Below are 111,705 nucleotides of genomic sequence, written 5' to 3' on the forward strand. Positions count from 1 at the left end.
GGACTCGGATCCGCCCTTGACGGTCTTGTCCTTGAACTGCGTCATCCGGCTCGCCTCACCGAATCCCGTGATGCCGCTGAGCACCCACGCGAGCTGCGCGTGCTCGGGCACGTGACTCTGCGCGAACAGGGCGCTGCGCTGCGGATCGACGCCGGCGGCGAGCAGCTGAGCTGCGGCGATGTAGGTGCGTTCGCGCAGCGCGGCCGGGTCGTACTCGATCGTGATCGCGTGCAGGTCGGGGATGAAGTAGAACGCCTCGAAGTCGTCCTGGAGGGCGACCCACTGCTTGAACGCGCCGAAGTAGTTGCCGAGATGGTACGAGTCGGCGGTCGGCTGGGCGCCGGACAGGACTCGGGGGCGACGGTCAGCGGACATGGACGGCATTCTGCCAGCCACCACGTACGTCGTAGGGTCGGGGCGTGACAGACGTGCGCCGGTGGGATGTGCCCGGACGAGTGAACCTGATCGGCGAACACCTCGACTACAACGGCGGTCCCGTGCTGCCGATGGCGATCGACCGTTCGCTGACCATCAAGGTGCGACCCCGCGACGACGAGACGGTCAACCTCTGGTCCGACCTCCCGGGCTCGGCCAAGGTCACGTTCGGCACCGGCGTGCAGCCCGGCGACCTCGACGGCTGGGCCGTCTACGCCGCCGGCATCGTGTGGAGCCTCGTGTCGTCCGGCCATCGCTTCGACGGCGCCGACATCGTCGTCGAGTCACGGATCCCGTCGGGCGCCGGCATGTCGTCGTCGGCCGCCCTGACCTGTGGCATCGCGTCGGCGCTCAACGAGCTGCACGGCTACGGCCTCGACCGCACGGAGCTGGCGCTCCTGGCACAACGCGCCGAGCACGACTTCGTCGGCGCACCCGTCGGGCTCATGGACCAGCTCGCGGTGCTCTACGGCGAGGCCGGACACGCGGTGCTGATGGACACGGCACAGTCGCCGCCGACCACCCAGACCGTCCCGGTCACCTGGGAGGACGACGGTCTGACGCTCCTCGCGATCAACACCCGGGCGCACCACTCCCTGGCCGACGGCGAGTACGCCGCGCGCCGCACCGAGTGCGAGCGGGCCGCCGCCGAGCTCGGCGTCACGTGGCTGGCCGAGGCCACTCTCGACGCCACGATCGCGCTGACCGACGAGACGCTCAAGGCCCGGACCCGGCACGTGCTGACCGAGACCGCGCGCGTACGCGGTGCGGTCAACGCCATCAGCCGGCGCGCCTGGACGCAGCTCGGCACGATCTTCACCGCCTCCCACGCCTCGCTGCGCGACGACTTCCAGGTCAGCTGCCCCGAGCTCGACGTCGCCGTCGAGGCGGCGCTCGAGGCCGAGGCGCTCGGCGCGCGCATGACCGGCGGCGGCTTCGGCGGCAGCGCGATCGCCCTCGTCCCGGTCGACCGCGTGACGGCCGTACGCGAGCGGGTCGCGGCGCGCTACGCGGCGCAGCAGTGGCGCGAGCCCGAGGTCTTCGCCGTACGCCCCGCAGACGGCGCTCACCTGGTGGAGTGACCGGGTCTGGGAGACTGGGGGCGTGAGCACCAAGCAGCGGATCGCGTACCAGGGTGAACCGGGCGCGAACTCCCACATCGTCGCCCGGGAGCACTACCCCGAGTGGGAGGCCGTGGCGTGCGCGTCGTTCGAGGACGCCTTCGCGGCGGTGACCAACGGCGACGCCGATCTCGCGATGATCCCGATCGACAACTCGATCGCGGGCCGGGTGTCCGACATCCACCACTTCCTGCCGACGTCGGGGCTGCACATCGTCGCCGAGCACTTCCTGCGCATCCAGTTCAGCCTGCTGGGGGTGCCCGGGTCGAGCCTCGACACGATCAAGACCGTGCACAGCCACGTGCACGCCCTCGGCCAGTGCCGCAAGATCATCAAGCAGTACGGCCTCACGCCGATCATCTCCGGTGACACCGCCGGCGCGGCGCGGGAGATCGCCGACGCCGCCGACCCGAGCCAGGCCGCCATCTCGCCGCCCCTGGCCGCCGAGATCTACGGCCTCGAGGTGCTGGCCTCCGACGTCGAGGACGAGGACCACAACACGACCCGGTTCGTCGTGCTCTCGCGCGAGGCCAAGCAGGCGCCGCCCGGCAACGGCCCGACCGTCACGAGCTTCATCTTCAACGTGCGCAACCTGCCCGCCGCGCTCTACAAGGCGCTTGGCGGGTTCGCGACCAACGGTGTCAACATGACCAAGCTCGAGAGCTACATGGTCGGCGGCGAGTTCACCGCGACGCAGTTCCTCGCCGAGGTCGACGGACACCCCGAGGACACCCATCTGCGGCGGGCGCTCGAGGAGCTCGAGTTCTTCACGACCGACGTCAAGATCCTCGGGGTCTATCCGGCCGACCCGTTCCGCTCGCTCAACCCATGACCTGCGCCCGATGAAGTGGCCGCTCAACGTCCCGGTCCTCAGCGACGGGATCGTGACGCTTCGCGCACACGTGCCGGCTGACACCGACGGCCTCGTCGAGATGGCCGGCGACGCCGAGATGCAGCGGTGGACGGCGATCCCCGTCCCCAACACGCGGGAGATGAGCGAGCAGTACGCCTTCACGGTGCTGCCGCGCGGCTGGAACGACGGCACGCACCGCGGCTGGGCGATCGAGGTCGACGGCCGGTTCGCCGGCAACGTCGACGTCCGCCAGGCGCCGATCGCCGACATCGGGTTCGCGCTGCACCCGTGGGCGCGCGGCCGCGGCGTCATGACCCGCGCCGTACGCCTTGCGGTCGACTGGGCCCTCAGCGAGGGCGGCGTCGAGATCGTGCACTGGCGGTCGCACGTGGGCAACGAGGCGTCGCTCCGCGTCGCCCAGCAGACCGGGTTCAGCCTGCACGGGCTCGTTCCGGGCATGCTCCACGAGCGCGGTCAGGTGCTCGACGCGTGGACGGGCTCGTTCCGGTTCGGCGACAGCCCCGTGCCTCGCACCCCCTGGGCCGAGTCCGTGGTGCTGGAGTCCGATCGCGTACGCCTGCGGCCGTTCACCCACGCCGACGTGCCGCGGGTCGTGGAGGCGTGCAGCGACCCGGTGAGCCGGCACTTCCTGGCCGGGCTCCCCCATCCCTACACGCCGGCCATCGCCCGCAGCTATCTCGCCGACTGCGTGTGGCAGGCGGCGACCGGGGCCAAGGCCACCTGGGCGATCGCGGACGTCGAGACCGACGAGCTGCTGGGCAACATCGCGGTGATGGACATGCTCGGCATCAATCCCACGTCTGGCGAGATCGGCTACTGGATGCATCCTGCGGCGAGGGGCCAAGGTCTCATGACCGAGGCCGTGCGGATGGTCGTACGCCATGCGCTCGATCCCGACGGCCTCGACCGGCGTCGTCTCGTGCTCTACGCCGCCGCCGACAACCCCGCCAGCAACGCGGTCGCGGTGGCCGCCGGCTATCGGCACTACGGCACGCAGCGCGCGGCCGAGCGCCTGGGCGACGGGTCGTACGACGACCTGCACGGCTACGAGCTGCTTCGCTGACGCGGTTCTGTCGCACCCGGTCGCCAGACTGGTTGCGACATGCACATGTCGTGCTATATATTCCACGAGGAATAATTCGTACGGAATGAACCGGAAGGAGCATCGATGACCCTGACCCCCCTCGCGGTCGCGACCCTTGCGCTCGTCAACGAGCGGCCGATGCATCCCTACGAGATGTACCAGCTGCTGCTCGACCGCCGTGAGGACCGCATGATCAAGGTCCGCCCCGGCTCGCTCTACCACACGGTCGAGCGGCTCCACGCGGCCAAGCTCCTGGAGGTCACCGGCACCACGCGCGAGGGCAACCGGCCCGAGCGCACGACCTACGCCATGACCGACGCCGGGCGCGAGGCCCTCACGGCACGCATCAGGGAGCTGCTCAGCCGCCCGGTCCGCGAGTACCCGCACTTCCCCGTCGCCCTCGACGAGGCGCACAACCTGCCGCCCGAGCAGGCGGCCGCCGACCTCACGGCGTACGCAGACGCGCTCGACGAGGAGATCCTCGAGATCTCCACCGTGCTCGACGGAGTCCGCGAACGCGACCTCGCCGAGGCCTACTGGATCGGCGGCGACTACCTGCTCAGCATCACGACGTTCCAGCGCGACTGGATCCGTACCCTCATCACCCGCATCGAGAGCAAGGAGCTCACGTGGCAACCTCCCCAGCACTGAAGACCGACCTGCCTGACGACTACCGGCCGTGGCCGGCGCTGTGGGCCATGGTCATCGGCTTCTTCATGATCCTCGTCGACAACACGATCGTCTCGGTCGCGACACCGGCGATCTCGACCGACCTCGACGCCGACGTCAACAGCGTCATCTGGGTCACCAGCGCCTACCTCCTGGCCTACGCCGTCCCGCTCCTCGTGACCGGACGGCTGGGCGACCGCTTCGGGCCCAAGAACGTCTACCTGCTCGGCCTCGTGATCTTCACGCTCGCGTCGTTGTGGTGCGGCCTGACCGGCAGCATCGAGATGCTGATCCTGGCTCGTGTCGTGCAGGGCATCGGCGCCTCGCTCATCACGCCGCAGACCATGGCGGTCATCACCCGCACGTTCCCCGCAGCCAAGCGCGGCAGCGCCATGGCCCTGTGGGGTGCGACCGCCGGCGTCGCGACCCTTGTCGGCCCGATCCTCGGCGGCGTCCTGGTCGACAGCCTCGGCTGGGAGTGGATCTTCTTCATCAACGTGCCGGTCGGCATCGTCGGCTTCGTGCTGGCTGCGCGACTCGTCCCGGTCCTGCCGACCCACACGCACAGCTTCGACTGGCTCGGCGTCGCCCTGAGCGGCATCGGCGTGTTCCTCGTCGTGTTCGGGATCCAGGAGGGCGAGAAGTACGACTGGGGCACGATCTCCGGCATCATCAGCGTCCCGTTGCTCATTGCGCTCGGCGTCCTGGTGTTCGCCGCCTTCATCTGGTGGCAGGGCCGTATCCGCAAGGAGCCGCTCGTGCCACTCGGGCTGTTCCGCGACCGCAACTTCTCGCTGGGCAACGGCGGCATCGCGATGGTCTCGCTGGCCATCACCGCCATGGCGCTGCCGTTCCAGTTCTACGCCCAGGGTGCCCGCGGCTGGAGCCCCACCGAGTCGGCGCTTCTGATGGCGCCGATGGCGGTCGTGCTGATGGTGCTGTCGCCGTTCGTCGGCAAGCTGGTCGACAAGGTCCACCCGCGCAACATCACGATGGTGGGCTTCGGCACCGCGACGGTGTCGATGGCGTGGCTCGCGCTGATCATCCGTCCCGACACGCCGGTGTGGCAGATGCTGCTGCCGATGGCGCTGTTCGGCGTCTCCAACGCCTGCATGTGGGCGCCGCTCGGGGCGACCGCGACCCGCAACCTGCCGATGAGCTCGGCCGGTTCCGGCGCCGGCGTCTACAACACGACGCGCCAGATCGGTGCGGTACTCGGCAGCGCGGCTGTCGCGGCACTGATCCAGGCTCGCCTCACCGCCAACGGCCTCGGCGACTCGTCGAGCTCCGTCCAGGCGTCGGGCAAGAGCATGCCGGAGCAGATCCAAGGACCGTTCTCGGACGCGATGGCGCAGTCGCTCATCCTGCCCGTCGTCGCGTTCGCGGTCGGCTTCGTCCTGATGATCTTCTTCGCCAAGCCGTCGCACGCCGGCCACGCCGGCGCGCCGCCGGCGGCCGCACAGCCGGTGCCCGTGGCCGAGTGACATGAGCTCGAAGGCACCCGACCACACCTACAGTGGTCGGGTGCCTTCGACGTTCGTCCTGACGCTGTCGTGCCCCGACCGCCCGGGGCTCGTCTATGCCGTCACGCGATGGATCGCCGAGGCCGGCGGCAACATCCTCGACAGCCAGCAGTTCTCCGACACCAGCGACGACGAGTTCTTCCTCCGGGTCCACTTCACCGTGGTCGATTCCTCGTCGGCTGCGGAGCTCAGCGAGCGCTTCGCCCTCTTGGCCGCAGAGCACCGCATGGCGTACCGACTGGTGGTCGCGGAGATCGCGATCCGGACGCTCGTGCTGGTGTCCAAGGAGGGCCACTGCCTCAACGACCTGCTCTACCGGCAGAGCACCGGGGCGCTCAACATCGAGATCCCGGCCATCGTGTCGAACCACCCCGACCTCGCGCGCCTCGCCGCGGCGTACGACGTGCCGTTCCACCACGTGCCCGTCGTCGACAAGGCTGACGCCGAGGCCCGGATGCTGGCCCTGGTCGACGAGCTCGACATCGACCTCGTGGTGCTGGCGCGCTACATGCAGATCCTGTCCGACGACACCTGCCGGCGGCTCGAGGGCCGGGCCATCAACATCCACCACAGCTTCCTGCCGAGCTTCAAGGGCGCGCGGCCCTATCAGCAGGCCCACGATCGCGGGGTCAAGCTGATCGGCGCGACGGCACACTACGTCACCGCGGCGCTCGACGAGGGACCGATCATCGACCAGGGCGTGCTGCGCGTCGATCACCGCATGACCGCCGCCGACCTCGCCCGGGTGGGCCGCGACGTCGAGTCGCAGACGCTGTCGCGCGCCGTGCAGCTGCACGCGGAGTCACGTGTCCTGATGAACGGCCCCCGCACCGTCGTGTTTGCCTGAGCCAGCATGCGTCGAGTTCACAGGCGCCAACCACGGCCAATGGCGCCCGTAACGTCACATTTCGCGGGAGCTGCGGGACGTGTGACCTGCACCATCTCGACATGCAGGCATGCGTCTCGCATCCTGAGATTTGTTCGCGCGCGTCCTCAACGCACCTAGTTTGAGGTCCGGAGCACGCACGGTAGCGTGCCCTGACCCCGAGGCAGGACGATGACGATCACCCGCAGGAACCTGATGGCCGGAGCCGCGATCGCGGCGAGCGTAGCGATGCTGACCGCCTGTGCACCGTCCTCCTCCGATGACAGCTCGACGTCGGCCGGCAAGAAGTCGACGTTGTCGCTCGTGGCCTACTCCGTGCCCAAGGCGGCGGACGGCGCGCTCGAGAAGGCGTTCGCCAAGACCGATCCCGGCGCCGGCGTCACCTGGAAGCAGTCCTACGGCCCTTCCGGCGACCAGAGCCGCGCCGTCGTCGGCGGCCTCAAGGCCGATGTCGTGCACTTCTCGCTGACGCCCGACGTCACCCGCCTCGTCGACGAGGGCCTCGTCGACAAGTCGTGGGACCAGAACGCCAACAAGGGCATCCTGTCGACGTCGGTCGTCGCGATCGTCGTGCGCAAGGGCAACCCCAAGCACATCGAGTCGTTCGCCGACCTCGCCAAGCCCGGGGTCGGCATCGTGACCCCCAACCCTGGCTCGTCGGGCTCGGCGCGCTGGAACATCCTCGCGGCGTACCAGTCGGTCATCGCCAACGGCGGCAGCGAGGCGGACGCCAAGGCGTACCTCAAGAAGCTGTTCGCCAACGTCAAGGCGCTGCCCGGCAGCGGCCGCGACGCGACGACCGCGTTCCAGGGCGGCACGGGTGACGTGCTGCTGTCGTACGAGAACGAGGCGATCTTCGCGCGGCAGAGCGGCGAGGACGTCGACTACGTCGTCCCGAAGCAGAACCTGCTGATCGAGAACCCCGCCGCCGTCACGACCAAGGCAGCACCCGCGGCGGCCAAGTTCCTCGACTTCGGGATCAGCGCCGAGGGCCAGGGCATCTTCGCGCAGTACGGCTTCCGGCCGGTCGCGTCCGTCCAGGGCGTCAACGTCGGCACCGTCAAGGGCGCGAACGACCCGGCCAACCCGTTCCCGAAGATCGACGAGCTGTTCACGATCGACAAGACCTTCGGTGGCTGGTCGGCCGTCAACGACAAGTTCTTCGACGAGAAGAGCGGCATCATCACCAAGATCATCGCGGAGTCCGGCAAGTCGTGACGACCGAGATCCAGCCTGCTCCGGGCGCGACGCGCAAGCGTCGCGCCCGGAGCGCCACGTCACTGACGCGATCCTCGGGCATCGGCCTGGGGCTCGCGGTGACATGGTTCAGCCTGCTCGTCCTGATCCCGCTCGCCCTGGTCGTCATCCAGTCGGCGGACGGCGGCTGGCAGACGTTCCGCGACACCCTGACCAACTCCCAGACCGCGGCAGCGCTGCGCCTGACGGTGACGCAGGCGCTCATCGTGACGCTCGTCAACGTCATGTTCGGCACGCTCATCGCATGGGTCCTCGTCCGGGACCACTTCTGGGGCAAGCGGATCCTCGAGGTCATCATCGACATCCCGTTCGCGCTGCCGACGATCGTGGCCGGGCTCGTGCTGCTGAGCCTCTACGGCCCGGACAGCCCGATCGGCATCAACGTCGCCAACACCGAGCGTTCGGTCTTCCTCGCGCTGCTGTTCGTGACGCTCCCCTTCGTCGTACGCACCGTCGAGCCGGTCCTGCTGGAGCTCGATCCCGAGGTCGAGGAGGCCGCCGCGTCGCTCGGCGCCAGCCGCTTCACGACCCTGCGCCGCATCCTGCTGCCGGCCCTCGCGCCCGCGATCACCGCCGGTGCCGCGCTGTCGTTCGCCCGCGGCATCAGCGAGTACGGCTCGCTGGTCCTGCTCTCGGGCAACCTGCCCAACAAGACCGAGGTCGCCTCGGTGCGCATCCTGACCTACATCGAGAACGGCAACGAGGCCGCCGCTGCCTCGGTGGCGGTGCTCCTGCTCGGGGTTGCGCTGATCGCGATCATCCTGCTGCAGGTCCTGACGAATGCGGTGTCGCGCCGTGCCTAGCCGTATGCGACAGCCCAAGACCACCGGCACGTACGTCCGCCGGGGCCTGGTCATCGCCTACCTGTTCCTGCTCGTCGCCTGGCCCGTGTCGCTCGTCGTCAAGCACACGTTCGACGGCGGGCTCGACAACCTGCAGACCGCGCTGTCGGACCCCGACGTCGTGTTCGCCCTGCAGCTCACGGTCTACGTCGCGGTGTGGGCCGTCGTGATCAACACGATCTTCGGGGTCGGCGTCTCGCTGCTGCTGGTGCGCTACGACTTCCCGGGCCGTGGCATCCTGTCGGCGCTGATCGACCTGCCGCTTTCGGTCTCGCCGATCGTCGTCGGTCTCGCGCTGCTCCTGACGTACGGGAGCACCAACGGCCTCCTGGGACCGAGCCTCAGGGACGCCGGCATCCAGGTCGCGTTCGCCCCGCTCGGCATCATCCTCGCGACAGCGTTCGTCAGCCTCCCGCTCGTGATCCGCGAGCTCGTGCCGGTGCTCCACGAGATCGGCACCGACCAGGAGCAGGCGGCGCGCAGCCTGGGGGCGGGTCCGTGGCAGACGTTCCGCCGCATCACACTCCCCTCGGTCAAGTGGGCGCTGGTCTACGGCGTCGTGCTGAGCCTCGCCCGGTCGCTCGGCGAGTTCGGCGCCGTCAAGATCATGTCGGGCAACATCGCCGGCCAGACCCAGACCGCCACGCTGAGCGTGGAGGAGAAGTACCAGGACTTCCAGCAGGGCACGGCGTACGCCACGAGCTTCCTGCTCGCACTGATCGCGGTCGCGGCGCTGGTCGTCGTCTCCGTGCTCCGACCGAAGGAGAACCCCGATGGGGATTGAGATCCGCGGCATCAACAAGTTCTTCGGCGACTTCGTCGCCCTGGAGGACATCAACCTCAGCATCCCCAGCGGACAGCTCACGGCCCTGCTCGGGCCGAGCGGTGGTGGCAAGTCGACGCTGCTGCGCATCATCGCGGGCCTCGAGTCCTCCGACAGCGGAACCGTCGAGATCGAGGGCGTCGACACCACCAACGTGCCGGCGCAGAAGCGCAACGTCGGCTTCGTGTTCCAGCACTACGCCGCGTTCAAGCACATGACCGTGGCCAAGAACATCGCGTTCGGACTCGAGATCCGCAAGCGCCCCAAGGACGAGGTCAAGGACCGCGTCCAGGAGCTGCTCAAGCTCGTCCACCTCGAGCAGTGGTCCGACCGGCTGCCGTCGCAGCTCTCGGGCGGCCAGCGACAGCGCATGGCGCTGGCCCGTGCGCTCGCGATCGAGCCCAGCGTGCTGCTGCTCGACGAGCCGTTCGGCGCGCTCGACGCCAAGGTCCGCAAGGAGCTCCGAGACTGGCTGCGGCGCCTGCACGACGAGGTGCACGTGACGACGGTCTTCGTGACGCACGACCAGGAGGAGGCGCTCGAGGTCTCCGACAGCCTCGTCGTGATCAACGAGGGCCGCATCGAGCAGATCGGCTCCCCCGACGACCTGTACGACCGGCCGGCCAGCGACTTCGTGCTGTCGTTCCTCGGCCCGGTCACCCGGCTCGGCGACCACCTCATCCGGCCCCACGACATCGAGATCTCGCGCTACGAGCAGGCGGCGACCGCGACCGGCCGGATCACGCGGTGGACGCGCGTCGGCTTCGAGATCCGCCTCGAGGTGACCCCCGACGACAAGCTCCACCCCGACCCGATCCAGGTCGTGGTGACCCGCGCGGAGGCGACGGCGCTCGGCCTGCACGAGGGTGACCAGGTGTGGCTGCGTCCGCAGGCCGGCGTCGAGCCGGTCAGGGCCTGACGGAGCGGCGCTGCGCCGCGACGCCGACGGCGAAGATCGCGACACCGGCGATCGCGAGCCCGGCTCCGACGAGGCTCGACGCCCGATAGCCGTAGCCCGCGGCGATCGCGACGGACCCGAGCCAGGCGCCCAGGCCGTTCGCGATGTTGAGCGCCGAGTGGTTGAGCGCGGCACCGAGCATCTGCGCATCACCGGCGGCATGCATCAGGCGTACCTGCAGGTTGATCGCGACGATCGAGCTGATCATCGCCACCGTGAAGACGAGGATCATCGCCGGCAGGACGTGGGGCGCCGCGAAGAAGAACGCGACCAGGGCGACCGCCGTGGCCACGAAGCCGTAGAGGATCGAGCGCTCGACGTTCCAGTCCGCGAGGACACCGGCAGCCCATGAGCCGAGGACCGAGCCGACGCCGAACGCCAGGGCGAACCACGGGATCCACGACTCGGACTGGTCGGCGACCTTGGTGACCAGTGGTGCGATGTAGCTGTACATCGCGAACAGTCCGCCGAAGCCGACCATGCCGGCCGAGACCGCGTAGAGCACCTGCGGACGCTTGAGCGCGGCCAGCTCGCCGCGCAGCGAGGCGTCGGTGTTGGCCGGCGAGTGCGGCACGAAGGCGTAGATCATGAGCGCCGTGGCGATCGTGATGCCGAGGACGACCCAATAGGCGCTGCGCCAGCCGAGGTGCTGGCCGAGAGCCGTGCTCGCCGGCACCCCGACGACGGTGGCGACCGACAGGCCGAGCATGACCGAGCTGACGGCCCGGCCCTTGTACTCCGGGCGTACGAGCGAGGCGGCGATGAGGGAGGCGACCCCGAAGTAGGCGCCGTGCGGCAGGCCGGCCACGAAGCGGGCGAGCATCACGGGCAGATAGCCGCTGGCCATCGCGGTGATCGCATTGCCGACGCCGAGCGCCAGGATCAGGCCGATCGCCAGCTCCCGCTTGGGCAACCGGGCGCCGAGCGACACGATGATCGGGGCACCGACGACGACCCCGAAGGCGTACGCCGTGATGATGTGACCCGTCGTCGCGTTGGACCGGTGGATGCCGTCCGCGATCTCCTCGAGCAGGCCCATCGTCATGAACTCGGTCGTGCCGATCGCGAATCCGCCGAGGGCAAGCGCCAGCAGCGCCAGGGACACGTGCTTGGTGCGCGTCCTGGTCGCGGGCGTCGTCTCGAGGGTGCTCACCACAGGTACAAGTCTCCCAGCGGGTCCGGTTGTTCCACGAATCGAGACAGTGTGCGTCCCCTCACGCGCTTCTGTGGGCGGCGACTGCCACGCTGTCGGTATGCGGGTGATCTCCGACGCCGAGCGGCGCGCACGTCTGGGCCGGCGCCACGCGCTCGCCGCCGAGCATCGCGCACAGACCGTGGTCGACGCGGCCCGCGCTGTCGTGGCCCTGCACGGCACCGACCCCGCCACGACGGTCCTGTCCGCCCTGGCTCGCACCCGCAAGGCGGCACCGGCCGATGTCGAGCGAGCGCTCTACGACGACCGCAGCCTCGTGCGGGTGCTGTCGATGCGGCGCACGGTGTTCGCGGTCCCCCGCGAGGTCGCCCCTGTGTGCCTCGCCGGCGCCTCCGACATCGTCGCGACTGAGCAGCGCAGGCTGCTGGTCAAGGCGCTCGCCGAGGCCGGGATCGCCGGCGACCTCGACGACTGGGTCAACCGTGCCGAGCAGTCGGCGCTGGCGGCGATCGACGCGGCCGGCGAGGTCACCAGCACCGAGCTCTCGCAGGCGGATCCGCTCCTGGCCACCCGGGTCCAGCTCGGCAGCGGCAAGTTCGTGGCCACCCCCACCGTCGCCAGCCGACTCCTGACGCTGTTGTCGGCCGAGGGCAGCGTCGTCCGCACGCGACCGCGGGGCACCTGGACGTCGACGCAGTTCCGGTGGGCCACCATGGCGTCGTGGTGCGACCTCGGCGAACGACCCGATGCCGCCACCGCCGCGACGGAGCTGGCCCGGCTGTGGTTCGAGGCGTACGGTCCGGCGACGCTCGACGACCTGCAGTGGTGGACCGGCTGGACCAAGACCCGCACGCGCGCGGCCGTGGCGCCGCTCGAGACCGTCGAGGTCGCGCTCGACGGTCGGCCCGGCCTTGTCCTGGCCGGCGACGTCGAGCCGGTCGAGGCGCCCGATCCGTGGGTCGCCCTGCTGCCCGCCCTCGATCCCTCGGCGATGGGCTGGAAGCACCGCGACTTCGTGCTGGGCCCGCATCGCGAGCGCCTCTTCGACGTCAACGGCAACGCCGGTCCGACCGTGTGGGTCGACGGACGCATCGTCGGGGGCTGGGCCCAGCGTGACGACGGCGACGTGGTGTTCACGCTGTTGCAGGACATCGGCACGGAGTCGACCGCCGCGGTGCAGCAGGCAGCAGCCGACCTGACGACGACCCTGGGCGACGTACGCCTCAAGGCGCGTGCCCGTGGCTGGACGCTCGTCGAGAAGGACCTCAGGGCTTGATGGCGTCGCGGATCAGAGCCCTGAGCTCCGCTGCGACCGCCTCGAGCGGCTCCGGGCTGCGCTGGCTCCGCGCCATCACCACCGCACCCTCGAGGCTGCCGACGATGAGCCACGCGAGGCGCTCGGCGCGCTCGGGTGTCACCCCGTCACGGGTCAGCACCGTGACCAGCATTCCCTGCCACCGCAGGAACACCGCCGCGGCCGCGCTGGCGGTCGTGACGTCCTCGGTCGCGACGGCGAGGATCGGACAGCTCGCCTCGTAGTCGCTCTTCGCCAGGAACTCCCGCCAGTTGGCGATGAAGGCGTCGAGCACGGCGAGTGCGCCATCGTCCGCGGCCCGACCCAGGACCTTCTCGACCCGGCCGGAGACCCATCCGACGGCCTCGTCGACCAGCTGCTCCTTGCCGCCGGGGAAGTAGTGATAGGTCGAGCCGAGCGGCGCTCCGGTGAACTTCGCGAGCTCGCGGACGCTCGTCGCTCCGACGCCGCGCTCGCCGATCAGCTGTGCCGCGCCGGCGACCATCTTCGTACGGGGATCGAGGGGCATGGCCACAGCATACCCTTGACTATGACAGTCGTCATAGCCTAGCGTCGGCGCTATGACGAACGTTATAGACGAGCAGCTCTGGGACACCATCACCTTCTCCGCCGACGACGGCTACGAGCTGCGCGGGCGCTGGTTCGAGCCGAACGGCGAGACGCGCGGCGTCGTCCTCATCGTCCCGGCGATGGCGACGACCGCGGCCTACTACGCGACGTTCGCCTCATGGCTGCGCGACCGCGGTTTCGCGGTGATGACGTTCGACTACCGCGGCTATGGCGAGTCGCTCGACGGTCCGATGCGCGAGGTCACGAACGACCTCGTGCGCTGGGCGCTCGACGCCCGCGACGCACTCGACCATGCGCACGTACGCGCGCAGGGCCGCCCGGTCACCTGGCTCGGCCACAGCCTGGGCGGCCAGGTCCTGCCGTTCGCCGACCACGCCAAGGCCGATCGTGCCATCAGTGTCGCGGCGGGCACTGGCTACTGGCGGCACAACACTCCGAGCGCCCGGCGCAAAGCGCCCCTGCTGTGGAAGGTCATCGCTCCGGCAGCCATTGCGGTTGCCGGCTACTTCCCCGGCAAGCGGCTCGGCATCCTCGGCGATCTCCCACCCAACGTCATGCGGCAGTGGGCTCGCTGGTGCATGCACCCGGACTACCTGCTCGCCGAGCTGCCCGCGATGCGCGACGAGTTCGCCGCGGTCCAGATCCCCATGGCTTCGGTGTCGTTCACCGACGACGAGCTGATGTCGGCGACCAGCATCAGCATGCTCGACGCGCTCTACACGGCCGTCGACACGACACACATGCGCTACACCCCGCAGCAGCTGGGCGTCGACCGCATGGGCCACTTCGGGTTCTTCCGGCACAACCAGGTGGACCTGTGGGACGAGCTGGTCCTGCCGCACCTCGCCGTGCGGCGTACCGCCTAGCCCAGGATGCCCAGGACCTCGGAGAACGTCGTCGACGGGCGCATGACCTGCGTGACCTTGGCGTCGTCCGGCCGGAAGTAGCCGCCGATGTCGGCCGGCGAACCCTGCACCGCCAGCAGCTCGTCGTTGATCTTCTGCTCGTTGGCCGCGAGCGAGCCCGCGACCTCCGCGAACGCGGCCGCGAGGTCGGCGTCCTCGGTCTGCGCCGCGAGCTCCTGCGCCCAGTAGAGGGCGAGGTAGAAGTGGCTGCCGCGGTTGTCGATCTCGCCGACCTTGCGGCTCGGTGACTTGTTCTCGTTGAGGAACGTGCCGGTCGCCCGGTCGAGCGTGTCGGCGAGGATCTGCGCCCGCGCGTTGCCGGTCGTCGTCGCCATGTGCTCGAAGCTCGACGCCAGCGCGAGGAACTCGCCGAGGCTGTCCCAGCGCAGGTGGTTCTCCTTGACGAGCTGCTGCACGTGCTTGGGCGCCGAGCCGCCGGCGCCGGTCTCGAACAGTCCGCCGCCGTTGATCAGCGGGACGATCGACAGCATCTTGGCGCTGGTGCCGAGCTCGAGGATCGGGAACAGGTCGGTGTTGTAGTCGCGCAGCACGTTGCCGGTCACCGAGATCGTGTCCTCACCGCGGCGGATGCGGTCGATCGAGAACTGCGTGGCCTCGGCCGGCGCCATGATCTCGATCTGCAGGCCGTCGGTGTCGTGCTCGGGCAGGTAGGCCTCGACCTTGGCGATCAGGTTGGCGTCGTGGGCGCGGCTCGGGTCGAGCCAGAACACGGCGGGGGTCTGCGAGGCCCGTGCGCGGGTCACGGCGAGCTTGACCCAGTCGCGGATCGGCACGTCCTTGGTCTGGCAGGCACGCCAGATGTCGCCCGCCTCGACGGCGTGCTCGAGCACGACGGTGCCGGCCTGGTCGACGACCTGCACGGTTCCGTCACGATCGATCTCGAACGTCTTGTCGTGGCTGCCGTACTCCTCGGCGGCCTGCGCCATGAGTCCCACGTTGGGGACCGAGCCCATCGTCGTCGGGTCGTAGGCACCATTGGCCCGGCAGTCGTCGATGACGGTCTGGTAGACCCCGGCGTACGAGCTGTCGGGGATCACCGCGAGCGTGTCGGCCTCGTTGCCGTCGGGGCCCCACATGTGGCCCGACGTCCGGATCATGGCCGGCATCGACGCGTCGACGATGACGTCGCTGGGGACGTGCAGGTTGGTGATGCCCTTGTCGGAGTCGACCATCGCGAGGGCGGGGCCGTCGGCGATGCCCTGCTCGATCGCGGCCTTGATCTCGGCGCCGTTGGGCAGCGCGTCGAGACCGGCGAGGATCGAGCCGAGCCCGTTGCTGGGGCTCAGGCCGGCCGCGGCGAGGTCGTCGCCGTACGCCGCGAAGACCTCCGGCAGGAACGCCTTGACGACGTGTCCGAAGATGATCGGGTCGGACACCTTCATCATGGTCGCCTTGAGGTGCACCGAGAACAGCACGCCCTCGTCCTTGGCGCGCTGGACCTGCGCCGCGAGGAACGCGTCGAGCGCGGCGGCGCGCATCACGGTGGCGTCGACGACCTCACCCGCGAGCACCGGGACGGCGTCCTTGAGGACCGTCGTCGTGCCGTCCTCGCCGACCAGGCGAATGCTGAGCGTGTCATCGGCGTCGAGGACGATCGACTTCTCGTTGGAGCGGAAGTCGTCGGCGCCCATCGTGGCGACGTTGGTCTTGGAGTCGCTGCTCCACGCACCCATCGAGTGCGGGTGCGCCTTGGCGAAGTTCTTGACCGAGGCGGGTGCGCGGCGGTCGGAGTTGCCCTCACGAAGGACGGGGTTGACCGCGCTGCCCTTGACCTTGTCGTAGCGGGAGCGGACGTCCTTGTCCTCGTCGGTCTGCGGGTTGTCGGGGTAGTCCGGCAGCGCGTAGCCGTGGCCCTGCAGCTCGGCGATCGCGGCCTTGAGCTGCGGGACCGAGGCGCTGATGTTGGGCAGCTTGATGATGTTGGCCTCGGGCGTCTTGGCCAGGTCGCCCAGCTCGGAGAGCGCGTCGCCGATCTGCTGCTCGGGGGGCAGCCGGTCGCCGAACAGCGCGATGATGCGGCCCGCCAGCGAGATGTCCCGGGTCTCGACCTCGACGCCGGCCGTCGAGGCGTACGCCGCGATGACGGGGAGGAACGAGTAGGTGGCCAGCAGCGGCGCCTCGTCGGTGTGGGTGTAGATGATCTTGGCCATGAGTGCGACGACTCCTACGTGTGGATCAAAGATTGTTTGACATCAAGATATCTCACCGACACAGACGCTCTCAGCGTCCCCCAGTCACGGCTGCCGGCGCCCTACCCTGTGAGGCAGGTCACACATACCTCAGGAGGCCCACGATGGCAGCACCCACCACTTCCCACAAGCTGGGCGCCGAGGCGCTCGGCACGTTCTGGCTCGTCCTCGGCGGCGTCGGCACCGCGGTCCTGGCCGGCAACGAAGGCGGCGTCGGCACCCTCGGCATCGCCTTGGCGTTCGGCCTGACGGTCCTCACCGGCGCGTACGCGTTCGGGCCCATCTCCGGCGGGCACTTCAATCCCGCCGTGACGGTCGGCCTCGCGATGGCCAAGCGGTTCGACTGGAAGGACGCGCCCGGCTACTTCGCGGCCCAGCTCGCCGGGGCGACGATCGCCGGTGGCGTGCTGTTCGTCATCGCGCACGGTGCCGACGGCTTCGACGCCACGGCAAGCGGCTTCGGGGCCAACGGCTACGGCGACCACTCCCCCGGCGGCTACAGCCTCCTGGCGGTCATCATCACCGAGATCGTGCTGACGGCGTTCTTCCTGTACGTGATCTTCGGAGCGACGGCCAAGCGTGCAGCGGTCGGGTTCTCCGGATTGGCGATCGGGCTCGCGCTGACCTTGATCCACCTGATCTCGATCCCCGTTGACGGCACGTCGGTCAACCCGGCCCGCTCCTTGGGCGTCGCCTGGTTCGCCGGTGGCGACCACCTCGCGCAGGTCTGGGTGTTCATCCTCGCGCCGGTCATCGGTGCCGCGATCGCCGGCGTCACGCACGCGATGATCGTCGGGGACGACACCGACTGACACTTCCATTGCGAATGGTTGTCTGAGACGATCCACGTCCGACCTCGAACCCACCGGGAGACACCATGACCCTCACCATCGTCATCATCGGGGTCGCCGTCGTCGCCGGACTCTGCATCGCCCTCCAACGCCGCTCATCCGGCACAGGCGAGACCGAGCGCGATGTCCCGCCCATCAGGCCCACGGCGGACGGCACCCACCAGGGCCGTTCCCCCGGCGCCGATGGCGGTGGCATGTCCTACTACAACGGCGGCTGAGGGTCGCTGCACGACGAAGGGCCCGGGACGCGCGTCCCGGGCCCTTCGTCGTACGACTCAGCGCAGGTCGAAGTGGTCGAGCTCGCTGACCTTGACCCATGCCGCGACGAAGTCCTTGACGAACTTCTCCTTGGCGTCGTCGCTGCCGTAGACCTCGGCCAGCGCGCGAAGCTGCGAGTTCGAACCGAAGACGAGATCGACGGCCGTTGCCGTTCGGGTCACCTCACCCGAGACCCGGTCACGACCCTCGTAGACGTTCTCCGCAGCCTCCGACGCCTTCCACTCCGTGCCCATGTCGAGCAGGGTGACGAAGAAGTCGTTGGTCAGTGCGCCGGGGCGATCGGTGAACACGCCGTGCTGCGCGCCTCCATGGTTGGTCCCGAGTGCCCGCATGCCGGCCACCAGGACCGCCGTCTCCGGGGCCGTGAGCGCGAGCATGTTGGCGCGGTCGAGCAGCAACGTCTCGGGCGGCAGCTTCTCACCGGATCGCAGATAGTTGCGGAAGCCGTCGGCCCGCGGCTCGAGGACCGCGAACGAGTCGACGTCGGTGTCCTCCTGCGAGGCGTCGGTGCGGCCCGGGTGGAACGGCACCTCGACCTCGACGCCCGCGTCGCGCGCGGCCTGCTCGACCGCAGCCGCGCCACCCAGCACGATCAGGTCGGCCAAGGAGACCTTCTTGCCGCTGGACTGCGCTGCGTTGAAGTCCTGCTGGACCTGCTCGAGCGTCGACAGCACGGTGGCCAGCTGCTCGGGCTGGTTGACCTCCCAGCTCCGCTGCGGCTCGAGGCGGATGCGGGCACCGTTGGCACCGCCGCGCTTGTCGGTGTCGCGGTAGCTAGCGGCCGATGCCCAGGCCGTCGTCGCGAGCTGCGAGACGGACAGGCCCGAGCCCAGGAGCGTACGCTTCAGCGCTGCGATGTCGCCCGCGTCGATCAGCTCGTGGTCGACGGCCGGGACGGGGTCCTGCCACAGCTGCGGCTCCGGGACCCAGGGGCCCAGGTAGCGCGAGATCGGGCCCATGTCACGGTGCAGCAGCTTGTACCAGGCCTTGGCGAACTGCTCGGCGAACTCCTCTGGGTTGTCGAGGTAGCGGCGCGAGATCTCGCCGTAGATCGGGTCCTCGCGCAGCGCCAGGTCGGTGGTCAGCATCGTCGGAACGCGCTTCTTGGCCGGGTCGAACGGGTCGGGCTGGTCCGCCTCGGCGCCCACGGCAGTCCACTGGTGCGCGCCCGCGGGGCTCTTGGTGAGCTCCCACTCGTGACCGAACAGGTTCTGGAAGAAGCCCATGCTGAACTTCGTCGGCGTGCTGGTCCAGGTGACCTCGAGGCCGCTGGTGATCGCGTCGGCGCCCTTGCCGCTGCGGAACGTGCTCTTCCAGCCGAGGCCCTGCTCCTCGAGCGGGGCGGCCTCGGGCTCGGGTCCGACGTGGTCGGCCGGTCCGGCGCCGTGGGTCTTGCCGAACGAGTGGCCACCAGCGATCAGCGCCACAGTCTCCTCGTCGTTCATCGCCATCCGCGCGAACGTCTCACGGATGTCGCGAGCCGCGGCGAGCGGATCGGGCTCGCCGTTGGGGCCTTCGGGGTTGACGTAGATCAGGCCCATCTGGACGGCGCCCAGCGGACCGCTCAGCTCGCGGTCGCCGCTGTAGCGCTCGTCGCCCAGCCAGGTGTCCTCCGGACCCCAGATGATCTCCTCGGGCTCGAAGATGTCCTCACGACCAAAGCCGAAGCCGAACGTCTTGAAGCCCATCGACTCGAGCGCGACGTTGCCGGCCAGCACCAGCAGGTCGGCCCACGAGATCTGGTTGCCGTACTTCTTCTTGACCGGCCACAGGAGGCGACGCGCCTTGTCGAGGCTCGCGTTGTCGGGCCAGCTGTTGAGCGGGGCGAAGCGCTGGCTGCCGTCACCGGCGCCGCCGCGGCCGTCCGCGATGCGATAGGTGCCGGCGGCGTGCCAGCTGAGGCGGATGAAGAGCGGTCCGTAGTGGCCGTAGTCAGCCGGCCACCAGTCCTGCGACGTGGTCATGACCTCGGTGATGTCGGCCTTCAGCGCGTCGACGTCGAGGGCGCCGAACGCCTCGGCGTAGTCGAAGTCGTCGCCGAGCGGGCTCGAGGCGGGCGAGTGCTGGTGCAGCACCTGCAGGTCGAGCTGGTTGGGCCACCAGTCCTTGTTGGTCCTCGGCCGCCCGTCCTTGGGCTCGGGCGAGTCGATCGCCGGGTTCTCGCTCTCGCTGCCGTTGGCGTGCGGGTCATGGGACTCGGTCATGGGGTTCCTTCCGGGATCTGGCGAACAGTGGAGGTGGTGCTGGCGGAGCAGTCGGGGCAGGTGCCCCAGTAGGTCACCTCGGCCTCGTCGATCGAGAAGCCGTGGTCGTTGGATGCCGTGAGACAGGGCGCGCTGCCGTGGGCGCAGTCGACGTCGGCGATCGCACCGCACGAGCGGCACACGACGTGGTGGTGGTTGTCGCCCACCCGCAGCTCGAACCGCGCCGGCGAACCAGCCGGCTCGATGCGGCGTACGAGCCCCACGGCGGTGAGCGCCTTGAGAACGTCGTAGATCGCCTGGGTCGACACCGTGCCGAGCTCAGCACGCGCCGCATCGGAGATCGAGTCGACGTCGGCGTGAGGCTGCCGGCCGAGAACCTCGATGACCGCGAGCCGCGGCCGGGTCACCCGCAGACCGGCGTCGCGCAGATGCGCGACGGGGTCCGTGAGCATGGGCATGCGGCCATGCAATCACCTTTTCTGGAATCATTCAAGAATATGCCCGTGAACGTCTCGTGAACGCAGGGTCGGGTGGGCCGCCCACGGTGCGGGTGCGCTAGTTTCGAAAGGAACCCCAGCCTCAAGGAGCACTTCTCGTGAGCACAACCCCCGTCAAGGTCGCCGTCACCGGCGCCGCCGGCCAGATCGGCTACAGCCTCCTCTTCCGTCTCGCCAGCGGATCACTGCTCGGCCCCGACACCCCGATCCAGCTGCAGCTGCTCGAGATCACGCCCGCGCTCAAGGCGCTCGAAGGCGTCGTCATGGAGCTCGACGACTGCGCGTTCCCGACCCTCGCCGGCGTCGAGATCGGCGACGACGCCGAGAAGATCTTCGACGGCGTCAACCTCGCCCTGCTCGTCGGTGCGCGCCCCCGCGGTCCCGGCATGGAGCGCGGCGACCTGCTCGAGGCCAACGGCGCGATCTTCACGGCGCAGGGCAAGGCCCTCAACTCCGTCGCCGCCGACGACGTACGCATCGGGGTCACCGGCAACCCGGCCAACACCAACGCCCTGATCGCGATGTCCAACGCGCCCGACATCCCCAAGGAGCGCTTCAGCGCCCTGACCCGCCTCGACCACAACCGGGCGATCTCGCAGCTCGCGGCCAAGACCGGCGCGTCGGTCACCGACATCAAGAAGATGACGATCTGGGGCAACCACTCCGCGACCCAGTACCCCGACATCTTCCACGCCGAGATCGCCGGCAAGAACGCCGCCGAGACCGTGGGCGACCAGGCCTGGATCGAGAACGACTTCATCCCGACCGTCGCCAAGCGCGGCGCGGCGATCATCGAGGCGCGCGGCTCCTCGTCCGCCGCCTCCGCCGCCTCGGCCACGATCGATGCTGCCCGCGACTGGCTGCACGGCACGCCCGAGGGTGACTGGGCGTCGATGGCCGTCGTCTCCGACGGTTCGTACGACGTACCCGAAGGCCTGATCTACTCGTTCCCCGTCACGACCCAGGACGGCAACTGGGAGATCGTCCAGGGCCTCGAGATCGACGAGTTCTCGCGCGGCCGCATGGACGCCACCGCCGCCGAGCTCATCGAGGAGCGCGACGCGGTCAAGGAGCTCGGCCTCATCTGAGCCGACGCCCCGAGATTTGGATCGAGGTGCACCACCCCTGAGTCAGGGATGGTGCACCTCGATCCATTTCTGGGTGCGTCAGGTGGGCTGGCCGGGGATGACGACGGCGAGCACGACGAGCGCGACCCCGAGGGTCGACATCCAGAACACGTCGAACGCCTTGCCGCGCACGCGCAGCATGCCCGTGTGGTCGATCGGGACGACGACCCGAGCCAGTGCGCCCACGACGAACGCCGCACCGATCACGATGACGCCGGTGCGCCACGGCCCGGCGACGACGATCACCAGTCCGGCGAGCACCGCCAGCAGGTGCAGCAGGTAGAGCTGCGAGCCGCGGCTCCGCGGGCCGATCACGGGTGGAGTCGCTCCGCGGTCTCCACGACGTTGGCCAGCAGCATCGCGCGGGTCATGGGCCCCACACCGCCGGGGTTGGGCGAGATCCAGCCCGCCACCTCGTACGCCTTGGGGTCGACGTCGCCGACGATGCCGTTGTCGTCGCGGCTCACCCCGACGTCGAGCAGCGCCGCGCCGGGCTTGACCATGTCGGCAGAGATGATGCCGGGGACACCTGCCGCGGCGATGACGATGTCGGCGCGCTGCACCTCGGCGGCGAGGTCGCGCGTGCCGGTGTGGCACAGCGTGACGGTGGCGTTCTCGCTGCGGCGGGTCAGCAGCAGCCCCATCGGGCGGCCGACCGTGATGCCGCGGCCGACGACGACGACGTGCTGGCCGGCGATCGGCACGTCGTGGCGGCGCAGGAGCTCGATGATGCCCCGCGGCGTGCACGGCAGCGGCGCTTCCTTGCCCAGTACGAGCCAGCCGAGGTTGGTCGGGTGGAGGCCGTCGGCGTCCTTGGCCGGGTCGATGCGGCCGATCACGGCGTTCTCGTCGAGGCCCTTGGGCAGCGGCAGCTGGACGATGTAGCCCGTGCACGCAGGATCTGCGTTGAGCTCGTCGACGGCAGCCTCGACCTCAGCCTGCGTCGCGGTGTCGGGCAGGTCGATGCGCAGCGACTCGATGCCGACCTGGGCGCAGTCGCGGTGCTTGCCCGCGACGTACCACTGGCTACCGGGATCGTTGCCGACGAGGATCGTCCCGAGACCCGCGGTGATGCCGCGCTCACGGAGCGCGTCCACGCGCACGCGGAGCTCGTCCTTGATCGCGGCCGCAACCGCCTTGCCGTCGAGAATCTGCGCCGTCACGGCACGAGTCTTTCACGACGGCACCGGGTCAGGGTGGACCGGGCGCCCCCTTAGACTCCCTGCATGACGAGCCGCGCACAGCTGTCGCAGGAGCGCAGCCGGCTGCGCCGCGACGAGCTGCTGGCCGCCGCGATCGAGCTGTTCGCCGAGGGTGGCTCCCGCGCGATCACGCACCGAGCCGTCGCCGCCCGCGCAGGTCTGCCGTCGGCCACCACGACGTACTACTTCGAGTCGATCGGCGATCTCATCCGCGAGGCGCTCGGCGCCCACATCGACCAGTGGTCGCGTGACCTCGAGGCGTTGGCTGCGGTCGACATCGGCGTCGATGTCAGCCTCGACGACGCCTCGCAACTCATCTCCCGGGTGTTCGCCGTGCGGGGTCCCGAGGTCGCCGCCCTCGAGCTGGCGATCTTCCTCGCCGCCGCGCGGGTGCCTGAGCTCCGCGACAACGCCGCTCGGTCGATGCAGGCGTTCGAGGATCTCGCGACGAGCCTCCTGGGCCGCGTCGGCATCCACGAGCCCGGCGCGCTCGCCGCCTCGATCGTCGCGCTGATCACCGGCACCGCCGTACGACGACAGTCCGGCCTCTACTCCGAGGACGAGGAAGCCCGCCTGCTCGTCTCGGCGATCCGCGGGCTCGTCGCCGCCCACGCGATCGGGCCGGAAGGCGTCGACCGTACGCTCGCCGACCTCCGCAAGGCCCAGCAGTGACGGTGCGCCTCGGGTCGCTCGAGCTCGAGCCGGCACAGGAAGAGCTGCTCGCACCTCCGGTGGCCGCCGCCCTCGCCGTGCTGCCCGCCCTCGCCGCCCGAGCGCACACCGCGGCGATCGACCCCGATCTGGCCGAGACAGCAGCCCTGACCGAGCGGTTCGACCTCGACGCCGACATGTCGGCCAACTGCGTCATCGTGCTGGGCAAGCGTGGCGGCGAGCTCCGCCCGGCGGCCTGCGTGATCCTGTCGAGCACCCGCGCCGACGTCAACGGGCTCGTACGCCGCACGCTCGACACGCGCAAGTGCTCGTTCGCCCCGCAGGACTGGGCGGTCGACGAGACCGGCATGGAGTACGGCGGCATCACCCCCGTGGGCGTGCCCGAGGGATGGCCGATCCTCGTCGACCACGCCGTCATCGAGCAGCCCTGGGTCCTGCTGGGCAGCGGCCTGCGCCGGTCGAAGCTCGCGCTGCCCGGAGCATCACTCGCCGAGCTGCCCGGTGCCCAGGTCCTGGAGGGCCTCGGCCTGCGCTGAGCCCCCGACCGTCAGTGGAAGAAGTGGCGGGTGCCGGTGACGTACATCGTCACGCCGGCAGCCTGCGCCGCCTCGATCACGGCGTCGTCGCGGATCGATCCACCCGGCTGGACGATCGCCCGTACGCCGCCGGCGATCAGGATCTCGGGGCCGTCGGGGAACGGGAAGAACGCGTCCGACGCGGCGACCGAACCGGTGGCCCGCTCGGCACCGGCCCGCTCGACGGCCAGCTTGCAGGAGTCGACCCGGTTGACCTGGCCCATGCCGACGCCGACCGAGGCGCCGTCCTTGGCGAGCAGGATCGCGTTGGACTTCACCGCGCGCACCGCGGTCCAGGCGAAGGCCAGATCGGCGAGCGTACGTGCGTCAGCCGGTTCGCCCGCGACGAGCGTCCAGCTGGCCGGGTCGTCCCCGGGCGCGTCGACGTGGTCCACGCGCTGGATCAGCACACCGCCGCTGATGGCCCGGAACTCGATCGGTTCGGGGTGCTCGTCGGCGGGCACGCGAAGGATGCGGATGTTCTTCTTGGCCTGCAGGACCTCGAGGGCACCGTCCTCGTAGTCGGGCGCGACGATGACCTCGGTGAACACGTCGGCGACCTGCTTGGCCATGGCCTCGCTGACGGGCCGGTTGACCGCGATGACGCCGCCGTAGGCCGAGACCGGATCGCACGCGTGGGCTCGGGCGTGCGCCTCGGCGACATCGGCACCGACCGCGATGCCGCACGGGTTGGCGTGCTTGATGATCGCGACAGCCGGCAGCTCGAAGTCGTACGCCGCCCGGCGCGCGGCGTCGGTGTCGACGTAGTTGTTGTAGGACATCTCCTTGCCGTGCAGCTGCTCGGCGGCGGCCAGGCCACCACGCCAGTGCTGGAACAGCGCGGCCGGCTGGTGCGGGTTCTCGCCGTAGCGCAGCACCGCCGACTTGTCCCACGTCGCACCGGTGAACTCGGGCCAGCCGTCCTCTGACGGGGCGTACGCGCTGGCGAACCACGAAGCCACCGCGACGTCGTACGCCGCGGTGTGCGCGAACGCCTGCGCCGCGAGCCGCTTGCGCTGGTCGAACGTGAAGCCGCCGGCAGCCAGGGCGGCACGCACCTCGTCGTACGCCGAGGGGCTGACGACGACCGCGACGCTGGGGTGGTTCTTGGCGGCGGCACGGACCATCGACGGGCCGCCGATGTCGATCTGCTCGACGCACTCGTCGGGCGTCGCCCCCGACAGCACGGTGTCGCGGAACGGGTAGAGGTTGACGATCACCAGGTCGAACGGCTCGATCTCGAGCTCGGCGAGCTGTTGCACGTGGTCGTCGAGGCGCAGGTCGGCGAGGATGCCGGCGTGGACCCGCGGGTGCAGGGTCTTGACGCGTCCGTCGAGGCACTCGGGGAACCCGGTCAGCTCCTCCACCGGGGTGACGGGCACGCCGGCCGACTCGATGGTCTTGGCGGTCGAGCCGGTCGACACGATCGAGACGCCGGCGGCGTGCAGGTCGCGGGCGAGGTCGTCGAGGCCGGTCTTGTCGTAGACCGAGACGAGGGCGCGCTTGAGGGGGCGTACGTCAGTCATGAGCCATCTTTCGTGGAGTCGACTCCGAGCACGACGGCCCGGTCATCGAGGTGGAAGTCTTCGCGCGCGAGCCGGCCGACCCACTCGACCAGCATCGCGCGCTCGCTGGTCTTGATCCGTTCGTGCAGCGTGGCCTCGTCGTCGCCGTCGAGCACCGGTACGGCGACCTGGGCCACGATCGGCCCCGTGTCGACGCCTTCGTCGACGACGAACAGCGTCGCGCCGGTGACCTTGACGCCGTACGCCAAGGCGTCGCGCGGGCCGTGCATGCCCGGGAACGCCGGCGAGAGGGCCGGGTGGGTGTTGAGCGTGCGCCCGCCGAACCGGGCGAGGAACGCCGGGCCCGTCAGCTTCATGAACCCGGCGAGCACGACGAGATCCGGCTCGTACGCTGCGACAGTCTCGGCCAGCGCCTCGTCCCACGCGGTGCGGTCGGCGTACGCCGAGGTCTTGAGCACGAAGGTGGGAATGCCGTGGCGTTCGGCACGGGCCAGGCCCTCGATGCCGTCGCGGTCGGCGCCGACGGCGACGATCTCGGCGCCGTAGTCAGGACTCGTCGACGAGTCGATCAGCGCCTGGAGATTGGTGCCGCTTCCAGAGACGAGGACGACCAGTCGGGCTGGCGTCCGGGGGCTGCGGGGCACGGCCTCCACGATAGTGCTTGAGCAGAGCGCCGAGCGCGCCGCCCACCGCCATCGCAGGCACGGCGAGCAGCAGGGGCGTGAAGACCGGCGGTCCGGCGTCGGCCATGCGACCGGGTCCGATCGCTCCGCCCGACAGGCCGATGAGGATGCCGAGCAGGAATCCCGCGACCGCGCCCGCCGCAGCGCCCAGGACGACGCGGGCGAGCAGGCCCTCGCGCCGGCCGAGCTCGACCCGCCACCCCGCCACGATGCCGGCCACGAGCGGCACGAGCCACAGCACGAACACCCAGTCGGGGAACTCCCCCGGTGGAGGCAGAGCGCCGAGCAGTGGGAAGCCGGGCACCGTGCCGAGCTGCGAGCCCGTGAGGTCGACCGATGTGTCGGTGCCGAGCATGAACCCGGGTCCGACCAGCGCCGATGCCGTCCAGAGGACCAACGTCGGCGCGGCCAGCACGCAGGCGATGCCGAGCGCGATGACCCCACCGCCTCCGGGGTCCAGCTGGGCCCAGATGTCGCCGGCGCGTGAGAGGTTGCGCAGGAGCTGGACGAGCACCACGACGGCGGCTGCCGCCAGCACCAGGACCACCGCGGGAATCGCAGCGCGGGTTGCCAGGCGTACGTCGTCCGATGCCGTGAACCACAGGCGATCGCCCTGACCGTGCCGGCGCACGGCACCCCACGCCGCGCCGAGGCCGCCCACGACGAAGGCGCCGAAGGCTGCGCGGATGACCGACGTGTGCACGTCGCCGGACGCCGTCGCGGTCGACGCGATCGCCGCGATCACGCCATAGGCGCCGGCGGTCGTCGCCACGTAGGCGGGGAGCTCGTCGACGGGATCGGCGACGACCCATGACGCCGTGCGCGCGACCAGCGCGATGCACACGAGCGTGGCGCCCACCGGGACGAGCCCGAACGTCACCGGGCCGGTGTCGATGCCCGATCCCATCGACACCAACCACGTGCGGACCGAGGCGCGGACGAACGTGAGCAGCGGCGGGTCGGCAGAGCCCTGCGCGACGCGGACGAACAGCGCCGACACCGCGAGCGACACGATCGAGCCCAGCAATGCAGTGAGGAAGGCCGGCCGGAGGTAGGGAGTCTCGACGGGCGCGGGCACCAGTTCATCCTCCCTGTAAAGTTGCGTCGTTGCACACAGGCACGCCGACGGCAGGAGGAGGCTGGAGATGACTCGCGTCGACGAGTTCAACAGCTTCTACTCCTCGACCTTCTCGGACGCCGTGCAGGTCACCTATGCGGTGTGCGGCGATCGCCAGGTCGCGTTCGAGGCCACGGTCGACGCCTACCGTCGCGCGTGGCGTGACTGGACCAAGATCCGCGACCACCATCCCCTCGGCTGGGTCCGCAACGAGGCCTGGAAGCTGACGGCGCTCAGCCGCGGCACGCACCCGCTGCGCCGCAAGCACGAGGAGGACAGCGACACCCAGCTGCTCGAGGCTCTCGCCGAGCTGAGCGTCGACGACCGTCGCCTGATCGTCCTCATGACCCTGGGCAACACCGACCTCGAGGAAGCCTCTCGCGAGGTGGGCGTTCCCGCCGAGGAGGGCATCGAGAGCGTCACCAGCGCGCTGGCGACGCTCGAGACGTCCCTGCGCCAGAGCATCGACACGATCGAGCGCCGCATGCACGGGCTGGCCGCAGCGACCAGCTCGCTCGAGGTGCCGCCGGCCGCGACGCTCCGCACCGCCGCCAAGCGCGGTCGGCAGCGCAACACGGTCCTGCTCGTGGCGGCCGCCGTCGTCGTGATCCTCGGTGGCGGGCTCGTGGCGACCGACGGCGACGCCCTCGCCAGCAGCAGCGCCCTGCCGCAACGGCAGAAGATCGGCGCCGAACGCCCCGACGTCCTGCTCGACTCCGAGAAGATCACCACCGACAACCTGCTGTCGTCGAAGCAGGTCGGCGTGCTGGATCCCGAGAGCACGTGGAAGGTCGACGGCACCGACGAGAACGTCGACAACACGACGCCCTACGCGACCTGCCCCACCAAGCGCTACGCCGACAAGGACCCGCTCAAGGTCTTCGTCCGCACGTTCACGGCGACCGGGGTGACCGACGAGCGGGTCGCGCAGGCGATCGAGGTGTCCCGCAGCGCCGACATCGCCGCCAAGACGTACGCGCGACTCGTCCAGTGGTACTCCGACTGCGAGCACCCGCGCGTGCAGCTCGTCGCCGCCTACACGGTGCAGCGTCCGTTCGGCGACTTCCAGATCCTGCGGTTGCGCTCCCACCGCTCCCCCGAACGTACGTTCACGGTCGGGTTCAGCCATTCCGGCACGGTCACCAGCACGCTCGTGCACGAGGCCGACGGCCCGAGCGGCCCGAGCATCCAGACGTTCGCGCGTACGCTCAACGACTCCGTGGCCAAGGTCTGCAAGGACAGCAACGGACAGTGCACCGACACCATCACGGTGCGGCGCACCGACCCGCCGCCGACGTCCGACGCACCGTCGTTCCTCGGCATCGTCGACCTGCCACCGATCCGCAACGTCGACAAGGTGTGGGCCGGCGCCCCGGTCCCGGCCAAGACCAACCCGGCCGCGACCCAGTGCGACAACGCGAGCTTCACCGGCAAGGACGTCGAGCGCGCCGGCGCCCGCATCTACGTGCTCTACCAGGCGACGACGCTGCCCAAGCAGTTCGGCGTCGCCGAGACGGTCGGCCGGTTCTCGTCTCCCGCCAAGGCCAAGGCGTTCGTCGACAAGGCCTCCAAGCGCCTCGACTCGTGCTCGGACAAGAACCTTTCCGCCAAGGTCGACGAGCACGAGTCGTTCAAGAGCAGCGCCTACTCCGGTGACGTGTGGCGCGTCGGCGTCGAGGTCACCAAGGGCGACCGGGCCTACTACCGGATGTCGCTGATCCGCCGCGGCGCGGACGTCGCGCAGGTGACCTTCACCCCGGCCGGCAGCTACGACATCACCCAGAAGACGTTCGAAGCCATGGCCAAGCGAGCCGCCACGAGGCTCAAGTACGCGAAGTAGCCCGGCACGGCCCACAAGGAAGCCCCCTCCGCCCGAAGGCAGAGGGGGCTTCGTCGTGGGAGCCTCAGAGGCCCTTGAGGATCTCCCGCATCAGCTCGGCGGTCTCGGACGGCGTCTTGCCGACCTTGACGCCCGCAGCCTCGAGGGCTTCCTTCTTGCCCTGCGCGGTGCCCGCACCGTCGGCCACGATGGCGCCGGCGTGGCCCATCGTCTTGCCCTCGGGAGCGGTGAAGCCGGCGACGTAGCCGACGACGGGCTTGGTGACGTGCGCCTGGATGTAGGCCGCAGCCTTCTCCTCCGCGTCGCCGCCGATCTCGCCGATCATGACGATCGCCTTGGTGTCGGGGTCGGCCTCGAATGCCTCGAGCGCGTCGATGTGCGTCGTCCCGATGATCGGGTCGCCGCCGATGCCGATCGCGGTCGTGAAACCGTAGTCGCGCAGCTCGAACATCATCTGGTAGGTCAGCGTGCCCGACTTCGACACCAGACCGATGGGGCCCGAACCGGAGATCGTCGCCGGCGTGATGCCTGCGAGCGCCTCGCCCGGCGTGATGATGCCGGGGCAGTTGGGACCGATGATGCGCGTCTTCTTGCCCTGGGCGTACGCCCAGAACTCGGCGCTGTCCTGCACCGGGACACCCTCGGTGATGATGACCAGCAGGCCGATCTCGGCGTCGATGGCCTCGATGACGGCGTCCTTGGTGAACGCCGGCGGGACGAAGGCGACCGACACGTCGGCGCCCGTCTTCTCGATGGCCTCGGCGACCGTGCCGAAGACCGGCAGCTCGACCGTGTTGCCGTCGGCGTCGGTGTGCTCGACCGTCGTGCCGGCCTTGCGGGCGTTGACGCCGCCGACGACGTTGGTGCCGGCCTTGAGCATCAGGGCGGTGTGCTTGGTGCCTTCACCGCCGGTGATGCCCTGGACGATGACCTTGGAGTCCTTGTTGAGGAAGATCGACATGTCAGGCTCCTGCGTTCGCGAGCTCGGCAGCGCGGTCAGCCGCGCCGTCCATCGTGTCGACAAGCGTCACGAGTGGATGGTTCTTCTCGTTGAGGATGCGGCGACCCTCTTCGACGTTGTTGCCGTCGAGGCGTACGACCAGCGGCTTGGAGGCCTCGTCGCCGAGGATGTCCAGCGCGCCGACGATGCCGTTGGCGACCGCGTCACACGAGGTGATGCCGCCGAAGACGTTGACGAACACGCTCTTGACCTGCGCGTCGTTGAGGATCACGTCGAGGCCGTCGGCCATGACCTGCGCCGAGGCTCCACCGCCGATGTCCAGGAAGTTGGCGGGCTTGACGCCGCCGTGCTTCTCGCCGGCGTAGGCGACGACGTCGAGGGTGCTCATGACGAGTCCCGCGCCGTTGCCGATGATGCCGACCTCGCCGTCGAGCTTGACGTAGTTGAGGCCCTTCTCCTTGGCCTTCGCCTCGAGGGGGTCGGCCGCGGCCTTGTCCTCGAACGCGGCGTGGTCCTCGTGGCGGAACTCGGCGTTCTCGTCGAGCGAGACCTTGCCGTCGAGCGCCTCGAGGATGTCGCCCTCGAGCCGGGCGAGCGGGTTGACCTCGACCAGGGTGGCGTCCTCCTCGACGAAGACCTTCCACAGAGTCAGGACCGTCGTGACGGCCTGCTCCACGAGGGCCTCGGGGAAGCCGGCCTCCGCGACGATCTCGCGGGCCTTGGCCTCGTCGACGCCGGTGCCGGCATCGATCGGGATCTGCTTGACCGCGTCGGGGTTGGTCTTGGCGACCTCTTCGATCTCGACACCGCCCTCGACGCTGGCGATGCAGAGGTAGCTGCGGTTGGCCCGGTCGAGCAGGAAGGAGAAGTAGTACTCCTCCTCGATGCTGGCGGCCGGGGCGATGAGCACCCGGTTGACCGTCAGACCCTTGATCTGCATGCCCAGGATGTTCGACGCGTGCTCGAAGGCCTCGTCGGGGGTCTTGGCGAGCTTGACGCCGCCGGCCTTGCCGCGACCGCCGGCCTTGACCTGTGCCTTGACGACGACGACGCCGAGCTGCTCGGCAGCGACCTTCGCCTCGTCCGGTGTGTTGGCAACGATGCCCAGGGTGACCGGTACATCGTGCTTGGCGAAGAGCTCCTTCGCCTGGTATTCCATCAAGTCCACGGTGGAGTCCGTCCTCTGTTGACGTCCGATACGCTCAGCAGCCGGCCGGTGGCCGACACCAATTGAGCCTTTGCGACTCTAGCCCTTAACTGACTGTTAACGCGCGTTGGCTTCGTCACACGCACTTCCCGGGGAGAACCGATGACCGCCGAGACGATCTCGTCGTCCGACGTCCTGCTGCACGTACGCGTCCAGGGCCATGAGAACGGACCGACCGTCGTCCTGGTCCATGGCTTCCCCGACAACCAGCACGTGTGGGATCCCGTCGTCGCGCTGCTCGCGCCGGACCATCGGGTGGTGACCTACGACGTACGCGGTGCGGGCGGGTCGACCGCACCAGCGTCACGTTCCGGCTATCGCATGAGCAAGCTCGTCGGCGACCTCGCGACGGTCATCGACCACGTACGCCCTGACGGCGGGCCCGTGCACCTGGTCGGCCACGACTGGGGCTCGATCCAGTCATGGGCCGCCGTGATGCGCGAGGCGTCGGACGCCCGGCTGACCGGACGCATCGCCTCGTACACGTCCATCAGCGGACCCGGCCTGGAGATCTACGGCAACTTCTTCCGCGACGGCCTGGCCCGCGGGCGCTTCGCTGCGGTCGGCCGGCAGGCGATCCAGTCCTGGTACGTCGTGGCGTTCCAGACGCCTCGGCTGCCCGAGCTCGCCGCCCGGAGGTTCGGCCGGCACCTGCGCAAGGCGTTGGCGCGGGGGCAGCGGATCGGCGACGGACACTGGGGCGAGACGTTCGAGGACGACTTCCGCCACGGCGTCAACCTCTACCGAGCCAACGGGCTGAGCTTTCGCCGCGACTCGACGAGCGTGCCGGTCCAGCTGGTCGTGCCGACGAAGGACACGTTCCTGACCCCCGCCGTCTACGCCGACATCGAGGCGTATGCGCCCGACCTTCGCCGCGTCGACGTGGTCGCGGGGCACTGGGTCGTCCAGTCCCAGCCCGGTGTCGTCGCCGATGCCGTACGCGCGTTCGTCACCGAGACCGAGGCGCGCCAGGACGTACGTCGAGAGGCGTGACGAGCACGTCGTCGGCGCCGAGCTCGACGCACAGCTCGGCGATGCGAGCCAGCGCCGGGGCGTCGCCGTCGACCAGGATCACCGTGGCGTCCTCGGCGATCGCCGTGTGGACAAGTTGCTCGGGGGTCTGGTGCCCGCCGACGTAGACGATCTCCTGGCCCTCGTCGCGGAGCCGTCTGGCCGCGCCGCTCGCGCGGCCGTCATCGCCGACCGAGCCAAGAACGACACGCTGTCTTACCATGAGATCGATGGTCCCACAAGCGTGAAGGTCGTCACATCTCGTCGAGATTTCAGGCGAGATCTCCGCCATTTGTTGTTCAAAGCGCCAATTCGGTTTCGCTCGGCTGGTCCCTTGGGCTAGGCTTCCCGAGTCCTGTCGTCACTTCTCCGGAGGTTTTTTGCGTGTCTTCGTCTGCGCCTAAACGCCGACTGGATGTACGCCAGGAGACTCCCCAGCGAACACCGGGCAAGCGGACCGCCCAGCGCCGCAAGACCCGCAAGCGCAGCTTCACCCCTACCCCAGCCATGGCCGGAGCATTCATCCTGGTCCTGGCTGCTTTTGGTTCCACGCTGCTCGGCAACCACGACGGTGACTCGCTCGCGAGCGACAAGTACCAGACGATCTCGCAGAGCTACATCGGTCCCGACGACGCTGCCGCGAACGGCAAGGTCGACATCAGCCGCAGCTTCGACCGTGAGCTGACGACCAAGCAGATCAAGGTCCAGGCCCAGCAGGTCCTGACGGCCCAGGCCGACCTCAAGAAGAAGGTCAGCGCCCAGTCCGCACTGCTGAAGAAGAACCAGTGGGTCGTCCCCGTCACGGGCTACCACCTGACGGCGCGGTTCGGCCAGCGCAGCGGCCTCTGGGCCACGGTCCACACCGGCCTCGACTTCGCCGGACCGTCGGGCTCCACGATCGTCTCCGTCGCCGCCGGCGTCGTGAAGTCGACGGGCTACGAGGGTGCCTACGGCAACCGCACGATCATCACGCTCCGCGACGGCACCGACATCTGGTACTGCCACCAGAGCCGCATCGCCGTCAAGCCCGGTCAGGCCGTCGGCCCCGGTGACGTCATCGGTTACACCGGTTCGACCGGCAACGTGACGGGTCCCCACCTGCACCTCGAGGTGCACCCCGGTGGCGGCGCTGCAGTCGACCCCGAGCCCGTGCTGCGCCAGCACGGCGTCAACCCCTGACCCACACCCCCAAGTTTTGTGACGCTAGTCGTCACCCTTGGCTGGTCCGGTGACGAGTAGCGTCACAATTCTGGGTCCACAGGTGCGTCGTACCGCAGTGGTTTTCCTCAGCCGCTCTTTCACGGTGGAGCGCACACCCCTCATGCGGCCAACGATGTCCGCATGCCACGACCGATCGACATTCCGCAACAGCTCTCGCGTGGGCCGTTCACCACAGCCCAGGCACACCAGGCCGGGATCTCCAAGGACGCCCTCATGGGTCGTCGGTTCCGGAGGCTCTTCCGCGGTGTCTACTGCACCGCCGAGCAGCCCGTCACGTTCTCGCTCCTGGTCCACGCCGCATTCCTGATCCTCCCCGCCGACGCATGCCTGAGCCACCTGTCCGCACTGCGGTGGCTCGGTGTGACGATGGGCCCGGAGTTGCCTCTGCACTTCTCGACCAACTCCGCGACCCAAACCCGGCACGACGGGATCATCCTTCATCGGCGCCAAGGTCTCCTGCGACCGCGGATCCACGACGGTATCCGCGTGCTTGGCGCGGACCGTACGTACGTCGACTGCGCAACTCGGCTCGGGCACGTCGATCTGGTCCGGGCGGGCGACTGGCTGGTGCGACTGGGAATGACGACACCTGACGCCCTGATGGAGTTCGCCATGAACTCACACCTCAACGGCGTACTGCGAGCCCGCCGGGTCGTGTCTCACGTGCGGGATCGGGTGGACTCCGTCATGGAGACGGACCTGCGACTGCTGTTGCGGTTCGCCAGACTGCCCGAGCCTGAGGTCAATGGGGTCATCACCGATGCTGCGGGCAACTTTCTGGCCCGCGGCGACTTGGTGTTCCGGCAGTGGCGGGTCGTCGTCGAGTACGACGGCTGGCACCACGAGAGGGACGCCTACCAGCGCCAGAAGGATCACCTTCGCCGCGAGCGACTGGAAGCGGAGGGCTGGCGGGTCATCGTCGTGACGATCGAGGACATGAAACGACCGTCTGCGATCGTCGCGCGCGTCTATGGAGCCCTGACCCTCGCTGGCTATTCCGGCCCGCCGCCCGTCATGAGTGATTCCTGGCGCCGATGGTTCCACGCTTCGTGAGGGAACTCGTCACCCGCCTTCGACACACTGACGAGGAATGTCACAAAACTCGGGGGTTAGAGCTTTTCGACGGGGGCGTAGCGCAGCAGGAGTCGCTTGACGCCCTGCGAGCCGAAGTCGACCGAGGCGACGGACTTCTCGCCCTGGCCCTCGACCGCGATCACGGTGCCGAGGCCGAAGCTGTCGTGGCTGACGCGGTCACCGGCTGACAGCGACACGACCTCGCGACTCGCCCGCTTGGAGCGCGCGGCGACGTTGGCGGACCGGAACGACGACTGTGCCGTGGCCGACGGTGAGCTGGGGGTCCACTGCGTCGGCGGCGAGGCGAGGCGCCGCCAGTCGAGGAGTGCCTCGGGCAGCTCGTCGAGGAAGCGCGACGGCGGGTTGTAGGACGGCGCCCCCCAGGCCGAGCGGGTGGCCGCGCGGGTGACGTAGAGGCGGGTGCGGGCACGGGTGATGCCGACGTAGGCCAGCCGGCGCTCCTCCTCGAGCTCCTTGGTGTCGGCCAACGACCGCATGTGCGGGAACACGCCGTCCTCGAGGCCCGTGAGGAACACGACCGGGAACTCCAGGCCCTTGGCGGTGTGCAACGTCATGAGGGTCACGACACCCTCGCCCTCGTCGGGGATCTGGTCGGCATCGGCGACCAGGGCGACCTGTTCGAGGAAGGCACCGAGCGACCCGGCGGCCAGGTCGGGGTCGTCGGAGATCGCGTCGACAGCGTCCGAAGGAGCCTCGTCGACGACCTCGACCGCGTCATCGGCGACCGTGCTGGCGCCCACCACGAACTCGCGTGCGACGGCGACGAGCTCAGCGAGGTTCTCGACCCGGGTCTCGTCCTGCGGGTCGGTGCTCTGCTCGAGCGTCGACAGGTAGCCGCTGCGGGTCAGCGCCGCCTCCAGCACCGCATCGGCGGGGGCGCCGGACTCGGCCATCGTCATGAGCTCGGACATGACCGCCGTGAACGACTGGATCGCGTTGAGGGACCGCGTCGCGAGGTCCGTCGCCTCGTCGGCCCGGGTCAGTGCCTCCCAGAAGCTGATGTCCTCGGCGGTCGCCAGCCGCTGGACCGCAGCCTCCGCACGCTCGCCGATGCCGCGCTTGGGCTCGTTGATGATGCGCCGCAGCGAGACCGCGTCGCGCGGGTTGACGAGCACTCGGACGTAGGCCAGCGCGTCCTTGATCTCCTTGCGTTCGTAGAACCGCACGCCACCGACGACGCGGTAGGGCAGGCCGACGCGGATGAAGACTTCCTCGAACACCCGGCTCTGCGCGTTGGTGCGATAGAAGATCGCAACGTCCTTGGCCGCAGCGACCCCGGCGTCGCCCAGCTTGTCGATCTCGTCGGCGATGAACTGGGCCTCGTCGCGCTCGTCGTCGCCGACGTAGCCGACGATCTTCTCGCCGTCGCCCTCGGCCGACCACAGCTGCTTGTCCTTGCGACCCTCGTTGCGGCTGATGACCGCGTTGGCGGCGGACAGGATCGTCTGGGTCGAGCGATAGTTCTGCTCCAGCAGGATCGTCGCGGCGTTGGGGAAGTCGTCCTCGAACTCGAGGATGTTGCGGATGTTGGCACCGCGGAACGCATAGATCGACTGGTCCGAGTCGCCCACCACGAGCAGGTCCGACTGGTCGTCGGTGAGCTCCTTGATCAGCTGGTACTGCGCATGGTTGGTGTCCTGGTACTCGTCGACCAGGATGTGCCGGAACCGCCGCCGGTAGGTCTCGCGGACGTCGGGCCATGCCTGGAGCAGGTGGACCGTGTTCATGATGAGGTCGTCGAAGTCCATCGCGTTGGCTGCCTGCAGGCGGGCCTGATAGGTCTTGTAGGCCTCGGCGTAGATCTCCTCGGTGGGGTTGTCGGCCCGGCCGGCCGCCGACTCGTGGTCGACGAGCTCGTTCTTGAGGTTGGAAATCCAGTTGAGCACCGCGCGCGGGTTGATGCGCTTGGGGTCGAGGTCCATGTCGCGACACACCAGTGTCATGAGCCGGCGCTGGTCGGCCGCGTCGTAGATCGTGAACGACGACGTGAACCCGAACCGGCTGGCCTCGCGGCGCAGGATGCGTACGCAGGCGGAGTGGAACGTCGAGACCCACATCATGCGGGCCCGCGGCCCCACGAGGTCGGCAACGCGTTCGCGCATCTCGGCGGCCGCCTTGTTGGTGAACGTGATGGCCAGGATCGAGCCGGGATGTGCTCCACGGGCCGCGATCAGCCAGGCGATGCGGCGGGTCAGCACCCGGGTCTTGCCCGACCCGGCACCCGCGACGACCAGCAGCGGCCCACCGGGATGCGAGACGGCCGCCTGCTGGGCGTCGTTGAGGCCCTCGAGCAGCGTCTCCGAACGGGGTCGCCGCTTGTCGGCGGACTGGTCCGGAGCGGCGGTGGGCACAGGGAACGGCAACGTCATCGTGCCTCCCAGCCTAGTTGCCGGAGCCGACATCACCGGCCCCGGAGGGCCTGTCGTCGTAGACTCGCGTGCCATGGACGGCACGGTCGGCATCCGGACGGCGGGCGAGGCCGACTTCGACGCCCTGACCGACCTCTGGGAGCGCTCGGCCAGGTCGAGCCACGCGTTCATGGACGATGAGGTCTTCGGGTGGCAACGCCCCCGCGTGCGTGACCTCCTGCTGCCCTCGATGGACGTGTGGGTCGCCGAGTCCGGCGGCGAGATGCTCGGCTTCGTCGGCGCGAGGGAGGACGTCGTCGAGCTGCTCTACGTCGCCCCCGAGGCGCAAGGTCGCGGGCTCGGCCCGACGCTGCTGTCGTACGTCGACGGCGGTGCGGGCGCGCACAGCGTCGAGGTCTATGCCGACAACGCCGTGGGGGTGGCGTTCTACACCGGGCAGGGGTTCGCCGAGCAGCACCGCTACAGCGTCACCGTCGGCGGTGGCACGTTCGAGGTCATGCGGCTCACGAGGGCCGCCGCATGAGTCTCGTCGTGATCGACGCCGCCAGCCACGAAGCGCCGTACGAGCAGGTACGCCGGCAGATCGCCGAGGGCGCAGCGTCGGGCACGCTCCCGGCCGGCCACAAGCTGCCGACCGTACGCCAGCTGGCCACCGACCTCGGGCTCGCCGCCAACACCGTCGCCAAGGCGTACCGGGCGCTCGAGACCGACGGCGTGATCGAGACGCACGGGCGGGGTGGCACGTTGATCGCGAACCTCAGGCTCACCGACCCCGAGGCGGACGCCGGCGCACGGACGTACGCCCGGCTGGCGCGCACTCAAGGGCTGTCGCTCGACGAGGCGATCCGGCTCGTCGAGCAGAGCTGGACTCCCTGAGAGGCGTCTCAGCCTGCGGGGCTACCGTGTCCGGGTGCACCCCATGTCACATGAACACTTCACGCTGCTGGTCGGCCTGCTCTTCGTCGGCGGCATCGCCCTGATGGGCCTGGCGCTGAGCGGCTACGGCAGCACCGACCGGACGCGCCAGCACACGCCGCGCCTCCCGGGTCACGACGTGCAGGACAAGCTCGGCAACGACGGCTAGCTACTCGGCCATCGTGTTCGGCCGCCGCCACGTACGTTCGAACGGCAGCCGCCACGCGCGCGGCGCGATGAGCTGGTGCACCGCGTTGGGTCCCCACGTGCCGCCCGAGTAGGGCCGCACCGGCGGCTGGTCGTTGAGCAGCGGCTCGGAGATCTCCCAGAGCCGCTCGATGCCCTCGGCGGTCGTGAACAGCGTGCGTTCGCCCCGCATCGCGTCGTAGATCAGCCGCTCGTACGCCTCGAGGACCTCGCCGGCCCGCTCGGTCTCCTGCATCGCGAACTGCATGCTGAGCTTGTCGAGCCGCATGCCGGGTCCCGGCCGCTTGCCGTAGAACGACAGCGACATCTTGGACGAGTCGGCCAGGTCGAACGTCAGGTGGTCCGGCCCCGCGAGGCCGACACCGGAGCCCGCGGGGAACATGCTCTTGGGCGGCTCGCGGAACGCGATCGAGATGATGCGCGCTCCCTCGGCGAGCTTCTTGCCCGTACGCAGGTAGAACGGCACACCGGCCCAGCGCCAGTTGTCGATCTCGGCCTTGAGCGCGACGAACGTGTCGGTCTCGGAGTCGGCCGCGACCCCGTCCTCCTCGCGGTAGCCCTGGTACTGCCCGCGTACGACATGGTGCGGGTCGAGCGGCAGCATCTGGCGGAAGACCTTGTTCTTCTCCTCGCTGATCGAGTCCGAGTCGAGCGACGTCGGCGGCTCCATCGCCATGAACGCCAGGACCTGGAACAGGTGGGTGACGACCATGTCCTTGAACGCACCGGTGCCCTCGTAGAACGCCGACCGGCCCTCGACCGACAGCGTCTCGGGCACGTCGATCTGCACGTGGTCGATGAAGTTGCGGTTCCAGATCGGCTCGAACAGGCCGTTGGCGAAGCGGAACGCCAGGATGTTGAGCGCCGCCTCCTTGCCGAGGAAGTGGTCGATGCGGAAGATCTGCTCCTCGGCGAACACCTCGTGGAGCTGGGAGTTGAGCGCCTTGGCGCTGGCCAGGTCAGTGCCGAACGGCTTCTCCATGATGATGCGCGAGCGCTCGACCAGGTGGGCCGCGTCGAGGGTGTGCACGACGTCGAGCGCCGCCTTGGGCGGGACGCTGAGGTAGTGCAGCCGGCGCGGTGAGCCACCGAGCTCGGCCTCCAGCGCTGACGCCGCCTCGGCCAGCGCCTCGGGTCCGGCCTTGACGTTGACGTACGACAGCTTGGCCGCGAACTCGGCCCACTGCGCGTCGTTGAGCGGCCGGGTCGTGAACTCGCGGCACGCCTTCTCGGCGAACGTACGGAAGCTCTCGTCGTCGAAGTCGTCGAGCGAGACGCCGATGATCCGCGACTCCGAGACGAGGTCCGACTCGAGCAGGTGCATGATGCCGGGCAGCAGCTTGCGGCGGGCGAGGTCGCCGGTGGCGCCGAAGAGCACGATCAAGTGGGGCTCGTTCATTCCCACAGGCTAGACCCGGGAGGTTGCCGGTGCATGAACTCGCTGTCAGCCGCTGTCAGGGCCGCCAGAGCGATGACAGCGGGCTGCAAGCGGCGCAGACCAGCATGGTCGACATGACCAACTACGCCATCAAAGCCGAAGGGCTCACGAAGCACTACGGCGACACCATCGCTCTCGACGGCATCGACCTTGCCGTTCCCGAAGGCTCCGTCCTCGGAGTCCTCGGGCCCAATGGTGCGGGCAAGACCACTGCCGTCCGCATCCTCGCGACGCTGCTGCAGCCCGACGCCGGCCACGCGACCGTCGCCGGCCACGACGTCCTGCTCGACCCCACCGCGGTCCGCCGCTCGATCGGCCTCACGGGGCAGTACGCCTCGGTCGACGAGCAGCTGACCGGCCGGGAGAACCTCGAGCTGTTCGCGCGGCTCCTGGACTTCAGCCGGCCCGACGCCCGGGCACGGGCGACGGAGCTGCTGGGCCAGTTCGGCCTCACCGAGGCTGCCGACCGCCGCATCAAGACGTACTCCGGCGGCATGCGGCGGCGCCTCGACCTCGCCGCGAGCCTGGTCGGCCGGCCCGAGGTGATCTTCCTCGACGAGCCGACGACGGGCCTCGACCCCAGCAAGCGCGACGACGTCTGGAACCTCGTACGCATGCTGACCGCTGAGGGCACCAGCGTCCTGCTGACCACCCAGTACCTCGAGGAGGCCGACGCCCTCGCCGACGCGATCACCGTGATCGACCTCGGCAAGGTCATCGCCCACGGCACCGCCGCCGAGCTCAAGCAGATCGTCGGCGGCCGTTCCCTCCAGGTGCGCCCGACCAACGTCCGCGACACCGCGGACATCCGAGCCGTCCTCAGCCGGATCACCGGCCGACCGGTCGACGAGCCCACCCGCGGGTTGCTCACGACACCGATCGAGGACGAGAAGGACTTCACCGACATCGTCGTCGACCTCGCCGCCCGCGGCATCCCCGTCACGGAGATCGCCCTCAAGCTGCCGAGCCTCGACGAGGTGTTCTTCACCCTCACCGGCAAGGGCGTCCCCGATGATGCGCCTGCCGACCTCGACAAGGAGCCCGTCTCATGACTTCCACCCTCACCCTCCCCGACGCGATCGAGCAGCGTCCCCCGTCGTCCCTGCCCTGGGCCCGGCACTCCCTGACGCTCGCCGGCCGCTCGATCAAGAAGATGATGCGCCACCCTGAGCAGTTCTTCGACGTGACGCTGCAGCCCGTGCTGTTCCTCATGATCTTCGTGTACGTCCTGGGCGGCGCGATCGCCGGATCGACGCACGACTACCTGCAGTTCGTCCTGCCCGGCATCCTGATCCAGACCGTGCTGTTCAGCACGGTGTCGATCGGGGTCAACCTCAACACCGACATCAAGGAGGGCGTGTTCGACCGGTTCAAGTCGCTCCCGATCGCTCGGTCGGCACCTCTGGTCGGCGCCACGATCGCGGAGTGCCTCCGCTACAGCATCACGATCGGCATCAGCCTGATCGCCGGCTTCGTGATGGGCTACCGGACCAGCACCTCGATCCTCGACGTGCTCGCCGCGTGCCTGCTCGTCCTGGTGTTCGCCTGGTGCCTGTGCTGGATCGCGATCTGGCTCGGCATGATCTCCCGCGAGGCCGGCTCGGTGCAGGGCATCGGATTCATGGCGCTGTTCCCGCTGACGTTCGGCTCGAGCATGTTCGCCTCCGCGGACACGATGCCCGGCTGGTTGCGGGCCTGGGTCAACGTCAACCCGGTCACCCACCTGACCGATGCGGTGCGTGGCCTGCTCACGGGCGGTCCGGTCGCCGAGGACGCGTTCATCGCGCTCGGCACCGCCGGCCTGATCCTCGCGGTGTTTGCACCGCTGGCCGTCAGGGCGTACCGGACGAAGGCCTGACGCCCTGGGCGATCTCTCCCACCCTCAGCGGTGGATCCTCCACCGAATAGCCCCTCATTCGGTGGAGGATCCACCGCTCGAGGCTGTGGTGGGGAGGGCGAGGTCGATCGCGTCGTCGCGTACGAGCGAGCGGCCTTCGGCGTGCAGCTGCTCGTACCGCTCGTCGCCGAGCGAGGCGCGGAGGCCGGCCCGTAGGTCGTGCAGGTCCACGTGCATCAGGTCGGCGCGGCCGCGGATCGCCTCGGAGGCGCCCAGCGTCCTGGCGGACCGCTCGTCGTCGCCGTCGAGGTGGGCCAGGATCGCGGCGGCCGAGGCGACCTGCGCGATGACGGGCATGTCGCGCGTACGCCGGCCGATCCGCGAAGCGGTCACCAGCTCGGCACGGGCGGCGTCGAGGTCCGCTGCGGAACGGGTCACCACGAGAGCCGCCCGGATGACCGCCTCCATCTGCCCGCCGCCGAACGTGGACACCGCGTCGAGGTTCTGCAGGACGTACTCGAGGTGGTCGCTCGCCGCCTCGTCGTCTCCCGCGCAGTGCTCGAGGTGAGCGAGGCTGATCCGCGTCGTGAGCTCGAGGCGACGGTTGCCGTCGCGGTGCGCCGTGGCCAGCGAGGCCGTGAGCCCGTCGCGGAGCTCGAGGGTGTCACCGTCGGCGAGCGCGATCCGCAGCCCGGTGACCTGCATCGTCGAGAAGTCGGCGTCCTCGCCGGCGCCGAGCTCGTGCAGCAGCGGGATCGCCTCCTCCCACGAGGCCAGCGCCTCGGCGTACTTGCCGTCGAGCGAATGCACCATGCCCTGCTGCGACAGCGCCATGGCGAGGCCCCACCGGTCGCCGAGCTCGCGGAAGTCGTTGATCGTCGGCTCGAGGAGCTCGGTGATCTCGCCGACGCGGCCCTCGTTGTCGAGCATCACGATCTGCATGAGGTGGATCGTCGAGCGGGTCCAGCGGTCGGCCGGCCGCGGCAGCTCACGGTCGCCGATGACGCCGAAGAACGCCATGGTCGCGAGCACGAGGTCGACCACCTGGTGCTGGGGGTGGTGGGCGTCCCAGAGGGCCAGGATGCGGTCGACCGGCTCCTGCCACTGCGGCACGTGGTCGGGGTCCTCGTGGCTCGCCAGCACCAGGATCCCCGTGAGGGACAGCGCCTCGAGGCAGATCTCGCTGGCCGGATCCGCCTCGCCCGGCAGCCCCCGGACGATGTCGGCCCACGAGCACGCCTCGACGTGCTGGCTGCGGATCGACCAGTACCAGGCCAGCGCCGAGACCAGGCGAGCCGCTGCGGGACGCGCCTGCCGGTCGACCGCGAACCGCAGGGCCGCCATGATGTTGGCGCGTTCGACGTCCATCATCCGCACGGCAGCCACCTGGTCACCGCCGCGGAGGCGGGTGCCCTGCTGCTCGGCGACGTCGAGGAAATAGTGCAGGTGCGACTCGCGGACCGCCTCGGCCGTGCCGCGCTCGACCAGCCGCTCCACGCCGTACTCCCTGAGGGTCTCGAGCATCCTGAAGCGCGGCGTCTCACCCCTCACCGGCACCAACAGGGACTTGTCGGCCAGTGAGTCGAGCAGCTCCTCCGTGCGGTCGCCCGCCAGGGAGACGGCTGCGGCGCTCTCGGCCGTCACGCCGCCCGGGAACACCGCGAGCCGCTCGGCGAGGTCACGTTCGGCGTCCTCGAGCAGGTCCCAGCTCCACTCGACGACCGCGCGGAGCGTCCGGTGTCGCGGCAACGCGGTGCGACTGCCACCGGTGAGCAGGCGGAAGCGGTCGGACAGCCGGGCCGCGACCTGCGGAGCCGTGAGCGTACGCAGGCGCGCCGCGGCCAGCTCGATCGCGAGCGGCTGGCCGTCGAGGCGCTCGCAGATCTCGAGCACTGCCGGCATCGACTCGGCGGTGAGCGCGAACGACTGGTCGACCGCCTGCGCCCGGAGCACGAACAGCTGGATCGCGCTGTGCCCCATCGCCTCGTCGATCGTGCTGCCCGGGTGTGGCATCGTCAGCGGGCTGAGCTGATAGGCGAACTCACCGATGATGCGCAGCGGCTCGCGGCTCGTCGCCAGGATCCGCAGCTTGGGCGCGTGCGCGAGGACGTCCTCGGCGATCTCGGCGACCGCGCCGACCAGGTGCTCACAGTTGTCGATCAGCAGCAACCCCTCGACGTCGTGCACCGCATCCATGAGGCGCGTACGTTCGTCGGGCCGCGGCGCGGCGGACGGCCGGTCGAGGACCGACACCTCGAGCAGTCCCATAGCCGACAGGATCGCCTGCAGGATGCCGTCGCTGCCGGTCACCGGCGCGAGCTCGGTGAGCCAGACGTCCTCGAACCGGTCGAGCGCCGCGCGGGCGGTCTCGACCGCAAGCCGGGTCTTGCCCGCGCCGCCGGGTCCGAGAATCGTCACGAGCCGGTGGTCGACGAGCGCCGCCTGCAGGTCGGCGATGGCGCCCTCGCGGCCGACGAACGTCGTCAGCGCCGACGGGAGCGCCGGGTGGCTGCGGCGGGCACCGTGCTCTCCACGCAGGATCGACAGGTGCAGCTCCTGGAGCTCCGGCGACGGATCGGCGCCGAGCTCCTCGGCCAGCATGCCGCGGAGTCGGTCGTACGCCGTGAGCGCCTCGTTGGCCCGGCCGTGTGCCGCCAACGCCGTCAGGTAGAGCACCCAGAACGAGTCGCGATAGGGATGAGCCGTCGTGAGCTCCGCCAGCTCGGCGACCACGGCGAGGTCGTGCGCCGAACGTACGCGGTCGCGCAGGCTCGCCTCCACCGCCGTGAGCCGCAGCTCACCGAGCCGGTGTGCCGCCGATGGCGCGAAGGGGAACTCGGCGACGTCCGCGAACGCCTCGCCGCGCCACAGCGCCAGCGCCTCGTCAGCGCGGCCGGCTGCCACCAGACGCTCGAACTCCAGCGCGTCGACGGCGGCGCACTGGAGGACGTAGCCGGCCGGGGTCGACTCGAGCGCCCCGTCAGGCAGCCGGCGGCGGGTGCGGGACACGATCGACTGCAGTGCGTTGGTCGCGTCGGCCGGCACGTCGAGGCCCCAGAGGTCGTCGATCAGCGTCGTCGCGGCGACCGGGCGACCGGCATCGAGCGCGAGGCGCGCCACCAGGGCGCGGTTGCGCGGCCCGCCGAGATCGAGGTCCTGATCATCGGCGCGCACTCGCAACGGTCCGAGGACGTCAACCTGCACATCCGCCATTCTGCCGCACTGTCACGTATGTCCGACCCCGACTTTTGAAGCGTTGCGCACGCAAAACTGGTTGTGAACCTGCCCAACGCTTCAAAAGGTGGGAAGTCAGGCGGCGGCGCGGGCGTAAGCGCCGGGGGTGACCCCGAGCGTCGCGCGGAAGTGACGCGTGAGGTGCGCCTGGTCGTAGAACCCGACGGTCGCCGCGACCTCGGCCGGCGGCACCCGGTCGAGCAGCAGGGCGCGGGCGCGATCGACGCGCCGTCCGGTGACGTAGCGGTGCGGCTCCACCCCTGACCCCCGGATTGTGACGGAAGTCGTCACGCCCTCCCGGATCGTGCCGACTTCCGTCACAAAACTCGGGGGTCAGATCAGGCGGCGGTCGTTGGCCCAGCGGGTCAGCTCGTGCCGGCTCGAGAGCTGCAGCTTGCGCAGGACGCTGGAGACGTGCGTCTCGACGGTCTTGATCGAGATGAACAGCTCCTTGGCGACCTCCTTGTACGCGTAGCCGCGGGCGATCAGGCGCATGACCTCGCGCTCCCGCTCGGTCAGGCGGTCGATCTCCTCGTCGACCTGGGCGACCTCGATGGTCCCCGCGAACGCGTCGAGGACGAAACCCGCGAGCCGTGGCGAGAACACCGCGTCGCCCTGTGCAACGCGGTTGATCGCGTCGAGCAGCTCGGGTCCGGAGATGTTCTTGGTGACGTAGCCGCGGGCGCCGGCGCGGATGATGCCGATGACGTCCTCGGCGGCGTCGCTGACCGACAGCGCCAGGAACTTGGTGTCGGGATGGCGCAGGTGCAGCCGGCGGATGACCTCGAGCCCACCGCCGCCGGGCATGTGCACGTCGAGCAGCACGACGTCGGGTGTGGTCTCCGCGATGACCTTGACGGCGCTGTCGACGTCCTCGGCCTCCGCGACGATGTCGACCGGCCCGTCGATCTCGGCGCGTACGCCGGTGCGGAACATCGCATGGTCGTCGACGATCGCGACGCGCAGTGTGGTCATGGGCTCACTTCTTCTGTGGGTACGCGCTCGGTGGCGGGTTCGGGCGGGGCCTGGTCGCCGGTGCGGACCGGCACGCTGAGGGCGACCTCGGTGCCCTCCCCCGGGCTGCTGCGGATCGTGACGGTGCCGCCGTGTCGTTCGACCCGGCCGATGATCGAGCCTCGCACACCCATGCGGTCCTCGGCGATCGAGTCGGTGTCGAACCCGACGCCGCGGTCGCGCACGAAGACCTCGACCGTACGCCCGTCAGTCTCGGCGTAGACGTCGATGCGGTCGACCTGGGCGTGCTTGGCGGCGTTGATCATGGCCTCGCGGGCGGCCTTGGCGAGGGCGGCCACATCGGGGTCGAGCGCCGCGTCGCCGACCGCGATGACCTCCACCGGCACGCGGTGGGCATCCTCGACGTCGGCTGCCGAGGCTCGCAGGGCGGCGACCAGCGAGTCACCGGGCTTCTCGTCGTTGCCGTAGAGCCAGGCGCGCAGCTCGCGCTCCTGGCGGCGGGCCAGCGTCGCCACGACTGCCGAGTCGCCGGCGTTCTTCTGCAACAGGGCCAAGGTCTGCAGCACCGAGTCGTGCAGGTGAGCGGCGACGTCGGCGCGTTCCTGCGAACGTACGCGCTCGCGCCGCTCCTCCGACAGGTCGCCGAGCAGCTTGGTGATCCACGGACCGAGGATCAGCAGCAGGCCGAGACCGGCCACGGCGACGGCTGAGGCGAGATCGACGATGGCGCTCCAGCCGCGCTCCTGGCTCAGGAAGTAGATGCCGGCGGAGGCGACGAGCACAGCCCCGGCGGCGACGCGCATCGCGAACCCGAAGCCCTTGGTCTGGCGCATCCAGCGTCCCCACGCGGCGTCGTCGAACTGCCGCCAGATCACGGCGAGGCCGATGACGCCGATCAGGAGCGGCGCGAACAGGCTGCCGGCGATGCCTCGCCCGCTGGCCTGGATCATGAACATCACGCCGACGCCGACAGCCCCCAGGGCCACGGTCTGGAACACCTCGAACGCGCCGGGCCGGCCGCTCGTGCGCAGGCCGCGGCGGGTCGCTGACTCGAGGCCGGGCGAGAGATCGGGCTGGCGGAGGGGCAGGAACCGCCACAGCAACAGGTAGGCGATGACGCCCATGCCGTGGAACCACGTGCCGACGATGAAGGCCAGGCGCACGTAGAGCACCGGGATGCCGAAGTGCTCGGCGACACCCGTCGCCACGCCGCCCACGAGCCGGCGATCGGCTGGTCGGTAGGCACGGCGGTATTCGGTCACCCCATGATCGTCACACGTACGCGTACGCGCGCGCCATCAGGAACGTCCCTCCCGCACCCTGAGCGGTCCCGGGTGCGATTCAGGGTCGTACCCGATGTGCCGCAGGGCCGCCCTCCTCCACGATGGGGGTATGAACGCAGAAGACACTCGCACCCTGCCGCCGGACGGCGACTTCGATCCGCACCGGATCCGCTCGATCACCGACATGAAGCGGTCCAAGGACGACCGCATCGTCGGCGGTGTGTGCGCCGGCGCCGCGAAGTACCTCAACATCGACCCCGTCATCGTGCGGGTCGTCATCGCGGTGCTCACGATCGCCGGTTTCGCCGGCGTCATCATCTACGCCGCCGCGTGGTTCCTGCTGCCGGCGGAGGGCGACGACAAGAGCGTGGCCGCCGATTGGTTCAAGCTCGACAAGAACGAGGAGCAGGTACGCGTCGCGGGACTCGTCGGCGCCGTGGTCCTCGCCGTGGTCGCCGTCGTCGGCGACGGTGGCTGGTTCTGGGGTGGAGCGCCGTGGATCCTCGTCCCGATCGCGTTCGTCTACTACCTGTTCGTGGTGCGGCCCCGCCGCCGGCGCCAGGCCGAGACCGCCCTCGCCGCTGAGTATGCCGTGCCAGGCGTCGACCCGGCGGACGAGTCGGCACGCGGCGCGGAGTTCGCCGCCGCCAAGGCTGGCCTCGTGGCCAGCACCAAGTACGCCAAGGCCAAGCGGGAGCGCTCGTGGGCCCTGACGCTGCTCACGATGTCGGTGGCCGCCATCGCCGTCGCGGCGACGGGCATCTACAACGCGTACCACGACAGCCCGCACTGGACGACGTACGTCGCGGTGGCTCTCGGCGTCGTGGCACTCGGGCTGCTCGTCAGCACCCTGTGGGGTCACGGTGGCCCGCTGATCGGCATCGGAGTCCTGCTCGCGATCACGCTGGCGATCGGCTCGCTGATGCCGAGCGGCCCGATCGGCACCCAGGCCCCCACGCTGACGTCCGCCGCCGACGTGCACGCTCACTACAAGCACGGGATCGGCGAGCTCAAGCTCGACCTCACCGAGGTCTCGGACCCGCAGGCCTTGCTCGGCCGCACGGTCGAGATCGACTCCGGCATCGGCGACACCACGATCACAGTGCCCGAGGGCCTCAACGTGACGGTCAACGCCGACGTCGACGCCGGCGAGATCCGCGTCTTCGACCGCAAGGTCGACGGCACCGACACCCAGCTCGACTATCCCGCCGTCCAGTCGGGGCCCACCCTGACCCTGGACATCCATCATCGACTCGGAGGTATCGAGGTGATCCGCAGATGACCCGCCACTCGTTCCGCTGGGAAGGCCTGGCCTTCGGGCTGTTCTTCCTGTCAGTCGTCGGCAACTGGGCCGTGTGGAAGCAGGACCTGCTCTCCCCACGCGAGCTCGGTCTCACGGCCTCGGGGGTGCTGATCGTCCTCGGCGCCTTGGGCGTCGCCGCCACGGTGTGGCAGACCCGCCCCGCTCAGCGCAGCGCAGCCGTACCGGCTCCCGAAGCCACGCCCGAAACCACCACCGAACCCACGATCGACCTCAACCCGGAAGGACCTGAAGATCATGAAGAAGCTCACCCGAAGCCGTGACGACAAGTGGTTCGGAGGTGTCTGCGGAGGTCTCGCCGACTACTCCGGCATGGACGTCAACCTGATCCGCATCCTCGTCGCGGTGTTCTCGATCCTGGGCTTCGGCTCCGTGATCGTCGCCTACGTCGTGGCGTGGATCCTGGTGCCCGCCGGGCAGCCGGCCGCTGCGCAGACCGTGTGGGCTCAGGCTACTGACGTCCCGACCACAGAGAGCGTGCCGTCACAGCAGTCTGTGTGAAGTCGGAGAAGACGCCATCGACCCCGGCGTCGAAGAACGCAAGGTACTCGCCCACGGCATCGCCGTGGGCGGCCTTGTCGTTGCTGGTTCGCAGGTTCGTCGGCAGGAAGTTGTTCTCGTTGCGCATCGTCCAGATGTGCACCAGCAGCCCGGCGTCGTGGGCGTGGCCGACGAGCCCCGTCTCACCGGCGAGCCGGTACTTCTTGTCGCGGGCGATGACCTGGCTCTTGTTGGGCCCGATCCCGTCGGCGTACGACGCGATGGCCGCCAGCTCACGTGGCGCCATCAGGTCGGCGTACGTGCGGCGATCGCGCGCCTCGACCAGGTCGTACGGCGCACCCTGCCGGTCCATCAGCTGGATCAGCGGGAGCGGCGTACGGTCGCGGAGACGGCGCAGGTTGCCGGTCTCCATCGACTGGATGATGACCTTGGCGCCCTCGTGGTTGACCCGACGTCGCTCGAGGTTGGCGACCAGCAGGTCGTTGAGGTCGTGGCCGATGCCGGCGAAGTAGGTCGGGTGCTTGGTCTCGACGTAGACGCCGATCGGCTCGTCGCGTCCCTCGCTGGCGTCCTCGGCGATGTTGAGGACCTCGTCGAACGTGAGGATCTTCTCGTGACCGTCGAGCGGGAGGTTCTGTGGCCGCAGCGCCGGGAGGCGCTCACGGACCCGCAGTGTCTTGATCTCCTCGAGCGTGAAGTCCTCGGTGAACCACCCCGTGTGCGGGACGCCGTCGACGAACTTGGACACCTTGCGGTCGGCGAACTCCGGCCGTTGCGCCACGTCCGTGGTGCCACCGATCTCGTTCTCGTGCCGCACGACCAGGACGCCGTCCTTGGTGCTGACGACGTCGGGCTCGATGAAGTCGGCACCCTGCTCGATCGCCAGCAGGTAGGACGGCCGGGTGTGCTCGAGCCGCTCGCCGGGGACTCCGCGGTGGGCGATGACGATGGGTGCCGGGGACACACCTCAATCAAACCGCATGCGGCCCGCGTTGCGGGTCGGCACGCACGAGACGTACGGCACCATCGCGGCGCGGATCCGCGGCCGCCATCAGGTGCCCGTCGTGGCGTCGAAGGGTCGCAGCGACCCCGCCGTAGTACATCGTCAGGTCGGTCTCGGTCTTGACGACCTCCTCGGGCCGGCCCGCTCGGTGCACGTGGACGCGCGGGTGGTTGATGGCCTGCTGCAGGCCCATCCGCCCGTTGACGAACCCGGCAAGCGCCTGAACGATCGCCGTCGTGATGCGGTCGGCGCCGGGCGAGCCGATCGCGATCGCCGACCCGTCGACGTGGTGTCCGACGGTCGGCGCCATGTTGGACAGCAACCGGCTCCCAGGCGGCAGACCGTGCAGGCCGCGGGCGTTGAGCTCCTGCTCGCCGAGGCAGTTGTTGAGCCAGATGCCGGTGCCCTTGGCGATCATGCCGGAGCTGTAGCCCGACGACACCGTGACCGAGCACGCCCCGCCGTCGCTGTCGGTCGCTGACACATGGGCCGTCGACCCGGACTCGAGCACCGCGAGGTGGTCGTGGTCGACGAGCTCGAGGAACGCCGCGGCGTCCCGCTCGAGATCGTCGGCGTGGTCGAGCACGCGGAGCCGATGGCCGAGCACGGCGCGCTGCACGCGGATCAGGTGCTCGACGTCGTCGCGGTCCCACTCGCCGTACGGCCGACCGTCGAGCATCCGCAGCATCGCGGTCACGCACACGCCACCGACGGACGGGGGTGGGTTGGTGCCGAACGTCCAGTCGCCGACCGTGCTCAGCAGCGACGGACGTACGACCGGCCGGTACGCCGCCAGGTCGTCCGGGCCGAGGATGCCGCCGCGGGCGATGACGTCGGCGCTGAGGAGCCTCGCGAGGTCGCCGGTGTGGAGCGCGCTCGGGCCGTGCTCGGCGATCTGCTCGAGCGAGCCGACGAGGTCGGGCAGCACGATCAGCTCGGTCGTGACCTGGCCGTCCTCGTCGTGCACCGCGGCGTCGCTCTCGTCGTCCCAGCCGAAGATCAGGTCGTGCACGTGGTCGAGGTAGTAGCGCGACGCCGAGCCGAGCCGGAAGCCGCCGCGGGCCACGTCGATCGACGGCGCCACGATCTCGCGCCACGGCAGTCGACCCCACCGCGCGTGCGCCGCACCGAAGGCCGCGACGGAGCCGTGGGCGGCCACCGACCCGGGCCCGATCGTCGCGGTGACACCGTCCCCGTAGTCGGTGTGGATGTCCCACGTGCCCCCGCCCAGCTCCCGACCGCGGCCGGGCATCTCCATCCAGCCGTCGACGGTCTGCGGCGCGCTGCCGTCCTGCGGCTGGACCGTGATGAACCCGCCCGAGCTCAGCGACACGATGCCGATCTCGTTGACCATCGTCACGAGCACCGACGCCAGCGCGGCATCGACGGCATTGCCACCGCTGCGGGCGACCTGCTCGCCGGCATCGGCGGCGGCCTCGTTGGGCGCGGCGATCGCGACGTCCGGCATGCCCGCAGGCTACTCGCCTCCACGGCCGGTAGGGTTCATGACAGGTGAGCCGGGAAGTCTGGTCGGCATGTTGTCGCCGACCCCAGGAGTCCGTGTGCGCAAGTCGTCCAACCGCATCTTCGGGCGCGGATCGTGGCCCGAGGCCTCCCGCATCGCCGACATCCTCCGGCAGGAGACCCTCGGCGGCGCGCTGCTGCTGGGGGCGACCCTGGTGGCCATCGTGGCCGCGAACGTGGGTGACGGCTACGCCTCGCTGCGGGACACCGCCTTCGGCCCCGACTCGCTGCACCTGCACCTCACGTTCGGCCAGTGGGCGTCGGACGGGCTGCTGGCGATCTTCTTCTTCGTCGCCGGGCTCGAGCTCAAGCGCGAGTTCGTCGCCGGCGACCTCCGCGAGCCGAGCCGCGCGGCGCTCCCGGTCGTGGCGGCAGTCGGCGGCATGGCGGTGCCGGCCCTGATCTTCGTGCTCGTCAACCTCGGCGGCTCGCTCGACGGCTGGGCCATCCCGACGGCGACCGACATCGCGTTCGCCCTCGCCGTCCTGGCCGTGATCGGCAGCCACCTGCCGTCAGGACTGCGGACGTTCCTGCTGACCCTCGCGGTCGTGGACGACCTGCTGGCGATCATCATCATCGCCGTGGTCTACACCAAGACCTTGCACGTGGAGTACCTGCTGCTCGCCGCGATCCCGCTCGCGGTCTTCACGGTCCTCGTGCAGCGCCGCGTACGTTCGTGGTGGCTGCTGCTGCCTCTCGCCGCACTGGTCTGGGGCCTGGTGCACGCCTCGGGGGTCCACGCCACGGTCGCCGGTGTGCTGCTCGGGTTCGCCGTCCCGGTCATCCGGCGCGACGGCAGCACCGGCGCCGGACTCGCGGAGCATTTCGAGCACCGGTTCCGGCCGTTGTCGTCCGCCGTCGCCGTGCCGGTGTTCGCCTTCTTCAGCGCCGGTGTCGCGATCGACGGCTGGTCCGGATTCACCGACGCCCTGAGCGAGCCCATCACGCTCGGGATCATCGCCGGGCTGCTCGTCGGAAAGACGATCGGCGTCTTCGGCGCCACGTGGCTCGTCGCGACGTTCACCCGCGCCGAGCTCGACGACGACCTGGAGTGGCTCGACGTCCTGGGTCTCGCGATGCTCGCGGGCGTGGGTTTCACGGTGTCGCTGCTGATCGGCGAGCTGGCGTACGGCGCCGGCAGTGCGACCGACGAGCACGTCAAGACCGGCGTGCTGGTGGGCTCGTTGGTGTCGGCACTGGGCGCCGCGGTGATCCTCCGGGGCCGCAATCGCCGCTACCGGCAGATCGCCGTCCGCGAAGGCACGGACGACGACGGCGACGGCATCCCCGACGTCTTCCAGTGAACGCACCAGGATGCGGGACTGCCGTTTCATCCTGTGGCCCACGTCACAAGTGACTACCTGTCTAGTCCGAAAGAACTATATGCACACTCTGTGGGTAAGCCTGTGAACATGTGCGCACCTGCGATTGCAGGAAGTTTGCCTCCGAGCCTCACAGAGCCGATGACCAGCGGGTGTAGCCGGGTCGCACGCGCACCACGTCGTCGATCGACTCGATGTCCTCCCAGAGCACCAGGAACGACCCCCGCTGGCGTCGCTCGTACCACTGCGCGAGCGGAGCGGGCGAGCTGACCGACGTACGTTCGTAGCCGAGGAAGCCCTGGCGGTTCCTGGGCGCGACGACCAGGCCCACGAGCTGCGCGTTCGCCAGCAGCTGACCCGGTGTGCCGTCGACGGCCACCCGGCAGTCCGCGACGAATCCCAGGGGCCCGTCGGGTCCGACGACAGGGCGGCGCAGGACGTCACTCAGGAACATGACGGCCTCCCGGGATGCGGGCGATGACCTGGTCGCGTATCCAGTGCTCCGACCACGTCACGTCGAACGCCGAGCCCGGCTGCCCGAGCTCGATGGCCGTGCCGATCGCGCTGACCGCGGACCACGGGACCAGATGCATGCGGGACCGCGGCGGCCGACCACCGAACATCCGCGGCCAGAGGCCGGAGTTGAGCACCAGGCTGGTCACCACGGGCGGCGCGTCCGGGTCCAGCTCGCGGCCCGGCTCGATGCCGTCGACCTCGACGTTGTCGACGTGCCCGATCGGCACGTCGTGGTTGTCGAGCACCTGGCGGTCGAGGATGTGCAGGTTGAGGTCCAGGACCTGTCCCGGTGAGTCGTGCTTGGGCAGATCGGCCATCAGGCACCTGCTTTCGTGAGGATCATCAGCGGGATCGCCGCGACCGCCGCCACCAGGATGACCACGAGGTAGACCGACGACACGGCGTTGAGCAACCGGCCGTTGACGTGCTCGCCCACGTACTGCGGATCGTTCGCCACGACCAGGATCGGCAGGTACGTCAGGGGCAGCGCGACGGCCGAGAACACGACGGAGTACTCCGTCACGAGGATCGGGTCGATCCCGGTGAGCAGGACCAGCACGGCGACGACGAGGCAGATGATGATCGTCAGGTGGAAGCGGGCGGCCTGGGCCGGACGCCGGAACTTGCCCCACGACCAGCCGTTGAACTGCGCCAGCGCATAGCCCGCCGACAGGCCGGTCTCCAGTGCGGCACCGAATGTCGCGGCGACGACTCCCAGGATCACGATCGCGAGCCCGAGCTGACCGGCGCCCATCGCCACCGGCAGGACCGTCTGCGACAGCGCGTCGACGTCGATGCCCCGTGGCAGCAGCACCGTCGCGGCGCAGCCCGCGATGGCCAGCGACAGCAGGCCGCCCAAGGGGAAGCCCACCAGGACGTTGGCCCGCGACGTCACGAGGTCCTTCTCGGTCCACCGCTCCTCGACGCCGCCGGAGGAGAAGAAGAACACCTCGTACGGCGTCATGGCGGCGCCGAACAGGGCGATCGCGTAGTACCAGTACGTCAGCGGCGTCTCCCGCGGGTGCGACGTCTGCTGCAGCGCCTGGTCCTTCAGCTCGCCCCAGTCGGGACCGAGCAGGAACAGCGCGACCCCGAACACGACGAGGGAGAGACCGAGCACCCCAGCGACGTTCTCCATGATCGAGAACTTGACCCGCCAGATCACGAGCCACACCGCGAACGCGGCCACCGGGATCCACAGCAACGGTTGGACACCACTGGCCAGCTGCAGGGCGAGCGCGACACCTCCGACCTCGGCGGTCAGCGTCATGATCGTGATCAGCAGGGAGGCAACGAGGTTGGCCGTGCCGGCGCGAGGGCCGAGCCGCTCGCGGATGATCTCGAACGTCGCGCGCCCGCTGATGGCGGCGACCCGCCCCGACATCTGCGCGAACAGACAGATGCCGACGACGCCGACGACGACGGCCCAGGCCAGCGACATCCCGAACCGGGAGCCCACGACGGCATTGGTCACCAGGTCCCCGATGTCGACGAAGCCGCCGATCGCGGTGAGGATGCCGAGCGCGACGGCGAAGTATCGCTTCATCGCGGCGGCTCGAGCTTCTTCGCCAGCCGCTCGAGGTCGCTGGAGCTCTGCTTCAGCTCATCGAGCGCGGACCGGACGCTTGGCGCCCCGGGATAGCCCGACAGCGCCTCGCCGGCGTGCCGGACCGCGGTGTCCGCGTCGCCCAGCGCCTGGGTGACCGCCTCCATCTGGGCCGCCGTGCGCTGGTCCGTGGGCTTGAACGCAGTGGCCTGCTTCGAGGCCGCCGTCATCCGGGTGCCGGCCTCGTCGACCATCGTCTCGGCGACGCTGGCGGTCGTGTCACCGTCCTGCGACGTGGTCAGGGCCAGCGTCGCGGAGCCGACCGCGGACTGCGCCTCGCGCAGCCCCATCGACATGTCCTGAGGACTTCCCGAGCATCCCGAGACGACGAGTGCCACGGTCACGGCGACAAGCACCACCGTCCGCACGCGCATCGTCATCCTCTCCGGCCCAACGCGGGATTCGCGCCACCCATCGACATACCCACTGGTCAGGCGCTTCAAACTGGCGTTTGTCACAGCCCGTCAGGGGTATGTCGGCCGCACCATGAACCCACAGCTCCTCAGCGCGGATCGGGGTCATCCACGAGCCGATCCACCCCGGCACGATCGCCCGCCTCGCGGGTTCGTCGACTGCCGCGGCGAGTGGCAGGACCTGGACGACGACAAGGATCACGATGCTGCTCCCTAAGGCACGCGGCGAGCTCAGCGAGGCGCTGTTCGACACCCTGCGCTCCGAGAGCGAGGTCGAAGGCCTGGACCTGCGGCCGACGGACGGCGACGACGCGCACATCGCGCTCTGGGCGATGTACGAGCTGCACTACGCCGGCTTCGAGGACGTCGACGACGAGCGTGAGTGGAACCCCGAGGTGTTGAGGCTCCGGCGCCGCCTCGAGCGGGACTTCGAGGCCGAGCTGCGGGCCCGTCACACCGCCACGACCCTCGACGAGCCCTTCGCGGAGGGCCTGTTCGCCTACATCGCCCACCACGACGGGCCGTCCCTTGCGGCACACGTGCAGCGCAAGGCCGACCGCGAGCAGGTGCTCGAGCTGCTGCGGCACCGCTCGATCTATCACCTCAAGGAGTCCGACCCGGTCGCCTGGAGCGTCCCCCGCCTGCCGACGGCACCCAAGGCGGCGCTGATGGAGCTGCAGTACGACGAGTTCGGCGGCGGCGACCCCAACCGGCTGCACGCGCACCTGTTCGCACTCGGGCTCGAGGCGTCCGGGCTGCGCGCTGACCCGTTCGCCTACATCGACGACGTCCCGGTCGAGATCCTCGAGCTCAACAACGCGATGTCGTTGTTCGGCCTGCACCGCCGTCTGCGTGCTGCATCGCTGGGTCACCTCGCCGCGTTCGAGGCCACGAGCTCGCTCCCGTCCCGGCGCATGGCGCAGGGGCTGGCCCGGCTCGAGCTCCCGCAGGAGATGATCGCGTACTACGAGGAACACGTCGAGGCCGATGCGGTGCACGAGCAGCTGGCCGTCCGGACGATCTGCGGAGCCCTCGTCGCCGCCGAGCCACACCTCGTCGACGACGTCGTGTTCGGGGCGTTCACGTGCCTCGACCTCGAGGACCGCTACGCCCAGCGGATGCTCGACGAGTGGGTGGCGGCATGACTCCGGAGCACGGGTTCGAGCACCCGGACGTCATCATCTGCCCCGGCGGTCCGCTGCTGCTGCGCGGTGATCACGTCGTCGAGGACGCCGACGGAGTGGCCCACGAGACCGTACGACCCGTGAGCGCGGTGTGCCGGTGCGGCAAGTCGGCGGACCAGCCGTGGTGCGATGGCACGCACAAGGTGCTGGCCGCCCGCGATCGACCCTAGGGCGTACGCAGGGAGCGGGTCGCCGGCCCCTCGAGCACCTCGCCCTCGGGGGTGAACCGCGAGCCGTGGAGCGGGCAGTCCCAGCTCTTCTCCTGGTCGTTCCACTTCAGGACGCCGCCGAGATGCGTGCAGATCGCCCGGACGGCGCAGGTGCGGCCGTCGACCGTCGAGACGCCGGTCGGCAGGACACCGTCGCGACCGACGCGACCTGACCCTTCCGGCGGGTTGTCGGGGGCCTGTGTGAGCTCCGCCGTCACGAGACCCTTGGCCAGGTAGGCGCCCACCGCGAGGTTGAGCTCGGCGATCTTCGCGGCGCCCTGCGGCCGGGTGATGCGCCGCGACATCGGCTTGGACCACGACACCGGCTCCCCCAGCAGCGTCGACGTGAGGTTGCGGGCCGCGGCGACCGCGTTGGTCATCCCCCACTTGTCGAACCCTGTGGCGACGTGGAACCGCCCGCCGCCGCGCGGCAGCGTCCCGACGTACGGGATGCCGTCGTGCGACTGGTAGTCCTGCGCCGACCAGACGTGGGTCTCGACCGCACCGGGAAAGTATCTGGCGGTCCACTCCCGCAGCTCGTCGACGTGGCCGGCCTCGGATCCGGTACGGCCGACCGTGTGCCCGCTGCCGCCGATCATGAGCTTCGTCGTGCCGTCGGCGCGCGGCACGTCGCGGATCGAGCGCGAGGGCTGGCCCGCCGACAGGCTCATCGGCATCGGTGTGGTCGCGAAGTCGAACGCCACGGCGTACGAGCGCAGGGGCTCGAGCTTGGCGAAGTAGAGTCCGCGATCGAGGATCGGCGTGCCGGTCGCGAGGATGATCTCGTCGGCGGTCAAGTCGGTGCCGTCGTCGAGCTGCACCGTCGGGCGACCCGTCTTGGACGCGCTCACGACCCGGCGACCCTCGTGGATCGTGCCGCCGTGCTCGCGGACCTGACTCGCGAGCGCCGTGAGGACGTCGAGCGGGTCGAACTGGTACTGGTCCGCCAGCACCGCTCCGCCATGGTTGGGGAACGGCAGGTCGAGCTGGTCGTGCCACCGCACGTCGAGGCCGAGCGAGCGGGCCGCGTCGTGCTCCTCACGTGCCGCGTCGACCTGGTGGGTCTCCGCCGCGTACGTGATCGCGTCCCGGGTCTGCACCGGCACCCCGTGATCGGCGCAGAACCGGACGAGCCACTGCTGGCCCTCGAGGTTGGCGTCGACGTACGCCTGGGCGACCGCGTGGGACTGCTTGCGCAGGATCGACGACAGCTTGGTGCCCTGCAGCAGCGAGAGCTTCGCGGTCGTGTTGCCGGTCGTCACGGCCCCGACCGCCCGCGCCTCGATGACCGCCACGCGGCGACCGGCGCGGGCCAGCAGCAGCGCCGTGGTCAGCCCGGTCAGGCCTGCACCGATCACCAGGTCGTCGAGTCGCTCGTCGACGGGGAGCGGGTCGCTCGCGGGCAGGTCGGGACGATCGAGCCACAGTGAGGTCATGTCGCGGACATACCCGCGGGCCCTCCGCGACAAACCCGCGAGCCGGACCGTCCGGTCCTACGCTGGAGGCATGGCCGATCTGCGATCCATCGCCCAGGAGCTCTATGCCCGGCCGCTGTCGGAGTTCATCGCGGCCCGCAAGGCCGCCGCCGACGACGCCGGCGACAAGGAGCTGGCGCGTCAGGTCAAGGCGCTGCGCAAGCCCAGCGCCGCCGCATGGGCGGTCAACGCGCTCGCGCGCGAGCAGGCCGACCTGGTCGAGGAGGTCGTCGAGCTCGGCGAACAGCTGCGCGACGCCCAGGCCGACTCCGACGGATCGCGTACGCGACTGCTCGACCGCGCGCGGCGCGACCTGACGAGGCAGGCGCTCGACGAGGCCGCCGAGCTCGTCACGGCGGCCGGCGGCACCCTGAGCGCGCAGGCCGCGGCCGGCATCGAGGAGACCCTGCGCGCCGCGATGACCGACCCGGACGCCGCCAACGCGGTGCAGGACGGGCTGCTCGTCGCGACCTTCGCGGCCAATCCGTTCGAACCGGTCGACCTGACCGACGTCGTGGCCATCCCGCCCGAAGGGGCCCGACCACGTACGAAGAAGGTCAAGCAGGGGCCCACCCAGCTCGAGCGCAAGCGTCTCGAGGTGGCCGAGGCCAAGGTCGACAAGGCCCGGCGCAAGGCCAAGGCGGCGGCCGACGAGCTGGAGTCGCTGCTGGAGGACCGTGACGCCCTGCAGGAGGAGCTCCTCGAGCTGCGCAAGAAGGCCAAGGCACTCGAGCGCGAGGTGTCCGACACCGAGCAGGCGCTCGACAAGGCCGACAAGGCGGCCGATCGTGCGGAGGCTGCCGAGCGCGAGACGCAACGCGAGCTGGAGGACGCCGAGGCCGACCTCGACCGCCTCCGTTGAGCGGTTGACCAGCGGGTCTTGCGGGTAGATCGCTCCCAGATCGACGGAAGGAGCCCCATGACGTACGCCGTGCAGGCGTTGCTGATCGTCGACATGCAGGTCGACTACTTCAACGACAGCGAGCTCGAGCGTTGCCGGGACGACCTGGTCGCCGCGTGCAACACCCTCGCCGCCAGGGCCAGCGCTGCCGGGGCCCTGGTCATCGAGGTGCGTACGGAGCACACGCGCGACCGATCCACGTGGGCGCTCAACATGCGCGACGACGACAGCGGCATGGTCATCGAGGGCACCACCGGGGCGGAACCCGTCGCCGGGCTGCACACGGACGAGGCCATCACGGTGATCAAGACCCGTGACAGCGCGTTCTTCCGCACCGAGCTCGAGGACCTCCTCGCCGCGCACGGCATCGAGACGATCGCCCTGACCGGCGTCTCGACGGAGTCCTGCATCGCGACGACGGCGGCCGACCCTTACGCCCGTGACCTCCGCGTCGTGCTCGTCGACGAAGCCGTGGCGTCGGTCGATCCCGGCCTCAACCGGCGCACGCAGGAACAGCTCGAGAAGCAGTACCGTCAGCCGACCGTACGCCTCGACGACGTCACGTTCACGGCTCCCGGCGAGCAGCTCACCGCCTGAGCGACGCGGGCATCAGCTCCCGGACGCGTGTGTGGGCGATCGCCGCGCGGGCCGCGTTCATGCCGCACGCGCCGTGCACCCCGCCGCCGGGGTGCGCCGCCGCCGACGCCAGGTAGAGCCCGCGCACGGGAGTCTCCGCCCGACCCATCCCCGGCACCGGCCGGAAGATCAGCTCCTGGTGGAGCTGCGCCGTGCCGCCGTTGATCGCCCCGCCGATGAGGTTGAGGTTGCGCTGCTCCATCTCGCGCGGCCCCAGCACGCGGCGGGCCATGACCTTGGAGCCGAATCCCGGCGCGACCTCCTCGATGCGCGCCTGCATGCGGTCGGCGAAGCGTTCGCAGTCGTCGCGGTCCCACACCCCACGGATGCCGTCGTCCCCGGCGTCGCGGATCGCCTCCTGCGGCACGTGCGTGTAGGCCCACAGCGCTTCCGTGCCGGCCGGCGAGCGCGTCGGGTCGGTCGTGGACATCTGGCCGGCGAGCATGAACGGCGCCGCAGGGATCGCACGGGCGGAGACCTGCCCGAGCGCCTCGGTCATCTGCTCGACCGAGTCCGCGACGTGGAACGTGCCGGGGTCGTGTGGCGGCGGCTTGGCCCACGGTACGACGCCGTCGAGCGCCCAGTCGACCTTGACCGTGCCGGGGTCGAGCTCGAACGACTTCATGGCCCGGGTCGTCCGCGCCGGCAGGTCCGCAGGCTGCACCAGCCCGCCGTACAGGTGGGGCGCGGCGACGTCGGCCAGCACGGCGCGACGCACCCCGAAGTGCTCACCGTCAGTCGTACGCACGCCCACTGCGCGGCGATCCTCGACCTTGATCCGCGACACCTCCGACGAGCAGTGGATCTCTCCGCCCAACGACTGGAAGCGACGAGCCAAGGCCTTGGTCAGCTCCCCGGCGCCCCCCTGCGGCACCGGGAAGCCGACGGTCTGACCGAGCATCACCAGGAGCACTCCCATCAGCCCCGAGCCCGGCGCGTGCAGCGGGATGTCGGCGTGACCCGCGTTGCCGGCGACCAGCAGGCGAGGCGACGTGCCACCGAACCGAGCGAGTCCGAGCTCGGCGGCGGGCGTCAGCATCATGCGGACGAAGTCGAGCCCGCCGACGCTGCGCAGCCTGGCGAGCGCACCAAGACCGTTCTTGACCGGCGGGAACGGCGACAGCAGCGCCTTGACCAGCTGGTCCCCGATGCGGTCCCACTGGCCGCAGAGCTCGAGCCACGCTGCTCCGTCCCCGGGATGCTGCTCGTCCATGAGCGCCGCGGTGATGTCGCGGTCGCGGTGCAGCATGGCCCACTGGCCGTCCCTGGTCGGATGGCCGAGCACAGCCGGAGCATGCTGCCACACCAGGCCGTGGTCCTCGAGGTGGAACGACCGGATCGTCGGCGAGGCCTCCGCCAGCGGGTAGAACGCGCTGAACGTGTCGTGCACGAAACCCGGGTGCACGTCCTCGGCACTGCGCACGGCTCCCCCGACCTCGGGCTGCGCCTCGAGCACCAGCACCGACCAGCCGGCGTCGGCAAGGTGGTTGGCCGCGACGAGCCCGTTGGGCCCGGCACCGATGACGACGGCGTCGTACCTACGGGTCACGCCGAGTCCTTGCCGGTGACCTTGGCGAGCACGTTGCGACCGATGCCGACCAAGGCACTGCCCTGAGCGCCGCGCGCCTGGTTGCCGGCGAAGTGCGACTCCAGCACGTTGCCCTCGGTGGGCTCGACTCGCGTCGTCCGGTCGCTCGCCATGGTGCGGAACAGTGGCCCGACGAGGAAGTCGAACGCCCAGGGCAGGGCGTTGAAGCCGAACCGCATCACGTCGTTGGCGATGCCGATCTGCGTACGCGCGCGGTGGCGGTCGAGCCTTTGCAGGGCGATCCGCGCGACGCGCTCCGGCGACAGCACGGGGGGCGGCGGGCGGCCAGCGAAGCCGTCGTAGTTGGCGGCCTGCTCGTAGATCGGGGTGTCGACGCCGCCGGGCGCGATGTAGGCGATCGTCACGTCGTCCAGGTCACGGTTCTCCAGCTGCAGCTGGCGGGCGAGTGCGCGGACGCCCCACTTGCTCAGCACGTACGCACTCATGCCCGGCACGCTGATGTGCCCGATCACCGAGCCGAACAGCACGAGCGAGCCGGCGCCCTGTGCGCGCAGCACCGGGATCGTGTGGCGGGCGACGTTGACCGAGCCCGTCAGGTTGGTGCGGAGCACCCCCTCGAAGACCTCGGCCGGCACCTCCTCGGTGCGCCCGTACGCCACGACGCCGGCGCAGTGCACGACCGCGTCGATCCGCCCGTGCTGCGAGGTCACCGCGGTCACCATCTTGTCGACCTGGGCGTCGTCGCCCACGTCCGTCGTCAGCACGAGGGTCGAAGCCGCTCCTGAGGTCTCGCACTCCTGCGCGACCTGCTGCAGTGGTGGTTCACCTCGGGCCACCAGCACGACATGGTCGCCGGCCGCCGCGGACTGCAGGGCGACGGCCCGGCCGATGCCGCTCGACGCACCCGTGACGACGGTGACGCGGGCGCCTTCCGTCACGGCTTGAGCACCACCTTGACGCAGCCGTCCTGCTTCTTCTGGAACATCTCGTAGGCCGCCGGCGCCTCCTCGAGCGGGACGTGGTGCGTGGCAAGCGACTCGACGCCCAGGAGGTCACCGTCGTGCTGGAGCACCGTGATGATGTCGTCGGTCCAGCGCTTGACGTGGCACTGCCCCAGCCGCATCGTGATGCCGCGGTCGAACATCTCCATCACCGGCATCGGGTCGACCTCACCGCCGTAGACACCACTGACCGACACCGTGCCGCCACGGCGTACGGACTTGATGCAGGCGATCAGCGCGGCGAGCCGGTCGATCGCGAACTTGTCGGTGAGCGGCTTCGCCAGTGCATCGGGCAGCATGCCGACCGCGCTGATCGCGGTCTTGGCGATGGGCGAGCCGTGCGCCTCCATGCCGACCGCGTCGATCGTGCCGTCCGCACCACGGCCATCGGTCAGGTCGAAGATCGCCTCGGTGATCTCGTCGACCGAGTCGAGGTCGATGACCTCCACGCCGTACGAGCGCGCGAGGTCGAGCCGCTCGGCGATGCGATCGACTCCGATGACCCGCCGGCCGGCGTTGAGGGCGATGCGGGCGGTCAGCTGACCGACCGGCCCGAGGCCGAACACGGCGACCGTGCCACCCTCCGGCACGTCGGCGAACTCGAATGCCTGCCACGCGGTCGGCAGGATGTCGGACAGGTAGAGGTAACGCTCGTCGGGGACGCCCTCGGGCACCTTGATCGGCCCGAACTGCGCCTCCGGGACCCGCAGGTACTCGGCCTGACCGCCCGGCACCGAGCCGTACAGCTCGGTGTAGCCGAACAGCGACGCGCCCTTGCCGGTCTTCTCGTTCTGGGTCGTCTCGCACTGCGCGAACAGTCCGCGCGAGCACATCCAGCAGTGACCGCATGAGATGTTGAACGGGATCACGACGCGGTCGCCGACCTTGAGGTCACCCGCGTCGGGGCCGACCTCCTGGACGATGCCCATCGTCTCGTGGCCCAGCACGTCGCCGGGGTGCAGGAACGGCCCCAGCACCTCGTACAGGTGCAGGTCGGAGCCGCAGATCGCGGTCGAGGTGACCTTGATGATCGCGTCGTTGGGCTGCTGGATGACCGGGTCGGGGACCGTCTCCACCGAGACGGAACGCTTTCCCTGCCAGGTGAGTGCACGCATCAGTTCTCCTTCGTCGATCGTTGGGCACGGTCGAGCGCCTCGTGGCGGCCCTCGACCAGGAAGGCGAGCCGTCGCAGGGTCTCGGTGTTGCGCCACTTGAGGCTGAGTCCCTTGAACGGCTCCGGGACGAGGACGCCGGGGCCCGCGGTGGCCTCCTCGGTGATGACGACCTCGGTCCGGGCACCGATGTCGCTGAGCCGGATCTCGACGCGGCCCTCGCCGACCGGCCACGCCCGCACCTTCAGCGTGATCGCCCGGCCGGGGACTGCTTCGAGCACCTCGGTGTGGTCGTCGATCAGCAGGGGCCAGGCACCGACGGAGTGATGGATCCGGCTGCCGACCGCAGGCCAGTCACGGTCCACGTCACGCATGCGGGACGCCCCCACGACCCACAGCGGATAGAGCCAGCCGTCGGCGAGGACGGTCCAGACGTCATCGGGGGTCGCAGCCATGACGCGGCGGTTGACGCTCACAGCGTCGCCTTCTCGGATGTCACGTTCATCTGGCTGTCCTACCCACGGCCCCACGCGGGCAAACGGCGTCCTTGCCAGGTCGTACGCGGGATTGATCGCGCGGCCGCCGGGGTAGATGCCTCCCATGACGACGATTGACCTGGGCCGGCCTGAATCGGGCGACGTGATCGACCTGATCATCGAGGACCACCGGCGGTTCGAAGCCCTGCTCCGCGACCTGCGCAACGCCGAGAGCGACCGCGAACGCGTACGCGCGGCGTTCTCGGCGCTTCACGTGGCACATGCCGAGGCGGAGGAGAAGTACGTCTACCCGGCGCTGCGCCGCAAGACGTCGGCCGATGCCGAGGAGGTGGACCACGGCGAGGAGGAGCACGCCGAGGGCAACGAGGCACTGCTCGCCCTCCTGGAGTGCTCGGGCACCGACACCCAGAAGTTCGACGATGCCCTCGAGAAGCTCGCGGAGCTCGTCAACCATCACCTGACCGAGGAGGAGCTGACGATCCTCAATCCCGCTCGCGAGGATGTCGGCGAGGCGACGCGCCTCGACCTCGGCGAGAAGTTCGCCACCGAGCGCAACCGGCAGATCGACGATGACTGCGGCAACATCGTCAACGTCCGCCGGATCGTGCAGGAGGCGCGCGCCGAGGGACTGCTGGACGACTCCGAAGGTCCGTGACCGTGCGCGAGGTGGGCGTCGAGGAGGAGATGTTCCTGATCGATCCCCGCACCAAGCGGCTCGCGCCGGTGTCCGACGCCGCGGTCCACTCGACCCGGGCAGCTGAGGACGACCTCGACCAGGAGCTGTTCCTCCAACAGCTGGAGATCCGCACCCGTCCGCACTCCGACCTCGCAGCGCTGCGCTTCGACCTGGTCGAGGAGCGGCGGCTGGCGGCGGAGTCGGCCGAGTCCGTCGGCGCCCAGCTGGCAGCCGTGGCGACGCCGGTGCTGCCGCACGAGGACGGTCGTACGACCCCCAAGCATCGCTACGTCACGATGCTCGAGACGTACGGCAAGGTGCTCGGCCAGGCCGGCCTGGTGTGCGGCACCCACGTGCACGTGTCCGTCGACGAGGACGAGGCGGTCGGGATCATCGACGACATCCAGCCGTGGCTGTCCTTGGTCGCGGCGCTGTCGTCGAACTCGCCGTTCTGTCGCGGTGAGGACACCGGCTACGCCAGCTGGCGGCGCCAGCTCTACGACGGATGGCCCAGCGCCGGACCCGTGGAGCCGTTCGGTGACGTCGACGGCTACCAGCAGGTCACGCGCGAGCTGATCGCGTCCGGCGCCGCTCTGGACGAGGGGATGCTGTACTTCGACGCCCGGCTGTCCCGCAACTTCCCGACGATCGAGATCAGGGTCGCCGACGCGTGCACCGACCTCGACGACACCGTGCTCATCGCCGAGGTGTCGCGCGCCCTCGTCGAGACCGTCGCGCGGGCGCGCGCAGCCGGTGACATCCCACCGCCCTGGCGGGTCGACCTGTTGAGGGGTGCCCGGTGGCGCGCCCGGCGCAACGGGCTCACGGAGTCGTTGATGGATCCGGTCTCGCGGGCCGTCGTACCGGCTGACAAGGCACTGGGCGTGCTGCTCGACCACATCCGGCCTGCGCTCGAGGAGCACGGCACCGCGGCGCTCGTCGAGGAGGGCATCCGCCGTCTGCTGGCCGACGGCACCGGTGCGGAGCGTCAGCGTGCGGTCGCGGCGGAGTCCGACGACCTCGCCGCCGTGGTCGACGACGTGGTCCGCCGGACTCGCGCCTCGTTCGACGCTTGACGATCAGTCGTAGTCCGACTCGTTGTCGAGCGAGATCCAGTCCGACGACTTCTGCGTGGTCGTCGAGCCGTCCTTCTTGATCAACAGGGTCCCGTCGACGCCGAGCACGGTGTAGGAGGTGCTGTCCTTCTTGGCCACGAACGCGTCGAGCTGCGGGTCATAGCTGCCGGGCAGGTCGATCACGGCGCCGCCGCTCGGCTTGGTGACGAACCGGAACGACTCACCGGAGGAGTCCTTGCCGCAGATCGACGTCTTGGCGTCGGTCGTGGTCGTCTTGTAGAGGATCACGGGATACGAGCCACCGCAGGCGAGGCTCAGACCGGACTTCTTCTGCTCAGCGTGCGACACCGGCTGGGTGCCGCAGTCGGGCAGCAAGCTGTCCTGCTCGGTGCCCTCGACGTTGAACTGGGTCTTGGGCCCCTCGCACTTGGTGGTCGCCGTCGGCTTCTTGCTCGGCGTCGCCGACGTGGTCGGCGGAGCCGTCGTCGAGGTCGTCGTGGTCGAGTCGCTGCCGACCGCAAGAGGCTCGGCCTTGCCGTCGTCGCCCATCAGGCGCCAGCCGGCGAACGCCACGACGGCGAGGACACCGACAGCGAACAGGGCGAGGAACACCCTCTTCTGCCGCTGGGAAGCGGTCTGGCTCACTGGTGTTCCCCTTCGATCGACTCAGACGACCCTAACAAGACGGGTGGTCTCACTCCCACTCGATCGTGCCGGGCGGCTTGCTCGTGATGTCGAGGACGACCCGGTTGACCTCGTCGACCTCGTTGGTGATGCGCGTCGAGATGCGCTCCAGGACGTCGTACGGGAGGCGGCTCCAGTCGGCGGTCATCGCGTCCTCGCTCGACACCGGCCGGAGCACGATCGGGTGCCCGTAGGTCCGACCATCGCCCTGGACTCCGACCGAGCGGACATCGGCCAGCAACACGACCGGGAACTGCCAGATCTCGCCGTCGAGGCCGGCCGCCGTCGTCTCCTCGCGGACGATCGCGTCGGCTCGGCGCAGGATGCGGAGGCGGTCGGCGTCGACCGCGCCGACGATGCGGATCGCGAGGCCCGGACCGGGGAACGGGTGACGGCCGACGATCGCCTCGGGGATGCCGAGCTGGCGACCGACATCGCGCACCTCGTCCTTGAACAGGGTGCGGAGGGGCTCGATGAGGCTGAACTCGAGGTCCTCGGGCAGACCGCCCACGTTGTGGTGGCTCTTGATGTTGGATGCTCCCGCGCCGCCACCGGACTCGACGACATCGGGGTAGAGCGTGCCCTGCACGAGGAACTTCACGGGGGTGCCGGGCGTCGCCAGGACCTCTCGCTCGGCGGCCTCGAAGACGCGGATGAACTCGCGGCCGATGATCTTGCGCTTCTCCTCGGGGTCGGAGACGCCCGCCAAGAAGCCGAGGAACTGGTCCTTCGCGTCGACGACCTTGAGGTCGACACCCGTCGCCTCGACGTAGTCCTTCTCGACCTGCTCGGCCTCGCCCTCGCGGAGCAGGCCGTGGTCGACGAACACTGCGGTCAACTGGTCACCGATCGCACGCTGCACCAGCGCCGTCGAGACCGCGGAGTCGACTCCGCCCGACAGGGCCGAGATGACGCGGGCGTCGCCGACCTGCTGGCGAATCAGCTCGACCTGCTCCTCGACGATGTTGCTGCTGGTCCAGGTCTGCCGGCAACCGGCGATGTTGACGAGGAACGACTCGAGGATGCGCTGACCGTGCTCGCTGTGCAGCACCTCGGGATGCCACTGCACGCCGGCGAGCTTGCGCTCGGTGTGCTCGAACGCGGCCACCGTGGCGCGCGGCGAGTTGGCGTTGACGAGGAAGCCCTCGGGCGCCGCGACGACCTCGTCGCCGTGCGACATCCACGAGGTGAGCGCCGTGGGAATCCCGGCGAGCAGCGTGCCCGGCTCGACGATGCTCACGGACGTACGGCCGTACTCGCGCTGTCCCGTGTGCGCGACGTTGCCGCCCAGCACCTGCGCCATGGCCTGGAAGCCGTAACAGATGCCGAACACGGGTACGGCGGCGTCGAACAGGGACGCATCGAGCTGCGGCGCGCCGGTCTCGTAGACCGATGAGGGACCGCCCGAGAGGATGATCGCGGCGGGCTGCTTGGCGAGCATCTCGTCGATCGGCATGGTGTGCGGGACGATCTCGGAGTAGACCCTCGCCTCACGCACCCGGCGGGCTATCAGCTGGGCGTATTGAGCCCCGAAGTCGACGACGAGAACAAGGTCATGATCAGGGGCCACGCGGCCCATCCTATCGGCCTGAAAATAATGTGGAGAACGTCGTAACCCTGTGTCACCGCGGTCGTTTTACAGGGTGGATCTAACAACACTCCCTCCCGTTAGATCATGTGCTGCTCCTCGTGGCACAACAGGGCCCGACCCGTGAGCTCCCTCCCGGTCGGGCTCTGTGCATTCTGGGACTTTTCGTCCTGCCCGCGACTTCGTCGCGGCCCGGGCTCCGGCGGTGACTTGCTCGCCCATCCGAACCCCGGATGGGCGACTCACGCACCGCCCATAGGGGACGCTCAGCTCACGCCGATGATGGGGAGGTGCAGGGCGGCCGGGGCATCGGCGGGCACGACGGGATTCTTGGGCGCCACCGGCTGGAGCTTGCGGTAGGCCTCGCCGACGGGCGGGCGTACGTCGTCCTCCCCCTTGTTGGGCCAGTAGGAGATCGCGCGTTCCGCCTGCGCCGTGATCGTCAACGAGGGGTTCACGCCGAGGTTGGCGCTGATCGCCGAGCCGTCGACGACGTGCAGGCCCTCGTGGCCGAACAGCCGCTGGTAGGGGTCGATGACACCGGTCTCGGGCGAGTCGCCGATCGCGCAGCCGCCCATGAAGTGCGCCGTCAGCGGCACGTTGAAGGGCTCGCCGATCGTGCCGCCGGGCGTACCGTCCATGTGCTCGGCCATCCGCTGCACCGCCTCGTGCGCCGGCGGGATGAACGAGGGGTTGGGCGCGCCGTGGCCCTGCTTCGAGGTCAGCTTGCGCCGGCCGGTGATGCCACGCTTGGTGTACGTCGTGATCGAGTTGTCGTGCGTCTGCATGACCAGGGCGATGACGGTGCGCTCCGACCAGTGCCGCAGGTCGTACAGCTTGAAGATGCTGGCCTTCTGCCGCCACATCTCCTTGAGCCACACGCGCCAGCGCGGCGTGCTGGTGCTGCCGTCGGTCAGCACGGTCTGCATCAACGACATCGCGTTGGAGCCCTTGCCGTAGCGCACCGGCTCGACGTGTGTGTGCTCGTCGGGGTGGAACGACGACGTGATGGCGGCCCCGTGGCTGTAGTCGATGTCACGGCTGTTGGCGATCGCACCGAGCAGCGCCTCGGAGTTGGTACGCGTCAACAGCCCGAGCCGGTCGGACACCTGCGGCAGCGCACCGCGGTCCTTCATCTTGTGCAGGAGCTTCTGGGTGCCCATCGTGCTCGCCGAGAAGATGACCTGCTGCGCCGTGATCTTCTTGTGCGGACGGAACCGCTTGTTGGTGCGCCGCGTCTCGATCTCGTAGCCACCACCGGCGAGCGGGGTGACGGAGGTGACCGTCGTGAGCGGGTGCACCTCGGCGCCGCCCTTCTCCGCGAGGTAGAGATAGTTCTTGACCAGGGTGTTCTTGGCGTTGTGGCGGCAGCCCGTCATGCACTCGCCGCAGTGCTTGCAGCCCGCGCGGTCCGGTCCGGCGCCACCGAAGTAGGGATCGGCGACCGTCTCACCAGGTTCGGCGCCGAAGAACACGCCGACCGGCGTGTGGTGGAACGTGCCACCGACGCCCATGTCCTCGGCGACCTGCTTGATGATCGTGTCGGCCGCGGTCTCGATGGGATAGACCGAGACGCCCAGCATGCGCTTGGCCTGGTCGTAGTAGGGCGCCAGCTCGGCCTTCCAGTCCGTGATGTGGCCCCACGCGGGATCCTTGTAGAACGGGTCGAGCGGTTCGTAGAGGGTGTTGGCGTAGACGAGCGAGCCACCACCGACACCGGCGCCCGACAGGATCAGGACGTCCTTGAGCTTGTCGATGCGCTGAATGCCGTAGCAGCCGAGCTGGGGCAGCCACAGGAACTTGCGCAGCCGCCACGAGCTCTTGGCGAAGTCCTTGTCCTCGAAGCGCTTGCCGGCCTCGAGCACAGCCACCTTGTAGCCCTTCTCGGTCAGCCGCAGCGCCGAGACGCTCCCACCGAAGCCCGAGCCGATGATGACGACGTCATAGTCATGGTCAGGCACGCGGGGTCCTCCTCAGGATCCTCAGTCCAGCAGTCAACACCGTGGCGTACGTCCGCGGGCGCAGGAACGCCGGTCCGGCGACCGGGAAGCCACGCTGCACGCCGACGGCCTGTGGCTCGGTGTAGCGCAGGATGCCCTCGGCCCCCTGTCGACGACCCAGGCCCGACTGACGCATGCCGCCCATCGGGGCGTCGACGCTGCCGAACGTGGCCGAGAAGCCCTCGTTGATGTTGATCGTGCCGGCCTTGATGCGCGGCGCGATCGCCCGCGCCTCGCGCGGCTTGCCCCAGATGCTGGCGTTGAGGCCGTAGTCGCCCTGGTTGGCGAGCGCGACGGCCTCCTCGACGGACGTGTAGGGGTAGAGCGACACGAGCGGTCCGAACGTCTCACCGGCGAAGCACTCGGCGTCAGGGGTGACACCCTCGAGCACGGTCGGCTCGTAGAAGTAGGGACCGAGGTCCGGACGCGGCTTGCCGCCGACGAGCACCGTCGCCCCGTGAGCGACGGCGTCCTTGACGTGGTCCGTGACGGTGTCGAGCTGCGCCTGGGACACGAGGGAGCCGATGTCGGCGTCCCAGTCGAGCGCGGCGCCCAAGGAGAGGTGCTCGACCCGGGACACGAACGCCGCCTTGAACTCCTCGAACCGCGACTCCGGGACGTAGAGGCGCTCGATCGAGACACAGAGCTGGCCGGCCGACGAGAAGCACGCCTGGACCGCTCCGGCGGCGGCCTTGTCGATGTCGGCACTCGGCAGCACGATCATGGGGTTCTTGCCGCCGAGCTCCAGCGAGCAGCTGATCAGCCGGGCGGCGGCCTGCTGGGCGATGAGCTTGCCGGTCGCGGTCGACCCGGTGAAGCACACGTAGTCGGCCCGCTCGATGATCGCGGTGCCCACGACCGAGCCGGCGCCGCTCACGACCTGCCAGACATCGGCTGGGATACCGGCCTTGCGCATGAGCTCGACGCCGGCGAGGGCGATCAGCGGGCTCTGGCTGTCGGGCTTGTGCACCACGGCGTTGCCCGCCGCGATCGCGGGGATGCCGTCCGAGATCGCCATCGTCAAGGGGTAGTTCCACGGGCTGATGATGCCGACGACACCCTTGGGCACCTGGTTGACCGAGATCGACGTGAGGCCAGGCAGCGCGCCGTTGCGGCGGCGCGTGCCGATCTGCTTCTTGAGACGGCGGGCATAGAAGCGGGCAGTCAGGGCCAGGTGGGCGACCTCGTCGAACGCGTGGGAGCGGCTCTTGCCCGACTCGACCTGGATCAGGTCCAGCAGCTCGTCCTGGTGCTCCAGCACGAGGTCGTGCAGCCGCAGCAGCGCCTTCTTGCGCGAGCGCAGCGACGTCCGCGCCCAAGCCTCCTGCGCCACGCGGGCGCTCGCGAAGGCGGCGTCGACGTCGGCGATGCTCGAGACCGGGACCTCGGCGACCGGGTCGCCGGTGAGCGGCGAGTGAGTGGTGCGGCTCTCGCCCGACGTCGTGCGGATGAGACTCGTCAGCTCCGCGGCGCGCGCCGGAGTGACAGGCGACATGGTCGTGGAGGGTGAGTCGAGCGCGGTCATACCCTGAGTATGACATCGCGGGTGTCACATGACTACCGGCGAGTAACGAGGGTCACGTCGCGCGTACGCCTCAGCGGCACGTTGCGAGCGTGAACCCGAGGGGTGTCGGGGCGATTTCCAACGCCTCACCCCCGGAAGCCGCGTCGCTTGAGCGAAATGATCCGTGCAATTCACGCCGCTGACACCATCTGCGGATTCCCGCTCGACAGCATGGTTGGCACGCGCAGGACCACTCCCATTCCCTGTCCTGCGCGGAAGGGGAAGCACTGTGAGCTCATCTCGGGCAGGATTCGTCGATCGTCGCGACGCCGCCATGGCGTCGGTGCTCGCCGGCGGGGTCGTCGTGATCCTCGGCTACGCGTCGGGGATCGGCATCGCGCCGACCGACGCTGCGACTGCGGCTCCGGCACCTCAGCCGCCGGCTGCCGCGGCGCCCGCGGCGCCGGTCGTCACCCCTCCCGCCGCGACGCCGGTCGCGCCGCCCATGGCGATGCCGGGCACCAGCACGATGCCGGACATGTCGATGCCCGCGGACACCCCTGCGCCCGCAGTCACCGAGCCCGAGCCGACGCCCACCGATTCCGAGCCCACGCCGAGCGAACCGGCCGCCACCTGTCCGCCGTCGGTGCTCGCCAGTCTCCCGGCAGTGGGCCAGCTGACCTCGTCGCTCCTCTCGTCCGTGCTGACGTCGGCGCCGCTCGTGAGTGACCTCGCCGGGCCGCCGGTCGAGGGCAAGGCTCCGGGCCCCCTGACCTGCCTGGTCGGCACGCTCGTCGGCCCGACCTGCTGCACCACGACGGCCACCGCCGCTGAAGTGGACGACAAATGACTCGCCGGCGGGGGCTGGCCCAGCTGGGCGCCCTGGCGGTCGTCGCGACCGCGCTCCTGACGTTGGGCCTTGCCTCGCCGACGCAGGCCCACGACGAGCTCGAGAAGTCGACCCCCGCCACAGGGACGACCCTCAAGAAGCTGCCCGCACATGCCACGCTGGTGTTCAGCGAGTCCCTGGGGCCCGACGACCTCACGGTCACCGCCGACGGCACCCGACTGAAGGTCGATGCGGTCCCCGGCAAGCCGGCGACACTCACGGTCGACCTGCGCCCCGTCAAGCCCGCGAAGACGGTCCTGCTCGACTGGCAGGCCGAGGACCCTCACGACGGTCATGAGAGCTCAGGAGTGATCGCCCTGCACGTCAAGGCGAGCCACGCAGCCGCTGCCACTGCCGACGCCAACGCCCACGCCCCGCCGGACGACTCACGCCTCATCACCTGGGTGACGGTCGCCGCCCGGATCGTCGGCTACCTCGCGATGGCCGTGTTCGTCGGCGGCCTGCTCTTCCTCTCCCTGCTCTGGCCCGCCGGCGCCAAGGAGCCCCGCAGCCGACTTCTGCTGGGCATCTCCGTGGCGGCGGGCATCGCCGCAGCCGCCACCTCCGAGGCCGTCGTCGTGTGGCGCTCATCCGGTGGCATGACCCTGCGCCAAGCGCTCAACGAGGACTTCGGCCGTGTCACGACGGCGATGGCGCTGCTCTGGCTCCTTGCCGCGGTCGTCGTCGCCGCGGTGTTCCAGCGTGGCGAGCACGTCGTACGCGAGCTCCCCTGGCGGGTCGCAGCTCTCATCGTCGGCGCCGGCCTCATCCGTACGACCGGCATGAACGCGCACGCGACACAAGGCGCGCAGCCCACCTGGGGTGCGGCAGCCGAGTTCCTGCACCTCGTCGGCATCAGCGCCTGGGTCGGTGGTCTCACGGTCATGACCGTGTGCCTGCTCCCACGGCGCAGCATCGCCGAGCTCGAGCGGATCGTGCCGAAGTTCTCGACCATCGCGATGCTCTCGGTGCTCGTCATCGTGTCGTCCGGGCTGATCCTGAGCTGGCAGATCATCAGCTCCGTCGACGGCTTCTGGCACACCCACTACGCCCGTGTGCTGTTCATCAAGCTCGCGCTCTTCGCCACGGTCCTGCTGGCGGCGATGAAGAGCAAGAGCTGGGTGGGGCGCAACCTGACCAGCTCGACCCACCGGGGCTCGGCCGTCGGCGCGTTCATCGCGTCGGTCGCGACCGAGACCGTGCTGGTCATCGCCGTGCTCGGCGCCGCAAGTGTCCTGGTCACCTCCAGTCCAGGCGTGTGAATCACCATCCGAAGGAACCCTCCCTCAGGAAGGCAAGACAGATGAACCCCACACCGTCCACCAGTCCATTCCGATCTCCGGAGCTGCGCAACCGCAGTCTCGTGGTGGTCGCCCTGCTGGCAGCGCTGGCGGCTGCCCTGTCGTTGTTCGCGCTGCGTACGTCGCCAGCGACCACCGACGCTCTCGCGCCTGCTGCCTCGGTCACCGGCACCAGCTCGCCCGGTGGTCTCCTCGACGGTCTCGTGCCGGCCGCGAGCCCCGTCACGACACCGGTCGTCAAGACCGCACCGGCGGCAGCGCCGGCTGCGGCGACACCTGCTGCGGCGAAGGGCGGCACGGCGGCACCCGCACCGGCAGCGACGACCGATCCGATGGCGATGCCGGCGCCGAGTGACGTGTGCACCGGGCTCGAGTCCTCGGTCGACGTGTTCCTGCAGCACCTCTACGCAGCGCACCTCGAGACGGGCGTCGGCCAGCAGGTCACCGACGCCCTGAACCTCGACCAGTACCTCAAGACGCACCTCGTCCTGGTCGAGAACATGCTCAAGCCGCTCCTCGGAGGCTCCCAGCAGACGTTGGCCGCGTTCCTGCAGCACGTCTACTCGGCACACCTCGAGACGAGCGTCGGTCAGCAGGTCACCGACGCCCTGGCGATCGACCAGTACGCCAAGACCCACACGGTGTGGGTCGAGAGCCTGATCAAGCCGCTCATCGGTGCCGATCTCAGCTCGTGCTGATCCTGTCCCCCATCCAGACAACCGGAGCTCTGGCCGAGTCGCAGTCGGCCAGCTGTCCGGGTGAACCACAACCCACAGAAGGAGCGGCTCGATGAGACCACGCATGACCAGCACGACCAGCAGGACCGACACCCACCCGACCCCGAAGCGATGGGGTCTCATGGCGCTCGTGATCGGCGGGGTGCTCACCGCGATCGTGTCCGTCGCCGGGCTCTCCGCCGGAGCGTCCGAGTCCTCGGACACCCTCTCGGCGAGCGCCGCGACGACGAAGGCCAAGGCCGCTGCGGCCTCGGCCACAGCCGCCTCTGCGGCCACTGCCACGAGCACCACGACGAAGGCGGCGGTCACGAAGCAGGTGATGATCGAGAACTACAAGTTCACCCCTGCGTCCTTGACCGTCGCCGTGGGCGACACCGTCAAGTGGACCAACATGGACACGGCGCCCCACACGGTGACGGTCACGAGCGGCCCGGTGAAGTTCAACTCCGGAAACCTCTCCAAGGGGCAGAGCTTCTCGTACACGTTCAAGACGCCCGGTACGTACTCGTACTACTGCGCGGTGCACCCGGACATGACGGCCAAGGTCACGGTGACGGGCTCCGGCACGACCCCGACGCCGACGCCGACCACGCCGACGCCCAAGCCCACTGACACGCCGACGCCCACACCGACGCCGACGATGCCGCCGATGGGCGGCGGGGACGACGTCTGCACGGGCCTGGACTCGACGGTCAACGTGTTCCTGCAGCACCTCTACGCAGCGCACCTCGAGACGAGCGTCGGGCAGCAGGTCACTGACGCCCTGAGCCTCGACCAGTACCTCAAGACCCACCTGGTCCTGGTCGAGAACATGCTCAAGCCGTTGCTCGGCGGGGTCCAGTCAACGCTGGACACGTTCCTGCAGCACGTCTATGCCGCGCACCTGGAGACTGGGGTCGGCCAGCAGGTGACCGACGCACTCGCGATCAACCAGTACGTCAAGACGCACACGGTGCTCGTCGAGAACATGATCAAGCCGCTGGTCGGTGAGGATCTGAGCTCCTGCTAGGAGCGGAACAGATGTGGTGGTCCGGCCGAGTCGCAACCGGCCGGACCACCACGCCCCCAGTATGACCGGCCGCACCACCCACGGAAGGACATTCCATGTCATCTCGGCTCTCCACCGCTCCCCGGAAGGGTCCGCGGGTCCTGCTCGCCAGCCTCCTCGCTCTCCTCACCGTCCTGGTGTGGCCGGCCTCCGAGGCCTCGGCCGCGACGCACCAGATCACGATCAAGAGCTATGCGTATGGGTCCGGCTCGATGAGCATCACGCAGGGTGACACCGTCACGTGGACCAACCAGGACAGCGTTCCGCACGACGTCGTCGTCACCAGCGGGCCGGTGAAGTTCCGTTCGCCGATGCTGACGAAGGGCAAGAGCTGGAGCTACACGTTCACCTCGGCCGGCGCCTACTCCTACACGTGCAGCGTCCACCCGGACATGCACGCGACGATCTCGGCCAAGGCGAAGCCGGCCGCGCCTGCTCCAGCCGCCACGACCCCGGCCGCAGCCGCGCCGAGTGCCGCAGCGCCGACGACGCCGACCACCACCGCCACGACACCCGCCCCCAGGACCACGACCGAGGCACCTGCGCCCGCGCCGGACTCCGCGTACGTCGCCACCACGGCCGACGACAGCCCCTCGCTCGATCCCATGCTCCTGCTGCTCGGGCTCTCCACGGCGATCGTCGTGTTCTGCCTCCTCCTGATGGCGTCCCGCCCCCACGCCGCCACGACCTCCGGCGACCCCGATGGCGACTGACACGCTGGCGCCCGCGCGCCGCGACGCCAAGGAGCGCAAGCCGAGCGGTGGGTTGTTCCGCGCGTTCTGGCGCTGGCACTTCTACGCCGCGTTCATCGTGGCCCCGATCCTGCTGGTGCTGGCCTCGACCGGGCTCATCTACCTCCTGCGGTTCCAGATCGAGCCGCTGATGCACGCCGACGTCATGAAGGTCGAGCAGCCGGCCGGAGCGACGCAGCGGGTGCCGTACGAGGACCAGCGCGCCGCCGTCGCCAAGGCGTACCCGAAGGCCACGATCGCGTCGATGACCGAGCCGAAGGGCGACGACCGGTCGACCGACTTCTACCTCAGCCTGCCGGACGGCTCGAGCCGCGACGCGTACGTCAACCCGTGGACCGGCGAGGTGCTCGGCGAGCTCAATCCCGACACGACACTCAGCGGCCTGGCGGTACGCCTGCACACCAACATGATGCTCGGCTCCACCGGCGACATCCTGATGGAGCTCGGCGTGTGCTGGGCGATCGTGATGGCGCTGACCGGCTACTACCTGTTCATCCGCGGCCGAGCCGCGCGTCTGCGGCGCCGTCTCTCGGGCGCCGCCGGGTCAGCGATGCGCAGCAGGCACGCCGTCATCGGCTCGGTCGTCGGCGTGAGCCTGCTGGTCCTGCTGGTCTCGGGACTGCCGTGGACGGCCTTCTGGGGCAAGCACGCGCAGACCATGGCCACGGACCACAGCACCTCGATGTGGGGCAGTGATCCCGGCGGGGTGTCCAAGAAGGGTTCCACGCTGGACGAGTCCTTGCCGCACAGCCACGCTCACGAGATCCCGTGGGCGCAGGGCGACTCCACGGTGCCGCAGTCGGCCAAGCCGGGCAAGGATGTGTCAATCGCCAACATCGACACCGCCGTCGCCGTCGCCGACAAGGCCGGGCTCCACCACCCGCTGACGATCGCGCTGCCCACGGACGACAAAGGCGTCTTCTCCGCGATCAGCTACGCGTTCCACGACCCGTCACGGGAGAAGACCGTGCACATCGACCAGTACGGCGGGCAGGTCGTCGGCACGTACGGCTTCGCTGACTATCCCGCTCTGGCCAAGCTCGTCTCGCAAGGCATCGGGCTGCACGAAGGGCGCAGCTTCGGGCCGGTCAGCTTCTGGGCCGCGGCGCTGTCGTGCCTCATGGTGATCTTCATGTGCCTGTCGGGCCCGATGATGTGGTGGCGGCGGCGACCCAGGGGCGGCGGATCCGTGGCAGCACCACGGGGTCGGATGCCGCTGCGTGGCAGCCCGCTGCTTGCGGTCGCGATCGTCGCGCTCGGGGTCTTCCTGCCGTTCTTCGGCATCTCGTTGCTCGTCGCGCTGCTCGTCGACCAGCTGGTGCTGCGCCGCATCGCGCGACTGCAGACCTGGTTCAACGTGGTCTAGTCGAAGAGCCTCTCGCCCCAGAAACCCTTGCGGCCCACGCCGGGCGGGCAGGCGAACAGACCGGAGCTGACGTGCACGATGTACTCGTTGAGCAGGTCGTTCTGCGAGCCCGCGAGCGAGCGCTGGACCTGCACGAACTGCTTCTCGGGGTCACGCTGGTAGGCGATGAAGAACAGCCCGGCCGACAGCTGTCCGAGCCCGTCCGAGCCGTCGACGAAGTTGTAGCCTCGCCGCAGCAGCTTGGCGCCGTGGTTGAAGTCGGGGTGCGCGAGGCGTACGTGCGACTTCATGTCGATGACCGGTGCGCCGCGATCGTTCTTCTTCTTGAAGTCGATCGTGGCGAACTCATCGCCGCCAGACAGCGGGCCACCGGAGCCCTTGGCGCGGCCGATGATGTTCTCCTGGCCCTCGAGGGGCTCACGGTCCCAGATCTCGATGCGCATGTTGATCTTGCGACTGACCAGGTAGGAGCCGCCGACGAGCCAGTCCGGGCCGTCCTCCTCGGACACCCAGACGAAGTCCTCGACGTCCTTCTTGTCCTCGACCTTGATGTTGGCCGTGCCGTCCTTGAAGCCCAGCATGTTGCGAGCCGTGACCTGCGCAGACGACGTCGAGGACGTACGCCCGAAGCCCATCTGCGAGTAGCGCACCGACGCCCGGCCGAAGGCGATGCGTACGAGGTTGCGCACCGCGTGCACCGCGACCTGCGGGTCGTTGGCGCAGGCCTGGATCGCGAGATCGCCGTCGCTGATCGCCGGATCGAGCTGGTCGCCGGAGAACGCGGGCAGCTCCTTGAGCTTGTCGGGCAGCTTGCCGTCGAGGCCGAACCGGGGCTTGCCCTTGGCGTCGACGAACAGGCTGCGGCCGAAGCCCACCGTGATGGTGAGCCCTGACGGCGGCAGGCCGAGCGCCTCACCGGTGTCCTCCGGCGGCGCGAACGGCGACCCGGACACGGCGCCGAACTTGCCGACGTCGTTGCCCTGCGTCATCTGTCGCGACGCGTCGGTCCAGTCCTTGAGCAACGAGATCAGGTCGGCGCGCTCCTCGCTCGTCATGTCGAGCGTGACGAAGTAGAGACGGTCCTGCGCCGGCGTGACGATGCCGGCCTGGTGGACGCCCTCGAACGGGATCGGCTGGGCATCGGGATCGGGGACGCCGGCGGTCGGCTCGTCGCCCTGGCGACCCACGGCGTAGCCACCGCCGGCGCCGGCACCGACAGCCAGCGCACCGATGCCCGCCGCTCCGATCAGCTTGCGCCTGGAGAGCCCGCTCGTGGATTCGTTCGTCTCGGACATCAGTTCAGGCTACGCAGACTCGGCAACCACGGCGGCGACGCGGCTGATCGGTTCGCTGACAGCGGCCACCAGGTCGGACAGGCGCTTGACCTGCGCCTTCGTGAGCTTGTCGTAGAACGTCCAGTCGCCGTTGTCGTCCTGGTACTGGTCGAGGTCCTCATCGAGCGTCTTGAACCTGGCGTCGAGCTCCTTGACCAGGGCGGGATCCTGCTTCACGAGCACGGGGCGCAGCGCCGCGATGGCGGCCTGCGAACCCTCGATGTTGGCCTTGAAGTCCCAGAGGTCGGTGTGGCTGAACTCGTCCTCCTCGCCGGTGATCTTGCTCGTCGCGACCTCGTCGAGCAGGCCCTTGGAGCCCTGGGCCAGCTCGAGCGCCGTGAGCGGCGCGTCCTTGCCGAGCGCCACGATCTTCTTGACGTTGACGAGCAGGTTGTCGGCGTAGGTGGCCATGCCCTCGGTGTTGTTGTCGACCCAGAGCTGCTTCTCGATGCGGTGCCAGCCGGTGAAGTCGCGCTTCTCGGCCTTGGCGTCGGCCTCGCGGCCGTCGGTCAGGGGATCGAGGTCGCCGAACTTCTCGGCGACGGGCTCGATGCGCTCCCAGTACGTACGCGCGATCGGGTAGAGCTTCTTGGCCTCGGCGACATCGCCCTCCTTGACGGCGGTGACGAACTCCTCGGTCTTGGCGATCAGCGCGACGGTCTGCGAACTGACGTAGCGCTCGTACGACGTCGCCGCGGCCTTGAGCTGCTCGGAGTCGGACAGCTTCTTGGCAGCCTCACCGGTGACGGTGATCTTCTGGCGGATGCCGTCGCCGACCATGCCGGGCTTGCACGCGCCCTGGTAGGTGCCCTTGGGCAGGTCGACCACGAGGTTGCGGGTCAGACCGGGGCCCACGTTCTCTACCTCGCCCATGATGCGATCGCCGTCGGCATACACGTAGAACTCGGTGACCTTGCTGCCCTTGTTGGTGACCTTGAACGTCGAGGGGCCGGCCTTGAGGTCGGTCTGCGAGACCTCGCACTTGGAGTCCGTGGCGCTGACCGTGAGCCCACCGGACGCCTTGGGGTCGGAGGCGCAGGCCGTGAGGCTCAGGGCGGCGATCGTCAGCACGCTGAGCGTGGCAAGAGGCTTCATTGCTGGAGATGTCCTTCGGGATCGGGGCTCCGCCTCAAAATAAGGCTAGCCTCACCATGCTAAGGCACCCCTGACCCAGCGGGCCAGTCACCCCGGGTGTGATGTGTTCGACGTCGCTACGCGATCGTGACCTCGTCGCCCACCGACACCTTGCCGGTCGCGAGCGGGATGATCCGGATGCCGAACCAGGTCTTCCCGGCCCACTTGCGGTGGCGCGCGAGCGTACGGATGGGCTCCTTGCCGTGCGCGAGGGTCACCGGGTCGATCGTCGTCACCATGCACCGGTCGCAGTGCTCGGCGAACCGGTAGGGCACGTCGCCGATGTGGATGCCGCGCCAGTCGTCCTCGGCGAACGCCACGTCGGAGCCGTCGACGACGACATTGGGCCGGAAGCGCTGCATCGCCATGGGCTCCGGCTCGTGCTCCTGGGCGATCCACGCCTCGAGCTGGGCGAGCGACGACGTCGTCGTGAGCAGCAACGGTCCGGTGTCGGCGAGGCTCAAGGGCTCCGCGCCCAGGCCACCGTGCTGCTGGGAGATCGGTCGCCGCGCCGGGTCGTCCTGCCACACCAGGCGTACGGGCTCGTCAAGCAAGCCGCTCAGCCACGCGGCGGCGGCGTCGCCGGCATCGATCATCGTCGAGAGCCTGGTGACGTTGACCGGGACCTCCGGGCCACCGATCGGGACGGGCACGGTGAGTGATGCCTGGCTGGGCGCGGTGAGCGTCAGGGCACCGAGTTCGCCAGGCGTCGCCGTGACCATGAGCAGCCGGTCGTGCGTCGTGGCGTTGAGCCGGGCGCCATGCGGGTCGACCACGGCCCAGCGCCGGTCGTCGCGCAACCCGGCGAGCTCCACGTGGGCCGACGTGAGGTCGACCGGGGCCGTGGCCTTGATCGGATAGACATGGACCGACTGGACCTGCATCACAGCAGCTTCTCGAAGCACAGCGAGTAGGTGACGTCCTCGTAGGGCGGGTAGACCGGGATCGGCGTGTAGCCGTGCCGGTCGTAGAACTTCAGCGCCGCATGCTGCCGGTCGCCGGTGTGGATGATGACCCGGCTCGCCCCCTCGTCGCGGGCCACGTCCTCCATCGCGCCGAGCAGCTCGTCGGCGATGCCGGATCCACGGCGACTCGGCACGACGTACATGCGCTTGATCTCGAGCTCGCCGTCGAGCTCGCGGAGGCAGGCGTGGCCCACGGGCCCGTCCTCGTCGTACGCGACAACGGTCGCCACGACGGATGCCGGCTCGATGCCCTCCGAGCCGGAGCGGTGCAGCGACGCGGGGTCGGACGCATAGAGCTGGTTGCCATAGGCCACGTGCTCGTCGCGCAGCGCCACGGCGTCAGGATGCTCGAACGGCACCCGCTCGACGGTGGTCGTCAACCGACGACGACCTCGACCCGCTGGAACTCCTTGAGGTCGGTGTAGCCGGTCGTCGCCATCGCGCGACGCAGCGCCCCGATGAGGTTCATCGTGCCGTCGGGCACCGACGAAGGGCCGAACAGCACGGACTCGAGGTCGCCGACCGTGCCCATCTCGACCCGGGCGCCACGGGGCAGGTCGGGGTGCCAGGCCTCGGCGCCCCAGTGGAACCCGCGACCCGGGGCCTCGACGGCACGCGCGAACGGCGAGCCGATCATGACGGCGTCGGCTCCGCAGGCGATCGCCTTGGCGATGTCGCCGCTGCGGCCGATCGAGCCGTCGGCGATGACGTGGACGTAGCGGCCGCCGGACTCGTCGAGGTAGTCACGACGGGCTGCGGCCACGTCCGCGACGGCCGAGGCCATCGGGACCGCCACACCGAGCACGCTGCGCGTCGTGTGGGCCGCGCCGCCGCCGAAGCCGACGAGGACGCCGGCCGCACCGGTGCGCATGAGGTGCAGCGCCGCCTGATAGGTCGCGCAGCCACCGACGATGACCGGCACGTCGAGCTCGTAGATGAACTCCTTGAGGTTGAGCGGCTCGGTCTGTCCCGAGACGTGCTCGGCCGACACCGTCGTGCCGCGGATGACGAACAGGTCGACACCGGCCTCGACGACGACATCGGCGAACTGCTTGGTCCGTTGCGGGGAGAGCGCCCCGGCCACCGTGACGCCGGACTCGCGCATCTGGTGCAGACGCGCCGTGATGAGCTCGGCCTTGATCGGCTCGGCGTAGATCTCCTGGAGCCGCTTCGTCGCGAGCGGTCCGTCGATGCCGGCGACCTCCTCGAGCAGCTTCTCCGGGTCCTCGTAGCGGGTCCACAGTCCTTCGAGGTCGAGCACGCCGAGGCCGCCGTGCTTGCCGAGGGCGATCGCCGTCTCGGGGCTCATGACCGAGTCCATCGGGGCGGCGATGACGGGCAGCTCGAAGCGGTAGGCATCGATCTGCCACGCGGTCGAGACCTCCTCGGGGTCGCGCGTACGCCGGCTCGGGACGATCGCGATGTCGTCGAAGGAGTACGCCCGCCGACCGCGCTTGGCCGTGCCGATCTCGATGTCTGCCATGCGTACAGCCTAGGGCGTACCGGTGACCCTCTGACCTACTGGACGCCTCGTTGGATGTCGTCGAGCGACAGGTCGGGCAGCATGCCGGCGGGCTTGGTCGAGCGGCGCACGAGCACGGGCTGGACGTCGTCGCTCTCGCGGGCCAGGGCGTACTGCGTGCCGGCCAGCGCGAACCGGAGCGCCCGCGACAGCGAGCTGACCCTGGCGTCCGACGGACTGAGCTTGGGCGCCGCCGCCTTGATCGCCATCGCCAGGATCGGCAGCGGGCCACCGTGGTTGGCCAGCTGGTCGCTGAAGCTGCGCACCTTGGAGTCGGAGAGGACCTTCTTGATGATCGCCTTGTAGTCCTCCGGCGAGGTCGCGGCCTCGCCGTGGACGACGGGGATCTCCTGCGCCAGGGCGTGCCAGTTGACCTTGCCCTTGCCAGCGGCAGCCGGTGCCTGGCTCGCGGACTTCTTGGCTGAAGCCTTCTTGGCGGGCTCAGCCTTCTTGGCGGCGGCCTTCTTGGCCGGCTTGTCCTCCTTGGCCGGCTTGTCCTCCTTGGCCGCGGCCTTCTTCGCCGTGGCCTTCGTCGCCCGCGGTTCGGGCTGCTCCTCGACTGCCGGCTTCTCGGCCGGCGCCTTGCGTGCGCTCTTGCGCGGGCGGCTCTCGGCCGGCGCTGCCTGCTCGCCGGACGAGAACAGCGGCTTGAGTGCTGCGACCGGCGGAGGCTTGGCGGCCAGCTTGAGCGTGACGTACTGGTCGACCTCGCGCTCGAGGACGTTGTTGGGGCGGTGGTCGGGAAGCGTCGCACCGACCACGTACTTGTTGAGCTCGTGCAGACGACGCACGAGCGGCACGAAGTCGCCGTCGGCGGACACGATCACGAAGACGTCTATCTGCTCCAGCTCGGCAGCCACGCGGAGGCAGTCGACGACGAGCACGATGTCAGCCGCGTTCTTCTCGGCCTTGCTGACCGAGAAGACCTGCACGGTCTGCACCCCGGCCCGCTCCACGTCGCGCCGGTAGTCTTCGAGCCCCAGGGCGTTCCAGTCGGCGTACGCCCGCGCGACGGCGATGTTGCCGCCGTCAGCCGCCAACGCGGCGGCGGACTCGAGCTGCTTGAGGATGTCCTCCATCGACACATCAGGGATGTCGAGCTTGCCGTAACCCTTGAACAGGTTCTCGGCATCGATGAAGACAGCGACATTGCGGGTGGCCACGAGTCGAGGCTATCGGCCGTGAGCGGTGAGCATGGCGGGGCGCTGCTCAGCGCGACGAATAGTTGGGCGCCTCGGCGGTCATCTGGATGTCGTGCGGGTGGCTCTCCTTGAGCGAGGCCGAGGTGATGCGCACGAAGCGGCCCTTGTCCTGCAGCTCCGGGATCGTCCGGGCGCCGACGTAGAACATCGACTGGTTGAGCCCGCCGATGAGCTGGTGCGCGACCGCCGACAGCGGACCACGATAGGCGACCTGGCCCTCGACGCCCTCGGGAACGATCTGGTCGTCGCTCGTGATCTCGGCCTGGAAGTAGCGGTCCTTGGAGTAGGACTTCTTGCCGCGGCTGCTCATCGCGCCGAGCGAGCCCATGCCGCGATAGGCCTTGAACTGCTTGCCGTTGACGAAGACGACCTCGCCGGGTGACTCCTCGACGCCGGCCAGCATCGAGCCGATCATGACGGTCTCGGCACCGGCGACCAGGGCCTTGGCGATGTCGCCTGACTGCTGCAGGCCGCCGTCGGCGATGACCGGCACGCCAGCGGGCCTGGCCGCCAGCGACGCCTCGTAGACCGCGGTGATCTGGGGGACGCCGCATCCGGTGACGACGCGGGTCGTGCAGATCGAGCCGGGACCGAAGCCCACCTTGACCGCGTCGGACCCGGCGTCGACGAACGCCTGCGCACCCTCGCGGGTCGCGACGTTGCCGCCGATGACCTGCACGTGACGGGTCGCCGGGTCGGTCTTGAGCCGCTTGACGATGTCGAGCAGCATCCGGACGTGTCCGTGCGCGGTGTCGGCGACCAGCACGTCGACGCCGGCGTCGATCAGGGTCGTGGCGCGCTGCCAGGCGTCGCCGAAGTAGCCGATCGCCGCGCCGACCATGAGGCGCCCGTCGGCGTCCTTGGACGCGTGGGGGAACTGCTCGGACTTGACGAAGTCCTTGACCGTGATGAGTCCGGCGAGCCGGCCGGCGTCGTCGACCAGCGGGAGCCGCTCACGCTTGTGCTTGCGCAGCAGCAGCGTCGCGTCCTCCCGGGAGATGCCCTCGGGCCCCGTGATGAGCGGCATCGGCGTCATGACCTCGTCGACCTTGGTCGTGGCCCACTCGGCGACCGGGGTGAACCGGAGGTCGCGGTTGGTGATGATGCCGAGCAGCCGGTTGTCGGTGTCGACGACCGGGAGCCCCGAGACCCGGTACTCGCCACAGATGCGGTCGAGCTCCTCGAGCGTCGCGTCGGGGCCGATCGTCACGGGGTTGGAGATGATGCCGGTCTGGGTCCGCTTGACGAGGTCGACCTGGTAGGCCTGGTCCTCGAGCGACAGGTTGCGGTGCAGCACACCGATGCCGCCCTGGCGGGCCATCGCGATCGCCATCCGCGACTCCGTGACGGTGTCCATCGCGGCGCTGATCAGCGGGATCCGGAGGTTGATCTCACGCGTCAGGCGTGACGTCGTGTCGATCTCGCTGGGATTGAGGTCGGAGAAGCCGGGCAGCAGGAGGACGTCGTCGTACGTGAGTCCGAGGGACGCAAACTTGTCAGGAATGCCCGTGTTCTCCATGGCCACATCCTATCGCCCGGCGGAAGTGCGACCGGCGTGCCGGCCGGGCCGTGCGACCGGCGTCACAGAAGAACCGACGGTTGGACCGTACTCGCAGTATGATGCTGGGATGGATCGCAAGCCAGGGCGCCCGCGGGCACTCACAGTCGACGTCATCGCGCAGGCTGCGCTTGACGACGGAATCGCCACGTTCAGCATGCCGTCGGTAGCCCGTCGGCTCGGGGTTGCTCATTCCGGTCTGTACCGCTACGTCGAGGATCGGGACGACTTGCTCGTCCGAGCCCTCGACAAGGCGATCCTGGCCGCGACCTGGCCCGATGCCTCCCTGCCTTGGCAGGAGCTGCTGAGGGGCATCGGCCTGACCATCTGGCAGATGTGCGAGGACCATCCGGGCCTCGACACGGCTGCGCTCGGTGCACCCAAGTCGCCCCGAGCGGTGGAGGAGCGCATCGAGAAGTACATCGAGTCCCTCCAGGGCCAGGGATTCCTGCTCGAGGACGCCGCCGTGGCTGTCGAGTTCGTCATCACGCTGGCGCTGACCGCGTCGGCGGAGATGCGCCGCCTCAAGGCCATCGAGCAGAGCCACGCCGACGGGCCCCGACTGCCGGTCCTCAAGGCATACGACACCGAAGAGGTCTGGCGCGGCCGCGGTTGGTACGACCGCAAGCTCGACATCGTGCTGGCCGGACTCGACCAGCGCCGTTCCGACTAGGACGCATACTTCTCGAGCTCGGTCGCCAGGCGATTCATGATGTCGGCGTACGCCCGATAGCTGGGCGGCGCGACCGAGGTCCACGGGACGTACGCCGTGTCCTTCGCGGCCCGCAACGTCTGGAACACCGGCTGGTCGTCGAGGATCGCGAGCCCGGCCTTGCCCACCCGGTCGTCGTAGAGGAACACGTCGGCGGGATAGAGATCGGCCTTCTCCCAGCTCAGCGTCTGGAAGTAGCCACCCTCGTCGGGCTTGGCCGGCACCACCAGCGGGAGCTTGAGCCGGTCGCGCCAGTACTTCAGGTCCGGGCTGACCTCGGGGTTGGAGACGTAGAAGACATCCTTGGCCGGTGAGCCGACCAGGATCTTCTTGCTGCCGAGCGCCTGGCCGGCCCGCTCGACCCGCTCCGCCGCCGCCGCGAAGTCGGTGTGCGCCTTCTCGACGGCGTCCGAGTCGACGTCGGCGCCCAGCGCCTTGGCCGCACGCTCGGTCGAGTCGAGCATCTGCGGCAGCGTCTTGCCGTCGAAGCTCACGACCAGGATCGGCGCGAGCTGCTTGAGCTTCGTGGCCGTCGCGTCGTTGACGTACCAGAGGTCGCTCTTGAGGTACGCGCTCGTGACGACCAGGTCGGGCTTGAGGCTGGCCGCCTTCTCGAGGTCGATCGAGCCGTACTCGCCGCCGCCCGTGACGTCCTCCGCCTTGTCGATGTCGAGCCCGGCGACCTGCGAGTCCGGCTGGCCCTCGGCGTTCTTGAGCGGGCCGAACGTGCCGACGATCTGGTCCCCGAGCCCCAGGTCGGTCAGTGCGGCCGCCATCGAGGACTGCACGATGAGTCGCTTCGGCGCGTGGTCGAGCGAGATCGCGTGCCCCAGATCGTCCTTGTACGTCCAGGAGCCGGCGCCCTCGTCGTCGGACGCCGAGGAGCCGCAGGCAGCGACCACCAGCAGGGACGCCGACGCCACGATCGTGCCGAGGCACTTCACAGCTGGTCCTCGATGTCGTCGGCGAGGCGGTCGATGACGTCCGCGTACGCCGCGAAGCTGGCCGGCGCGACGGCCGCCCACGGCACCCAGGCGTCGTTCTTCGCTGCCGTGATGGTGGAGAACACCGGCTGGTCCTTGAACTGCTGGAGGGTCGAGCCACCCTCGCGAGAGTCCCACATCACGACGTCGGCGTCGTACGTGTCGGACTTCTCCCAGCTCATGTCCTCCCAGTAGGTCCCCGGCTTGGCCTTGGCCTTGATGACCGGGAGGCCCAGCGACTCGTAGTAGTCCAGGTCGGGGAACTGGGCGGGATCGGCGACATAGAAGAGGTCCTTGGTGCCGGACACGACCAGCACCTTGCGGTCGGCCAGCTCTGCTCCGACGTCGGTGAGCCGCTTGCTCGCCGCGTCGAAGTCCGTGCGGCCCTTGAGCACCTTGGCCGAGTCGAGGTCGGCGCCCAGCTTCGCGCCGACCTTCTGGACGTCCTCGATGCTCTCGATGATCGAGTCGCCGTGGAAGTCCACGGCCAGGATCGGGGCCAGCTTGGCGACCTTCTTGGCCGTCGCGTCGTTGATGTACCAGAGGTCCGGCGGGAGGTACATGTTCGTCACCACGAGGTCGGGCTTGAGGGCGGCCAGCTTCTCGAGGTCGAGGCTGCCGTACTCCCCACCGGCGGTGACGTCGGTGATCGTGTCGGGATCGAGGCCCGCCGCCTGCGGGTCGAGCGAGCCGTCGGCGAGCTTGAGCGGGCCGAAGACGCCGACCACGTCGACGCCGAGATCCTTGAGCCCCGCGGCGAGGGAGGACTGGGCGACGACGCGCTTCGGCGTCTCGTCGAGCGTGATCGTCGTGCCGCGGTCGTCGGTGTAGGTCCAGGGACCGCTCCCCGAGTCGTCCGGGGAGGAGGTGCCACAGGCGGCGAGGGTCACGAGGGCGATCGCTGCGGAGGCTGCGAAGTATCTGCGTTTCATAAGGGCAGCCTAACCTAAGGAAATGCCTACTCGGCAGGGCCCCCGAACGTGAACTGCACCTCACGACGTACCTCGTCGACCTCGCTCAGACGCACGCTGACCTGCTCTCCTTCGGGCAGTCCGGCGCCGCGGCACCGAGCGATGACCGGAGGCTCGAGCACCGCGACCTCGCCCCCCTCGCGGTCGGCGTGCATGACGACGGCGTCGAAGGACTCGCCGACCCGACCCGCCAGCGCCCACACCTCGGCCTGGTCGATGCACGTCCGGTCGGCCTTGGACGCACGCCGGTCCGACTCCTTCATGATGTCCGGCAGCGACGGGAGCGCCTCACGAACCCAGTCGGGCACGGGTTGCTGCGCGCAGATCGCGAGGCACACCTCGGTGCCGAAGCGGTCGGCCAGGCGTCGCAGCGGTGCGGTCACGTGGGCGTACGGGCCACCCACTCCGGCATGGTCGACCTGCGCCGGCCTCGAGCCGTCGAACGCCTCGTAGCCGGCTCCGCGGAGCAGCCGGGTCGCCTCGGTCATCAGCGCTATGGAGGCCGGAAGGGTGGGATCGAGCCCGATGAGCACGTGTGCGGGCGTGGCGCCCTCGGGCACGGCGACCTTGAGCGTGCGCGCGGTGCGCAGGAAGTCGGCCTCGGCCCGGTCGTCGGCCGGCGGGAGGGTGCGGAGCAGGCCGACCTCGGCGTCGAGCATCAGCTGCGCCGCCGCCATGCCGGTCAGCAGGGAGATCTCCGCGTTCCACCCGTCGACCTCCGTGCGTACCCGCATGACGACCCGCCAGCCGTCGCCGTCGCGCTCGACCTCCTGCTCCGGCAGGGCGAGCTCGATCGCACCACGATCGACACGCACGCGTTGACGGAGCCGGCCGAGGTCGGCGAGCGGCTCGACTGACGGATGCGGCGTGCCGGCGTCGAACGTCTGCTGCACGCCCTCGTAGTCGAGCTGTGCAACGGACTTCACGCGCGCGCGGCGTACGGAGACGTTGCTCAGCGTGCCGTCTGCGGCGACGTCCATCGTCCAGACCGCTGCGCCGCGCACCTGGTCGGCGAGCAGGCTCAGGGCATCCTCGGACAGCACCGGCGGGTGCAGGGGCACACGTCCGTCGGGCAGGTAGATCGTCTGGCCACGGCGGCGAGCCTCGGCGTCGACGGCGCCGCCGGGCGGGATGGCGGCACCCAGGTCCGCGATCGCGTAGTGGACCCGGAACCCGTCGTCGACGCGCTCGAGGAACATCGCCTGGTCGAGGTCACGCGCGCCGGGCGGGTCGATCGTGACGAACGGGATCGCGGTCGCGTCCTCGACCTCCGGCCGATCGGCTCCGGCGATCGTCTCGGCCTCGGCGAGCACGTCGGGCGGGAAGTCGGCGGTCTCGGCGACGGGTGGGAGGTCGAGCTCGGCGCGTACGCCTTCGAAGTCGTGCGGCGAGGTGCTCACCCGAAGGAATCTAGCCCGAACGCGAAAGCGGGCCCCACCCGAAGGTGGAGCCCGCGATCATCCGCTGGTTCTAGTGATTGTGACCCGCGTGCGCGTCGGCGGCTTCTTCGGCCGGCTTCTCGACGATCAGCGTCTCGGTCGTGAGCAGCATCGCGGTGATCGACGCGGCGTTGGCCAGCGCGGAGCGCGTGACCTTGACCGGGTCGAGGACACCCTGGGCGACCAGGTCGCCGTACTGCTCGGTGGCCGCGTTGTAGCCCTGGCCGCTCTCGCGAACCTTGTTGACGACGACCTCGCCGGAGACGCCGCCGTTGCGGGCGATCCACTCGAGCGGGGCGTCGGCACCGATGCGGACGATGCGGACACCGATCGCCTCGTCGCCCGACAGGCCCAGGTTGTCGTCGAGCACCGAGACGGCGTGGACGAGGGCCGAGCCGCCACCGGCGACGATGCCCTCCTCGATCGCCGCGCGAGTCGCCGAGACGGCGTCCTCGATGCGGTGCTTCTTCTCCTTGAGCTCGACCTCGGTGGCCGCGCCGACCTTGATGACACAGACGCCGCCGGCGAGCTTGGCGAGGCGCTCCTGGAGCTTCTCGCGGTCCCAGTCGGAGTCGGTGTTGTCGATCTCGGCCTTGATCTGGCTGACGCGCCCGTCGACCTCGGCCTTGTCGCCGCCGCCGTCGATGATCGTGGTGGCGTCCTTGGTGATGACGACACGGCGAGCCGTGCCGAGCACCTCGAGGCCGATCTGGTCGAGCTTGAGGCCGACGTCGGGTGTGACGACCTGCGCGCCCGTGAGGGTCGCGATGTCCTGCAGCATGGCCTTGCGACGGTCACCGAAGGCAGGCGCCTTGACAGCGGCCGACGTGAACGTGCCGCGGATCTTGTTGACGACGATCGTGGACAGCGCCTCGCCGTCGACGTCCTCGGCAATGATGAACAGCGGCTTGCCGGCCTGGACGACCTTCTCGAGGATCGGCAGCAGGTCGCTGACGGACGAGATCTTGCCCTGGTTGACGAGGATGTAGGGATCGTCGAGGACGGTCTCCATGCGCTCGGTGTCGGTCACGAAGTAGGGCGACAGGTAGCCCTTGTCGAACTGCATGCCCTCGGTGAACTCGAGATCGGTGCCCATGGTGTTGGACTCCTCGACCGTGATCACGCCGTCCTTGCCGACCTTGTCGAACGCCTCGGCGATGAGCTGGCCGATGACACCGTCGCGCGACGAGACGGTCGCGACGTCGGTCATGTCCTTGATGTCGTCGACGTCGCGGGCGACCTCGTGCAGGCGCGTGACGACAGCCTCGACGGCCGCCTCGATGCCCTTCTTGAGGCCGACCGGGTTGGCGCCGGCCGCAACGGCGCGGAGGCCCTCGTGGACCATGGCCTGGGCCAGGACGGTCGCGGTCGTCGTGCCGTCACCGGCGACGTCGTTGGTCTTGGTGGCGACTTCCTTGGCCAGCTGGGCGCCGAGGTTCTCGAACGGGTCGTCGAGCTCGACCTCACGCGCGACGGTCACGCCGTCGTTGGTGATCGTGGGGGCGCCCCACTTCTTGTCGAGGACGACGTAGCGACCCTTGGGGCCGAGGGTGACCTTGACGGTGTTGGCGAGCTTGTCGACGCCGCGCTCGAGCGAGCGGCGGGCGTTCTCGTCGAATTCGAGGATCTTGGGCATGTCAGCTTCTTTCAAAAATTATGGGTGCGACGGGGAAACGTGAGAGGCCCCGGCGCCCTCGGAAGGGCGCCGGGGCGTCAGATCACGAAACGACAGCGAGGACGTCGCGAGCGGACAGGATGAGGTACTCCTGGCCGTCGTACTTGACCTCGGTGCCGCCGTACTTGCTGAAGATGACCTTGTCGCCGACGGCGACGTCAAGAGGAACGCGGTTGCCGTTGTCGTCGACCCGACCGGGTCCGACAGCGATGACGTTGCCCTCCTGGGGCTTCTCCTTGGCAGTGTCCGGGATGACCAGACCTGATGCAGTGGTCTGCTCGGCTTCGACAGCCTGGATGACCAGGCGATCCTCGAGCGGCTTGATGGTGACCGACACGTGTCGACCTCCCCTTTCAGGCGGTGGAACGTTGGACGCTGGTGGGCACGCCGTCGCGGGGGTCGTACTCACCGATGCTTGGCACTCTCATGCCGAGAGTGCCAATACGAAATCTAGCACGGCGCTGGCACTCGACCCAAGAGACTGCTAATCGCGAGATGCAGGCTCGATGGACCATCGAGCACACGGCAGACTGCCTCCATGGATCTGGCGACGTTCGAGCAGCTGCTGTCCCCCGCGGGCCAGCTGTTGCTCGACGAGGTGGCGCAACGGGCCGGCGTCGAGTCGGACCTGGCGCTCGGCACCCGCCTGCGGAAGACGTACGCCCCATCGCTCGTCGCGGCAGCCGTGACGCAGAACCACCTGCGCGGCAAGGCGGCGACCAAGTTCGGTGCCGACGCGGCGCGGATGTACTTCACGCACGACGCGCTCGAGCAGTCGACGCGCATGTCCGTGGCCACCCATCGAGCCCACAGACTGGCTTCGACCGGCGCGACCAGCGCGATCGACCTCGGCTGCGGCATCGGGGGCGACCTCGTGGCGCTGGCGCGAGCCGGGCTGCAGGTCCGCGGCGTCGAGCTGGATCCCGTACGCGCAGCGGTCGCGGCGGCCAACCTGCGAGCCCACGGGCTCGACGGCGAGGTCATCTGCGCCGACGCGCGCTCGGTCGACAGGCGGCGCGACGAGGTCGCCTTCATCGACCCAGCGCGCAGGGACGGCCGCGGTCGTACGTTCTCGACGTCCGACCTGCAGCCACCCTGGGACTGGGTGCGGGAGCTGCTCGCGGGGCGCGCCGTCGCCAAGCTGATGCCGGGCCTCGCGCACGACGCGGTGCCGGCCGGCGTCGAGGCCGAGTGGGTCAGCGACGGGGGCAGCCTCGTCGAGGCGTGCCTGTGGGGCGCGCCATTCGCATCGGCGACGCGCAGGGCCACGGTGCTGCCGTCGGGCGCCGGGCTCGTGTCGACCGGTGAGCCCGTGGCGGTGGCCGATGTCGGGGCCTACCTCTACGAGCCCGACGACGCCGTCATCCGCGCCGGCCTCGTCAGCGAGCTCGCCGCGACGATCGGCGGCTGGCTGCCCGACGCCCACATCGCGTACGTCGCCTCGGACGGCGTGCACCCGACGCCGCTGGCGCGGGGATTCCGGATCGTCGACGAGCTGCCGTTCAGGGAGAAGCCACTCAAGGCGGCGCTCCAGGTGCGGCGCGTCGGGACGCTGACGGTCAAGAAGCGCGGTGTCGACGTCGTGCCCGAGGAGCTGGTCCGCCGGCTCAAGCTCAAGGGCCCCAACACCGCGACGATCATCATGACCCGGGTCCTCGGCAACGGCCGGGCCTACCTCGTCGAGCGCCTCTGACGCACCGAGATATGGATTCTCGTGCACCACAGACGGCCCTTTCGTGGTGCACCGGCATCCATATCTCGGGGCATAGGCTGGCCGCATGCGGATCGACCTGAACGCGGATCTCGGCGAGTCGTGGCCTCGGTGGGAGTCGGGTGAGGACGTCGCGCTGCTGGACGTCGTGACCAGCGCCAACGTGTGCTGCGGCGCCTACGCCGGAGACGCCGATCTCATGCGGGTGACGTGCGAGGCGGCGGTCGAGCGGGGCGTGGCGATCGGTGCCCAGGTCGGCTATCCCGACCGGGACAACTTCGGCCGGCTCCACCTCGACATGCCGTCCGACGAGCTCACCGGCGAGCTGCTGAGCCAGATCCTGCTGCTCGACGAGATCGCCCGGGCGGCCGGCGGGGTCGTGGCGTACGTCAAGCCGCACGGCGCGCTCTACAACCGCATCGTCGACGACGACGTCCAGGCACAGGCGGTGGTCGACGCCCTCCAGGGTCTCGCGACACCGCTCCCCCTGCTCGGGTTGCCGGGCTCGGTGTCGCTGGCGATCGCCGAGGCGTGCGGCATCCCGATCATCCGCGAGGGCTTCGCCGACCGGGCCTACACGTCCGACGGACGGCTCGTCCCGCGCAGCGAGCCCGGCGCCGTGCTCGAGGATCCCGAAGCCGTCGCCGCCCAGGCCGTACGCCTGATGGAGCGGGTGTCGTCGGTCTGCGTGCACAGCGACAGCCCCGGCGCCCTCGCGCTGGCGCAGGCCGTACGCGCCGCGCTCGAGGCGCACGGAGCCGAGCTCACGAGCGTCATCGCGTGAACCTCAAGCCGTACGGCGACACGGCGTTGCTGCTCGACTGCAAGTCCCTGGACGAGGCACAGCGCTGGTTCGCCGCGCTCCACGACGAGGCCGAGGTCGTGCTGGGAGCCAGGAGCGTGCTGCTCCGCGGCGACCCGGCTGCGCTGCGTTCGCTTGTCGGTCGTACGTCGCCGGCGTCGTCGACCGGGTCGGCGGCCGGGCAGGAGGTCGAGATCCGGGTGGTCTACGACGGTGCCGATCTCGACGAGGTCGCCCGGCTCACCGGACTGACGCCGGTCGAGGTCGTCGAGGCGCACACCGGCACACCGTGGACGGTGGCGTTCGGCGGTTTCGCGCCGGGGTTCTCCTACCTCGCCGGCGGAGACCCACGCCTGCAGGTCCCGCGCCGCGACTCCCCTCGCCACCGGGTGCCGGCCGGATCGGTGGGGCTCGCGGGCGAGTTCAGCGGCGTCTATCCGCGGGAGTCGCCCGGCGGTTGGCAGCTCATCGGCCGCACCGAGCTGGCGATGTGGGACACCAGCCGCGAACCGCCGGCTCTGTTGACGACCGGCGCGACTGTCAGGTTCGTCGTCGCATGACCCTCGTCGTCGAGTCGCCCGGGTTGCTCACGCTCGTGCAGGACCTCGGCCGACCAGGTCTCGGACACCTCGGGGTCAGCCCCTCAGGCGCGTTCGACCGGTCGGCGCTGCGCCAGGTCAACCTCGTGCTGGGCAATGAGGCAGGCGCCGCCGCCCTCGAGGTGCTGCGCGGGGGGCTCGTGCTGCGGGCCGAGGCTCCTGCATGGATGGCGGTGACGGGAGGGGCCGGCAGCATCACGGTCGACGGCGACACCCAGGCGTACGGGCGGGCGATCCGGCTGCAGCCCGGCCAGCGCCTCGCGCTCGGCGCACCCACGGCGGGGCTGCGGGCGTACGTCGGGGTGGCCGGGGGTTTCGCCGTGCCGGAAGAGCTCGGCTCGCGCTCGACCGACACCCTGGCCGGGCTGGGACCGGCGGCGTTGAGGGCCGACGAGCGGCTCGCGGTGGGCACCGCGACACATCCGCCCGGCATCGAGGACGTGCCGACCCTCGGGCGTACCGGCGAGCTGATGCTCGACGTGATCCTCGGCCCGCGGGACGACTGGTTCACGACGGCGGCCGTGCGCCGGCTGCTCGAGTCGCCCTGGCAGGTCAGTCCGGCAGCCAACCGGGTCGGCGTACGCCTGACGGGGCCTGTGCTCGAACGGTCGCGCCACGACGAGCTGCCCAGCGAGCCGTGCGTGCGCGGCAGCATCCAGGTCTCGGCGGACGGCCAGCCGATCGTGTTCGGCCCGGACCATCCGGTGACCGGTGGCTACCCGGTCATCGCGGTCGTGCTCGACCGGCACACCGACCGGCTCGCCCAGGCCGCGCCGGGGCAGGCCGTGCGGTTCGGTCGGGTCGGCTAGGCAGCGACGACGTCGGTGACCGGCATGCTCGAGTCGGCCGGCAGGTTGAGCGATGACGGCGGCAGCCCACGGCGTACGACCTCGGCGCCCAACGCCGCGACCATCGCGCCGTTGTCGGTGCACAGGCCGATGCGCGGCACCCGGATCTGGATGCCGGCCCTGGCCGCGCGCTCCTCGGCGAACTGGCGCAGGCGGCCGTTGGCGGCCACGCCACCGCCGATGATGAGGGTCTTGACGTCGTGGTCGAGGCACGCGTCGATGGCCTTCTTGGTCAGCACGTCGCAGACCGAGTCCTGGAACGACGCGGCGATGTCGGCGACGGCGAACGTACGCCCCATGCGGTCCTCGTGCTGCACATGGCGCGCCACCGCGCTCTTGAGGCCGGAGAACGAGAAGTCGTACCTGTGCTTGTCGAGGTCGCGCCCGCCGGTGAGGCCGCGGGGGAAGGCGATCGTCGACGCGTCACCCTCGCGGGCGACGCGATCGATGTGCGGGCCGCCGGGATAGGGCAGGCCGAGCAGCCGGGCGACCTTGTCGAACGCCTCGCCGGCGGCGTCGTCGATCGTCTGGCCGAGCAGCGTGATGCCGGTGACGATGTCGTCGACGAGCAGGATCTCGGTGTGGCCACCGCTGACCAGCAGGGCCACGGCACGTTCGTCGAACCGGCCGTGCTCGAGCTGGTCGACCGCGACGTGGGCGGCGAGGTGGTTGACGCCGTAGAGCGGCTTGTCGTGCGCCAGCGCCAAGGCCTTGGCCGCTGCCACGCCGACCAGCAGCGCGCCGGTGAGGCCCGGTCCGCTGGTGACCGCGATCGCGTCGACGTCCTGCACACGTACGCCGGACTCCGCGTAGGCCTGCTCGAGTGTCGGCACCATGGCCTCGAGGTGGGCCCGGCTGGCGACCTCGGGGACGACGCCGCCGAAGCGTACGTGCTGCTCCATGCTCGACGAGAGGGCATGCGCCAGCAGCTCCGTGCCACGCACGATGCCGACCCCGGTCTCGTCGCAGGACGACTCGATGCCCATCACCAACGGCTCATTCACGCCCCCATTGTGACAGTCGCCTGTGGCAGGCTCGACGCATGACGAGAACTGACGACCCGGGACCCGACGGACCATGGGATGAGCGCACGTTGCTGCTCACGATGTTGAAGTACGTCCAGGAGACCGCGGTGTTCAAGGTGCAGGGCCTCGACGAGGACAAGGCCCGCCACGCGCCGATCGAGACCTCGCCCCTGACGACGCCCGCGGCGCTGCTCAACCACCTGCGCTGGGTCGAGCGGTCGTGGGTCAACGCCGACCTGTTCGGCGGCGAGGACGACGGACCGTGGACCGAGGAGGACCCCGACGCGGAGCTGCGTCAGGGCCTGGAGCTGCCGCTCGACGAGGTCATCCGGCTCTATGAGGAGGAGGCCGCACGCACGCGAGCGGTGTTCGAGACCGTCGACCTCGACATGACGATGCAGGGCAAGCAGTCGCGCAACATCCCGCTGACCGCGCGGTGGATCCTGCTGCACCTCATCGAGGAGACCGCCCGGCACAACGGCCACCTCGACCTGCTGCGCGAGATGGCCGACGGCTCGGTCGGCGACTAGCGAGTCCTACTCGGCGTTCTTGGCGGCCCGGCGCGCGGCGCGGGCGATCAGCTCTTCCTCGTCGAGCTTCTTGGCCTGCTCCAACGTCGGAGCCGTGCCGCCGTGCCGGGCGGGCGCCCACCACTTGCCCTCGGGGCTGATGGGATAGTCGGCGATCGCCTTGTCGAGCAGCGCCGTCATCGCCTCGCGGAGTCGGGCGGTCTCGGCGACCGGGTCCTCGCCCGTCACCGCGAGCGGCTCGCCGACGTGCAGTCCGATCGTCTTGCCGCGACCCTTGAGGTCGGACGGGTGGTCCTTGGTCTTGAGCAGCTGGGTCCCCCACGTGACCATGGGGATCAGCGGCACGCCGGCCTCGGCGGCCATGCGTACGGCGCCGGTCTTGAGCTCCTTGATCTCGAACGAGCGACTGATCGTGGCCTCGGGGAAGATGCCGACGATCTCGCCGTTGCGGGCGTACTCGACCGCTTGCTCGTACGATGCCTGGCCGTTGTCGCGATCGACCGAGATGTGGTGCAGGGACCGCATGATCGGGCCGGAGATCTTGTGGTCGAAGGCGTCCTTCTTGGCCATGAAGCGCACGAGGCGACCGCTGGGATGCGCGGCGAAGCCGTCGAAGATGAAGTCGACGTAGCCGATGTGGTTGGCGGCGAGGATCGCGCCGCCGGTGCGCGGGATGTGCTCGGTGCCCGACATCTGGAACGTCATCCCGAGGGCCTTGAAGAGTGTCTTGGCGGTCAGGATCACCGGGGGGTACGTGATGTCGCGCATCAGGTCACCTTAGTGGACACGTGTGCACCGAGGCGATGATCGAGAGCAGGCTCACGCCTGGTCCCGCTCAGTCCTCCTCCACGACATGGACGGCGGCTTCCTCGGCGCTCGCACCGGCGCCGTCGATGCCGACATCCTCGCCGACGAGGTCCTTCTCGGTGTCCTCGCCGAAACCCTCGTCGGGATCGACCAGGCGGCCCGCGCGCTCGGTGCCGACCTCGCCGTCGTCGAGATCCTCGCCCTGCTCGGCGTAGGGGTCGGCGTCGGGCTCCTCCTGGCGCAGGCGTTCGTCCAGCGACTCGCCCTGCTGGGCCTCGTCCGCGGTCGTGCCGAATCCCTCGCCCCGATAGCTCTCCGGGGGCGAGTAGCCGGAGTCGAGCGTCTCGTCGGGATCATCGAAGATCGCGTCCTGGTCGGGTCCGTGGTCGCCGTCGTCGAGGTTGTCGTCGAAGTCTGGGGTCTCGGTCATGTCCCCAGCCTTCCACGCCACCCCGAAGGCGCAATGTGTGCGTCGATCTCGACCTCCACGAGGTGCTCGGGCCGGGCCAGTGCCACGACCTGCACCATCGTGGCCACCGGACGTACGACGTCGAAGAGCTCCTTGTGCGCCCGGCCGACCGCGTCGAAGTCGGCGATGTCGGTGACGTACATCCGCGTACGGACGACGTGCTGCGTCTCGAGCCCGGCCGTGCCGAGCGCCGCCAGCGCGATGCCGAACGCCACCCGGGCCTGCTCGTACGCGTCGCCGACCCCGACGACCTCGCCCCGAACCGTCGCGGTGGTGCCGGCGACCCAGGCGCTGTTGCCGACTCGGACGGCGCGGGAGTAGCCCACGACGTCCTCGAACGGTGATGGTGAGCTGACGTTCTTCCTCATCGGTCCTCCTGGAGCTCGAGCTGCATGACGAGCGCGTCGATGCCGCCACGGTAGTAGCCGGTGCGCCGGCTGATCGTCGTGAACCCGTGCGCGGCGTAGAACGCGATCGCCGCGGCGTTGTCGGCAGCGACCTCGAGCAGCATGCGGTCCGCCTCCTGCTCGCGGGCGGCGGCACACAGGGCGTCGAGGACCCGGCCCGCGACGCCCTGACGTCGGCGAGACGGCATGACGGCGATGCGCTCGAGATCGGCGACGTCGCCGGCGACCCCGATCACCCCGTACGCGTCGAGGTCGTCGATCAGGACGGTGCTGCGCCCCCCTTCGACGGCAGCGGTGACGAGCGTCTCGCTCCACGCGTCCGCGCCGAAGCAGGCACGCTCGATCACCACGACCGCATCGACGTCGGCGAGGACGGCGCGACGGATCATGCGCGCTTGGTCGTCACCGATGGGGTGGCGTCGGGGCGCCGCAGGTAGAGCGGCTCGAGCGGCAGCACCTGCGCCGTGCCGGCGACGACGATCCGGGCCAGCGCCGCCGCGCGCGGATCGTTCGCCTCCCCGGCCGCACGCAGGACACCGTCGTAGAGCTGGGCACCGCGCCCGTACGTCGGAAGGTCGGGGTGCCGGCTCGCGAGGTCGGCCGGGAAGTCGACATGTGGACCGTCGAGGCGTACGTGATCGGCTCCGTAGCGAGCCCAGTAGACCTCCTTGCGGCGCGCATCCGTGGCGACCAGGAACTCGCCCTCGACCTGGGTGTCGGCCGCGATGATGTCGAGCGTGCAGACGCCGTGCGTCGTCAGGCCCAGCGTCGACCCGAGGGTCAGCGCCGTGACGACACCGACCCGCAGACCGGTGAACGGCCCGGGTCCCACGCCGACCGCGACGTCGGTGAGATCGGCCATCGTGGCGCCGGCCTGGGCGACGGCGTCCCTGATCGCCGGCGCGAGCAGCTCGCCGTGCGCCATCGCGCCCTCGCCAGCAGCTTCGCCGACGACGCGCTCGCCGTCGTGGACGGCGACCGTGATGGCCGGGGTGGCGGTGTCGAACGCAAGCAGCAGCACGCCATGAACCCTAACGCTGACCAGTGAGCGAGGGTCAGGAGAGGAGGGTCGAGCGCAGCGGCACGCCGACCCAGCGAGGACCGTGAGGCTTGACCGTCACGACGCGCGGCTCTGCCTCGTCGACGAGGTCACCTTCGTGCGGCGTGCCGAGCGGGTCGATGGGACGCGCGCCGCGTACCTCGATGCGTACGTGCAGCCAGCTGTCCGAGAGCTGTTCGGCCATGCCGTCGCCCCACTCGACGACCGTGACGGCTTCCTCCGTCGTGGCGTCGAGGTCGATGTCGTCGAGCTCGGCGGCGCTCCCGAGCCGATAGGCGTCGACGTGCACGAGCGGCGGGCCGTCGGCGAGCGACGGATGCGTACGGGCGATGACGAACGTCGGCGACGTGATCGGACCGCGTACGCTCAGCGCTTCGCCGAGGCCTTGGGTGAACGTCGTCTTGCCGGCGCCGAGGTCACCCGACAGGACGAGCAGGTCGCCGGGCCGCAGCAGGGTCGAGAGCTTGGCGGCGAGATCGTGCATCTCGTCGGGTGTCGGCACCTCACGGGCCAGCCACAGCGTCTTGCCGAACTCGATGAACTGGCGATCGCGGCCGACCGGGTAGTAGAGCCGCCGCGACCAGAACTGCACCGTCTCGGGCAGCTCCTCACGCACGTCGAGCCAGATGCCGTCCTTGCCCCGCTCCTCGGCGGTGTCCTCCGCAACGCCGACCATCGCGGACGCGACGCCGCGCGCCTGGATGTCGGGATCGACGCAGACCCGCTTGAGGCCGAGCTGGCCGGGCCGCGACTCGTCGAACAGCATCGCGCCCATGGGCAGCCCGCGACGCTCGACCAGCAGTCCCCCGGCGGTGCCGAGCACTGCGGCGACCGACTCGACGGTCTCCTCCGACGCCGTCGACGGCGGGTCGAGGGCGGGACGCGCCCCGAACGAACGGTGGATGATGTCGACGATCTGCGGGGCGTGCTCCGGCCCGGCGTGGATGACATTGAGTGCCGTCATGCCAGTCCCTCCAGGACGTCCTCGATGACCTCGGTGACCTTCTCGTGCTCCTCGAACATCACCATGTGGCCGACGTCGTCGAGCGCGACGAGCTTGGCACCGGGGATCGCCTCCGCGAGGCGGCGGCTGTGCTTGATCGGTGTGATCAGGTCGGCCGTGCCACCGACGACCACGGTCGTGGCCCGGCCCATGACCTCGAGCCCGGACGTCACGTCGAGGGAGACGAAGATGGGATAGAAGTCCATCAACACGTGGGTCGGCGACTTCAGGATCAGCTCGTTGGTCATGTCGACGTGGCGCTCCTGCGCGTTCGGGCCGAGTCCCCAGCGCCGAACGATCGAATAGCTGTTGAACGTACGCCCCCAGTCCAGCACGGGCGACGCCACGCGCAGGAACGGGATCAGGTAGCGCAGGGCCGGGCTGCTGCGCATCAGCCTGCCCGAGCTCGTGGCGATCAGCACGACGCCCTTGACCCGGCGGCCGAACTGCTTGGGCTCCGTCGCGGCCAGCTCCATGATCGCCATGGCACCCAACGAGTGCCCGACGAGCACGATCGGTCCACGCGGCACCAGCGTGCTGATGACCGTGCGCAGGTCGTCGGCGAGGTGCGGGATCGACGAGTTGTCGAGGTACGAACGACCCGACCCGCCGTGCGAGCGCAGGTCGACGAACACCATGCGGACCTTGCCGCGCAGGGCGAGCCGTTGGTAGTGCCACACGTCGATCGACTCGACCCAGCCGTGCACGAACACCACTGTCGGGGTCTTGCGCTCGGCCTCGTCGATCTCGACGTTGAGCAGCACTCCGTCGGTGGCCGTGACCTGCACGGGATCGCTGTGGACCGAGCCGAACTCGACGTCCTCGCCGCGCCGCAGGCGTCGCTGGTGCCGCTGCCGGCCGTTGAGCAGCGTCGCGACGACGCCGGCGGCCACGAACGCGCCAGCCGTGGTCGCGACCTTCGCCGTACGACTCATGCAGACTCCCCCACGTACGTACGCTCGATGCGGCCGCCGAGGCGGGTGACGACCTCGTACGCGATCGTGCCCGCGGCCGTGGCCCAGTCCTCCGCGGTCGGCTCACCGTCCGTGCCCGGCCCGAGCACCGTGACGAGGTCACCCCTCGAGGCCTCGGCGTCGCCGAGGTCGACGACGAACTGGTCCATGCACACCACGCCGACCTGGCGCGCGCGGCCGCCGGCGAAGCCGACCTCGGCGAGGTTGGACGCCGTGCGCAAGATGCCCTCGCCGTAGCCGATCGGGACGAGGCCGAGTGTGGTCTCGCGCTCGGCGGTCCACGTGTGGCCGTAGGAGACGCTGGCGCCGGCCGGCACGCGCTTGACCGCGGCAAGGCGCGCCCGCAGCGTCATGACCGGGGTCAGGGGTGTGTCGTACGTCAGGCCGGGATCGGGCCGGATGCCGTACGCCGCGATGCCGGCGCGGACGAGCTCGTAGTGCGCCGACGGCCGGGTCAGCGTCGCGGCGGAGTTGCTGAGGTGCCGCAGCGCCGGCGTGATGCCGGCCGCCTTGAGCTCGTCGACCGCAGCGGTGAACGCAGCCTCCTGGGCGTCGTTGGCGGGGTGCCCGGGCTCGTCGGCGCACGCGAAGTGCGACCACACGCCGGTGATCTCGACGGCACCGCGCGTCTGGGCGACGGCGGCCGACGCGACGAGCTCGGTCCACTGCTCGCCGAACGCACCGTTGCGCGACAACCCCGTGTCGACCTTGAGCTGGACCTTCGGACGTACCGTCGCCGGAGCCGCCAGGATCTCCGCCAGCTGGTCGGACGACGAGGCCGTGACCTCGACGCCGGCGTCGATGACCGCGGCGAAGTCCGCACCCGGCGCCGCGAGCCAGCACAGCAGGTCACCGCGATCGCCGGCCCGTCGCAGCGCAAGCGCCTCGTCGAGGGTCGCGACACCGAGCCACTCGGACCCGGCGTCACGCGCAGCCCGCGCCACCTGCGCCGCACCATGGCCGTAGCCGTCAGCCTTGACCACCGTCATGAACGCCGACTGCGGTGCGCACGCCTTGAGCGCGGCGATGTTGGTCCGGAACGCGTCGAGGTCGATGACCGCCTCGGCCTGTGGCGCGGTCACGCGAGGTCCCCTCGTACGAACGCAGCGACCGCCGCCGGCAGCGCGTACGCGACGTCGGTGGCCACGATGGGGCCGTCAGGATTGGCCTGGACCGAGGCGACGCCGTGGAGGTAGGCCGCGACGGAGCCCGCGTCACGCGGGTCGAGTCCCGCGGCCAGCAACGAGCCGGCGAACCCGGCCAGCACGTCGCCGGCACCCGCCGTGCCGAGCCAGGCCGACCCGCTGAGGTTGACCCGCGTCGGCGCACCGGTCTGGGCGACGAGCGTCCGCCGGCCCTTGAGCAGCACCGTCGCGTTCCAGCGTTCGGCGGCCGCGGTGGCGTGCCCGAGCGGGTCTGCCTCGACCTGCTCGCGCGTCGTGTCCATCATGGCGGCCAGCTCGCCGGCATGCGGTGTCAGGAGTGCTGGGACGTCGAACCGGTCGGGTACGTGCTGCAGCGCGCTCGCGTCGACCACGACTGGCACGCGGTCCTCCAGCGCCATCGCCAGCTGCGACTCGGCGTCGTCGCCACTGCCGGGACCCACGACCCAGGCCTGCACGCGGCCGCGCCCCGCCACGACCTCGGGTGCCCGGTCGACGACCCGCTGGCTGAGTGCCGTGCTGCCGACGAATCGAATCATCCCCGCCAGCCCTGCCTGGGCGCCGGCGACGCAGAGATGAGCCGCCCCGGCGTACTGCTCCGAACCGGCGGCGATGCCCAGGACGCCACGGGAGTACTTGTGCGAGCTGCGACCCGGCAGCACGGGGTCGAGCAGGTGACCGTCGAATGCCTCGATCGCCTCGATCGACGGCGTGGGCAGGTGAGGGGCGAGCCCGAGGTCGACCAGCGAGACAGCGCCGGCGGCGTCGGCCGCGGGATCTGCGAGCAAGGCGTTCTTGTAGGTCCCGAACGTGATCGTCGCCTCCGCGCTGACGTGGCTGCCGGGCAGCGTCGCCCCGTCGACGTCGACACCCGAGGGCACGTCGACCACGAACGTGTAGGGCGACTCCTGGACGAGCCAGCGCTCCCAGTCCGCCGCCTTGCCGGTGAGCCCCGGCCGCGCGCCGATGCCGAAGATCGCGTCGAGGCACCAACGCTGCGCGCCGGGCGCCGCGACGATCTGAGCCCCAGCAGCCTGAGCCGCCGCCAGCCCTTCGGCGTGCACCGTGGACTCGTCGAGCAGGCAGAGGTCGACCCGCACACCGCGATCCAGGAGGTGCGTCGCGGCATACAGCGCATCGCCGCCGTTGTTGCCCGGACCGATCAGGCACACGACGACGTCGCCGGCCGGGATCAGCCCCAGGCTGTCGGCGAGCCCGCGCGCGGCCCTCTGCATGAGCTCACCCTCAGGAAGCGTCGCGGCAAGCGCCTCCTCGGCGGCACGGATGTCGCCGACGGTGTGGGCACTCAGCATTCAGCCACCACGAAGGCCGTCGCCACGCTCGTGTCGTGGGAGATCGACAGGTGCGCCGTCGTGATGCCGAGCTCCTTGGCCCGGTCCAGCGCCGCGCCGTAGAGCTGGAACTCGGGTGCGCCTTGCGGGCCGTTGACGATCTCGATGTCCTGCCACGACATGCCGGCAGGTGCTCGCAGCGCCTTGACGAACGCCTCCTTGGCGGCGAAGCGCCCCGCGAGCGACTCGACCGGCAGGTGTGCCTCGGCGTCGGTGAACAACCGGCTGCGCATCGTCGGCGTACGTTCGAGGGTCTCGGCGAAGCGCGCGAGATCCACCACGTCCACCCCGATGCCCAGAATGGTCATCTACTCGACCGTGACGGACTTGGCCAGGTTGCGGGGCTGGTCGACGTCGTGGCCCAGCACCGAGGCGAACTCGCTGGCGAAGATCTGCAGCGGCACGACCGCGACCAGGGGCTGCAACAGCGTCGGGACCTTGGGCAGCCGGACGAGATGGTCCGCGTACGGCACGACGTCCTCGTCACCGTCCTCCGCGAGGACGATCGTGCGGGCGCCGCGGGCGCGGATCTCCTGGATCGAGCTGACGGTCTTCTCCTGCAGCTGGTCACGCCCCTTGGGCGGCACGACGACGAAGACCGGCAGGCCCTCCTCGATCAGCGCGATGGGCCCGTGCTTGAGCTCACCGGCGGCGAAGCCCTCGGCGTGGATGTAGGCCAGCTCCTTGAGCTTGAGCGCACCCTCGAGCGCGACCGGATAGCCCGCATGCCGGCCGAGGAACAGGATCGACCGCGAACCTGCCAGATCGGCGGCGAGCTTGCGCATCTGGTCGCCGTCGTCGAGCATCCGCTGCACGGCCGCCGGGATCTGCTGGATGTCGGCGATGATGTCGCTGATCTCGTCGCCGTACTTGGTGCCCTTGACCTGCGCGAGATAGAGCGCGAGCAGGTAGCAGGCGACGATCTGCGCGAGGAAGCCCTTGGTCGAGGCGACCGCGATCTCCGGACCGGCGTGCGTGTAGATCACGGCGTCGGACTCGCGCGGGATCGTCGAGCCGTTGGTGTTGCAGATCGACAGCACGCGCGCCTTCTGCTGGCGGGCGTAGCGGACGGCCATGAGCGTGTCCATCGTCTCGCCGGACTGGCTGATCGACACGACGAGCGTCGACCGGTCGATGATCGGGTCGCGATAGCGGAACTCCGAGGCGAGCTCGACCTCGCACGGGATGCGGGTCCAGTGCTCGATGGCGTACTTGGCGACGAGCCCCGCGTACGCCGCGGTGCCGCACGCCACGATGATGATGCGGTCGACGTCGCGCAGCTCGCTGTCTGACAGCCGCATCTCGTCGAGCTGCAGGCGACCGTCGGCGGAGTGCCGACCCAGCAGGGTGTCCGCGACGGCCTGCGGCTGCTCGGCGATCTCCTTGAGCATGAACCAGTCGTAGCCACCCTTCTCGGCGGCCGACACGTCCCAGTCGACGTGGTACTCCTTGGTCTCCGCGGGGTTGCCGTCGAAGTCGGTCACGACGATGTCGCCCGGCGTGATCGTGACGACCTGGTCCTGGCCGAGCTCGATCGCGTCGCGGGTGAACTCGATGAACGCTGCGACGTCGGAGCCGAGGAAGTTCTCTCCGTCGCCGCGGCCGACGACCAGCGGCGAGTTGCGACGGGCGCCGACGACGACGTCCGGCCTGGCGGCGTCGCAGATCACGAGCGTGAACGCGCCCTCGAGCTTGCGGCACACGGTGCGTACGGCCTCGGACAGGTCGTCGGTGTGCTCGAGCTCGTCGTGCAGCAGGTGCGCGACGATCTCGGTGTCGGTCTCGGAGAGCAGCTCGTGGCCGCTCGCCTCGAGGCCGGCACGCAGCGTCGCGAAGTTCTCGATGATGCCGTTGTGGACCACGGCGATGCGCCCGGACTGGTCCAGGTGCGGGTGCGCGTTGACGTCGTTGGGGGCACCGTGCGTCGCCCACCGGGTGTGGCCGATGCCCGTGTGCGCGACCGGCAGCGGGCGGGCCTCGAGCTCGGCGTCGAGGTTGACGAGCTTGCCGGCCTTCTTGGCCGACACGATCGTGCCCTCATGGACGAGGGCGACTCCGCCGGAGTCGTATCCGCGGTACTCAAGACGCCTCAGACCACCCATGACGACGTCGAGCGCAGAGCGCTGTCCGACATATCCGACGATTCCACACATGGGGTCCAGACTACCGGCGGGACGGGCGGCGGCCGCCGTCGCGTGAGGGCTGCGAGGGGACCGCGTGTGCCCGTCATACGAGGCAGGCGCGAGAATGGCGGCATGACGCGCGACCAGTCACCGTATGTCGAGCTCGAACGCGCCGCGTGGGCCGCGCTCGCCGGTGACGCCCCGCAGCCGCTGCAACCGGCCGAGATCGAGCGCGTACGGGGCCTGGGCGACGAGCTGGACCTCGAGGAGGTCCGCCAGGTCTACCTGCCCATGACGCAGCTCATCAGCATGCGCGTACGCCTCGCCGGCGCTCTCTACCAGGCCACCGAGGCGTTCCTCCACGCTCCGCAGGCCAACCGCACGCCCTTCGTCATCGGCATCGCCGGATCGGTCGCGGTGGGCAAGTCGACCACGGCGCGGCTGCTCAGGGAGCTGCTGTCCCACTCCCCCGACCACCCTGTCGTCGACCTGGTCACGACCGACGGCTTCCTGTTCCCCAACGCCGAGCTCGAGCGCCGCGGGCTGCTGGAGCGCAAGGGATTCCCGGAGTCGTACGACCGCAAGGCGCTGCTCCGGTTCGTCATGGAGGTCAAGTCCGGCGTCGAGGTCGTCTCGGCCCCGGTCTACTCGCACCTCACCTACGACCGCACCGAGGAGGTCGTGACGCTCAAGGCGCCCGACATCGTCATCGTCGAGGGCCTCAACGTCCTCGCGCCGGCGCGGCCCCGCGGCGACGGCAGCCCCGGTCTGGCGGTCAGCGACTTCTTCGACTTCTCGATCTACGTCGACGCGTCAGGACGCGACCTGCGTCGCTGGTACGTCGATCGCTTCCTCACGCTGCGCAAGACCGCGTTCGCCGACCCGGCGTCGTACTTCCACCGCTACAGCGCGCTGACCGACGAGCAGGCGGAGGCCCGCGCAGGCGAGCTGTGGGACACGATCAACCTGCCCAACCTGCGCGAGAACATCCAGACCACCCGCGGCCGGGCATCGCTCGTCCTGCGGAAGGGACCCGATCACTCGGTCGAATGGGTCCGCCTCCGCAAGATCTGAGCGATCAGAAGTTGCAGAACGACTGCGAGTACGTGAACGGTGCCGAGCTCTTGGCAGGTGCACCGCTGGCCAGGTCCGTCGTCGCGACCGCAGGGAACGAGTACTCGGCGGTGCCGGGATAGAAGTTGACCGCCGCGTTGCCCTTGCCGTCCTGGTACGCCTGCCGCGAGACGCCGAAGGTGGCGAAGTGCACCGACCGGTAGGGCCGCGCCGGGTAGAAGTGCGCGAACATCGTGATGTTCCCCGCGTCGTTCGAGCACTGGAAGCTCGGGGTCACCGCGAAGAACGTGACCGATTGCGCCACGACCGTGACCTTCCTGGAGTAGCCGGAGATCGCCGGGTCACCACCGCTGGGCGGCGCGTAGAACCGGTAGTAGCGGGAGCGGCTCGTCGTGAGGGCGAACTCGAAGTTGCCGGACAGGCTGCTTTGCTGGGTCGACTTGGTGGTCCAGGAGTCGTCCGTGTGGTTGCGGTACTGCAGCTTGACGGTGCGGATCTTGTGAGTCGAGAGCGTGCCGAAGGCCGAGAACTTCTCGTACTTGATGACCTTGGAGTACGACACGTTGAGGTCGCGTGAGCTGGCCGCGTTCGCGGCCGCGGTCGTGACGCCGACCGCGATGAGTGCAGCGCTGCTGAGGATCGCGGCGCCGAGCAGACGAGTGGAACGCATGAGGATCTTCTCCCTGTGGATGGTTCCCGAGAAGCGTTCGAAAACTAGTGCACGCCGAGGCAACCTGTCTCGCGAATGCGGAAAATGTCTGGACTTTTTATGGGGGCCGGCTCAAGTCGTTCGGACGTACTCGCCGAGCCAGCCGACCTGCCGGAACCCCAGCCTCTCGTTGACGGCGATCATCGGCCCGTTGCTCGCGGCGTTGAACGTGTGGACCTGGCGCCGGGTCGCGAGGAGGTCCGCGGCCTCCTCCATCGCCCGCACCTTCAGCGAGAGCCCGAGGCCGTGCCCGCGGTGGTCGGCCAGCACGAGGGTGTCCCACTGGTACGCGTTGTGGGCGTCGGTCTCGGAGAGCTGCAGCTGCGTGTGGCCCGCCAGCACGCCGTCCGGAGAGACGGCGGCCACGACCTGCATCACCCGCCCCTGCTGCTGGAGGAGCCGCTCGTCGGAGCGGATGCGGGCCCGGTCGAAGAACTCGTTCTCGAGCGGATAGTCGCCCGAGGGCGCCTCCTGCACGATCAGCGACAACAGGCGGGCGTACTGGTCGATCCACTCCTCGGGGCACGGGCCGCGCCAGGCGTGCAGCGTGTAGCCGTCGCGCGGCGGCGCCTCCGGGAGCTGCGCAGGCAGCGTCAGCACCCGGTGCGCGTCGACGAGGTCGCGGCGGAAGCCCATCGCCTCGGCGAACGCCGTGCGGCCGGAGCCCTCCTGACCGAGGTCCCATCGCACCTCGACGTACAACGTGTGCCGGCCTGCCGTCCGCGCGATCTCGGCGATCCGCGCCAGGACCGCGGCGCCGTGACCCTGCCGGCGATGCTCCGGCCGTACGACGACGTCGACGTAGCCGAGGTCGAGATTGTCCTTCTGCGGCATCTCGATGTAGCCCATGCCCACCGGCTCCCCGGAGTCGTCGCGGGCGAGGACACCCGCGATCTGGAGGTGCGGCGCGTCCTGCAGCAGCTCGGCTCGCTGCTCTCGCGCCGTGTAGGGCCGGTCCCACTCGTCGTCGTGCCCGGCGACGTAGACGTCGTGAAAGGCGGCGAACTGGTCGTCGTCCGCGGGATCGAGGAGCTCGACGATCGTCATCTCGCGAGTCTACGAAAGCCGCGTCGCCTTCTGTCGGTGCCGAGCGGCAGCATCGACACATGACCTCATCACGACACCACCGCCTCGACTACGTCGAGCTCGCCGCCACCGACCTGGCCCGGCTCAAGACGTTCTACGCCGGCACGTTCGGGTGGACGTTCAACGACTACGGACCCGACTACGCCGGCATCCAGGGCGCCACCCCGGAGGATGCCGAGGTCGGCGGACTCAACCCCGAGGCCACGCCGAGCCGCGGCGGCGTCTTCGTCCAGCTCTACTCCGACGATCTCGACGCCACCGCCGAGGCCATCGCGACGAACGGCGGAGAGATCGTCAACGGACCCTACGGCTTCCCCGGTGGCCGCCGGCTCCACTTCGTCGATCCCAGCGGCAACGAGCTGGGAGTCTGGTCCGAGCAGTAGCCGCCGTCAGAGCGCGAGGGTCGAGCGGACGACTCCCGCGAGGTGCTGCGCGACCTCGGTGGCCTCGTCGTGCGTGGCCGCCTCGACCATGACGCGAACGAGCGGCTCGGTGCCGGACTGGCGCAGCAGCACGCGGCCGCTGTCGCCGAGCCGCGCCGCGGCGATCGCCACCTCGCCCTGCAGCACGGGGTCGGTGTCGGCACGGGCCTTGTCGACGTCGGGCACGTTGATCAGCACCTGGGGCAACCGCGTCATGACCGACGCGAGCTCCTCGAGGGTCTGGCCGGTCTCGCGGATGCGCGAGGCGAGGTGCACCGCCGTCAGCACGCCGTCGCCGGTCGTCGCGAAGTCGGCCATGATGACGTGCCCCGACTGCTCGCCACCGAGGTTGAAACCGCCGGAGCGCATCGCTTCGAGGACATAGCGATCGCCGACCGCCGTCTGGATCACCGTGATGCCGGCTGCGTGCAGGGCCTGGACGAACCCGAGATTGCTCATGACGGTCGCCACGACCGTGTCGTCGGCGAGCCGGCCGGCATCGCGTGCGGCGATGCCCAGGATCGCGAGGATCTGGTCACCGTCGACGACGGCACCGGAGTGATCCACGGCCAGGCAACGGTCGGCGTCGCCGTCGAAGGCGAAGCCCGCGTCAGCACCGTGGTGGATGACGGCCTTCTGCAGGTCGTCGAGGTGCGTGGAGCCGCAGTTGAGGTTGATGTTGAGGCCATCGGGCTCGGCGTGGATCGGGATGATCGTGGCGCCGAGCTGCTCGAAGACCTGGGGCCCGACCTCGAAGGCCGCCCCGTTGGCACAGTCGAGCACGATCGTGAGGCCGTCGAGGGGGCCAGGGGACGACGCGACGAGGTGCTTGACGTATGCCCCGACTCCCGCGTGGCTGTCGCCGATGCGACCCACGCCTGACCCGGTCGGCCGGTCCCAGGGCTCCTCGAGACGCTGCTCGATCTGCAGCTCGAGGTCGTCATCGAGCTTGAGGCCGCCGCGGGCGAGGAACTTGATGCCGTTGTCAGGCATCGGGTTGTGGCTCGCCGAGATCATGACGCCCATGTCGGCCTGGAGATAGGACGTCAGGTAGGCGGCGCCGGGGGTCGGCACGACGCCGAGCCGGTGCACGTCGACCCCGGCAGACGCAAGACCCGCGACCACCGCAGCCTCCAGGAACTCTCCTGAGGCGCGGGGATCGCGGGCAACGACTGCGGTCGGACGCTGGTCGGCGAAAGCACCGACCTCACCGAGGATGTGGGCCGCCGCGACCGCGAGGTCGACGGCCAGCTCTGCGGTCAGATCACGATTCGCAAGTCCGCGAACGCCATCTGTGCCAAAGATCCGGCCCACAGCGGTCTAGCGCTTGCTGTACTGGGGAGCCTTACGGGCCTTCTTGAGGCCAGCCTTCTTGCGCTCCTTGATGCGCGAGTCGCGCGTCAGGAGTCCGGCCTTCTTGAGCACCGGGCGATTGACCTCTTCGTCGATCTGGTTGAGCGAGCGGGCCACACCGAGGCGCAGCGCGCCGGCCTGGCCGGTCATGCCACCACCGGTGACGCGAGCGATGACGTCGAAGCGGTCCTGCAGACCGGTCTCGGCGAACGCCTCCTTGGCAATCTGCTGGTGCAGCTTGTTGGGGAGGTACTCCTCGAGCGGCTTGCCGTTGACGGTCCACACGCCGGTGCCCGGCACGATGCGGACGCGCGCGATGGCTTCCTTGCGGCGGCCCGTCGCGGCACCCGGTGCGATCGTCGCGGGCTTGTCGGAGGTGACAGCGGAGCCAACGGTCTCCGAGGTGTATGCGACACCCTCGGCGTTGGTCTCGAACTCGGTCTCTTCGGTGCTGGTCTCAGTCACGATGCTCTTCTTTACTGGGAGATCTGCGTGATCTCGAACGGCTGGGGCTTCTGGGCGTGGTGCGGGTGCTCGGGGCCGGAGTAGACCTTGAGCTTCGTGATCAACTGATCACCCAGACGGTTCTTGGGGAGCATGCCGCGCACCGACTTCTCGATCGCCTTGCGGGCATCCTTGTCGAGCAGGTCACCGTAGGCGATGGACTTGAGTCCGCCCGGGTAGCCGCTGTGGCGGTAGGCCAGCTTGTCGGTGCGCTTGTTGCCCGACAGGGCGACCTTCTCGGCGTTGACGATGATGACGAAGTCGCCACCGTCGACGTGAGGAGCGTACGTCGGCTTGTGCTTGCCGCGCAGCAGCGTCGCAGCCTGGACGGCGAGACGGCCCAGGACGATGTCCTCGGCGTCGATGACGTGCCACTGACGGGTGATGTCAGACGGCTTGGGGCTGAACGTACGCACGGCGTGACCTTCTCGTTCTTGGTGGTGTGGCGGTTGATCAAAACTTTCGGCGGTCGCATCCGCGGCTCAAGCCGACGGAGACACGACACACAAGGTTAACCGGCGGCAGCCACTCGGGTCAAAACGAGGTGGCCCCCCGTCTCACACCCACGACCCCAGATCGTGTGAATTGCAGACCCGCACTAAGTTGGTTGATGGCTGCATCACCTCGCAGCAGGGCAATTCCCCGCCGTCACAGGAGACCCATCGTGACCGAAAACCAGACTTTGACCGTCCGCGACAACCGCACGGGCGAGGAGTACGAGCTCCCGATCACCGACGGCACCGTCCGCGCGAGTGACTTCAACCAGATCGGGAAGTCCGCGGACGAGCCCGGCCTCGCGGTCTACGACCCCGGCTTCACCAACACCGCCTCGACCCGCAGCGCCGTG

115 protein-coding genes (2 of these 115 cut by a window edge) are annotated in these 111,705 nt (G+C 69.7%); 51 read left to right on the forward strand and 64 right to left on the reverse strand.

Translation table 11 applies throughout. The features are described 5' to 3' along the window. On the reverse strand, window positions 1-384 hold the beginning of the coding sequence (gene trpS / locus ASC61_RS02785) for a tryptophan--tRNA ligase (protein WP_056209038.1). The gene continues 639 nt to the left of window position 1, outside the view; 384 of the gene's 1,023 nt are visible here — the first part of the coding sequence; its start codon is at window positions 382-384; its stop codon lies beyond the left edge, outside the window. Window positions 385-419: 35 nt separating this feature from the next. On the opposite strand from trpS, the gene galK reads away from it, so the two are divergent. From galK to ASC61_RS02835, 10 genes are all read left to right on the forward strand, one after another. After that, entirely contained in the window at window positions 420-1,517 is a 1,098-nt protein-coding gene (gene galK, locus ASC61_RS02790) for a galactokinase (RefSeq protein ID WP_082530414.1), read from the forward strand. A 22-nt stretch (window positions 1,518-1,539) separates the two neighbouring features. Next, window positions 1,540-2,388 (forward strand): prephenate dehydratase, encoded by an 849-nt coding sequence (locus tag ASC61_RS02795; protein ID WP_056209044.1) that lies wholly within the window; start codon window positions 1,540-1,542, stop codon window positions 2,386-2,388. 10 nt (window positions 2,389-2,398) lie between these two features. Further along, window positions 2,399-3,493 (forward strand): GNAT family N-acetyltransferase, encoded by a 1,095-nt coding sequence (locus ASC61_RS02800; RefSeq protein ID WP_056209047.1) that lies wholly within the window; start codon window positions 2,399-2,401, stop codon window positions 3,491-3,493. A gap of 105 nt (window positions 3,494-3,598) precedes the next feature. Further along, window positions 3,599-4,165 (forward strand): PadR family transcriptional regulator, encoded by a 567-nt coding sequence (locus tag ASC61_RS02805; protein ID WP_056209050.1) that lies wholly within the window; start codon window positions 3,599-3,601, stop codon window positions 4,163-4,165. Continuing rightward, complete coding sequence (locus tag ASC61_RS02810; protein ID WP_056209054.1) at window positions 4,144-5,667, forward strand: DHA2 family efflux MFS transporter permease subunit; 1,524 nt, start codon at window positions 4,144-4,146, stop codon at window positions 5,665-5,667. Before ASC61_RS02805 ends, ASC61_RS02810 begins: the two co-directional genes overlap by 22 nt. Before the next feature lies 1 nt (window position 5,668). Next, the gene (gene purU / locus ASC61_RS02815; protein WP_056209057.1) at window positions 5,669-6,553 is read left to right on the forward strand and encodes a formyltetrahydrofolate deformylase; all 885 of its coding nucleotides are present in this window, start codon (window positions 5,669-5,671) and stop codon (window positions 6,551-6,553) included. Between the two features lie 210 nt (window positions 6,554-6,763). Then, entirely contained in the window at window positions 6,764-7,810 is a 1,047-nt protein-coding gene (locus tag ASC61_RS02820; RefSeq protein ID WP_056209060.1) for a sulfate ABC transporter substrate-binding protein, read from the forward strand. Beyond that, window positions 7,807-8,652: a sulfate ABC transporter permease subunit CysT gene (cysT, locus tag ASC61_RS02825; RefSeq protein WP_082530415.1), complete on the forward strand. Its 846-nt coding sequence runs from the start codon at window positions 7,807-7,809 to the stop codon at window positions 8,650-8,652. Before ASC61_RS02820 ends, cysT begins: the two co-directional genes overlap by 4 nt. A gap of 4 nt (window positions 8,653-8,656) precedes the next feature. Beyond that, window positions 8,657-9,475, forward strand: coding sequence for a sulfate ABC transporter permease (locus tag ASC61_RS02830; protein ID WP_056209062.1), 819 nt, complete (start codon window positions 8,657-8,659; stop codon window positions 9,473-9,475). Beyond that, window positions 9,465-10,433, forward strand: coding sequence for a sulfate/molybdate ABC transporter ATP-binding protein (locus tag ASC61_RS02835; RefSeq protein ID WP_056209064.1), 969 nt, complete (start codon window positions 9,465-9,467; stop codon window positions 10,431-10,433). The genes ASC61_RS02830 and ASC61_RS02835 overlap by 11 nt, the downstream gene beginning before the upstream one ends. Here ASC61_RS02835 and ASC61_RS02840 read toward each other — a convergent pair. Further along, window positions 10,423-11,628 (reverse strand): MFS transporter, encoded by a 1,206-nt coding sequence (locus ASC61_RS02840; protein ID WP_056209067.1) that lies wholly within the window; start codon window positions 11,626-11,628, stop codon window positions 10,423-10,425. The genes ASC61_RS02835 and ASC61_RS02840 overlap by 11 nt on opposite strands. Window positions 11,629-11,725: 97 nt before the next feature. Between ASC61_RS02840 and ASC61_RS02845 the strand changes: the two genes are divergently transcribed. Continuing rightward, window positions 11,726-12,901, forward strand: coding sequence for a winged helix DNA-binding domain-containing protein (locus ASC61_RS02845; protein WP_200935382.1), 1,176 nt, complete (start codon window positions 11,726-11,728; stop codon window positions 12,899-12,901). Here ASC61_RS02845 and ASC61_RS02850 read toward each other — a convergent pair. Beyond that, complete coding sequence (locus ASC61_RS02850; protein ID WP_056209071.1) at window positions 12,891-13,448, reverse strand: TetR/AcrR family transcriptional regulator; 558 nt, start codon at window positions 13,446-13,448, stop codon at window positions 12,891-12,893. The genes ASC61_RS02845 and ASC61_RS02850 overlap by 11 nt on opposite strands. Window positions 13,449-13,500: 52 nt before the next feature. Here ASC61_RS02850 and ASC61_RS02855 point away from each other — a divergent pair, with 52 nt between their 5' ends. Continuing rightward, on the forward strand, window positions 13,501-14,376 hold the full coding sequence (locus ASC61_RS02855; RefSeq protein WP_056209074.1) for an alpha/beta hydrolase family protein: 876 nt from the start codon (window positions 13,501-13,503) through the stop codon (window positions 14,374-14,376). Here the strand turns inward: ASC61_RS02855 and ASC61_RS02860 are convergent. Further along, window positions 14,373-16,586: an NADP-dependent isocitrate dehydrogenase gene (locus ASC61_RS02860; RefSeq protein ID WP_056209077.1), complete on the reverse strand. Its 2,214-nt coding sequence runs from the start codon at window positions 16,584-16,586 to the stop codon at window positions 14,373-14,375. The two genes, ASC61_RS02855 and ASC61_RS02860, sit on opposite strands and share 4 nt — an antisense overlap. A 143-nt stretch (window positions 16,587-16,729) precedes the next feature. Between ASC61_RS02860 and aqpZ the strand changes: the two genes are divergently transcribed. Together aqpZ and ASC61_RS02870 are read left to right on the forward strand one after the other, a co-directional pair. Beyond that, a complete protein-coding gene (gene aqpZ, locus ASC61_RS02865) occupies window positions 16,730-17,437 on the forward strand; it encodes an aquaporin Z (RefSeq protein WP_056209079.1) in 708 nt (235 codons plus the stop codon). A 65-nt stretch (window positions 17,438-17,502) separates the two neighbouring features. Beyond that, window positions 17,503-17,694 carry a hypothetical protein gene (locus ASC61_RS02870; RefSeq protein WP_056209083.1) on the forward strand — a complete coding sequence of 64 codons (192 nt, stop codon included), beginning with the start codon at window positions 17,503-17,505 and terminating at the stop codon, window positions 17,692-17,694. 57 nt (window positions 17,695-17,751) lie between these two features. Here ASC61_RS02870 and katG read toward each other — a convergent pair whose 3' ends face one another. Next, window positions 17,752-19,959: a catalase/peroxidase HPI gene (gene katG, locus ASC61_RS02875; RefSeq protein ID WP_082530416.1), complete on the reverse strand. Its 2,208-nt coding sequence runs from the start codon at window positions 19,957-19,959 to the stop codon at window positions 17,752-17,754. Then, complete coding sequence (locus ASC61_RS02880; RefSeq protein WP_056209085.1) at window positions 19,956-20,417, reverse strand: Fur family transcriptional regulator; 462 nt, start codon at window positions 20,415-20,417, stop codon at window positions 19,956-19,958. Before ASC61_RS02880 ends, katG begins: the two co-directional genes overlap by 4 nt. A gap of 137 nt (window positions 20,418-20,554) precedes the next feature. Here ASC61_RS02880 and ASC61_RS02885 point away from each other — a divergent pair, with 137 nt between their 5' ends. Next, window positions 20,555-21,544: a malate dehydrogenase gene (locus tag ASC61_RS02885; protein WP_056209089.1), complete on the forward strand. Its 990-nt coding sequence runs from the start codon at window positions 20,555-20,557 to the stop codon at window positions 21,542-21,544. 78 nt (window positions 21,545-21,622) lie between these two features. Here ASC61_RS02885 and ASC61_RS19910 read toward each other — a convergent pair whose 3' ends face one another. Together ASC61_RS19910 and ASC61_RS02895 are read right to left on the reverse strand one after the other, a co-directional pair. After that, window positions 21,623-21,898, reverse strand: a complete 276-nt coding sequence (locus ASC61_RS19910; protein ID WP_056209092.1) for a DUF3017 domain-containing protein — start codon at window positions 21,896-21,898, stop codon at window positions 21,623-21,625. Continuing rightward, window positions 21,895-22,746, reverse strand: a complete 852-nt coding sequence (locus ASC61_RS02895; RefSeq protein ID WP_056209096.1) for a bifunctional methylenetetrahydrofolate dehydrogenase/methenyltetrahydrofolate cyclohydrolase — start codon at window positions 22,744-22,746, stop codon at window positions 21,895-21,897. Before ASC61_RS02895 ends, ASC61_RS19910 begins: the two co-directional genes overlap by 4 nt. Window positions 22,747-22,809: 63 nt before the next feature. On the opposite strand from ASC61_RS02895, the gene ASC61_RS02900 reads away from it, so the two are divergent. Beyond that, window positions 22,810-23,457 (forward strand): TetR/AcrR family transcriptional regulator, encoded by a 648-nt coding sequence (locus ASC61_RS02900; protein WP_056209099.1) that lies wholly within the window; start codon window positions 22,810-22,812, stop codon window positions 23,455-23,457. Beyond that, window positions 23,454-23,993: a YbaK/EbsC family protein gene (locus ASC61_RS02905; RefSeq protein WP_200935383.1), complete on the forward strand. Its 540-nt coding sequence runs from the start codon at window positions 23,454-23,456 to the stop codon at window positions 23,991-23,993. Before ASC61_RS02900 ends, ASC61_RS02905 begins: the two co-directional genes overlap by 4 nt. 11 nt (window positions 23,994-24,004) lie before the next feature. On the opposite strand, the gene purH is transcribed toward ASC61_RS02905, so the two are convergent. Genes purH through ASC61_RS02920 form a run of 3 tightly spaced genes read right to left on the reverse strand, consistent with a single transcriptional unit; the run spans window position 24,005 to window position 27,319 of the window. After that, a complete protein-coding gene (gene purH, locus ASC61_RS02910; protein WP_056209102.1) occupies window positions 24,005-25,558 on the reverse strand; it encodes a bifunctional phosphoribosylaminoimidazolecarboxamide formyltransferase/IMP cyclohydrolase in 1,554 nt (517 codons plus the stop codon). Then, complete coding sequence (gene purN / locus ASC61_RS02915; RefSeq protein ID WP_442854208.1) at window positions 25,555-26,202, reverse strand: phosphoribosylglycinamide formyltransferase; 648 nt, start codon at window positions 26,200-26,202, stop codon at window positions 25,555-25,557. The genes purH and purN overlap by 4 nt, the downstream gene beginning before the upstream one ends. Further along, window positions 26,105-27,319, reverse strand: coding sequence for a cell division protein PerM (locus ASC61_RS02920; protein WP_056209107.1), 1,215 nt, complete (start codon window positions 27,317-27,319; stop codon window positions 26,105-26,107). Before ASC61_RS02920 ends, purN begins: the two co-directional genes overlap by 98 nt. Before the next feature lie 67 nt (window positions 27,320-27,386). Between ASC61_RS02920 and ASC61_RS02925 the strand changes: the two genes are divergently transcribed. Beyond that, entirely contained in the window at window positions 27,387-29,198 is a 1,812-nt protein-coding gene (locus tag ASC61_RS02925) for an RNA polymerase sigma factor (RefSeq protein ID WP_056209110.1), read from the forward strand. Between the two features lie 64 nt (window positions 29,199-29,262). Here ASC61_RS02925 and sucD read toward each other — a convergent pair whose 3' ends face one another. Together sucD and sucC are read right to left on the reverse strand one after the other, a co-directional pair. Next, a complete protein-coding gene (sucD, locus tag ASC61_RS02930; RefSeq protein ID WP_056209113.1) occupies window positions 29,263-30,159 on the reverse strand; it encodes a succinate--CoA ligase subunit alpha in 897 nt (298 codons plus the stop codon). Between the two features lies 1 nt (window position 30,160). Further along, complete coding sequence (gene sucC, locus ASC61_RS02935) at window positions 30,161-31,327, reverse strand: ADP-forming succinate--CoA ligase subunit beta (protein WP_056209116.1); 1,167 nt, start codon at window positions 31,325-31,327, stop codon at window positions 30,161-30,163. Window positions 31,328-31,468: 141 nt separating this feature from the next. Between sucC and ASC61_RS02940 the strand changes: the two genes are divergently transcribed. Beyond that, on the forward strand, window positions 31,469-32,359 hold the full coding sequence (locus ASC61_RS02940; protein ID WP_056209119.1) for an alpha/beta fold hydrolase: 891 nt from the start codon (window positions 31,469-31,471) through the stop codon (window positions 32,357-32,359). Here ASC61_RS02940 and ASC61_RS02945 read toward each other — a convergent pair. Continuing rightward, a complete protein-coding gene (locus ASC61_RS02945) occupies window positions 32,316-32,600 on the reverse strand; it encodes a cobalamin B12-binding domain-containing protein (protein WP_056209122.1) in 285 nt (94 codons plus the stop codon). The two genes, ASC61_RS02940 and ASC61_RS02945, sit on opposite strands and share 44 nt — an antisense overlap. Before the next feature lie 161 nt (window positions 32,601-32,761). Here ASC61_RS02945 and ASC61_RS02950 point away from each other — a divergent pair, with 161 nt between their 5' ends. Together ASC61_RS02950 and ASC61_RS02955 are read left to right on the forward strand one after the other, a co-directional pair. Further along, entirely contained in the window at window positions 32,762-33,556 is a 795-nt protein-coding gene (locus ASC61_RS02950) for a M23 family metallopeptidase (protein ID WP_157439353.1), read from the forward strand. A 162-nt stretch (window positions 33,557-33,718) separates the two neighbouring features. Beyond that, complete coding sequence (locus ASC61_RS02955) at window positions 33,719-34,651, forward strand: DUF559 domain-containing protein (protein WP_056209126.1); 933 nt, start codon at window positions 33,719-33,721, stop codon at window positions 34,649-34,651. Between the two features lie 56 nt (window positions 34,652-34,707). Here ASC61_RS02955 and pcrA read toward each other — a convergent pair whose 3' ends face one another. Next, window positions 34,708-37,062, reverse strand: coding sequence for a DNA helicase PcrA (gene pcrA, locus ASC61_RS02960; protein WP_056209129.1), 2,355 nt, complete (start codon window positions 37,060-37,062; stop codon window positions 34,708-34,710). A 73-nt stretch (window positions 37,063-37,135) separates the two neighbouring features. Here pcrA and ASC61_RS02965 point away from each other — a divergent pair, with 73 nt between their 5' ends. From ASC61_RS02965 to ASC61_RS19590, 3 genes are read left to right on the forward strand one after another with little or no spacing between them, the layout of a single operon-like run. Beyond that, window positions 37,136-37,585, forward strand: coding sequence for a GNAT family N-acetyltransferase (locus ASC61_RS02965; RefSeq protein ID WP_056209132.1), 450 nt, complete (start codon window positions 37,136-37,138; stop codon window positions 37,583-37,585). Next, the gene (locus tag ASC61_RS02970; RefSeq protein WP_056209135.1) at window positions 37,582-37,938 is read left to right on the forward strand and encodes a GntR family transcriptional regulator; all 357 of its coding nucleotides are present in this window, start codon (window positions 37,582-37,584) and stop codon (window positions 37,936-37,938) included. The genes ASC61_RS02965 and ASC61_RS02970 overlap by 4 nt, the downstream gene beginning before the upstream one ends. Window positions 37,939-37,981: 43 nt before the next feature. Further along, window positions 37,982-38,146, forward strand: coding sequence for a hypothetical protein (locus tag ASC61_RS19590; protein WP_157439354.1), 165 nt, complete (start codon window positions 37,982-37,984; stop codon window positions 38,144-38,146). On the opposite strand, the gene zwf is transcribed toward ASC61_RS19590, so the two are convergent. Beyond that, complete coding sequence (gene zwf, locus ASC61_RS02975) at window positions 38,147-39,583, reverse strand: glucose-6-phosphate dehydrogenase (protein ID WP_056209137.1); 1,437 nt, start codon at window positions 39,581-39,583, stop codon at window positions 38,147-38,149. 113 nt (window positions 39,584-39,696) lie between these two features. On the opposite strand from zwf, the gene ASC61_RS02980 reads away from it, so the two are divergent. After that, complete coding sequence (locus ASC61_RS02980; RefSeq protein ID WP_056215227.1) at window positions 39,697-40,674, forward strand: ATP-binding cassette domain-containing protein; 978 nt, start codon at window positions 39,697-39,699, stop codon at window positions 40,672-40,674. Next, window positions 40,671-41,480, forward strand: a complete 810-nt coding sequence (locus ASC61_RS02985) for an ABC transporter permease (RefSeq protein ID WP_056209140.1) — start codon at window positions 40,671-40,673, stop codon at window positions 41,478-41,480. The genes ASC61_RS02980 and ASC61_RS02985 overlap by 4 nt, the downstream gene beginning before the upstream one ends. 54 nt (window positions 41,481-41,534) lie before the next feature. On the opposite strand, the gene ASC61_RS02990 is transcribed toward ASC61_RS02985, so the two are convergent. The 4 genes from ASC61_RS02990 to ASC61_RS03005 all read right to left on the reverse strand — a co-directional run bounded on the left by ASC61_RS02990 (window position 41,535) and on the right by ASC61_RS03005 (window position 46,930). Beyond that, window positions 41,535-44,663 carry a BTAD domain-containing putative transcriptional regulator gene (locus tag ASC61_RS02990; RefSeq protein ID WP_162243636.1) on the reverse strand — a complete coding sequence of 1,043 codons (3,129 nt, stop codon included), beginning with the start codon at window positions 44,661-44,663 and terminating at the stop codon, window positions 41,535-41,537. 105 nt (window positions 44,664-44,768) lie between these two features. Next, complete coding sequence (locus ASC61_RS02995; protein ID WP_056209146.1) at window positions 44,769-44,951, reverse strand: helix-turn-helix domain-containing protein; 183 nt, start codon at window positions 44,949-44,951, stop codon at window positions 44,769-44,771. 75 nt (window positions 44,952-45,026) lie between these two features. After that, window positions 45,027-45,668 carry a response regulator gene (locus tag ASC61_RS03000; RefSeq protein ID WP_056209151.1) on the reverse strand — a complete coding sequence of 214 codons (642 nt, stop codon included), beginning with the start codon at window positions 45,666-45,668 and terminating at the stop codon, window positions 45,027-45,029. Next, on the reverse strand, window positions 45,665-46,930 hold the full coding sequence (locus tag ASC61_RS03005; protein WP_056209153.1) for an ATP-binding protein: 1,266 nt from the start codon (window positions 46,928-46,930) through the stop codon (window positions 45,665-45,667). The genes ASC61_RS03000 and ASC61_RS03005 overlap by 4 nt, the downstream gene beginning before the upstream one ends. A 130-nt stretch (window positions 46,931-47,060) precedes the next feature. Between ASC61_RS03005 and ASC61_RS03010 the strand changes: the two genes are divergently transcribed. From ASC61_RS03010 to ASC61_RS03020, 3 genes are read left to right on the forward strand one after another with little or no spacing between them, the layout of a single operon-like run. Continuing rightward, the gene (locus ASC61_RS03010; RefSeq protein WP_056209156.1) at window positions 47,061-48,233 is read left to right on the forward strand and encodes a PspC domain-containing protein; all 1,173 of its coding nucleotides are present in this window, start codon (window positions 47,061-47,063) and stop codon (window positions 48,231-48,233) included. Next, window positions 48,230-48,535: a hypothetical protein gene (locus ASC61_RS03015; RefSeq protein WP_056209158.1), complete on the forward strand. Its 306-nt coding sequence runs from the start codon at window positions 48,230-48,232 to the stop codon at window positions 48,533-48,535. Before ASC61_RS03010 ends, ASC61_RS03015 begins: the two co-directional genes overlap by 4 nt. Continuing rightward, complete coding sequence (locus ASC61_RS03020) at window positions 48,510-48,773, forward strand: PspC domain-containing protein (protein WP_082530419.1); 264 nt, start codon at window positions 48,510-48,512, stop codon at window positions 48,771-48,773. The genes ASC61_RS03015 and ASC61_RS03020 overlap by 26 nt, the downstream gene beginning before the upstream one ends. Here the strand turns inward: ASC61_RS03020 and ASC61_RS03025 are convergent. Next, window positions 48,724-49,737, reverse strand: coding sequence for a glycerophosphodiester phosphodiesterase (locus ASC61_RS03025; RefSeq protein ID WP_056209161.1), 1,014 nt, complete (start codon window positions 49,735-49,737; stop codon window positions 48,724-48,726). The genes ASC61_RS03020 and ASC61_RS03025 overlap by 50 nt on opposite strands. A 7-nt stretch (window positions 49,738-49,744) precedes the next feature. After that, on the reverse strand, window positions 49,745-51,244 hold the full coding sequence (locus ASC61_RS03030; RefSeq protein ID WP_056209164.1) for a gamma-glutamyltransferase: 1,500 nt from the start codon (window positions 51,242-51,244) through the stop codon (window positions 49,745-49,747). 94 nt (window positions 51,245-51,338) lie between these two features. Between ASC61_RS03030 and nhaA the strand changes: the two genes are divergently transcribed. After that, window positions 51,339-52,604 carry a Na+/H+ antiporter NhaA gene (gene nhaA, locus ASC61_RS03035; RefSeq protein ID WP_235503466.1) on the forward strand — a complete coding sequence of 422 codons (1,266 nt, stop codon included), beginning with the start codon at window positions 51,339-51,341 and terminating at the stop codon, window positions 52,602-52,604. 148 nt (window positions 52,605-52,752) lie between these two features. Here nhaA and ASC61_RS03040 read toward each other — a convergent pair whose 3' ends face one another. From ASC61_RS03040 to ASC61_RS03055, 4 genes are read right to left on the reverse strand one after another with little or no spacing between them, the layout of a single operon-like run. Continuing rightward, on the reverse strand, window positions 52,753-53,076 hold the full coding sequence (locus ASC61_RS03040) for a hypothetical protein (RefSeq protein ID WP_056209170.1): 324 nt from the start codon (window positions 53,074-53,076) through the stop codon (window positions 52,753-52,755). Next, window positions 53,063-53,455, reverse strand: coding sequence for a PRC-barrel domain-containing protein (locus ASC61_RS03045; RefSeq protein WP_056209173.1), 393 nt, complete (start codon window positions 53,453-53,455; stop codon window positions 53,063-53,065). The genes ASC61_RS03040 and ASC61_RS03045 overlap by 14 nt, the downstream gene beginning before the upstream one ends. Beyond that, a complete protein-coding gene (locus ASC61_RS03050) occupies window positions 53,455-54,684 on the reverse strand; it encodes an NRAMP family divalent metal transporter (RefSeq protein WP_056209175.1) in 1,230 nt (409 codons plus the stop codon). The genes ASC61_RS03045 and ASC61_RS03050 overlap by 1 nt, the downstream gene beginning before the upstream one ends. Then, window positions 54,681-55,118 carry a hypothetical protein gene (locus tag ASC61_RS03055; RefSeq protein WP_157439355.1) on the reverse strand — a complete coding sequence of 146 codons (438 nt, stop codon included), beginning with the start codon at window positions 55,116-55,118 and terminating at the stop codon, window positions 54,681-54,683. Before ASC61_RS03055 ends, ASC61_RS03050 begins: the two co-directional genes overlap by 4 nt. 242 nt (window positions 55,119-55,360) lie before the next feature. Between ASC61_RS03055 and ASC61_RS03060 the strand changes: the two genes are divergently transcribed. After that, entirely contained in the window at window positions 55,361-56,302 is a 942-nt protein-coding gene (locus tag ASC61_RS03060) for an iron-containing redox enzyme family protein (protein WP_056209181.1), read from the forward strand. After that, window positions 56,299-56,511: a CDGSH iron-sulfur domain-containing protein gene (locus tag ASC61_RS03065; protein WP_056215229.1), complete on the forward strand. Its 213-nt coding sequence runs from the start codon at window positions 56,299-56,301 to the stop codon at window positions 56,509-56,511. The genes ASC61_RS03060 and ASC61_RS03065 overlap by 4 nt, the downstream gene beginning before the upstream one ends. Here ASC61_RS03065 and ASC61_RS03070 read toward each other — a convergent pair. After that, entirely contained in the window at window positions 56,508-57,986 is a 1,479-nt protein-coding gene (locus ASC61_RS03070; protein WP_056209183.1) for an FAD-dependent oxidoreductase, read from the reverse strand. The genes ASC61_RS03065 and ASC61_RS03070 overlap by 4 nt on opposite strands. A 70-nt stretch (window positions 57,987-58,056) precedes the next feature. Between ASC61_RS03070 and ASC61_RS03075 the strand changes: the two genes are divergently transcribed. Both ASC61_RS03075 and ASC61_RS03080 read left to right on the forward strand, forming a co-directional pair. Further along, window positions 58,057-58,887, forward strand: a complete 831-nt coding sequence (locus tag ASC61_RS03075; protein ID WP_056209185.1) for a hypothetical protein — start codon at window positions 58,057-58,059, stop codon at window positions 58,885-58,887. 57 nt (window positions 58,888-58,944) lie between these two features. Further along, window positions 58,945-59,523 carry a cysteine hydrolase family protein gene (locus ASC61_RS03080; RefSeq protein WP_056209188.1) on the forward strand — a complete coding sequence of 193 codons (579 nt, stop codon included), beginning with the start codon at window positions 58,945-58,947 and terminating at the stop codon, window positions 59,521-59,523. Here ASC61_RS03080 and ASC61_RS03085 read toward each other — a convergent pair. The 4 genes from ASC61_RS03085 to ASC61_RS03100 are packed head-to-tail and all read right to left on the reverse strand — an operon-like array spanning window position 59,513 to window position 63,700. Further along, complete coding sequence (locus ASC61_RS03085) at window positions 59,513-61,111, reverse strand: phytoene desaturase family protein (RefSeq protein WP_056209191.1); 1,599 nt, start codon at window positions 61,109-61,111, stop codon at window positions 59,513-59,515. The genes ASC61_RS03080 and ASC61_RS03085 overlap by 11 nt on opposite strands. After that, a complete protein-coding gene (locus ASC61_RS03090; RefSeq protein WP_082530421.1) occupies window positions 61,108-62,049 on the reverse strand; it encodes an SDR family NAD(P)-dependent oxidoreductase in 942 nt (313 codons plus the stop codon). Before ASC61_RS03090 ends, ASC61_RS03085 begins: the two co-directional genes overlap by 4 nt. After that, entirely contained in the window at window positions 62,046-63,227 is a 1,182-nt protein-coding gene (locus ASC61_RS03095) for a zinc-dependent alcohol dehydrogenase (protein ID WP_056209194.1), read from the reverse strand. Before ASC61_RS03095 ends, ASC61_RS03090 begins: the two co-directional genes overlap by 4 nt. Beyond that, complete coding sequence (locus ASC61_RS03100) at window positions 63,227-63,700, reverse strand: SRPBCC family protein (protein ID WP_056209197.1); 474 nt, start codon at window positions 63,698-63,700, stop codon at window positions 63,227-63,229. The genes ASC61_RS03095 and ASC61_RS03100 overlap by 1 nt, the downstream gene beginning before the upstream one ends. 124 nt (window positions 63,701-63,824) lie before the next feature. Here ASC61_RS03100 and ASC61_RS03105 point away from each other — a divergent pair, with 124 nt between their 5' ends. Both ASC61_RS03105 and ASC61_RS03110 read left to right on the forward strand, forming a co-directional pair. Next, entirely contained in the window at window positions 63,825-64,376 is a 552-nt protein-coding gene (locus tag ASC61_RS03105; RefSeq protein WP_056209199.1) for a hemerythrin domain-containing protein, read from the forward strand. After that, window positions 64,373-65,473: a carboxylate-amine ligase gene (locus tag ASC61_RS03110; protein WP_056209201.1), complete on the forward strand. Its 1,101-nt coding sequence runs from the start codon at window positions 64,373-64,375 to the stop codon at window positions 65,471-65,473. Before ASC61_RS03105 ends, ASC61_RS03110 begins: the two co-directional genes overlap by 4 nt. A gap of 3 nt (window positions 65,474-65,476) precedes the next feature. On the opposite strand, the gene ASC61_RS03115 is transcribed toward ASC61_RS03110, so the two are convergent. The 4 genes from ASC61_RS03115 to ASC61_RS03130 all read right to left on the reverse strand — a co-directional run bounded on the left by ASC61_RS03115 (window position 65,477) and on the right by ASC61_RS03130 (window position 71,270). Continuing rightward, the gene (locus tag ASC61_RS03115) at window positions 65,477-66,118 is read right to left on the reverse strand and encodes a hypothetical protein (protein WP_157439357.1); all 642 of its coding nucleotides are present in this window, start codon (window positions 66,116-66,118) and stop codon (window positions 65,477-65,479) included. A 49-nt stretch (window positions 66,119-66,167) separates the two neighbouring features. After that, on the reverse strand, window positions 66,168-67,727 hold the full coding sequence (gene guaA / locus ASC61_RS03120; protein WP_235503468.1) for a glutamine-hydrolyzing GMP synthase: 1,560 nt from the start codon (window positions 67,725-67,727) through the stop codon (window positions 66,168-66,170). A 284-nt stretch (window positions 67,728-68,011) separates the two neighbouring features. Continuing rightward, the gene (locus ASC61_RS03125; RefSeq protein WP_056209208.1) at window positions 68,012-69,706 is read right to left on the reverse strand and encodes a GMC oxidoreductase; all 1,695 of its coding nucleotides are present in this window, start codon (window positions 69,704-69,706) and stop codon (window positions 68,012-68,014) included. Next, window positions 69,699-71,270 (reverse strand): succinic semialdehyde dehydrogenase, encoded by a 1,572-nt coding sequence (locus tag ASC61_RS03130; RefSeq protein ID WP_056209211.1) that lies wholly within the window; start codon window positions 71,268-71,270, stop codon window positions 69,699-69,701. Before ASC61_RS03130 ends, ASC61_RS03125 begins: the two co-directional genes overlap by 8 nt. A gap of 268 nt (window positions 71,271-71,538) precedes the next feature. On the opposite strand from ASC61_RS03130, the gene ASC61_RS19595 reads away from it, so the two are divergent. The 6 genes from ASC61_RS19595 (at window position 71,539) to ASC61_RS03160 (ending at window position 77,342) form a co-directional block, all read left to right on the forward strand. Further along, the gene (locus tag ASC61_RS19595) at window positions 71,539-72,099 is read left to right on the forward strand and encodes a hypothetical protein (RefSeq protein ID WP_157439358.1); all 561 of its coding nucleotides are present in this window, start codon (window positions 71,539-71,541) and stop codon (window positions 72,097-72,099) included. Next, complete coding sequence (locus ASC61_RS03140) at window positions 72,096-73,400, forward strand: copper resistance CopC/CopD family protein (protein ID WP_056209216.1); 1,305 nt, start codon at window positions 72,096-72,098, stop codon at window positions 73,398-73,400. The genes ASC61_RS19595 and ASC61_RS03140 overlap by 4 nt, the downstream gene beginning before the upstream one ends. Window positions 73,401-73,441: 41 nt before the next feature. Continuing rightward, on the forward strand, window positions 73,442-74,137 hold the full coding sequence (locus ASC61_RS03145) for a hypothetical protein (RefSeq protein WP_056209218.1): 696 nt from the start codon (window positions 73,442-73,444) through the stop codon (window positions 74,135-74,137). Between the two features lie 103 nt (window positions 74,138-74,240). Continuing rightward, complete coding sequence (locus ASC61_RS20210; RefSeq protein ID WP_056209221.1) at window positions 74,241-75,185, forward strand: cupredoxin domain-containing protein; 945 nt, start codon at window positions 74,241-74,243, stop codon at window positions 75,183-75,185. A 95-nt stretch (window positions 75,186-75,280) separates the two neighbouring features. Beyond that, window positions 75,281-75,937, forward strand: a complete 657-nt coding sequence (locus ASC61_RS03155) for a plastocyanin/azurin family copper-binding protein (RefSeq protein WP_056209225.1) — start codon at window positions 75,281-75,283, stop codon at window positions 75,935-75,937. After that, window positions 75,927-77,342 carry a PepSY-associated TM helix domain-containing protein gene (locus ASC61_RS03160; protein ID WP_056209228.1) on the forward strand — a complete coding sequence of 472 codons (1,416 nt, stop codon included), beginning with the start codon at window positions 75,927-75,929 and terminating at the stop codon, window positions 77,340-77,342. The genes ASC61_RS03155 and ASC61_RS03160 overlap by 11 nt, the downstream gene beginning before the upstream one ends. Here ASC61_RS03160 and efeB read toward each other — a convergent pair. The 7 genes from efeB to guaB form a co-directional block, all read right to left on the reverse strand. After that, complete coding sequence (efeB, locus tag ASC61_RS03165; protein ID WP_056209231.1) at window positions 77,339-78,637, reverse strand: iron uptake transporter deferrochelatase/peroxidase subunit; 1,299 nt, start codon at window positions 78,635-78,637, stop codon at window positions 77,339-77,341. The two genes, ASC61_RS03160 and efeB, sit on opposite strands and share 4 nt — an antisense overlap. A gap of 9 nt (window positions 78,638-78,646) precedes the next feature. Then, window positions 78,647-79,771, reverse strand: a complete 1,125-nt coding sequence (gene efeO, locus ASC61_RS03170) for an iron uptake system protein EfeO (protein WP_056209234.1) — start codon at window positions 79,769-79,771, stop codon at window positions 78,647-78,649. Between the two features lie 116 nt (window positions 79,772-79,887). Continuing rightward, window positions 79,888-80,694: an MOSC domain-containing protein gene (locus ASC61_RS03175; RefSeq protein ID WP_056215232.1), complete on the reverse strand. Its 807-nt coding sequence runs from the start codon at window positions 80,692-80,694 to the stop codon at window positions 79,888-79,890. Next, a complete protein-coding gene (locus ASC61_RS03180) occupies window positions 80,694-81,155 on the reverse strand; it encodes a GNAT family N-acetyltransferase (protein WP_056209244.1) in 462 nt (153 codons plus the stop codon). The genes ASC61_RS03175 and ASC61_RS03180 overlap by 1 nt, the downstream gene beginning before the upstream one ends. Beyond that, complete coding sequence (locus ASC61_RS03185; protein ID WP_056209247.1) at window positions 81,152-82,258, reverse strand: GuaB3 family IMP dehydrogenase-related protein; 1,107 nt, start codon at window positions 82,256-82,258, stop codon at window positions 81,152-81,154. The genes ASC61_RS03180 and ASC61_RS03185 overlap by 4 nt, the downstream gene beginning before the upstream one ends. Window positions 82,259-82,293: 35 nt before the next feature. Next, a complete protein-coding gene (locus tag ASC61_RS03190) occupies window positions 82,294-83,460 on the reverse strand; it encodes an NYN domain-containing protein (protein ID WP_056209250.1) in 1,167 nt (388 codons plus the stop codon). A gap of 46 nt (window positions 83,461-83,506) precedes the next feature. Further along, entirely contained in the window at window positions 83,507-85,018 is a 1,512-nt protein-coding gene (guaB, locus tag ASC61_RS03195) for an IMP dehydrogenase (RefSeq protein ID WP_056209253.1), read from the reverse strand. Window positions 85,019-85,127: 109 nt separating this feature from the next. On the opposite strand from guaB, the gene ASC61_RS03200 reads away from it, so the two are divergent. Continuing rightward, complete coding sequence (locus ASC61_RS03200; protein WP_056209256.1) at window positions 85,128-85,730, forward strand: TetR/AcrR family transcriptional regulator; 603 nt, start codon at window positions 85,128-85,130, stop codon at window positions 85,728-85,730. Here ASC61_RS03200 and ASC61_RS03205 read toward each other — a convergent pair. From ASC61_RS03205 to groES, 5 genes are all read right to left on the reverse strand, one after another. Then, a complete protein-coding gene (locus ASC61_RS03205; protein ID WP_056209260.1) occupies window positions 85,727-86,713 on the reverse strand; it encodes an ABC transporter substrate-binding protein in 987 nt (328 codons plus the stop codon). The two genes, ASC61_RS03200 and ASC61_RS03205, sit on opposite strands and share 4 nt — an antisense overlap. Further along, window positions 86,710-87,684, reverse strand: a complete 975-nt coding sequence (locus ASC61_RS03210) for an ABC transporter substrate-binding protein (protein WP_056209264.1) — start codon at window positions 87,682-87,684, stop codon at window positions 86,710-86,712. Before ASC61_RS03210 ends, ASC61_RS03205 begins: the two co-directional genes overlap by 4 nt. Before the next feature lie 26 nt (window positions 87,685-87,710). Further along, window positions 87,711-89,123, reverse strand: a complete 1,413-nt coding sequence (locus ASC61_RS03215) for an RNB domain-containing ribonuclease (protein ID WP_056209267.1) — start codon at window positions 89,121-89,123, stop codon at window positions 87,711-87,713. Window positions 89,124-89,193: 70 nt separating this feature from the next. After that, window positions 89,194-90,798, reverse strand: a complete 1,605-nt coding sequence (groL, locus tag ASC61_RS03220; protein ID WP_056209269.1) for a chaperonin GroEL — start codon at window positions 90,796-90,798, stop codon at window positions 89,194-89,196. Window positions 90,799-90,880: 82 nt separating this feature from the next. Beyond that, on the reverse strand, window positions 90,881-91,174 hold the full coding sequence (groES, locus tag ASC61_RS03225) for a co-chaperone GroES (protein WP_056209271.1): 294 nt from the start codon (window positions 91,172-91,174) through the stop codon (window positions 90,881-90,883). Window positions 91,175-91,375: 201 nt separating this feature from the next. Between groES and ASC61_RS03230 the strand changes: the two genes are divergently transcribed. The 4 genes from ASC61_RS03230 to ASC61_RS03245 all read left to right on the forward strand — a co-directional run bounded on the left by ASC61_RS03230 (window position 91,376) and on the right by ASC61_RS03245 (window position 94,758). After that, on the forward strand, window positions 91,376-92,530 hold the full coding sequence (locus ASC61_RS03230; protein ID WP_056209274.1) for a class I SAM-dependent methyltransferase: 1,155 nt from the start codon (window positions 91,376-91,378) through the stop codon (window positions 92,528-92,530). Between the two features lie 85 nt (window positions 92,531-92,615). Then, window positions 92,616-93,332 (forward strand): LamB/YcsF family protein, encoded by a 717-nt coding sequence (locus ASC61_RS03235; RefSeq protein ID WP_056209277.1) that lies wholly within the window; start codon window positions 92,616-92,618, stop codon window positions 93,330-93,332. Continuing rightward, on the forward strand, window positions 93,329-93,910 hold the full coding sequence (locus tag ASC61_RS03240; protein ID WP_056209279.1) for a 5-oxoprolinase subunit B family protein: 582 nt from the start codon (window positions 93,329-93,331) through the stop codon (window positions 93,908-93,910). The genes ASC61_RS03235 and ASC61_RS03240 overlap by 4 nt, the downstream gene beginning before the upstream one ends. Next, a complete protein-coding gene (locus ASC61_RS03245) occupies window positions 93,907-94,758 on the forward strand; it encodes a biotin-dependent carboxyltransferase family protein (RefSeq protein WP_056209282.1) in 852 nt (283 codons plus the stop codon). The genes ASC61_RS03240 and ASC61_RS03245 overlap by 4 nt, the downstream gene beginning before the upstream one ends. On the opposite strand, the gene tsaD is transcribed toward ASC61_RS03245, so the two are convergent. Then, entirely contained in the window at window positions 94,755-95,801 is a 1,047-nt protein-coding gene (gene tsaD, locus ASC61_RS03250; protein WP_235503469.1) for a tRNA (adenosine(37)-N6)-threonylcarbamoyltransferase complex transferase subunit TsaD, read from the reverse strand. The two genes, ASC61_RS03245 and tsaD, sit on opposite strands and share 4 nt — an antisense overlap. 38 nt (window positions 95,802-95,839) lie before the next feature. Here tsaD and ASC61_RS03255 point away from each other — a divergent pair, with 38 nt between their 5' ends. Beyond that, window positions 95,840-96,352 (forward strand): DinB family protein, encoded by a 513-nt coding sequence (locus ASC61_RS03255; protein ID WP_056209287.1) that lies wholly within the window; start codon window positions 95,840-95,842, stop codon window positions 96,350-96,352. A 6-nt stretch (window positions 96,353-96,358) separates the two neighbouring features. Here the strand turns inward: ASC61_RS03255 and ASC61_RS03260 are convergent, their stop codons facing one another. The 11 genes from ASC61_RS03260 to glmS all read right to left on the reverse strand — a co-directional run bounded on the left by ASC61_RS03260 (window position 96,359) and on the right by glmS (window position 105,740). After that, window positions 96,359-97,120, reverse strand: coding sequence for a lysophospholipid acyltransferase family protein (locus ASC61_RS03260; protein ID WP_056209290.1), 762 nt, complete (start codon window positions 97,118-97,120; stop codon window positions 96,359-96,361). Window positions 97,121-97,187: 67 nt separating this feature from the next. Beyond that, window positions 97,188-97,589, reverse strand: coding sequence for a DUF5709 domain-containing protein (locus ASC61_RS03265; protein WP_056209293.1), 402 nt, complete (start codon window positions 97,587-97,589; stop codon window positions 97,188-97,190). Then, window positions 97,586-97,996, reverse strand: a complete 411-nt coding sequence (locus tag ASC61_RS03270) for a RidA family protein (RefSeq protein ID WP_056209296.1) — start codon at window positions 97,994-97,996, stop codon at window positions 97,586-97,588. The genes ASC61_RS03265 and ASC61_RS03270 overlap by 4 nt, the downstream gene beginning before the upstream one ends. After that, on the reverse strand, window positions 97,993-98,424 hold the full coding sequence (locus ASC61_RS03275) for a GNAT family N-acetyltransferase (RefSeq protein ID WP_056209299.1): 432 nt from the start codon (window positions 98,422-98,424) through the stop codon (window positions 97,993-97,995). Before ASC61_RS03275 ends, ASC61_RS03270 begins: the two co-directional genes overlap by 4 nt. After that, window positions 98,421-99,056 (reverse strand): tRNA (adenosine(37)-N6)-threonylcarbamoyltransferase complex dimerization subunit type 1 TsaB, encoded by a 636-nt coding sequence (gene tsaB / locus ASC61_RS03280; RefSeq protein WP_056209303.1) that lies wholly within the window; start codon window positions 99,054-99,056, stop codon window positions 98,421-98,423. Before tsaB ends, ASC61_RS03275 begins: the two co-directional genes overlap by 4 nt. A 34-nt stretch (window positions 99,057-99,090) precedes the next feature. Then, a complete protein-coding gene (gene tsaE / locus ASC61_RS19275) occupies window positions 99,091-100,059 on the reverse strand; it encodes a tRNA (adenosine(37)-N6)-threonylcarbamoyltransferase complex ATPase subunit type 1 TsaE (protein WP_082530424.1) in 969 nt (322 codons plus the stop codon). Beyond that, complete coding sequence (locus ASC61_RS03290; protein WP_056209306.1) at window positions 100,056-101,033, reverse strand: alpha/beta fold hydrolase; 978 nt, start codon at window positions 101,031-101,033, stop codon at window positions 100,056-100,058. Before ASC61_RS03290 ends, tsaE begins: the two co-directional genes overlap by 4 nt. Next, window positions 101,030-102,154, reverse strand: a complete 1,125-nt coding sequence (alr, locus tag ASC61_RS03295) for an alanine racemase (RefSeq protein ID WP_056209309.1) — start codon at window positions 102,152-102,154, stop codon at window positions 101,030-101,032. Before alr ends, ASC61_RS03290 begins: the two co-directional genes overlap by 4 nt. After that, a complete protein-coding gene (locus ASC61_RS03300) occupies window positions 102,151-103,548 on the reverse strand; it encodes a bifunctional ADP-dependent NAD(P)H-hydrate dehydratase/NAD(P)H-hydrate epimerase (RefSeq protein WP_056209313.1) in 1,398 nt (465 codons plus the stop codon). The genes alr and ASC61_RS03300 overlap by 4 nt, the downstream gene beginning before the upstream one ends. Next, on the reverse strand, window positions 103,542-103,895 hold the full coding sequence (locus tag ASC61_RS03305) for a holo-ACP synthase (RefSeq protein WP_056209317.1): 354 nt from the start codon (window positions 103,893-103,895) through the stop codon (window positions 103,542-103,544). The genes ASC61_RS03300 and ASC61_RS03305 overlap by 7 nt, the downstream gene beginning before the upstream one ends. Further along, window positions 103,896-105,740 (reverse strand): glutamine--fructose-6-phosphate transaminase (isomerizing), encoded by a 1,845-nt coding sequence (glmS, locus tag ASC61_RS03310; RefSeq protein WP_056209320.1) that lies wholly within the window; start codon window positions 105,738-105,740, stop codon window positions 103,896-103,898. Window positions 105,741-105,842: 102 nt separating this feature from the next. Here glmS and coaA point away from each other — a divergent pair, with 102 nt between their 5' ends. Next, window positions 105,843-106,784, forward strand: coding sequence for a type I pantothenate kinase (gene coaA / locus ASC61_RS03315; RefSeq protein ID WP_056209324.1), 942 nt, complete (start codon window positions 105,843-105,845; stop codon window positions 106,782-106,784). 4 nt (window positions 106,785-106,788) lie between these two features. On the opposite strand, the gene ASC61_RS03320 is transcribed toward coaA, so the two are convergent. Both ASC61_RS03320 and ASC61_RS03325 read right to left on the reverse strand, forming a co-directional pair. Then, a complete protein-coding gene (locus ASC61_RS03320) occupies window positions 106,789-107,454 on the reverse strand; it encodes a hypothetical protein (protein WP_056209327.1) in 666 nt (221 codons plus the stop codon). Between the two features lie 111 nt (window positions 107,455-107,565). After that, window positions 107,566-108,540 (reverse strand): GNAT family N-acetyltransferase, encoded by a 975-nt coding sequence (locus tag ASC61_RS03325; protein ID WP_056209331.1) that lies wholly within the window; start codon window positions 108,538-108,540, stop codon window positions 107,566-107,568. Window positions 108,541-108,599: 59 nt separating this feature from the next. Between ASC61_RS03325 and ASC61_RS03330 the strand changes: the two genes are divergently transcribed. Further along, entirely contained in the window at window positions 108,600-108,962 is a 363-nt protein-coding gene (locus tag ASC61_RS03330; protein ID WP_056209333.1) for a VOC family protein, read from the forward strand. Window positions 108,963-108,968: 6 nt separating this feature from the next. Here ASC61_RS03330 and glmM read toward each other — a convergent pair whose 3' ends face one another. The 3 genes from glmM to rplM are packed head-to-tail and all read right to left on the reverse strand — an operon-like array spanning window position 108,969 to window position 111,274. Continuing rightward, the gene (glmM, locus tag ASC61_RS03335) at window positions 108,969-110,315 is read right to left on the reverse strand and encodes a phosphoglucosamine mutase (RefSeq protein ID WP_056209338.1); all 1,347 of its coding nucleotides are present in this window, start codon (window positions 110,313-110,315) and stop codon (window positions 108,969-108,971) included. 6 nt (window positions 110,316-110,321) lie between these two features. Continuing rightward, on the reverse strand, window positions 110,322-110,819 hold the full coding sequence (gene rpsI, locus ASC61_RS03340) for a 30S ribosomal protein S9 (protein ID WP_056209340.1): 498 nt from the start codon (window positions 110,817-110,819) through the stop codon (window positions 110,322-110,324). Window positions 110,820-110,830: 11 nt separating this feature from the next. Continuing rightward, window positions 110,831-111,274, reverse strand: coding sequence for a 50S ribosomal protein L13 (rplM, locus tag ASC61_RS03345; protein ID WP_056209342.1), 444 nt, complete (start codon window positions 111,272-111,274; stop codon window positions 110,831-110,833). Between the two features lie 248 nt (window positions 111,275-111,522). Between rplM and ASC61_RS03350 the strand changes: the two genes are divergently transcribed. Further along, a protein-coding gene (locus ASC61_RS03350) for a citrate synthase (RefSeq protein WP_056209344.1) crosses the window boundary here: on the forward strand, window positions 111,523-111,705 show its beginning. Its footprint extends 1,113 nt past the window's final position; the window shows 183 of its 1,296 coding nt (coding positions 1-183); it begins with the start codon at window positions 111,523-111,525; its stop codon lies beyond the right edge, outside the window.

Origin of the sequence: Aeromicrobium sp. Root344 (assembly GCF_001425755.1) — a bacterium.
Classification (GTDB): domain Bacteria; phylum Actinomycetota; class Actinomycetes; order Propionibacteriales; family Nocardioidaceae; genus Aeromicrobium.

Bases quoted from the DNA above. Each gene is read 5' to 3' on its own strand.
- ASC61_RS02800 (WP_056209047.1), top strand. From the start codon at position 2,399: ATGAAGTGGCCGCTCAACGTCCCGGTCCTCAGCGACGGGATCGTGACG.
- ASC61_RS02805 (WP_056209050.1), top strand. From the start codon at position 3,599: ATGACCCTGACCCCCCTCGCGGTCGCGACCCTTGCGCTCGTCAACGAG.
- purU (WP_056209057.1), top strand. From the start codon at position 5,669: ATGAGCTCGAAGGCACCCGACCACACCTACAGTGGTCGGGTGCCTTCG.
- ASC61_RS02820 (WP_056209060.1), top strand. From the start codon at position 6,764: ATGACGATCACCCGCAGGAACCTGATGGCCGGAGCCGCGATCGCGGCG.
- ASC61_RS02830 (WP_056209062.1), top strand. From the start codon at position 8,657: ATGCGACAGCCCAAGACCACCGGCACGTACGTCCGCCGGGGCCTGGTC.
- ASC61_RS02835 (WP_056209064.1), top strand. From the start codon at position 9,465: ATGGGGATTGAGATCCGCGGCATCAACAAGTTCTTCGGCGACTTCGTC.
- ASC61_RS02845 (WP_200935382.1), top strand. From the start codon at position 11,726: ATGCGGGTGATCTCCGACGCCGAGCGGCGCGCACGTCTGGGCCGGCGC.
- ASC61_RS02850 (WP_056209071.1), bottom strand. From the start codon at position 13,448: ATGCCCCTCGATCCCCGTACGAAGATGGTCGCCGGCGCGGCACAGCTG.
- ASC61_RS02855 (WP_056209074.1), top strand. From the start codon at position 13,501: ATGACGAACGTTATAGACGAGCAGCTCTGGGACACCATCACCTTCTCC.
- ASC61_RS02860 (WP_056209077.1), bottom strand. From the start codon at position 16,586: ATGGCCAAGATCATCTACACCCACACCGACGAGGCGCCGCTGCTGGCC.
- aqpZ (WP_056209079.1), top strand. From the start codon at position 16,730: ATGGCAGCACCCACCACTTCCCACAAGCTGGGCGCCGAGGCGCTCGGC.
- ASC61_RS02870 (WP_056209083.1), top strand. From the start codon at position 17,503: ATGACCCTCACCATCGTCATCATCGGGGTCGCCGTCGTCGCCGGACTC.
- katG (WP_082530416.1), bottom strand. From the start codon at position 19,959: ATGACCGAGTCCCATGACCCGCACGCCAACGGCAGCGAGAGCGAGAAC.
- ASC61_RS02880 (WP_056209085.1), bottom strand. From the start codon at position 20,417: ATGCCCATGCTCACGGACCCCGTCGCGCATCTGCGCGACGCCGGTCTG.
- ASC61_RS02900 (WP_056209099.1), top strand. From the start codon at position 22,810: ATGACGAGCCGCGCACAGCTGTCGCAGGAGCGCAGCCGGCTGCGCCGC.
- purH (WP_056209102.1), bottom strand. From the start codon at position 25,558: ATGACTGACGTACGCCCCCTCAAGCGCGCCCTCGTCTCGGTCTACGAC.
- ASC61_RS02925 (WP_056209110.1), top strand. From the start codon at position 27,387: ATGACTCGCGTCGACGAGTTCAACAGCTTCTACTCCTCGACCTTCTCG.
- sucD (WP_056209113.1), bottom strand. From the start codon at position 30,159: ATGTCGATCTTCCTCAACAAGGACTCCAAGGTCATCGTCCAGGGCATC.
- ASC61_RS02940 (WP_056209119.1), top strand. From the start codon at position 31,469: ATGACCGCCGAGACGATCTCGTCGTCCGACGTCCTGCTGCACGTACGC.
- ASC61_RS02945 (WP_056209122.1), bottom strand. From the start codon at position 32,600: ATGGTAAGACAGCGTGTCGTTCTTGGCTCGGTCGGCGATGACGGCCGC.
- ASC61_RS02955 (WP_056209126.1), top strand. From the start codon at position 33,719: ATGCCACGACCGATCGACATTCCGCAACAGCTCTCGCGTGGGCCGTTC.
- pcrA (WP_056209129.1), bottom strand. From the start codon at position 37,062: ATGACGTTGCCGTTCCCTGTGCCCACCGCCGCTCCGGACCAGTCCGCC.
- ASC61_RS02965 (WP_056209132.1), top strand. From the start codon at position 37,136: ATGGACGGCACGGTCGGCATCCGGACGGCGGGCGAGGCCGACTTCGAC.
- ASC61_RS02970 (WP_056209135.1), top strand. From the start codon at position 37,582: ATGAGTCTCGTCGTGATCGACGCCGCCAGCCACGAAGCGCCGTACGAG.
- ASC61_RS19590 (WP_157439354.1), top strand. From the start codon at position 37,982: ATGTCACATGAACACTTCACGCTGCTGGTCGGCCTGCTCTTCGTCGGC.
- zwf (WP_056209137.1), bottom strand. From the start codon at position 39,583: ATGAACGAGCCCCACTTGATCGTGCTCTTCGGCGCCACCGGCGACCTC.
- ASC61_RS02980 (WP_056215227.1), top strand. From the start codon at position 39,697: ATGACCAACTACGCCATCAAAGCCGAAGGGCTCACGAAGCACTACGGC.
- ASC61_RS02985 (WP_056209140.1), top strand. From the start codon at position 40,671: ATGACTTCCACCCTCACCCTCCCCGACGCGATCGAGCAGCGTCCCCCG.
- ASC61_RS03000 (WP_056209151.1), bottom strand. From the start codon at position 45,668: ATGACCACACTGCGCGTCGCGATCGTCGACGACCATGCGATGTTCCGC.
- ASC61_RS03010 (WP_056209156.1), top strand. From the start codon at position 47,061: ATGAACGCAGAAGACACTCGCACCCTGCCGCCGGACGGCGACTTCGAT.
- ASC61_RS03015 (WP_056209158.1), top strand. From the start codon at position 48,230: ATGACCCGCCACTCGTTCCGCTGGGAAGGCCTGGCCTTCGGGCTGTTC.
- ASC61_RS03020 (WP_082530419.1), top strand. From the start codon at position 48,510: ATGAAGAAGCTCACCCGAAGCCGTGACGACAAGTGGTTCGGAGGTGTC.
- ASC61_RS03030 (WP_056209164.1), bottom strand. From the start codon at position 51,244: ATGCCGGACGTCGCGATCGCCGCGCCCAACGAGGCCGCCGCCGATGCC.
- ASC61_RS03040 (WP_056209170.1), bottom strand. From the start codon at position 53,076: ATGTTCCTGAGTGACGTCCTGCGCCGCCCTGTCGTCGGACCCGACGGG.
- ASC61_RS03045 (WP_056209173.1), bottom strand. From the start codon at position 53,455: ATGGCCGATCTGCCCAAGCACGACTCACCGGGACAGGTCCTGGACCTC.
- ASC61_RS03050 (WP_056209175.1), bottom strand. From the start codon at position 54,684: ATGAAGCGATACTTCGCCGTCGCGCTCGGCATCCTCACCGCGATCGGC.
- ASC61_RS03055 (WP_157439355.1), bottom strand. From the start codon at position 55,118: ATGCGCGTGCGGACGGTGGTGCTTGTCGCCGTGACCGTGGCACTCGTC.
- ASC61_RS03060 (WP_056209181.1), top strand. From the start codon at position 55,361: ATGCTGCTCCCTAAGGCACGCGGCGAGCTCAGCGAGGCGCTGTTCGAC.
- ASC61_RS03065 (WP_056215229.1), top strand. From the start codon at position 56,299: ATGACTCCGGAGCACGGGTTCGAGCACCCGGACGTCATCATCTGCCCC.
- ASC61_RS03070 (WP_056209183.1), bottom strand. From the start codon at position 57,986: ATGACCTCACTGTGGCTCGATCGTCCCGACCTGCCCGCGAGCGACCCG.
- ASC61_RS03075 (WP_056209185.1), top strand. From the start codon at position 58,057: ATGGCCGATCTGCGATCCATCGCCCAGGAGCTCTATGCCCGGCCGCTG.
- ASC61_RS03080 (WP_056209188.1), top strand. From the start codon at position 58,945: ATGACGTACGCCGTGCAGGCGTTGCTGATCGTCGACATGCAGGTCGAC.
- ASC61_RS03095 (WP_056209194.1), bottom strand. From the start codon at position 63,227: ATGCGTGCACTCACCTGGCAGGGAAAGCGTTCCGTCTCGGTGGAGACG.
- ASC61_RS03105 (WP_056209199.1), top strand. From the start codon at position 63,825: ATGACGACGATTGACCTGGGCCGGCCTGAATCGGGCGACGTGATCGAC.
- ASC61_RS03130 (WP_056209211.1), bottom strand. From the start codon at position 71,270: ATGACCGCGCTCGACTCACCCTCCACGACCATGTCGCCTGTCACTCCG.
- ASC61_RS03140 (WP_056209216.1), top strand. From the start codon at position 72,096: ATGACTCGCCGGCGGGGGCTGGCCCAGCTGGGCGCCCTGGCGGTCGTC.
- ASC61_RS03145 (WP_056209218.1), top strand. From the start codon at position 73,442: ATGAACCCCACACCGTCCACCAGTCCATTCCGATCTCCGGAGCTGCGC.
- ASC61_RS20210 (WP_056209221.1), top strand. From the start codon at position 74,241: ATGACCAGCACGACCAGCAGGACCGACACCCACCCGACCCCGAAGCGA.
- ASC61_RS03155 (WP_056209225.1), top strand. From the start codon at position 75,281: ATGTCATCTCGGCTCTCCACCGCTCCCCGGAAGGGTCCGCGGGTCCTG.
- ASC61_RS03160 (WP_056209228.1), top strand. From the start codon at position 75,927: ATGGCGACTGACACGCTGGCGCCCGCGCGCCGCGACGCCAAGGAGCGC.
- efeB (WP_056209231.1), bottom strand. From the start codon at position 78,637: ATGTCCGAGACGAACGAATCCACGAGCGGGCTCTCCAGGCGCAAGCTG.
- efeO (WP_056209234.1), bottom strand. From the start codon at position 79,771: ATGAAGCCTCTTGCCACGCTCAGCGTGCTGACGATCGCCGCCCTGAGC.
- ASC61_RS03175 (WP_056215232.1), bottom strand. From the start codon at position 80,694: ATGCAGGTCCAGTCGGTCCATGTCTATCCGATCAAGGCCACGGCCCCG.
- ASC61_RS03185 (WP_056209247.1), bottom strand. From the start codon at position 82,258: ATGGCAGACATCGAGATCGGCACGGCCAAGCGCGGTCGGCGGGCGTAC.
- guaB (WP_056209253.1), bottom strand. From the start codon at position 85,018: ATGGAGAACACGGGCATTCCTGACAAGTTTGCGTCCCTCGGACTCACG.
- ASC61_RS03200 (WP_056209256.1), top strand. From the start codon at position 85,128: ATGGATCGCAAGCCAGGGCGCCCGCGGGCACTCACAGTCGACGTCATC.
- ASC61_RS03210 (WP_056209264.1), bottom strand. From the start codon at position 87,684: ATGAAACGCAGATACTTCGCAGCCTCCGCAGCGATCGCCCTCGTGACC.
- groL (WP_056209269.1), bottom strand. From the start codon at position 90,798: ATGCCCAAGATCCTCGAATTCGACGAGAACGCCCGCCGCTCGCTCGAG.
- ASC61_RS03230 (WP_056209274.1), top strand. From the start codon at position 91,376: ATGGATCTGGCGACGTTCGAGCAGCTGCTGTCCCCCGCGGGCCAGCTG.
- ASC61_RS03235 (WP_056209277.1), top strand. From the start codon at position 92,616: ATGCGGATCGACCTGAACGCGGATCTCGGCGAGTCGTGGCCTCGGTGG.
- ASC61_RS03245 (WP_056209282.1), top strand. From the start codon at position 93,907: ATGACCCTCGTCGTCGAGTCGCCCGGGTTGCTCACGCTCGTGCAGGAC.
- ASC61_RS03255 (WP_056209287.1), top strand. From the start codon at position 95,840: ATGACGAGAACTGACGACCCGGGACCCGACGGACCATGGGATGAGCGC.
- ASC61_RS03260 (WP_056209290.1), bottom strand. From the start codon at position 97,120: ATGCGCGACATCACGTACCCCCCGGTGATCCTGACCGCCAAGACACTC.
- ASC61_RS03265 (WP_056209293.1), bottom strand. From the start codon at position 97,589: ATGACCGAGACCCCAGACTTCGACGACAACCTCGACGACGGCGACCAC.
- ASC61_RS03270 (WP_056209296.1), bottom strand. From the start codon at position 97,996: ATGAGGAAGAACGTCAGCTCACCATCACCGTTCGAGGACGTCGTGGGC.
- ASC61_RS03275 (WP_056209299.1), bottom strand. From the start codon at position 98,424: ATGATCCGTCGCGCCGTCCTCGCCGACGTCGATGCGGTCGTGGTGATC.
- tsaE (WP_082530424.1), bottom strand. From the start codon at position 100,059: ATGACGGCACTCAATGTCATCCACGCCGGGCCGGAGCACGCCCCGCAG.
- ASC61_RS03290 (WP_056209306.1), bottom strand. From the start codon at position 101,033: ATGAGTCGTACGGCGAAGGTCGCGACCACGGCTGGCGCGTTCGTGGCC.
- ASC61_RS03300 (WP_056209313.1), bottom strand. From the start codon at position 103,548: ATGCTGAGTGCCCACACCGTCGGCGACATCCGTGCCGCCGAGGAGGCG.
- ASC61_RS03305 (WP_056209317.1), bottom strand. From the start codon at position 103,895: ATGACCATTCTGGGCATCGGGGTGGACGTGGTGGATCTCGCGCGCTTC.
- glmS (WP_056209320.1), bottom strand. From the start codon at position 105,740: ATGTGTGGAATCGTCGGATATGTCGGACAGCGCTCTGCGCTCGACGTC.
- coaA (WP_056209324.1), top strand. From the start codon at position 105,843: ATGACGCGCGACCAGTCACCGTATGTCGAGCTCGAACGCGCCGCGTGG.
- ASC61_RS03320 (WP_056209327.1), bottom strand. From the start codon at position 107,454: ATGCGTTCCACTCGTCTGCTCGGCGCCGCGATCCTCAGCAGCGCTGCA.
- ASC61_RS03325 (WP_056209331.1), bottom strand. From the start codon at position 108,540: ATGACGATCGTCGAGCTCCTCGATCCCGCGGACGACGACCAGTTCGCC.
- ASC61_RS03330 (WP_056209333.1), top strand. From the start codon at position 108,600: ATGACCTCATCACGACACCACCGCCTCGACTACGTCGAGCTCGCCGCC.